103 protein-coding genes (1 of these 103 running past the window's edge) are annotated in these 115343 nt (G+C 38.9%); 43 read left to right on the forward strand and 60 right to left on the reverse strand.

What is annotated here, in order from left to right; translation table 11 throughout:
- The first annotated feature begins 73 nt into the window (after positions 1 to 73).
- From MB14_RS16195 to MB14_RS16220, 6 genes are read left to right on the forward strand one after another with little or no spacing between them, the layout of a single operon-like run.
- Complete coding sequence (locus MB14_RS16195) at positions 74 to 2473, forward strand: ABC transporter permease (protein WP_084376121.1); 2400 nt, start codon at positions 74 to 76, stop codon at positions 2471 to 2473.
- An 11-nt stretch (positions 2474 to 2484) separates the two neighbouring features.
- The gene (locus tag MB14_RS16200; RefSeq protein ID WP_062593469.1) at positions 2485 to 4929 is read left to right on the forward strand and encodes an ABC transporter permease; all 2445 of its coding nucleotides are present in this window, start codon (positions 2485 to 2487) and stop codon (positions 4927 to 4929) included.
- Positions 4930 to 4940: 11 nt separating this feature from the next.
- The gene (locus MB14_RS16205) at positions 4941 to 7403 is read left to right on the forward strand and encodes an ABC transporter permease (RefSeq protein WP_062593472.1); all 2463 of its coding nucleotides are present in this window, start codon (positions 4941 to 4943) and stop codon (positions 7401 to 7403) included.
- An 11-nt stretch (positions 7404 to 7414) separates the two neighbouring features.
- On the forward strand, positions 7415 to 9871 hold the full coding sequence (locus MB14_RS16210) for an ABC transporter permease (protein ID WP_062593473.1): 2457 nt from the start codon (positions 7415 to 7417) through the stop codon (positions 9869 to 9871).
- An 11-nt stretch (positions 9872 to 9882) separates the two neighbouring features.
- Positions 9883 to 12249 carry an ABC transporter permease gene (locus tag MB14_RS16215; protein WP_062593475.1) on the forward strand — a complete coding sequence of 789 codons (2367 nt, stop codon included), beginning with the start codon at positions 9883 to 9885 and terminating at the stop codon, positions 12247 to 12249.
- 18 nt (positions 12250 to 12267) lie between these two features.
- Positions 12268 to 14643, forward strand: a complete 2376-nt coding sequence (locus tag MB14_RS16220; protein WP_062593477.1) for an ABC transporter permease — start codon at positions 12268 to 12270, stop codon at positions 14641 to 14643.
- Between the two features lie 33 nt (positions 14644 to 14676).
- Here MB14_RS16220 and MB14_RS16225 read toward each other — a convergent pair whose 3' ends face one another.
- From MB14_RS16225 to ade, 5 genes are all read right to left on the reverse strand, one after another.
- Positions 14677 to 15069, reverse strand: coding sequence for a response regulator (locus MB14_RS16225; protein WP_062593479.1), 393 nt, complete (start codon positions 15067 to 15069; stop codon positions 14677 to 14679).
- Entirely contained in the window at positions 15066 to 17342 is a 2277-nt protein-coding gene (locus MB14_RS16230) for a PAS domain-containing sensor histidine kinase (RefSeq protein ID WP_062593480.1), read from the reverse strand. The genes MB14_RS16225 and MB14_RS16230 overlap by 4 nt, the downstream gene beginning before the upstream one ends.
- 189 nt (positions 17343 to 17531) lie before the next feature.
- Positions 17532 to 17828 (reverse strand): sll1863 family stress response protein, encoded by a 297-nt coding sequence (locus tag MB14_RS16235; protein ID WP_062593482.1) that lies wholly within the window; start codon positions 17826 to 17828, stop codon positions 17532 to 17534.
- Positions 17828 to 19141 (reverse strand): hypothetical protein, encoded by a 1314-nt coding sequence (locus MB14_RS16240; RefSeq protein ID WP_062593484.1) that lies wholly within the window; start codon positions 19139 to 19141, stop codon positions 17828 to 17830. Before MB14_RS16240 ends, MB14_RS16235 begins: the two co-directional genes overlap by 1 nt.
- A gap of 70 nt (positions 19142 to 19211) precedes the next feature.
- Positions 19212 to 20843 carry an adenine deaminase gene (gene ade / locus MB14_RS16245; protein ID WP_062593486.1) on the reverse strand — a complete coding sequence of 544 codons (1632 nt, stop codon included), beginning with the start codon at positions 20841 to 20843 and terminating at the stop codon, positions 19212 to 19214.
- A 131-nt stretch (positions 20844 to 20974) separates the two neighbouring features.
- Here ade and MB14_RS16250 point away from each other — a divergent pair, with 131 nt between their 5' ends.
- Positions 20975 to 23524: a M14 family zinc carboxypeptidase gene (locus tag MB14_RS16250; RefSeq protein WP_062593488.1), complete on the forward strand. Its 2550-nt coding sequence runs from the start codon at positions 20975 to 20977 to the stop codon at positions 23522 to 23524.
- A 289-nt stretch (positions 23525 to 23813) separates the two neighbouring features.
- Here the strand turns inward: MB14_RS16250 and MB14_RS16255 are convergent, their stop codons facing one another.
- The 5 genes from MB14_RS16255 to rlmF form a co-directional block, all read right to left on the reverse strand.
- Positions 23814 to 24725: a helix-turn-helix domain-containing protein gene (locus MB14_RS16255; RefSeq protein WP_062593491.1), complete on the reverse strand. Its 912-nt coding sequence runs from the start codon at positions 24723 to 24725 to the stop codon at positions 23814 to 23816.
- Between the two features lies 1 nt (position 24726).
- A complete protein-coding gene (locus MB14_RS16260; RefSeq protein ID WP_062593493.1) occupies positions 24727 to 25239 on the reverse strand; it encodes a hypothetical protein in 513 nt (170 codons plus the stop codon).
- 25 nt (positions 25240 to 25264) lie between these two features.
- Positions 25265 to 26218 (reverse strand): SDR family oxidoreductase, encoded by a 954-nt coding sequence (locus MB14_RS16265; protein WP_062593495.1) that lies wholly within the window; start codon positions 26216 to 26218, stop codon positions 25265 to 25267.
- 100 nt (positions 26219 to 26318) lie between these two features.
- The gene (locus tag MB14_RS16270) at positions 26319 to 26984 is read right to left on the reverse strand and encodes an NAD-dependent epimerase/dehydratase family protein (protein ID WP_062593497.1); all 666 of its coding nucleotides are present in this window, start codon (positions 26982 to 26984) and stop codon (positions 26319 to 26321) included.
- A 174-nt stretch (positions 26985 to 27158) separates the two neighbouring features.
- Positions 27159 to 28187, reverse strand: a complete 1029-nt coding sequence (gene rlmF / locus MB14_RS16275; protein WP_062593846.1) for a 23S rRNA (adenine(1618)-N(6))-methyltransferase RlmF — start codon at positions 28185 to 28187, stop codon at positions 27159 to 27161.
- 296 nt (positions 28188 to 28483) lie between these two features.
- Here rlmF and MB14_RS16280 point away from each other — a divergent pair, with 296 nt between their 5' ends.
- The 3 genes from MB14_RS16280 to MB14_RS16290 are packed head-to-tail and all read left to right on the forward strand — an operon-like array spanning position 28484 to position 33173.
- Complete coding sequence (locus MB14_RS16280; RefSeq protein ID WP_062593498.1) at positions 28484 to 29839, forward strand: hypothetical protein; 1356 nt, start codon at positions 28484 to 28486, stop codon at positions 29837 to 29839.
- A 23-nt stretch (positions 29840 to 29862) separates the two neighbouring features.
- Positions 29863 to 32037, forward strand: a complete 2175-nt coding sequence (locus tag MB14_RS16285; RefSeq protein ID WP_062593499.1) for a LodA/GoxA family CTQ-dependent oxidase — start codon at positions 29863 to 29865, stop codon at positions 32035 to 32037.
- A 2-nt stretch (positions 32038 to 32039) separates the two neighbouring features.
- Positions 32040 to 33173: an NAD(P)/FAD-dependent oxidoreductase gene (locus MB14_RS16290; protein WP_157716606.1), complete on the forward strand. Its 1134-nt coding sequence runs from the start codon at positions 32040 to 32042 to the stop codon at positions 33171 to 33173.
- Between the two features lie 119 nt (positions 33174 to 33292).
- Here MB14_RS16290 and MB14_RS16295 read toward each other — a convergent pair whose 3' ends face one another.
- From MB14_RS16295 to MB14_RS16320, 5 genes are all read right to left on the reverse strand, one after another.
- Positions 33293 to 33796 (reverse strand): hypothetical protein, encoded by a 504-nt coding sequence (locus tag MB14_RS16295; protein WP_062593501.1) that lies wholly within the window; start codon positions 33794 to 33796, stop codon positions 33293 to 33295.
- Positions 33797 to 33823: 27 nt separating this feature from the next.
- Positions 33824 to 34384 (reverse strand): hypothetical protein, encoded by a 561-nt coding sequence (locus MB14_RS16300; RefSeq protein WP_062593504.1) that lies wholly within the window; start codon positions 34382 to 34384, stop codon positions 33824 to 33826.
- 29 nt (positions 34385 to 34413) lie between these two features.
- Positions 34414 to 34989, reverse strand: a complete 576-nt coding sequence (locus MB14_RS16305; protein WP_062593506.1) for a DUF6705 family protein — start codon at positions 34987 to 34989, stop codon at positions 34414 to 34416.
- 153 nt (positions 34990 to 35142) lie between these two features.
- Positions 35143 to 35574 (reverse strand): energy transducer TonB, encoded by a 432-nt coding sequence (locus MB14_RS16310; RefSeq protein ID WP_062593507.1) that lies wholly within the window; start codon positions 35572 to 35574, stop codon positions 35143 to 35145.
- 361 nt (positions 35575 to 35935) lie between these two features.
- Positions 35936 to 36259 carry a tetratricopeptide repeat protein gene (locus tag MB14_RS16320; protein ID WP_062593511.1) on the reverse strand — a complete coding sequence of 108 codons (324 nt, stop codon included), beginning with the start codon at positions 36257 to 36259 and terminating at the stop codon, positions 35936 to 35938.
- A 178-nt stretch (positions 36260 to 36437) separates the two neighbouring features.
- Here MB14_RS16320 and MB14_RS16325 point away from each other — a divergent pair, with 178 nt between their 5' ends.
- The 5 genes from MB14_RS16325 to MB14_RS16345 all read left to right on the forward strand — a co-directional run bounded on the left by MB14_RS16325 (position 36438) and on the right by MB14_RS16345 (position 41324).
- Positions 36438 to 37175 carry an electron transfer flavoprotein subunit beta/FixA family protein gene (locus tag MB14_RS16325; protein WP_062593848.1) on the forward strand — a complete coding sequence of 246 codons (738 nt, stop codon included), beginning with the start codon at positions 36438 to 36440 and terminating at the stop codon, positions 37173 to 37175.
- 19 nt (positions 37176 to 37194) lie between these two features.
- The gene (locus tag MB14_RS16330) at positions 37195 to 38148 is read left to right on the forward strand and encodes an electron transfer flavoprotein subunit alpha/FixB family protein (protein WP_062300739.1); all 954 of its coding nucleotides are present in this window, start codon (positions 37195 to 37197) and stop codon (positions 38146 to 38148) included.
- A gap of 12 nt (positions 38149 to 38160) precedes the next feature.
- Positions 38161 to 38748, forward strand: a complete 588-nt coding sequence (locus MB14_RS16335) for a bifunctional nuclease family protein (RefSeq protein ID WP_053222994.1) — start codon at positions 38161 to 38163, stop codon at positions 38746 to 38748.
- Between the two features lie 170 nt (positions 38749 to 38918).
- Positions 38919 to 40232 (forward strand): NupC/NupG family nucleoside CNT transporter, encoded by a 1314-nt coding sequence (locus tag MB14_RS16340; protein ID WP_062593513.1) that lies wholly within the window; start codon positions 38919 to 38921, stop codon positions 40230 to 40232.
- A 15-nt stretch (positions 40233 to 40247) separates the two neighbouring features.
- Positions 40248 to 41324: an anhydro-N-acetylmuramic acid kinase gene (locus MB14_RS16345; RefSeq protein WP_062593514.1), complete on the forward strand. Its 1077-nt coding sequence runs from the start codon at positions 40248 to 40250 to the stop codon at positions 41322 to 41324.
- 16 nt (positions 41325 to 41340) lie between these two features.
- Here MB14_RS16345 and MB14_RS16350 read toward each other — a convergent pair whose 3' ends face one another.
- Positions 41341 to 42477, reverse strand: a complete 1137-nt coding sequence (locus MB14_RS16350; RefSeq protein WP_062593516.1) for a lycopene cyclase family protein — start codon at positions 42475 to 42477, stop codon at positions 41341 to 41343.
- Positions 42478 to 42628: 151 nt separating this feature from the next.
- On the opposite strand from MB14_RS16350, the gene MB14_RS16355 reads away from it, so the two are divergent.
- Positions 42629 to 43453, forward strand: coding sequence for a hypothetical protein (locus MB14_RS16355; RefSeq protein ID WP_132644079.1), 825 nt, complete (start codon positions 42629 to 42631; stop codon positions 43451 to 43453).
- Between the two features lie 23 nt (positions 43454 to 43476).
- Here MB14_RS16355 and MB14_RS16360 read toward each other — a convergent pair whose 3' ends face one another.
- Genes MB14_RS16360 through MB14_RS16380 form a run of 5 tightly spaced genes read right to left on the reverse strand, consistent with a single transcriptional unit; the run spans position 43477 to position 48015 of the window.
- Positions 43477 to 43926, reverse strand: coding sequence for an acetyltransferase (locus MB14_RS16360; RefSeq protein WP_062593520.1), 450 nt, complete (start codon positions 43924 to 43926; stop codon positions 43477 to 43479).
- Between the two features lie 5 nt (positions 43927 to 43931).
- A complete protein-coding gene (gene nadE, locus MB14_RS16365) occupies positions 43932 to 45767 on the reverse strand; it encodes an NAD(+) synthase (RefSeq protein ID WP_062593522.1) in 1836 nt (611 codons plus the stop codon).
- A complete protein-coding gene (rnc, locus tag MB14_RS16370; RefSeq protein ID WP_246032614.1) occupies positions 45768 to 46499 on the reverse strand; it encodes a ribonuclease III in 732 nt (243 codons plus the stop codon).
- Between the two features lie 2 nt (positions 46500 to 46501).
- Positions 46502 to 47752 (reverse strand): beta-ketoacyl-ACP synthase II, encoded by a 1251-nt coding sequence (gene fabF / locus MB14_RS16375; RefSeq protein WP_053223002.1) that lies wholly within the window; start codon positions 47750 to 47752, stop codon positions 46502 to 46504.
- 23 nt (positions 47753 to 47775) lie between these two features.
- Positions 47776 to 48015 (reverse strand): acyl carrier protein, encoded by a 240-nt coding sequence (locus tag MB14_RS16380; RefSeq protein ID WP_053223003.1) that lies wholly within the window; start codon positions 48013 to 48015, stop codon positions 47776 to 47778.
- A gap of 51 nt (positions 48016 to 48066) precedes the next feature.
- Here MB14_RS16380 and MB14_RS16385 point away from each other — a divergent pair, with 51 nt between their 5' ends.
- Positions 48067 to 48564, forward strand: coding sequence for an IPExxxVDY family protein (locus MB14_RS16385; RefSeq protein WP_132644078.1), 498 nt, complete (start codon positions 48067 to 48069; stop codon positions 48562 to 48564).
- A 1-nt stretch (position 48565) separates the two neighbouring features.
- Positions 48566 to 50002 (forward strand): pyruvate kinase, encoded by a 1437-nt coding sequence (gene pyk, locus MB14_RS16390; protein ID WP_062593529.1) that lies wholly within the window; start codon positions 48566 to 48568, stop codon positions 50000 to 50002.
- On the opposite strand, the gene MB14_RS16395 is transcribed toward pyk, so the two are convergent.
- The 4 genes from MB14_RS16395 to MB14_RS16415 form a co-directional block, all read right to left on the reverse strand.
- Positions 49999 to 51564 (reverse strand): NFACT RNA binding domain-containing protein, encoded by a 1566-nt coding sequence (locus MB14_RS16395; protein WP_062593532.1) that lies wholly within the window; start codon positions 51562 to 51564, stop codon positions 49999 to 50001. The two genes, pyk and MB14_RS16395, sit on opposite strands and share 4 nt — an antisense overlap.
- Positions 51564 to 52325, reverse strand: coding sequence for an MBL fold metallo-hydrolase (locus MB14_RS16400; RefSeq protein WP_062593534.1), 762 nt, complete (start codon positions 52323 to 52325; stop codon positions 51564 to 51566). Before MB14_RS16400 ends, MB14_RS16395 begins: the two co-directional genes overlap by 1 nt.
- 268 nt (positions 52326 to 52593) lie before the next feature.
- Positions 52594 to 52983 (reverse strand): response regulator, encoded by a 390-nt coding sequence (locus MB14_RS16410; RefSeq protein WP_062593537.1) that lies wholly within the window; start codon positions 52981 to 52983, stop codon positions 52594 to 52596.
- Positions 52984 to 53781, reverse strand: coding sequence for an Hpt domain-containing response regulator (locus MB14_RS16415; protein ID WP_062593539.1), 798 nt, complete (start codon positions 53779 to 53781; stop codon positions 52984 to 52986). It abuts the gene before it with no gap.
- Positions 53782 to 53786: 5 nt separating this feature from the next.
- Between MB14_RS16415 and miaA the strand changes: the two genes are divergently transcribed.
- Positions 53787 to 54740: a tRNA (adenosine(37)-N6)-dimethylallyltransferase MiaA gene (miaA, locus tag MB14_RS16420; protein WP_062593541.1), complete on the forward strand. Its 954-nt coding sequence runs from the start codon at positions 53787 to 53789 to the stop codon at positions 54738 to 54740.
- On the opposite strand, the gene MB14_RS16425 is transcribed toward miaA, so the two are convergent.
- Entirely contained in the window at positions 54714 to 55160 is a 447-nt protein-coding gene (locus tag MB14_RS16425; protein WP_062593543.1) for a hypothetical protein, read from the reverse strand. The genes miaA and MB14_RS16425 overlap by 27 nt on opposite strands.
- 135 nt (positions 55161 to 55295) lie before the next feature.
- Here MB14_RS16425 and MB14_RS16430 point away from each other — a divergent pair, with 135 nt between their 5' ends.
- The gene (locus tag MB14_RS16430; protein WP_062593545.1) at positions 55296 to 56609 is read left to right on the forward strand and encodes a glycosyltransferase; all 1314 of its coding nucleotides are present in this window, start codon (positions 55296 to 55298) and stop codon (positions 56607 to 56609) included.
- On the opposite strand, the gene MB14_RS16435 is transcribed toward MB14_RS16430, so the two are convergent.
- From MB14_RS16435 to MB14_RS16460, 6 genes are all read right to left on the reverse strand, one after another.
- Positions 56606 to 58081, reverse strand: a complete 1476-nt coding sequence (locus MB14_RS16435; protein ID WP_062593547.1) for an oligosaccharide flippase family protein — start codon at positions 58079 to 58081, stop codon at positions 56606 to 56608. The two genes, MB14_RS16430 and MB14_RS16435, sit on opposite strands and share 4 nt — an antisense overlap.
- A gap of 184 nt (positions 58082 to 58265) precedes the next feature.
- A complete protein-coding gene (locus MB14_RS16440) occupies positions 58266 to 58535 on the reverse strand; it encodes a T9SS type A sorting domain-containing protein (RefSeq protein ID WP_157716608.1) in 270 nt (89 codons plus the stop codon).
- A 164-nt stretch (positions 58536 to 58699) separates the two neighbouring features.
- Positions 58700 to 59437: a polysaccharide deacetylase family protein gene (locus MB14_RS16445; RefSeq protein ID WP_062593551.1), complete on the reverse strand. Its 738-nt coding sequence runs from the start codon at positions 59435 to 59437 to the stop codon at positions 58700 to 58702.
- Entirely contained in the window at positions 59434 to 60147 is a 714-nt protein-coding gene (locus MB14_RS16450) for a TylF/MycF/NovP-related O-methyltransferase (RefSeq protein WP_084376124.1), read from the reverse strand. The genes MB14_RS16445 and MB14_RS16450 overlap by 4 nt, the downstream gene beginning before the upstream one ends.
- 5 nt (positions 60148 to 60152) lie before the next feature.
- Entirely contained in the window at positions 60153 to 61904 is a 1752-nt protein-coding gene (locus MB14_RS16455; RefSeq protein WP_165899481.1) for an HAD-IIIC family phosphatase, read from the reverse strand.
- A 111-nt stretch (positions 61905 to 62015) separates the two neighbouring features.
- A complete protein-coding gene (locus tag MB14_RS16460; protein ID WP_062593556.1) occupies positions 62016 to 62738 on the reverse strand; it encodes an O-methyltransferase in 723 nt (240 codons plus the stop codon).
- Positions 62739 to 62810: 72 nt separating this feature from the next.
- Here MB14_RS16460 and MB14_RS16465 point away from each other — a divergent pair, with 72 nt between their 5' ends.
- The gene (locus MB14_RS16465) at positions 62811 to 64001 is read left to right on the forward strand and encodes a glycosyltransferase family 4 protein (protein ID WP_062593559.1); all 1191 of its coding nucleotides are present in this window, start codon (positions 62811 to 62813) and stop codon (positions 63999 to 64001) included.
- On the opposite strand, the gene MB14_RS16470 is transcribed toward MB14_RS16465, so the two are convergent.
- Positions 63998 to 66436: a YfhO family protein gene (locus MB14_RS16470; RefSeq protein WP_062593561.1), complete on the reverse strand. Its 2439-nt coding sequence runs from the start codon at positions 66434 to 66436 to the stop codon at positions 63998 to 64000. The genes MB14_RS16465 and MB14_RS16470 overlap by 4 nt on opposite strands.
- 145 nt (positions 66437 to 66581) lie before the next feature.
- Here MB14_RS16470 and ffh point away from each other — a divergent pair, with 145 nt between their 5' ends.
- Entirely contained in the window at positions 66582 to 67913 is a 1332-nt protein-coding gene (gene ffh, locus MB14_RS16475; protein WP_062593563.1) for a signal recognition particle protein, read from the forward strand.
- 30 nt (positions 67914 to 67943) lie between these two features.
- On the opposite strand, the gene MB14_RS16480 is transcribed toward ffh, so the two are convergent.
- On the reverse strand, positions 67944 to 68651 hold the full coding sequence (locus MB14_RS16480; RefSeq protein ID WP_132644077.1) for a hypothetical protein: 708 nt from the start codon (positions 68649 to 68651) through the stop codon (positions 67944 to 67946).
- A 614-nt stretch (positions 68652 to 69265) separates the two neighbouring features.
- Here MB14_RS16480 and MB14_RS16485 point away from each other — a divergent pair.
- Positions 69266 to 69499: a hypothetical protein gene (locus MB14_RS16485; RefSeq protein ID WP_062593567.1), complete on the forward strand. Its 234-nt coding sequence runs from the start codon at positions 69266 to 69268 to the stop codon at positions 69497 to 69499.
- The gene (locus MB14_RS16490) at positions 69496 to 69801 is read left to right on the forward strand and encodes a type II toxin-antitoxin system RelE/ParE family toxin (protein WP_062593569.1); all 306 of its coding nucleotides are present in this window, start codon (positions 69496 to 69498) and stop codon (positions 69799 to 69801) included. The genes MB14_RS16485 and MB14_RS16490 overlap by 4 nt, the downstream gene beginning before the upstream one ends.
- A 13-nt stretch (positions 69802 to 69814) precedes the next feature.
- Here MB14_RS16490 and MB14_RS16495 read toward each other — a convergent pair whose 3' ends face one another.
- The 3 genes from MB14_RS16495 to MB14_RS16505 form a co-directional block, all read right to left on the reverse strand.
- A complete protein-coding gene (locus MB14_RS16495; protein WP_062593571.1) occupies positions 69815 to 70369 on the reverse strand; it encodes a nucleoside/nucleotide kinase family protein in 555 nt (184 codons plus the stop codon).
- 12 nt (positions 70370 to 70381) lie between these two features.
- Entirely contained in the window at positions 70382 to 71359 is a 978-nt protein-coding gene (locus MB14_RS16500; RefSeq protein WP_053223024.1) for a pyruvate dehydrogenase complex E1 component subunit beta, read from the reverse strand.
- A gap of 134 nt (positions 71360 to 71493) precedes the next feature.
- Entirely contained in the window at positions 71494 to 73197 is a 1704-nt protein-coding gene (locus MB14_RS16505) for a tetratricopeptide repeat protein (protein ID WP_246032613.1), read from the reverse strand.
- Between the two features lie 215 nt (positions 73198 to 73412).
- Between MB14_RS16505 and MB14_RS16510 the strand changes: the two genes are divergently transcribed.
- Complete coding sequence (locus MB14_RS16510; protein ID WP_053223026.1) at positions 73413 to 73631, forward strand: PspC domain-containing protein; 219 nt, start codon at positions 73413 to 73415, stop codon at positions 73629 to 73631.
- On the opposite strand, the gene MB14_RS16515 is transcribed toward MB14_RS16510, so the two are convergent.
- The 4 genes from MB14_RS16515 to hisS form a co-directional block, all read right to left on the reverse strand.
- Positions 73628 to 74635, reverse strand: a complete 1008-nt coding sequence (locus MB14_RS16515; protein ID WP_062593575.1) for a glycosyltransferase family 2 protein — start codon at positions 74633 to 74635, stop codon at positions 73628 to 73630. The two genes, MB14_RS16510 and MB14_RS16515, sit on opposite strands and share 4 nt — an antisense overlap.
- A complete protein-coding gene (locus MB14_RS16520; RefSeq protein WP_062593577.1) occupies positions 74635 to 74967 on the reverse strand; it encodes a YbaB/EbfC family nucleoid-associated protein in 333 nt (110 codons plus the stop codon). Before MB14_RS16520 ends, MB14_RS16515 begins: the two co-directional genes overlap by 1 nt.
- A gap of 24 nt (positions 74968 to 74991) precedes the next feature.
- Positions 74992 to 76725 (reverse strand): T9SS type B sorting domain-containing protein, encoded by a 1734-nt coding sequence (locus MB14_RS16525; protein ID WP_062593579.1) that lies wholly within the window; start codon positions 76723 to 76725, stop codon positions 74992 to 74994.
- A gap of 86 nt (positions 76726 to 76811) precedes the next feature.
- Positions 76812 to 78182 (reverse strand): histidine--tRNA ligase, encoded by a 1371-nt coding sequence (hisS, locus tag MB14_RS16530; RefSeq protein ID WP_062593581.1) that lies wholly within the window; start codon positions 78180 to 78182, stop codon positions 76812 to 76814.
- 157 nt (positions 78183 to 78339) lie between these two features.
- Between hisS and MB14_RS16535 the strand changes: the two genes are divergently transcribed.
- Both MB14_RS16535 and MB14_RS16540 read left to right on the forward strand, forming a co-directional pair.
- Positions 78340 to 78579: a hypothetical protein gene (locus MB14_RS16535; RefSeq protein WP_062593583.1), complete on the forward strand. Its 240-nt coding sequence runs from the start codon at positions 78340 to 78342 to the stop codon at positions 78577 to 78579.
- A gap of 150 nt (positions 78580 to 78729) precedes the next feature.
- Entirely contained in the window at positions 78730 to 80178 is a 1449-nt protein-coding gene (locus MB14_RS16540) for a hypothetical protein (RefSeq protein WP_062593585.1), read from the forward strand.
- A gap of 289 nt (positions 80179 to 80467) precedes the next feature.
- Here the strand turns inward: MB14_RS16540 and MB14_RS16545 are convergent, their stop codons facing one another.
- Positions 80468 to 81397 carry a hydrogen peroxide-inducible genes activator gene (locus MB14_RS16545; RefSeq protein ID WP_062593587.1) on the reverse strand — a complete coding sequence of 310 codons (930 nt, stop codon included), beginning with the start codon at positions 81395 to 81397 and terminating at the stop codon, positions 80468 to 80470.
- Positions 81398 to 81515: 118 nt separating this feature from the next.
- On the opposite strand from MB14_RS16545, the gene MB14_RS16550 reads away from it, so the two are divergent.
- The gene (locus MB14_RS16550) at positions 81516 to 81905 is read left to right on the forward strand and encodes an acyl-CoA thioesterase (RefSeq protein ID WP_062593589.1); all 390 of its coding nucleotides are present in this window, start codon (positions 81516 to 81518) and stop codon (positions 81903 to 81905) included.
- Positions 81906 to 81955: 50 nt separating this feature from the next.
- On the opposite strand, the gene MB14_RS16555 is transcribed toward MB14_RS16550, so the two are convergent.
- The 4 genes from MB14_RS16555 to MB14_RS16570 form a co-directional block, all read right to left on the reverse strand.
- A complete protein-coding gene (locus MB14_RS16555; protein WP_062593591.1) occupies positions 81956 to 82630 on the reverse strand; it encodes a protein-tyrosine phosphatase family protein in 675 nt (224 codons plus the stop codon).
- An 85-nt stretch (positions 82631 to 82715) separates the two neighbouring features.
- A complete protein-coding gene (gene rsgA, locus MB14_RS16560) occupies positions 82716 to 83645 on the reverse strand; it encodes a ribosome small subunit-dependent GTPase A (protein ID WP_062593593.1) in 930 nt (309 codons plus the stop codon).
- The gene (locus MB14_RS16565; RefSeq protein WP_062593595.1) at positions 83633 to 84877 is read right to left on the reverse strand and encodes a 3-deoxy-D-manno-octulosonic acid transferase; all 1245 of its coding nucleotides are present in this window, start codon (positions 84875 to 84877) and stop codon (positions 83633 to 83635) included. The genes rsgA and MB14_RS16565 overlap by 13 nt, the downstream gene beginning before the upstream one ends.
- 62 nt (positions 84878 to 84939) lie before the next feature.
- The gene (locus MB14_RS16570; protein WP_062593597.1) at positions 84940 to 85569 is read right to left on the reverse strand and encodes a peroxiredoxin; all 630 of its coding nucleotides are present in this window, start codon (positions 85567 to 85569) and stop codon (positions 84940 to 84942) included.
- A 268-nt stretch (positions 85570 to 85837) separates the two neighbouring features.
- On the opposite strand from MB14_RS16570, the gene MB14_RS16575 reads away from it, so the two are divergent.
- The 3 genes from MB14_RS16575 to MB14_RS16585 are packed head-to-tail and all read left to right on the forward strand — an operon-like array spanning position 85838 to position 88114.
- Complete coding sequence (locus tag MB14_RS16575; RefSeq protein WP_062593599.1) at positions 85838 to 86392, forward strand: hypothetical protein; 555 nt, start codon at positions 85838 to 85840, stop codon at positions 86390 to 86392.
- Between the two features lie 58 nt (positions 86393 to 86450).
- Complete coding sequence (locus tag MB14_RS16580; RefSeq protein WP_062593601.1) at positions 86451 to 87038, forward strand: hypothetical protein; 588 nt, start codon at positions 86451 to 86453, stop codon at positions 87036 to 87038.
- Between the two features lie 20 nt (positions 87039 to 87058).
- Positions 87059 to 88114: a DUF6588 family protein gene (locus MB14_RS16585; RefSeq protein WP_062593602.1), complete on the forward strand. Its 1056-nt coding sequence runs from the start codon at positions 87059 to 87061 to the stop codon at positions 88112 to 88114.
- A 54-nt stretch (positions 88115 to 88168) separates the two neighbouring features.
- Here the strand turns inward: MB14_RS16585 and MB14_RS16590 are convergent, their stop codons facing one another.
- Entirely contained in the window at positions 88169 to 88942 is a 774-nt protein-coding gene (locus MB14_RS16590) for an enoyl-CoA hydratase-related protein (protein ID WP_062593605.1), read from the reverse strand.
- A 50-nt stretch (positions 88943 to 88992) separates the two neighbouring features.
- Here MB14_RS16590 and MB14_RS16595 point away from each other — a divergent pair, with 50 nt between their 5' ends.
- Entirely contained in the window at positions 88993 to 89472 is a 480-nt protein-coding gene (locus MB14_RS16595) for a low molecular weight protein-tyrosine-phosphatase (RefSeq protein WP_062593850.1), read from the forward strand.
- 108 nt (positions 89473 to 89580) lie between these two features.
- Here the strand turns inward: MB14_RS16595 and MB14_RS16600 are convergent, their stop codons facing one another.
- The 6 genes from MB14_RS16600 to MB14_RS16630 form a co-directional block, all read right to left on the reverse strand.
- The gene (locus MB14_RS16600; protein ID WP_157716609.1) at positions 89581 to 91035 is read right to left on the reverse strand and encodes a SusD/RagB family nutrient-binding outer membrane lipoprotein; all 1455 of its coding nucleotides are present in this window, start codon (positions 91033 to 91035) and stop codon (positions 89581 to 89583) included.
- 21 nt (positions 91036 to 91056) lie between these two features.
- Complete coding sequence (locus tag MB14_RS16605) at positions 91057 to 94347, reverse strand: SusC/RagA family TonB-linked outer membrane protein (RefSeq protein ID WP_084376126.1); 3291 nt, start codon at positions 94345 to 94347, stop codon at positions 91057 to 91059.
- A gap of 792 nt (positions 94348 to 95139) precedes the next feature.
- The gene (locus MB14_RS16615; RefSeq protein ID WP_165899480.1) at positions 95140 to 96483 is read right to left on the reverse strand and encodes a D-alanyl-D-alanine carboxypeptidase/D-alanyl-D-alanine-endopeptidase; all 1344 of its coding nucleotides are present in this window, start codon (positions 96481 to 96483) and stop codon (positions 95140 to 95142) included.
- Entirely contained in the window at positions 96476 to 97171 is a 696-nt protein-coding gene (locus tag MB14_RS16620; protein ID WP_062593615.1) for a nitroreductase family protein, read from the reverse strand. The genes MB14_RS16615 and MB14_RS16620 overlap by 8 nt, the downstream gene beginning before the upstream one ends.
- 183 nt (positions 97172 to 97354) lie before the next feature.
- Positions 97355 to 98134, reverse strand: coding sequence for an ABC transporter permease (locus MB14_RS16625; protein ID WP_062593617.1), 780 nt, complete (start codon positions 98132 to 98134; stop codon positions 97355 to 97357).
- Positions 98131 to 99048, reverse strand: coding sequence for an ABC transporter ATP-binding protein (locus tag MB14_RS16630; RefSeq protein WP_062593619.1), 918 nt, complete (start codon positions 99046 to 99048; stop codon positions 98131 to 98133). The genes MB14_RS16625 and MB14_RS16630 overlap by 4 nt, the downstream gene beginning before the upstream one ends.
- Before the next feature lie 144 nt (positions 99049 to 99192).
- Here MB14_RS16630 and MB14_RS16635 point away from each other — a divergent pair, with 144 nt between their 5' ends.
- On the forward strand, positions 99193 to 99861 hold the full coding sequence (locus tag MB14_RS16635) for a TetR/AcrR family transcriptional regulator (RefSeq protein WP_062593621.1): 669 nt from the start codon (positions 99193 to 99195) through the stop codon (positions 99859 to 99861).
- A gap of 53 nt (positions 99862 to 99914) precedes the next feature.
- Positions 99915 to 101234 carry an ABC1 kinase family protein gene (locus tag MB14_RS16640; RefSeq protein ID WP_062593623.1) on the forward strand — a complete coding sequence of 440 codons (1320 nt, stop codon included), beginning with the start codon at positions 99915 to 99917 and terminating at the stop codon, positions 101232 to 101234.
- A 2-nt stretch (positions 101235 to 101236) separates the two neighbouring features.
- Here MB14_RS16640 and MB14_RS16645 read toward each other — a convergent pair whose 3' ends face one another.
- The 4 genes from MB14_RS16645 to MB14_RS16660 form a co-directional block, all read right to left on the reverse strand.
- Positions 101237 to 101587, reverse strand: a complete 351-nt coding sequence (locus MB14_RS16645; RefSeq protein ID WP_062593625.1) for a hypothetical protein — start codon at positions 101585 to 101587, stop codon at positions 101237 to 101239.
- 94 nt (positions 101588 to 101681) lie between these two features.
- Positions 101682 to 101957 carry a hypothetical protein gene (locus MB14_RS16650; protein ID WP_062593627.1) on the reverse strand — a complete coding sequence of 92 codons (276 nt, stop codon included), beginning with the start codon at positions 101955 to 101957 and terminating at the stop codon, positions 101682 to 101684.
- Positions 101950 to 102372: a DUF1801 domain-containing protein gene (locus tag MB14_RS16655; RefSeq protein WP_062593629.1), complete on the reverse strand. Its 423-nt coding sequence runs from the start codon at positions 102370 to 102372 to the stop codon at positions 101950 to 101952. Before MB14_RS16655 ends, MB14_RS16650 begins: the two co-directional genes overlap by 8 nt.
- Complete coding sequence (locus MB14_RS16660; RefSeq protein WP_062593631.1) at positions 102369 to 102740, reverse strand: diacylglycerol kinase family protein; 372 nt, start codon at positions 102738 to 102740, stop codon at positions 102369 to 102371. The genes MB14_RS16655 and MB14_RS16660 overlap by 4 nt, the downstream gene beginning before the upstream one ends.
- 74 nt (positions 102741 to 102814) lie before the next feature.
- Here MB14_RS16660 and MB14_RS16665 point away from each other — a divergent pair, with 74 nt between their 5' ends.
- From MB14_RS16665 to MB14_RS16695, 7 genes are all read left to right on the forward strand, one after another.
- Positions 102815 to 103837: a tetratricopeptide repeat protein gene (locus MB14_RS16665; protein WP_165899479.1), complete on the forward strand. Its 1023-nt coding sequence runs from the start codon at positions 102815 to 102817 to the stop codon at positions 103835 to 103837.
- Positions 103838 to 103965: 128 nt separating this feature from the next.
- Positions 103966 to 104478, forward strand: coding sequence for a GFO_1088 family ECF-type sigma factor (locus MB14_RS16670; protein ID WP_062593634.1), 513 nt, complete (start codon positions 103966 to 103968; stop codon positions 104476 to 104478).
- Positions 104468 to 105019 (forward strand): PG0215 family putative anti-sigma factor, encoded by a 552-nt coding sequence (locus tag MB14_RS16675; protein ID WP_062593636.1) that lies wholly within the window; start codon positions 104468 to 104470, stop codon positions 105017 to 105019. Before MB14_RS16670 ends, MB14_RS16675 begins: the two co-directional genes overlap by 11 nt.
- Positions 105020 to 105038: 19 nt before the next feature.
- Entirely contained in the window at positions 105039 to 105554 is a 516-nt protein-coding gene (locus tag MB14_RS16680) for a DUF4252 domain-containing protein (RefSeq protein ID WP_062593638.1), read from the forward strand.
- 53 nt (positions 105555 to 105607) lie between these two features.
- Complete coding sequence (locus tag MB14_RS16685) at positions 105608 to 106138, forward strand: DUF4252 domain-containing protein (RefSeq protein WP_062593640.1); 531 nt, start codon at positions 105608 to 105610, stop codon at positions 106136 to 106138.
- 66 nt (positions 106139 to 106204) lie between these two features.
- On the forward strand, positions 106205 to 107113 hold the full coding sequence (locus tag MB14_RS16690; RefSeq protein WP_062593642.1) for an ABC transporter ATP-binding protein: 909 nt from the start codon (positions 106205 to 106207) through the stop codon (positions 107111 to 107113).
- Positions 107110 to 107922: a hypothetical protein gene (locus MB14_RS16695; RefSeq protein ID WP_132644076.1), complete on the forward strand. Its 813-nt coding sequence runs from the start codon at positions 107110 to 107112 to the stop codon at positions 107920 to 107922. The genes MB14_RS16690 and MB14_RS16695 overlap by 4 nt, the downstream gene beginning before the upstream one ends.
- 215 nt (positions 107923 to 108137) lie before the next feature.
- On the opposite strand, the gene MB14_RS16700 is transcribed toward MB14_RS16695, so the two are convergent.
- Together MB14_RS16700 and MB14_RS16705 are read right to left on the reverse strand one after the other, a co-directional pair.
- Entirely contained in the window at positions 108138 to 108983 is an 846-nt protein-coding gene (locus MB14_RS16700; protein WP_062593646.1) for a 1,4-dihydroxy-2-naphthoyl-CoA synthase, read from the reverse strand.
- Positions 108984 to 109030: 47 nt separating this feature from the next.
- Positions 109031 to 109318 carry a DUF3817 domain-containing protein gene (locus MB14_RS16705; RefSeq protein WP_053223068.1) on the reverse strand — a complete coding sequence of 96 codons (288 nt, stop codon included), beginning with the start codon at positions 109316 to 109318 and terminating at the stop codon, positions 109031 to 109033.
- A gap of 226 nt (positions 109319 to 109544) precedes the next feature.
- On the opposite strand from MB14_RS16705, the gene MB14_RS16710 reads away from it, so the two are divergent.
- Positions 109545 to 111647: a S9 family peptidase gene (locus tag MB14_RS16710; RefSeq protein ID WP_084376133.1), complete on the forward strand. Its 2103-nt coding sequence runs from the start codon at positions 109545 to 109547 to the stop codon at positions 111645 to 111647.
- 65 nt (positions 111648 to 111712) lie between these two features.
- Here the strand turns inward: MB14_RS16710 and MB14_RS16715 are convergent, their stop codons facing one another.
- A complete protein-coding gene (locus tag MB14_RS16715; RefSeq protein ID WP_062593647.1) occupies positions 111713 to 113551 on the reverse strand; it encodes a hypothetical protein in 1839 nt (612 codons plus the stop codon).
- 291 nt (positions 113552 to 113842) lie between these two features.
- Between MB14_RS16715 and MB14_RS16720 the strand changes: the two genes are divergently transcribed.
- Positions 113843 to 115343 carry the 5' portion of a B12-binding domain-containing radical SAM protein gene (locus MB14_RS16720; protein ID WP_062593649.1) on the forward strand. It continues 134 nt past the right edge of the window, so only the first 1501 of its 1635 coding nucleotides appear in the window; its start codon is at positions 113843 to 113845; its stop codon lies beyond the right edge, outside the window.

The following is a 115343-nucleotide window of genomic DNA, read 5'->3' on the forward strand; positions in this document are numbered from 1 at the left end:
CCTGATTACCTGATTACCTGATTACCTGATTACCTGATTACCTGATTACCGAATAACTCAAAACACAGATACAATGGTCAAAAATTATCTTAAAATCCTAGTTAGAAATTTTGTTCGCAACAAAACTTTCACGCTCATTAATATCAGCGGTTTAACGCTCGGTATTACATGCAGCTTAGTTATGTTCTTGATTGTAAAACAAGAGCGCAGTTTTAACCAATATCACGAAAATCTTAACTCGATATACCGTGTCGGACATGTTGATGTAGAAGACGGTAGAGAATACCCTCAGGGAGGAGTGCCATTGGTCATGCCTGCTTCTATCAAGGATGAAATAGTAGGGGTAAAGGAAGTTACATTGATTTCGCACGAGCGTTACGGTCTTATTTCTGTGAATAATGGTGGCCAAATTAAATACTATGAAGAAGATCCCGAGCTGGTTTATATCGAGCCTTCTTTCTTTGATGTTTTTGATTGGGAAGTGTTAGAAGGTAGTGTAGAGTCGGTTTTTAACCAACCCAATATTGTTGCTTTAAATAAAACGCTGGCCGATAAATATTTCCCTAACCAATCGGCTGTAGGGCAAACCATAAAGCTGAATAAGGAAACAGATTTGAAAGTGGTAGCGGTAATGGAAGACGCTCCTAAAAACTCAGATTTTCCCTTTGGGATTTTTATTTCCTTGGAAACAAAAAAGGCCAAGAATCCTCAGGAATTTAATAATTGGGGGAGCATTTCAAGTGACAATGTGGCCTTTGTACTTTTGGAGAATAATGTAGAACCCGCCAAGATAGACGCTCAATTTCCAGATTTTGTAGAAAAACACTGGGATAAAGATACCCGTGAGGCACGTACATTTTTGTTAGCCCCTTTTACCGAATATCATTTTGATGAGCGTTTTGGTACTTTTAGTGGCCGTGTAGCGCCAAAAACCATTCTTTACGCCTATATTATTATTGGTGTACTGCTTATTGTAACCGCCTGTTTTAACTTCATTAATATGTCTACGGCCATGGCGGTTAAGCGATCCAAGGAAGTGGGCATGCGCAAGGTGCTGGGCAGTACAAGAAAGCAATTGATATTAAGGTTTATTGGAGAAACCTTCGCTATAACCCTTATTGCTTTATTGATTTCCATGGCCCTTACCGAAAGGCTTTTACCCATGGTGATCAATGACTTTATAGGAATTGAGGTGCCTTTTAATCCTATTGCAGACTTAGCACTTCTTGGCTATTTGATTGCTATTCTTTTGGCGGTGTCGGTTTTGGCGGGGTTATACCCAGCTATTGTACTCTCAAGTGCAAAACCCATTTATGCACTCAAAGGAAGTATGACCAAAGGAAAAGGCAATTTGTTCTTCAGAAGATCACTGGTGTTTACACAATTTTTAATTTGTCAGGTTCTGATTTTTGGAACTGTAGTGGCCGTTCAGCAAATGAACTATTTCAGCTCTGTAGATATGGGCTATGATCAGGAGTATATTCTGAACATCAATTTGGCCGAAAGCGACAAAGGAACTCGTGATCTATGGGATTCTAAAGTTCAGAATATTCCGGGAGTTGTTTCTTATTCTTTCAATTATAAACCACCTTTTTCAGGCTCTCAGTCAGTTACAAACGCCTATTATTATGGGGTAGATAGCGCAGTAAACGAACTTAATACCCACGTAAAAATGGCCGATGATCAATATCAGAAAACCTATGGTTTGGATTTGGTAGCAGGCGATTGGCTTACAAAAAGCGATACCGTAAATCAATTTGTGGTCAACGAAACCTTTCTGAAAAAACTCGGCATCACCGACCCAAATGAAGTTATTGGCGAACGAATGATGTTGTGGGGTTTTAACGCTCCAATTGTAGGAGTGGTGAAGGACTATCATGTTACTACTTTATCTCAGGCCATAGAGCCTGTGGCCATGTTTAACTTACAGGAGGATTTTAGAACACTAGGCTTGCGCATCAATGGGCAGAGTACTGCCAATGTGATTGCAGAACTAGAAACCATTTGGCACGACATCCATGAAGAATACGAGTTCGACTATACTTTCTTAGATAAGGAGATTGCTGATTTCTATGAAGGAGAAAGAAAAATGTCGCAAATGCTGACCGTGTTTGCTTTCATTGCCATTTTCATAGGTTGTTTAGGCCTCTATGGCTTGGTGTCGTTTATGGCAAATCAAAAGGCGAAAGAAATAGGCATCCGTAAAGTATTAGGTGCTACGGTAGCTAACATCATGAGCCGTTTTTCATTGGAATTTATTGTCTTAGTCGGGCTATCATTTTTGTTGGCCGCTCCTTTGGCCTATTGGGGAATGAACAGTTGGCTTGGGCAGTATGAATACCGAATTGCCATTGGGCCAATTATTTTCTTGATCAGTATTGGCGCATCACTTCTGATAGCCTTAAGTACTACAGGTTACCGTTCTATGCGAGCTGCTACTGCCAACCCTGTCAATTCACTTAGAGACGAGTAAACCTTAAAGCTATGCTCAAACAAACCTTCAAATTTGCGCTTAGGAGTTTCAGGAAATCAGGTTTTCTACACTTGATTAACTTATTGGGCTTAACGCTTGGGCTCAGTGTGTTTTTCATGATTTCACTTTATATCTATCAAGAAAAAAGCTACGAAAGTGATTTTACACACAAGGATAGAATCTACCAATTAAGCCACACCATGCTAGGGAATAGGACGGCACTTGGCGCTCCTAACTTACCATATGTACTAAACGAAATACCAGAAGTAGAAACATTCACAAGCTTTAAACGAAGCGCATCCACCAAACTGGCATGGGATGATCAAGAGCAGATTGTGAAAATGCTCAGGGTTGATTCCTCTTTTCTCGAAGTTTTTGATTTTGAACTGTTGAAAGGCGACCCAGAAACAGTGTTGGATGAGCCAAATTTTGCAGTGATCCATGAGGAATGGGCGAAAGATTTTTTTGGGAGCACTGATGTGATTGGTAAACTGATTCATGTAACAAAGCATGACCTAGTAGAGGATAGCACATATCAAGTCCCGGTTATTATAAATGGTGTAATCAAAACACCCAATTTTAAAACACAGCTGCAATTCGATTTATTGGTTTCAGAGCAAAGGCCTGCAACCATGAGCGATGGAGTGGGGGGCTGGCAGAACTCTACAGTTTATAACTATATAGTAGCAAGCCCTGCTGCTACAGAGCAGTTGCTCGACAGAAGACTTTCGGATATCAGCTATAAATATGTTTACCCTAAAACAGTAATTGGTGGTCAGGGTACAAAAGAGGACTGGAAGGCTGAAAGTCTTTATTCTGATTCTTATGCTGAGTCTCTCTCTACCCTCAGAACAAACTCAGATACACGAGGTAATTTGATGCCCGCGTTAAACACTTCACAAGTGAATACTCTCACTATAATTGCTTTAGCGGCACTGATTATTTCTGTCTTCAATTTTATTAATATTTCTACCGCGCGTGCTTCTATGAGAATGAAAGAAGTGGGGGTGAAGCGTATTATGGGCTCATCGAAGTTAATGCTGATTTTACAGTTTATGCTTGAGTCTTTTTTACTTATTCTCTTGGCATCCATTATGGCTTTGGCCTTGGTAGAGGTTTTGGTGAAATTTAAGCCAGAGTCAATTGGGATAGTGGTAGACTATTCAGTTTTACATTCACAAGAATGGGTTTTCGGGCTCATTGCTTTTATTTTAGTACTCACTTTTCTTGCGGGTATTTATCCTGCAGTTTATCTCTCAAGCGGAAGGTTGGCGGTTATTCTTAAAAGTGGAGCTGCCAAAAATAGCTTCAGCGTTCTGAATGCTGGTGCACTCAGAAAATCTGCTACGGTATTGCAGTTTATGTGTTCTATAGGGTTGATCACGGCTGTTATTACCATGTTTCTGCAAGTGGACTTTTTGAGAACCAGAGATATTGGCTATCAATCAAAAGGGGTATTGGTAATTGATAATACATCATTGTTAAAGGAGTCGAAAGAAACTTTTGCCCATGAGTTATCTCGCTTACCTAGTGTAAGCGGTGCAGCCTACACTACTCGCTTGCCTAGTAGTATTACCTTAGAGGGAGCTCAACCGATTCCTATTAACGATTCCACCAATATGTCCTTCTCAATTTTCGGGGTAGATTCAATGTTTTTTGAGGTAATGGATATGAAGTTCGTTCATGGGCATTCCTTTTTTGAAAGCACAAATTCAGGTGCCACTGAAATATCACCAGAATATGTACCTGTTGTTATAAATGAGATAGCTGCCAAACGGCTAGGGTTCGAAAATCCAATAGGTCAGTTTATTGGAGAAAGGGCTAAAGTGGTAGGTGTGGTTCAGGATTTTGTGTTTAGTGACCTAAGAGAATCCATTGAACCTGTTTTAATGACATCTCGCCCTGGAAAAGGTAGACGTTACGCATTTAGCCATCCATTAGTTGTTAAGTCTAGCATAAGTAAACCGAATATAGATGAAATTCAAGAAGTTTGGTCTCGATTTTCGCAAGAGGAAATGAAGTGGCATTTTTTAGAAACCAACTACTCCAGCCTTTTGAAGATTGAAATGCAAGGATTTAGGGCTGTTTTAATTTTTTCTATAGTAGCGGTAATTATCTCATGCCTAGGTTTATTGGGTTTGGCCATGTTTATCATAGATCAACGCACGCATGAATTCGGTATTAGAAAAGTGCTTGGCGCATCAGTAGCAGATATTATGAAGTTATTCGGAAGTAGCTTTGCCAAACTAATGTCTGTGGCCTTTCTAATGGCCCTTCCTGTTTCAGTATATTTTATGCAAAACTGGCTATCTAATTATGCCGATAGAATTAGCCTAAATGCATGGATTTTTGGACTAACTGCCCTGATAATGATAATCATTGTCGCTGCCACTATTCTCTTCCAATCTCTTAAAGCCGGCCGACTTAACCCAGTAGACACTTTGCGCAACGAATAAACCTTAAAGCTATGATAGTTCAACTCATCAAATACGCATTTAGAAGTTTCAGGAAAACGCCTCTAATTCATCTACTCAATTTAACTGGTCTTACCATAGGCCTGTCGGTCTTCTTTTTAATTTCACTCTATGTTTATCAAGAGAAAAGCTATGAAAGTGACTTCAGTAATAAGGAGGATATTTTTCAAATAAGCTCTGAAATGCAAGGAATGATGGATGGGATAGCAGTAAGTACTCCAAACCTTGTCTTAGTTCAGGATGAAATACCGGAGGTTGAAGCTATTACGGCTTTTACAAAAGGTAAGGCTGATCTGGCCACTGATGATAATAAAAGCTTGATGGCTGATGCTATCAGGACAGATGCTCACTTTCTAAAGGTTTTCGATTTTAAAGTAATAGTGGGAGATGCTTCTTCGGTGTTAAGTAAACCCAGTACTGCCGTAATTACAAATGAATTTGCAATACAGCTTTTCGGGTCGACCGATGTGTTGGGAGAAGTAGTGACGTATGCTGGGGATACTTATTTGATAAATGGAATAATTGAAAAGCCACGCTATAAAACTCAATTAGATGTTGATGCAATTATGCATAACGCTAAAGTTGATGTTTACGAAACGAAAGCTTGGGGAGGTGCTACGAAACACATTTACGCAAGAATCAATCAAGCTACTGACAGAGACAGTTTCGAGCAAAGTATGGATGAAATCGTTCTAAAATATATTTATCCACATACGAAGGGTGATGAAGCTGGAAATCGAAGCATTGAAAATTGGAAGAAAGACCCGGCTTATCGAGGCTTAATGATTGAGTCTTTGGATGAATTAAGGACTGAATCCAAGGCCATGCTCAATCTAATGCCAAAACTTGATCAGAGTAGATTGACTACGATGATTATTGTTGGTATTGCCGCTTTGCTTATCTCGGTCATTAATTTCATTAACCTATCAACAGCGAAGGCTACCGTAAGATTTAAGGAGGTTGGCGTGAAACGTATTTTGGGAGCTAATCGTGGGCTATTGATTACTCAGTTTTTAATTGAGGCCTTTATTATTGTGTTGCTTTCGGCCATACTGGCCTTAGGGGTAGTAGAATTGGTGATCAAATTGAGTGCCGACTTTGGAGGTTCATTTGTGGAGTTTTCTGTCCTTCATTTTAGTGAATGGTTGATGGGCGCTGCTTTCTTTATTGTGGGGCTCACACTTCTTTCAGCCATATATCCAGCGCTTTATTTATCCAGTAATAAGTCCTTCGTTCTTATGAGAAAGGGATCACCTAAAACAGAGCTGAGTATTTTTAATGCCACAGGATTTAGAAAAGTAGCTACGGTAGTTCAGTTTGTAGGCTCAATTAGCTTAATCGTAGCGGTTATCGTTATGTTCCTGCAAATTGATTTTTTAAGGAATAGAGACCTAGGCTATGATGATGAAGGGATTTTAACGACAAATGGTCTTTTCTATTTATCCAATCCAAGAGATGGAAGTAGCACAATTAGCGCTTTCCAAAATGAATTGTCGAAAAGCCCATTAATTGAAGAGTTTGGATTCTCTAGTAGGTTACCAATGGATGATGTAAAGCAAATCCCTATGCCATTGAAAGACGCAAATGGCAACGAACACCATGCTGTTATAATGCGCGCTAACATTGATTATTTAAAATTGATGAAGTTTAGGTTGAGCAAAGGCACAATGTTTTCGGGTGCAGAAATAGGTACTTCTACCGTGTTAAATTCAGACTCAACAGCCAAAAAACAATCCTTAATTAGGCCTGTGCTTATTAATGAGATGGCTGCAAGAGTATTTGGGCTTGAAGAGCCTATTGGAGAATTGATAAGTGGTAAATATAAAGTTGTTGGAGTCATAGAAGATTTCTTTTTTAATGATTTAAGAAGAGCGGTTGACCCAATTATTATCGTAGAGTCACAGCCTAATTTATACAGCTATCTTACAATTAGGTCGAAAGATCAGAATTCAGCAAAAGCGTTTGTTGAAAGTGTCTGGGAAAAATTGACTTGGGTAGGTTACAGTGATGTACGCTTAGAATGGGAGGCGCTTGAATCTAACTATGCTGAATTGATGAGTGAAGAAAATCAAGGTTTTTCCTATATGCTTTTCTTTTCAGTTTTGGCTGTGATCGTGTCATGCCTTGGTTTATTTGGCTTAGCTGTATTCACGGTTGATCTACGTTTCCACGAATTCGGTATCCGTAAGGTATTGGGTGCATCGGTAATCGATATTGTCCAATTATTCTCTAAGGATTTTGCCAAACTTATTGCAATTGCTTTTGTTGTCGCCATTCCAGTTTCCATTTATGCCTTGCAGAATTGGCTCGATGGTTTTGCCAATCGTATTTCACTTTCTGCTGGAGTGTTTTTGTTCACTGGGCTAATAACCCTGTTCATCGTTTTTTCCACCATCCTTTTCCAGTCCCTCAAAGCCGGCCGACTTAACCCAGTAGATACCCTTCGCAACGAATAAACCTTAAAGCTATGATCAAACAGACCTTCAAATTTGCCATTAAGAGTTTCAGGAAGTCAACCTTTCTACACTTTCTCAATATTGCTGGGCTCACTTTGGGTCTGAGTGTTTATTTTCTGGTGACATTATACCTCTATCAGGAGAATAGTTATGAAAGAGGCTTTTCGCAGAAGGATGATATATTTCAAGTAAGCTATACCATGATTGGTAATAAGTTTGCTCAAGGACCACCAAACTTGGCTCAAGTAATATTTGAAATACCAGAGGTTGAGCAATTTACAAGCTTTAAAAAACGAACAATAACTTTACGACTAGATGATTTGGAGTATAGAGGGGCTAGCTACTTGGTTGACTCCTCTTTCTTGAAAGTTTTTGACTATGAATTAGTAATGGGCGACCGTAGTACTGCGCTTTCTGCGCCCAATTCTGCAGTTTTGAGCGAGGAGTATGCGAGGGAGTTGTTTGGTACTGAAGATGTTTATGGGAAAACTATTTTTGTAACCTCTTCCTCAGCTAGAGATAGTCTTTCGCAAGTTCCTATTGTCATTAGCGGGGTAATAAAGACTCCCGTTTTTAAGAGTCAGCTAAACTTTGATTTGTTGGTTTCTGAAGTTCGGATTCCAGATTCAAGCTTACCCTTGGACGGTTGGCAGAACTCTTCCATCTATAATTATTTGGTAGCAGTACCAAATACAACTACAAGTAAACTTGATGAAAGGCTTTTTGAACTAAGCCATAAATATATTCAACCAAAGACTTACGGAGGTCAGGTTATTTCTGCAGAAGAATGGAAGAATGCTGGTCTTTACTGTGGGTTTTATACGGAGACTTTAGATGGTTTGCGTATAGGTTCAGAGACCACAAACAATCTCATGCCATCTTTAGATGCATCTCAGTTAAAAACCATGGCAATTGTTGCATTGGCTGCCTTGATTATTTCCATTCTCAACTTCGTCAGTCTTTCAACTTCTCGAGCTTCTGCCAGAATGAAGGAGGTAGGAGTGAAGCGGATATTGGGTTCGTCAAAAAGACAACTCATTTTCCAGTTTATGCTGGAGTCCTTTATCGTAGTAATGTTTTCCTCCATTTCGGCATTGGCCATTGTAGAGGGGCTTATTACATTGAATACAAACTTGGTAGGCATTAAAGTTGACTATTCTGTTTTGCAGACTACGGAGTGGATTACAGGCTTAGTCTTGTTCGTTTTTTTTCTAACGCTAGTCTCAGGGATTTACCCAGCTTTATATTTATCTAGTGCCAATTTATCGGCAGTATTGAAAAACGGTAGTGCAAAAAAGAGTTTTAGCATTCTAAATGCTGGAGCACTAAGAAAAGGTGCGGCAGTATTACAGTTCACCTGCTCTGCAGGTTTAATTATAGCCGTGATTACTATGTACTTACAGGTAGAACATATTCAGAACCGTAATATTGGTTATGATCCTTTTAGTGTTTTGGTTTTAAATACTTATGAACTCAAAGAATCTAAGAATACTTTTAAAGATGCGCTGGCGAAATATCCAGCCATTGAAAGTGCAGCACATATAAATAGAATGCCTTTCCAAGAATCATACGAGCGGCCAATTGAGGTAAAACTCTCAGATTCAACGACAGTTTCATTAATCTACTTCACGGTAGATGATTCTTTTTTTGAAACTATGGAGATGGATTTTATTCAAGGCTATGGTTTCAAAGAATTTGAAGGCAATACTATTGTAAACTCGACTGAAGAAGGAGCTGTAAACGCACAAGTTAAGCACCCCGTAGTAGTCAATGAGGTGGCTGCAAAAATCATGGACTTGATGGATAATAATTCAAAGCTGCTCAAAGATAGTCGGTTTCAGGCCATTGGGGTGGTGAACGACTTCTACTTTAGTGATCTAAGGCAAAGTATTGCCCCAGTATTGATTACCAGAAAGACCTATAATGGCTTAGGGGCTTATCATTACCCCCTTCTTGTCAAAGTCAATGATTCAAAAGAGGCCAGGGCTAATATTGAAGAGTTGTGGTCTCAGTTTTCGGATAAGGAATTAAATATTCAATTGATGGAGAGTAGCTATACTAGTTTACTTAAGATCGAAGAAGAAGGCCTAAGGGCTGTTTTGGTGTTTTCAGTACTGTCGGTTATAGTTTCTTGTTTGGGTTTGTTTGGCCTCGCGGTATTCACTCTTGATCAGAGAGTTCATGAGTTTGGGATTAGGAAGGTGTTGGGTGCTTCAGTAGCTGATATTATGAAATTGTTTGGGGCTAGTTTTATGAAACTCCTTGTGGTAGCCTTCATTTTAGCCATCCCTACTTCAATCTACTTGCTTAAAGAATGGCTTTCAACCTATGCCGATAGAATTGATTTAAGCTTTTCCATTTTTGCTTTATCGGGTGTTTTAATATTCCTCATTGTTGTGGTGACACTTTTATTTCAATCCCTCAAAGCAGGCCGACTTAACCCAGTAGACACTTTGCGAAACGAATAAACCTTAAAGCTATGTTCAAAAACAACCTTAAACTTATTGTCAGAAAACTACGGAAAGAGAAGCTCTATTCCTTTGTGAATATTGCTGGGCTTACCGTTGGCCTGTCTGCCTTTTTGCTCATTGCGCTTTATGTGCGCGATGAACTCAGTTTCGATAATTTCCACGAGAACAAGGAGAATATCTATCGGGTGATCACCAATCATAAAGATTGGGGCTATAACGCTCATGTGCCTACAGATTATGTTGAAATCGTGAGTGACTTCATTCCACAGATCGAAAACCAGACTCGGCTTTCAATTGTAGGTAGACCAACTTTACTTTCTAGGTCTGAAGGTGACGTTTACGCTGAGAATGTTTTTTATGTCGACCAGAATTTCTTTGAGTTCTTCAATTTCCCGCTCTTAGATGGTAAACCCAATAGTGTCTTTTCAACTGAACTTCAAGCAGTAATTAGCCAAGAGTTTAAGGAGAGTTTTTTCGGAGATACAAATCCATTGGGGAAAGAAATTAAGATCGATAAGGATTTTGTTGTGACGGTCAGTGGGGTGGCGGAAAATCCACCAAAGAACAGCACAATTGAATTCGATCTATTGCTTTACAAGCAGGGGCAATTTAAAAACACATTTGAAGAGACTCATGGACTTAGAAACGTCATGACATATGTCTCTCTTTTTCCAAGAGCTGATCCCGTTTCGGTTGAAAATGGACTTAATGAGTTAAAGGATAAACCAATTTATGCGAGGTTCTTAGAAGATAGTAGTTATGAGCTGCTCCCACTTTTGGGTCAAAGGTTACATGCGCCTTATGAAGGTGATGCGTTTGATAAAAACGATATCTCCTTTGTAATTCTTTTTAGTGGCATAGGTAGTGTCGTCTTGTTGTTAGCCATTATTAATTACATTAACCTAGTTACCGCTCAAGCAAGTAAAAGGACGAAGGAGATTGGGTTGAGAAAAGTAATTGGAGCTTCAAAACATCAATTGATCTTTTATCAACTGGTTGAATCGACCACGATAACCTTAGTAGCATTTATTATGGCTTTCGCCATTTCGGAAAGGCTTCTCAATACATTTAATGAGGTACTTGATAAGGACATAAGTCTTAACTATTTCAGTAGTGATTTTTTCCTTTGGGTACTCGTTTTTGGATTGCTTTTGGGTTTTTTATCTGGAATTTATCCTGCTCTTTTTATTGCTCGATTTCAGCCTCTAGCCCTGCTTCAGAAATCCTCAGTGAGTCTAGGTAGAAAAGGGTATTTACGAAAATTTTTAGTGCTTTTTCAGTTTGTGACTTCTGGCGTCTTACTCGTAGTATTATTCATTATTTCTGGGCAAATGAAGTTCATGAAAGAGAAAGATTTGGGTTACAATACTGATTTCCTAGTCAGTGTTCCACTTTACCGAGATTCAACCCAGTTATATCAGACGCTTAAGAATGAACTTAAGACCATTAGTGGAGTGCAGTCTGTAAGCCTGAATAGTTTTAGGGTTGGTCAATCTTCAAACACAAGTATTAACGACAACCCAGATACCAAGGCAGAAAATCGTCAATCGACTGGGGTAGAGGCTGTGTTTGCCGATAAAGATTTCTTTGAGGCTTCTGGTGTTAATTTTCTATGGAAATCAGATGATTTTGACTCGGAAGATTTTAGTGAAGACGAAATAATGACTAATAGAAGTCTTGCTGAGAAATTCGGACTTATGACGGAGCCAGATGGAAGAAGGCTCTATGGATATAATGATAAAGTAGGGAAGAAGTTGGTGGCCATTGTGGAGGATTTTCATACCTATTCATTGAAGGAAGAAATAAAACCATTGATCATTCAATACTTAAGTGATTGGGGAACTCGCAATGTTTTATTGAAGCTAGAAGGGGATAAAGCCAAAGTGATATTGGAGCAAGTAGACGAAAAATATGAGGCTATATTTCAAAGGCCTTTTGAATACTATTTTTTAGATGATCAGGTAAAAGCCTTCTACAAAAAAGAACAAGGTCAATTTATGCTTTTCCAAATCTTTTCGGGCTTGGCCGTCTTTATTTCACTTTTGGGTTTAATTGCTTTGACGATCTATACCTTAGAGCAACGCAGAAAAGAAGTGAGTATTAGAAAGGTACTTGGTGCATCAATTCAAAACCTGTTGCTTTTGCTGAATAAAGAATATACGCTTCTGGTTATTTTGGCATTTCTCATTGCTTCACCTATTGCTTACTATGCCATGCAGGGTTGGTTGGCCGAGTTTAAGTACCGCATCGAAATCACTCCACTTATATTTATCGGTGCATTCTTAAGCTTTCTGGCTTTGAGCTGGATGGTGACTCTTTTACAATCCTTACAGGTCTCTCAAGCAAACCCAGCCGATACGCTTAGAGAGGAGTAATTACTAGATCGAAGAACTATGTTATCAAACTACCTGACTATCATTTTTAGAAAGCTCCGTAAAGAGCGACTTTATAGTATAATCAATCTTTTGGGCCTCACCGTTGGTCTTACCGCATTTTTATTGATTGCGCTTTATGTGCGTGATGAACTGAGTTATGATAAATTTCATGCCGACCATGAGCAGCTGTACAGGGTTTACGCTACTGATACTACTCGAGATGTAAAACAAGGGGCAATTGCGCCTGATTTAGCTGGAATTATCTTGTCCGATATTCCGGCCGTAGAGTCTGCAGTGCGAATGATTAGTGGTGGAGGGAAGAGCCTCTTAACTGTTGGAGATGAACGCATTTATTCTGATAAGGTAATTTTTTCAGATGCTAACTTTTTCGAAATGCTGGATTTTAAACTGGTGGAAGGGGTAGCTCAATCTGTTTTGGATCAGCCATATCAGGCAGTAATTACCACCGCTCTTGCCGAAAAATTATTTGGTGAGGAAAACCCAATTGGGAAAACAGTTACTCTAAATAAAGAAAGAGAATTGGTGGTAACGGGAATCAGTGAAACCCCACCAAATAATAGCTCACTCAGGTTTGAAATGGTAATAAGGAGCGGTGTGGCAGAAATGGATACTCAACAGCCAGGGAGCATGAGGTCTGCTCTTACTTATCTTAAAATTTCAGAAGAGCAAGATAAGGCACAGGTGGCGAAAATGATCAATGAACTTAAGCCTAAATCGAGCTATGGCATTTTTGTAAGGGATGATGTGTTTGGACTATTGCCAATCACCGACCAAAGGCTTCACGCCAATTTTACTTATGCAAACCTGACAGATCAAAGTGACATTCGCTTTGTGTATCTTTTCTCTGGTATTGGTTTGGTAATTTTGCTTTTGGCAGTGATCAATTATGTCAATATGGTTACAGCCAGTTCTCTGAAAAGGGCCAAGGAAATTGGGCTTAGAAAAGTCATTGGTGCTCAAAAATCTCAATTGGTTTGGTATCAATTGGTAGAATCTGTCGTGGTGACTACCATAGCTCTAGTCATGGCCTTTGCGCTTACGGAAAGGCTATTGCCTCAAATGAATAGCTTATTGGGGAAAACGATGGAGTTGAAATATTTCAGCCTCGAGTTTTTGCTCTTTGTGCCTTTAATGGGGCTTGCCATTGGTGTGTTAACCGGACTTTATCCTTCTTTTTATATCAGTCGATATAAGCCATTAGTGCTATTAAAAAATAACATGCGCGGAACCGCAGGCAAGGGTGGTTTAAGAAGAGTGTTGGTTGGTTTTCAGTTTTTAGTGGCGGGCATTATGATTTTGGTTACCCTCATTATGCATTCTCAAATGAAGTTTTTGAAAGAGCAGAAAATGGGGTTTGATCAGGAACTGCTAGTCTATGTTCCGCTTTTTGAAGACTTGAAAGGGAAGTCTCAAGTCTTTAAGAATGAAGTGCTTGGTATGTCGGGCGTTTCAGAAGCCACAGTGACCAATTGGATGTTCGGCAAGCATACTTGGAGTAGCGTTTTTGCAGGCTATTTCGATAGTGATGTGGAGGAACGTCCACCTTATGTTGAGGTATCCTTTGTTTTAGGAGATGAAGATGTGATCAATACTTTAGGTCTAAAAGTGCTGGAGGCAGAAGAGGGTTTTGATATGGCACAACTCGATTCTACAAAAATTGTAATCAGCAAGCTTGTTGCCGATGGTTTAGGCTGGAAGGATGAAAGTGTGATTGGAAAATATGTGTATCAATATGCAGGCTATAAAATGAGAGTAGTAGCCGTAATTGAAGATTTTCATTCTTCTTCCTTAAAGGATGAAATTCTACCTGCTGTAATATTGGGTAAAGAAAGTTGGTGGAATGAGAACTTATTGATCCGCTTTGAGGCGGAAGGGCATCAGGCTACACTTAAAGAAATCAAAGTCAAGTACGAAAGCCTTTTGAATAGACCTTTTGAGTTTAGTTATGTAGATGATGAAATAGAAAAATACTATAAAGAAGAAGCAGATCAAGTGGCTTTGTTTAATACCTTCTCTGGCTTGGCTATATTCATTTCTCTATTGGGTTTAATGGCCATGGCTACTTATTCTGCTGAGCAGCGAAAAAAGGAAGTCAGTGTAAGAAAGGTGTTAGGCGCTTCTATGAGGCAGCTTATTCTTTTGTTGAATAAAGAGAATGGCGTTTTGGTGATTGTCGCTTTTTTAATTGCTACGCCCATCACAGTTTACGCTATGCAAGATTGGTTGGCTGAATTTAAGTATCGGGTTTCTATTCAACCTATAATTTTTGTGTTGGCTTTGGCTGGGTTTTTCGTTCTGAACCTGTTGGTGACTTTGTTCTTTTCTATGAAGGTATCTAAAGCCAATCCAGCCGATACACTTAGAGAGGAATAGTCACAAAGGGGGAAATGAGAAGATATACTTGAGTTAAAAATCCTCAAGTATACCTTTTAAGGTATCCATTGTAATCGGTTTGACAATGTAATTACTGACCACTTCATAAGTTTCGGCCTTATTAAAATCTTCATTGTCAATTGAAGAGCTTACAATGTAAAGGGTGATTTTTTTGTCGGTTTTTATTTTGGTAAACTCATCTAAAAACTGCCATCCATCCATTACAGGCATGTTTAAATCCAGCAAAATGAGTTCCGGTAAATTATTTCCTGAAGCAATTATAGCGGCTAGTCCTTCCAGCGCTTTTTTGCCATCTTGAAATACCATAAAACCATTACAGAAGTTGGCCAATTCCATCATTCTCTTTGCTCCAAAAACAAAAATTGGGTCATCATCTATAATGCAGGCAATATCAATTTTCTTCATAATTTCAAATACACTTTAAATGTTGTTCCTTTATCGAGCTCGCTTTCAACTTCTATTTTACCGTTCATCGCCTCAATTTGATTTTTTGTAATAAACAGCCCAATTCCTCTAGCATCTTCATTTCCATGAAATGTTTTGTACATTCCAAACAGTTTACGCCCATGGAGTTTCATGTTCATTCCCATACCGTTGTCGGTAAATTTAATGACGACAAATTGTTTTTTCACAATTGCATCAATGGTAATTCGGTTTGGTCTTTCAGACGACCGGTACTTGACTGCATTGGAGATCAAGTTAAGAAAAATACTTTCTAAATAGGCAGGAATTGCTTTTACAAAAATAGAAGAAGACACGTTGATTTCTATTTGTGTTTCGCTCTCTAGAATTGAAGCATGAAGATTGGTTTGTGCTTTTTTAATATATTCTAAAAGATTCAATGAAAGTAAATTATCATTGGTTTTGGTGCTCATGGCTACCACCTCATTCAGGTGTTGTATGGTTTCTTTTAGGTTTTCTGAAGCTTCGGTTAGTAATGGAAAAAAGGGGTTTTGGGTAGCTTCTGGCACTTCCATTTTCATCAGCTCTGTAAGCATTGAAAGGTTACCTGAATGAGATCTGAGGTTGTGGGAAACAATATGCGCGAAATTGAGAAGGCGCTCGTTTTGTTCCTGTGTTACGTCCAACAGAGATTTCACTTCTTCTTCCACCCGCTTTAAATTAGAGATGTCTGTTGCTACACCTAGATAACCCTTTACTTCGTTGTTACTGTTTTTAATGGCAGTTACGGTTAGTTGCACAGGAAATGTAGAGCCATTCTTCCTTATGTAAGTCCACTCTCTGGTTTCATAAAGTCCAACGGATGCCTGATAAACCAAGGTTTGAACGCCTTGAATGTCTGTGTTATAGCTTTTAGATAATTCTTTGCTTCTTTCTTTAATTTCGCTAGCCAAGTGAATGATTTCAGGAGTTTGTTTATCAATCATTTCCGTAGCAGAATAGCCCAAAAGATTTTCGGCTCCTCGATTAAACGACTTTATCACTCCATTTATATCGGTTTCAATAATACTGACTTGAGTACTGGCATCTTGAATGCCCTGTAGCTTACTAATGCTCTCTTGTAATTGAAATTGGGCTTGTTTCCTTTCAGTAATATTATTGATTTGGGCTACATAGTGGCTTGGTAAGCCCATGCTGTTTTTTACCATGGAGACAGAAAGTAAAACCCAGATGATATGTCCTTTTTTATGGAAATACCTTTTCTCCATTTGATAACTATCAATTTTGCCGTTAGTAAGCTGATCAAGTAATTTGTAATCTTTTTCTAGATCGGCAGGATGGGTAATATCGGCAAAAGTTAGTTTCTCTAACTCATTTTTAGAATAGCCAATAATTTGGCTTAAGCTTTTGTTTACCTGTAACCACTGGCCTTGAAGACCTACCAAAGCCATTCCGTTAGCTGCAAACTCAAAAGTTTGGCGAAACTGTTCTTCTTGAAGAGCTAAAAGTTTGTTGGCTTTGGTCTTTTCGTCAATATCTTGAAAAACGCCATATACGCTAACTACTTGATTGTTCTCAATTTCAGGAATTCCAACTGTACGTATCCACTTGTGATTGCCTTTAGCGGTAATTATTTCCAGCTCTAGATCGAAGGTCTTTTTTTCTTCAATACATGCTTGAAAATGCTTATAGATTATTTCTCTGTTTTCTCCTTCCTTATAAAAATTAATTCCATCGTTGATATTTGGTGTAAAGCCTTCAGCTGCCTCATGAATATCTCGGGTTACTTTGCTCCAAGTAACAGTCTTTTTTTTGAGGTCCACTTCCCAGGTACCAATACTCGCAACCTCATTGGTTTTGTCTAATAGCTCTTGATACCTAGAAAGAAGGTGTTCTTTCTTTTTAATAGGGGTAATGTCGGCTGTATACATCAGGATTCCACCTATTTCATTTTTTTCAGTGTACCACGGCCTTATATCCCAACTGATCCATTGTGTAGTGCCATCATTGCCAATAAATGAGTCTTCTTGTTTCTTTTTTATAGCCCCTTTTAAACACTCCTGATGGATGTCTTTCCATTCTTGACTAATATTATCGAAAATGTCGTAGTGACTTTTACCGATGATATCGAGCCCTTCTAGGTTGTAGTCTTTTAACCATTGTTGTGAGGCAGCCAAATAGCGTACCTCGCGATCGAACATAGCAATTGCCGAGGGGGATTGCTCAACGAATAATTCACTTCGGTCTTTAATAGGTTGGTTTTCTGAATGATGCATTGGTGTTATGGGGAGTTTGTATTCTCAAAAGGTGATATATTATGACCAATGGATATCACAGCTAAATGCAATATAGAAAAACATAGGTTTTTTTACGAAAATTATTGACTAGAGAATAAAAGCATATAAATAACAAGAGCCATTTCTATTTCAGGAATGGCTCTTGCATATGATTCTTAAAGAATTTAATTAGTCTTTCATCTCTTCCGCCCCGGGGCCTTTTCTGAACATTTTCTCAAAAGCTTTACCAATCTCGTCCATGGCATTTTTTAGATGGTGTTTGGCTTCTTCAATTTTCGGCTCATTCTTAACTCGAAAATCATCCATTTTCTCTTCTAATTTGTCGCGCTGAATTTTTAACTTTTCAATGGTTTCTTCCATTTCTTCACGCACTTCTCCAGAAGCGTCCTTAGCCTTTTCAATAAGCTCGTCAATTTTATTGCGGAGGTCTTTTATCAATTGTTCCGCTTCATCTCTTATTGCCATTATTCTATTGGTCTAGTTCTAATCGTTGAAGTTACATTAATCCAGCACCCCACTTTAATTGAGGCTCCTTCTTCTAAGTTTAACTCGAAGATCTCGGTTTTTGTAGGGAATTGTGCTCTCGCACTTTCCATTCCTTTGGTATTGCCGGCCTTTTTATATGCATCGTATGCGGCAAAGAAAATAGCCCTATCTGCAACTTGACTTACGTTTTGCTTACACTCCTCAAAGCTATTCATATACATTGAAGCTATAAGGTTGTAGGCTTCTTCTACCACACTTTGGTCAAGTTCGCCTGCTTTTATTGCTTCGTTTCTTGCTTTCACTTTTTCGCCTGAAAGGGCATATGCCTTGGCCAATGAAAGAGTTGTTTCAGCTTTTTTTGCTTTGTCTTGCTCTAAGCTAATGGCTTCCTGAAAGTATTTGATGGCTTCTGGATACTCTTTGCTTGAAAGTTTTCTTCTACCAATAATTCCAGCTAAACCAGAAGTTGGCTCAGCTTTATGTACTACCTCAACGGCTTCCATAAAGAAATCTGAATCAGAGCATTTTGCTGTTAGTGATAACTGAAATATTCTTTTGGCTAACTTAATGTTAGTTGGGTTTTCTTTGAGTTGAGGGTAGAGTTTTTGTTCAATGAAGTCGCAATTCACATCAATAATAGTGGTAAGGGCTTGATCAATTATTGTTTTGTATTGTTCGAATTTGGGTACATCCTTGCCTTTTGCAATTCGGTCTTCTATTACTTCGGTGATTTTAGCGTGGATGTCTAAAGCCTCATTCTCGCTCACATTTTTATTCTTTATGAAACTCCTTTTTAGGATGTCCATATAGGCCACCAAATTGTTATTGATTACTTCATCGGGTTTTTCAAAGGCTCTAGCAAAAGCCTTTAGGGCTTCATCGTATTTGTCAGCATCATCCTTATGGTATTTATAATACCTATAAGCCACATTGTTTATTTCTGTATCGCTAAGTGGAAACCTATCGTCTTTCAACTTGTATACCGTAAACATAGAGTCTAAATAAACCCTCTTTTTGGTCTGGTCGGTTTCTTTTTCCGCTATTGCTTCATAAGCTTTATAACTGTTGATATACAAGCCTTCATAAAGGTCTGGTGCGTTTTTCAAGAGCCAAGCCAGTGAGTTGGCAGCCTCTCTATATCTTTCAAAAGCCATATCGTCTAACGACATGGCAAACTTTCTTTTTGCCTCTTCAGCTAGCTGAGGGTCATCAGGATATTTTATATCTGGATTTTGAGCTAACGTAGGTAAAGCTAAAAAAGCCAGAGTAAGGCAGAATATTAACTTTTTCATAATTATAATTTTAAGGAGCCAAAATTAACGCAATTAAAAATCACGATAACCTACACTCGTTATTAAATTGTTACGAATGCTTAACAAATAGAGGTTTGAACGCGAACTTATCTCCATCGAACAATCCTAAATCACTAAGCTTTAAAGATGGTATCACTAATAGTGCCATAAAGGACAAACTCATAAACGGTGAATTTAGTTTAGTTCCCATCTCTTTAGAAATTCTATCGATATTTGAATAGGCTTCTGCTACCTCATACCCATCCTCTGCACTCATGATGCCCGCTACGGGTAACGCAACTATGGCTTCTTCTTTTTCAGAGACAGCACTAACCCCGCCTTTGGCTTCTACGATAAGGTTTACTGCTTTTACAATCGCTTCATCCGTTGCACCCACGGCAATAATATTGTGAGAATCGTGACCTACACTAGAAGCAATAGCTCCTTTCTTTAAGCCGAAATTTTTAATGAATGCAATGGCCGGCTTTGCTGGCTTATAACGGTTTACTACCACCATTTTCAGTACATCATTCTCTACATTCGATACTAAATTCCCATTTTGGTCGGTGGCGGCTTCTGCTTCAATGCAGTTGGTGACCAATTGTCCATCTAGGGCTTCGATTACATTTACTTTACCACCTTCATCTTTGATTTGAATTTGAGATTCGCTAGTCGGGTCGCAATTGAAATTATTAATGATAAGGTTCTCCACTCTTGGAATTAGTGTTTTTCCATTTTCAGCTACTTTTTCACCATTGATATAGGTGGCCAAAACTTTGAAATTACTAGGGTTATCAATAGTGATAAAGTCGGCAGGGTCTCCAACTCTAAGGCTACCTACCTCTAAATTATAGTGGTCTACCGGTGTAATACAGGCCGCTTGGAGAACATTAAATAACTCATGGCCTTTGGCGAGTGCTCTCTTTACCAATAAGTTAATATGACCTTCGACTAAATTGTCAGGGTGTTTGTCGTCAGAACAAAACATGATCATTTGAGGGTAATCACGCATTAGTTCGATTAACGCCTCGAAGTTTTTAGCTGCACTACCTTCTCTGATGGCAATCTTCATTCCGTGCTTTAGCTTGTCGAGGGCTTCTTCTTTGGTAAAACATTCATGATCGGTCGACATGCCTGCTTTTACATAGGCTTCTGCTTTTTCGCCTCTTAAACCCGGGGCATGGCCGTCTATAGGTTTGCCAAGTGATTTGGCGATGTTTATTTTTTCATAAACCACAGGGTCGTTAAAAAGCACGCCCGGCCAGTTCATCATTTCAGCCAAATATTTTATTTCATCTTTTTCGAGTAGGTACCTAACTTCATCAGGAGTTATTTCGGCTCCTGCGGTTTCGAAAGTGGTAGCAGGCACACAGGAAGGCGCTCCAAAATTGAATTTGAAATTCACCTGTTTTCCATTTTCAATCATGTACTCCACGCCTTTTACCCCCAAAACATTACCAATTTCATGCGGGTCAGATACGGTAGCCACCGTTCCATGCACCACCGCAAGTCGGGCGAATTCTGAAGGAACTAACATCGAACTTTCTACATGGACGTGCGAATCGATAAACCCAGGCATGATGAACTGACCGTCCACAGTATCTGATGGCTCAATTCTTTCTATTCTATTATCTTTGATGTGGAGGATGCCTTTGAACAACCTTCTGTTTCTTACATCTATGATATGGCCTGAGATTTTCATGCTTTGGTTTTTACTTGGTGTTGTATTTTAGTGGAGTAAAGTTCGCAAAAAGGATCATACCTAAATGAGAAAGTTTGAATAGTAATAATTTCAACTTACTCACATTTGAAGAGAAGAAAAAACATTCAACCATGAGATATAGAAGTCTATTCACAACCATTGTTCTTTTATTCGCCCTATTCAGTTTAAAAGCTCAAAACGATTACTTTTTTGCAGAGGGCACGCGTTTCGATCCAAAAATACCCACGCCTGAAAAATATTTGGGTTATCCAATAGGTACGTTACATACCCGCCACGATGCCATTGTGGGCTACATGCGCGAACTCGCAAGAATTTCAGACCGTGCAAAGCTCGATACCATTGGAGAAACCTACGAACACAGGCAACTGGTGGTATTGACCATCACTTCACCTGAAAACCATAGAAATTTAGAGTCCATCAGAAAAGAGCATTTAAAACTTACCGATCCAACCCAAAGGGTGGGCGATTACACCGATATGAAGTCGGTGGTGCTGTTGGGCTACAACGTACATGGCAATGAGCCATCGAGCTCCGAAGCGGCCATGCTTACCGCATATTATTATGTGGCGGGCCAATCTGCCGAGGTAAGGGCGGCATTGAAAGATGCAGTGTTAATGGTAGACCCCACCTTTAATCCTGATGGTCGTGACCGTCACTCTACTTGGGCCAATTCCTATTTAGGTGATCCCATGGTGTCAGACCCCATTGATGTGGAACATAATGAGGCTTGGCCACGCGGAAGAACAAATCACTATTGGTACGACTTGAACCGCGACTGGCTGCCATTGGCGCATGTAGAAAGTCAATCAAGAATCGATTTCTACCATAAGTGGTACCCGAATGTGGTGACTGATTTTCATGAAATGGGAACGAATTCCACTTACTTTTTCGAACCGACAAAACCATTCGGTTCAGAAAACCCAGTAGTGCCGAGAGATAATTATGATGGTTTGAACAACTTGTTCGCAGGTTATTTCCATGAAGCCTTAGACGAAATTGGTTCTTTGTATTTCACAAAAGAACAGTACGACAACAGCTATCCTGGCTATGGCTCAACTTATCCAGATATTCACGGGGCTTTAGGTTTGGTTTTCGAACAAGCCAGTTCTCGAGGGCACGTGCAAGATTCCCCAACGGGAAAAGTGGCTTTTGCCTTCACCATAAAAAACCATGTAACCTCTAGCTTGGCAACAGTGCGTGCTTCGGTAGGAGAACGCGAAGTACTCTTAAAGCACATGGAGAATTATTTCGATTCTGCTTTGGAAGAAGGTGCAAAGAACCCAGTGAAAGGTTGGGTATTTGGCGACCCTGCAGATGATGGAAGGAATCAGGCTTTCATTGATTTGTTATTGAGACATAAAATCAAAACCGTGGCGCTGAACGATGACATCGAATTAGATGGGAAAAACTATAAAGCTGGCAAAGCATTCTATGTGCCTAATGCGCAAAAGCAATACAGAATGGTGCGCACCATGTTTGAAAAAGTTATCGATTTTCATGATAGTATTTTTTACGATGCATCTTCTTGGACAGCGGCTTTAACCTACAATATGCCTTATGCCGAATGGAAAGGAAAACAAGATTTATCGGGTAAAGAATTAACGAGAAATGACCTGAAAGGCACATATGCTAGGGTTCCGAAAACCAATTATGCTTATTTAATTGAGTGGAACGAATACTACGCGCCTAAGGCTTTGAATTACCTTTTGGAAAAGGGCGTTTATGTGAATTATGGCAGTAAGCCTTTCTCTATCGAAACCAATGAAGGTGTAAAGGAGTATGGCTATGGTACCTTGATGATTCCAGTTTCTCGTCAGGAAATGGATGCCGATTTGGTACATGCTTATGTGGAGGAAGCCACCGAGATTGCAGGTATTCGTGCGCAAAGTGTGAAAACTGGTTTTAGTACTTCGGGTGTAGATTTAGGAAGCGGAAGCTTTACTACAGTAAGAAAACCCAAAGCAATCATGCTGATAGGCGGAAACACTAATAGTGCAGAGGCAGGTGAAGTATGGCATTTGTTCGATTCTAAAGTGGGAATGCCAATCACGAAAGTAGATATGGACAATGCTGGTAGAATCAATTGGAGCGATTATAACACCCTGATCCTTGTTTCTGGATCTTATAACTCTTTAGGTGAAAGTACGCTGGACAGAATCAAGCTTTGGGTTAGAGAAGGCGGAACGCTGATTACCATTAAAGGAGCAACCAGTTGGGCCATTGGCGCAAAATGGGTAAACGAAAAATATGCGCCTCGGAGTGAAAGAGAAACGCCAGAGCGAATGGATTACGTGACCTCTCGAGACTTCTACGGAGCACAATCTATTGGTGGCTCTATGTACATGACAGATATCGACATTACCCATCCAATTGGCTTTGGTTATACCAGCCGTGAGTTACCAGTGTATCGAAATCATTCTACCTTAATTCAACCAAGCTCGAGCCCAACCAATACAGTAGTAAAGTACACTGAAAATCCACTTTTAAGTGGTTATGTGAGTAAAGCTAACTTGAAAGATATTGGGGGAACGGCTTCATTGATCGCTACAAGTATGGGTAGGGGTAATGTAGTCATGTTTGTCGACAACCCGAATTTCCGTGGTATGTGGTACGGTACCAACAGACTATTGTTTAATGCGGTATTCTTCGGTAATTATTAATAGGCCTTATATAAACCGTTAAAACGGTTCTGTCAATTCATCCCTTTAACATAGCCCACGGTTTAAACCGTGGGCTATGTTTTTGAATATCTTTGTGTAATGGTTTTAACCATTTTAACAGTAGTCGTCTTTTTTCTATCCCTGATCTCGAATATCGGGAGAAGGGTCTGAAGTAACAATGTTAGGAGCTTAGCCCAAGGACGGAGTCCTTTGTGAATAGTGGTCACAGGTTCTGTCAATTTATCCTATTATCACAGCCCATAAACCGTAGGCTATGTTGTTCATGAAGCTAATTCAACCTGTATTTTTCCCGGTATTCCGTAGGACTAATGCCTTCTTTCTTTTTGAATAAACGAGAGAAGTAAGGCGGGTATTCAAAACCCAATGCATAGGCTACTTCTGTTACGCTTTTATTGGGGTCTAGCAGAATGTTTTTGGCTTCGTCAATCAGGTATAATTGCAGATGCTCGGTGCTGGTTTTTCCTGTTTCCTTTTTCAGCGTATCGCTCAGGTAACGCTGCGATACCGAAAGCCTATCGGCAATTTGCTCAATACTAGGAATGCCTTTTTCTTGGAGTTTTCCTGAGTCGAAGTATTCTTCAAGTTTCTCGTTAAATTGCTCTAATAAACTATTTGATAACTCCTTTCGGTTGATAAACTGACGTTCGTAAAAACGGTTGGCATATTTAAGGAGGGTGCTCAAATGCGAAAGAATGATGTCTTTACTAAACGCATCTTGATTGTTACGGTATTCCATATCAATACTGTCCACAATGGCCTCCATTTGTTTTTCTTCCTTTGGCGAAAGGTGCAGGGCTTCGTTGGCCGAATAGGAGAAGAAACTATACTTCTTAATCTGTTGTGCCAGTTCGGTGCCTTTCAGAAAGTCTTCGTGAAAGTTGATAGAAAAGCCTTTTTGCTCAAACACCGCGGTGTCATCCCATTGTAATACTTGCCTTGGCGCGATGAAAAACAAAGCCCCATTGGTGAAGTCATATTTGGTTCGACCATAGTTTAATTCGCCTTTCACGAATTTTTTAAAACTAATGGTGTAGCAGTCGTTTGTAATGGGCGGAGAACTCGCTTTGGGGCAGGGTAAAAAGCCATCGCCCAGGGCGGTGTATACGCTAATCATAGGGTGCTCTGGGCGCGGAAGCTCTAGGTATTCCAAGTATGCGGATAATGTTTTGAAGTGCTGCATCTCAGTACTTATTTTCTTCTTGTACTTTAATCAATTGCTGGTTGTATTCGGCCATGCGTGCGTGAGCCAGACCGTCAATCAACAATATAACCGATAACATGGCAATGGTGGTAATCATGCTGGCACGCCAAATAGGGGCATTGACAAAGAAAAGCACCAAAGCACAAGCAATAATGATAATTGGGATGGCAGTAAAAACTACATTTTTGTATTCCTTCAATGTGGCCTCGGTACGAACTATTTCTGAAGCTACAAATGCCGGAGCATCTTCTTGATAAGCTTTTTCAAACTGAGTAATTCTTGCTTTGTTGGTAAAAAATAGGCCCAAACCAATAAGCACCAATAGAGTGCCAGCCACTAAAGTGGGAATAATGTAAGCTTTGGCTAAATCGGTTTTTCCTACTTGCCAAAACCCAATACTTATGGCGATGAATACCACACCCGAGATCGCGAAGAATGGGGTGGAAACCAATTCAGCTTTTGCCCAATCGGTGGCTGCTTTTAGTATATTCATAACTTTGTAATTTATGTTTCTCAATTTATAGATTCCACTTTACACCTGTTTCTTTTTCAGAAAGATCCCACAATTTTTTGGCTACGGTTTTGTCTTTAGCGTGTGGTTTTAGTTCGTGCGGACCTACAGGGCCAACCCAATTGCTTCGGCCTGTTGGGCCATAAAAAGCGGTTTGATCTAATTCAGGTTCCGTGGCACACATCAGCTCCGGGTAAGCGCCATTTTCGGCTGGTTGGGTGAGTGGAGATAGCTTCATCAGGCCAAAAATCATTTTCATCATAAAGCTCCCACTTGTGCTGATTAATGCTGTTCTGGAAGAACCCGGGTGACAGGCATAGGCTTTTACTCCCGTTTTTCTTGCAGCAGCCAATCGATCTTGCAATTCATAAATAGACATGATCTGCGCCAATTTACTTTGGCTGTAAGCATCATTTGGTGTGTAGTCTTTGTTCCAATTCAAATCGTCAAACTTGATGGTCTTAATGCCCATATCATAGCCCAAGCTGCCTACAGTTACAATGCGTCCATTCGATTTTTCGATCAAAGGGAAAAGGAGTGCTTGAAGCGTGAAATGCCCAAAATAATTTACGCCCATCTGACTTTCCCAGCCATCCTCTGTGATTTGTTGCTTGGGCACTTGCGCAATGGCACCGTTGCACATTAGGGCGTCAATACGGTCTACTTTCGCTAAAACTTCGGCTGCAGCTGACTTTACAGAAGTTTGCGCGCCCAAATCCATGGTGATGTTGATGACATTGATATTATTTCCTAGCAGTTGTTTTAGCTGAGCAGTGGTGTCTGCTGCCTTTTTAGGGTTTCGGTTCAACATTACCACCTGTGCGTTTTTAGAAAGCAGAATGCGTGCTGCTTCAAAACCAGTACCGCTGGTAGTGCCGGTAATTACAAAGGTTTTACCGCTCAGGTCTTTTATTCTATCGGGTGTCCAGCCTTTTTTGCCAAATGGATTTGTCGTGCTCATCTCTATAATATTTTGTTGATACAAAGATGAGCTCAGTATTTGTCTACCGTGTTATACACATTTTCGTATAGTGTATACTTTTTGGTTTTTCGTAATCAGATTAACTCATTAAGGCCATTTTATTAATATCCGCACCTTCCAACCGTTTCAATTCTTGAGGGTAGAAGTAGGTGTTAATCATGGCTTTACCAAGATGTGTAGTGGTGGTTACCGATTTCATTTTTTTCAACAGCGAATAAAACGGCTTCATGATTACATACATCGTGTTGTATAATGTGGTTTTAGATTTTATACCTCTTTCTGGCAAAATAACTCCTGGTTGAAACATGTAGGCATCTTTAAAGCCCATGTTCAAAATCATGTTTTCTGTTTTGCCTTTTACTCGTGCCCACATGGTGTTGCTTTTTTCGGTACTATCTGTTCCTGCACCAGAAACATAGTTAAACATCATGTTCGGGTTTATGCTGTGTAAAGTGGAGGCCAAGGCTTCCGAAATGGAGTAAGTGAGTTTGTGATATGTTTCTTCGCTAATGCCAGCAGAAGAAACGCCCATGCAATGAAAACAAGCATCATAACCGATTAATTGACTTTCGATTGCTGAAAAATCTGTGAAATCTTTATGTATTAATTCTTTAACCTTTGGGTGGTCTAGGTTTAATGAACTTCGATTGATAAGAAGTATTTCTTCCACTTGTGCGTCATCAATACATTCTAGTAAAACTCCTTTACCCACCATACCAGTACTTCCTGTTATTATTGCTTTCATATCAGTAATTGAGTTGAGCCTTTAGTCTATAATTCTCTTATCATGAATTGCTAAACTAAAGAATATAAACCGTTAAAACGGTTCTGGCGATGCGCCCCAAAAACATAGCCCACGGTTTAAATCGTGGGCTATGGTATCAAAAAATCTTATAACAATGGTTTTAACCATTTACACCTACTCAGGTGTTTTGGTTGAGGCTTTCTTCTCTTTCCATCTTGTGTTTTTCCACTCTTTTTGCTGAGCCGCGTTGAGGAATGTCCACGCTACAATGCGGCTGCTTTTATTGCCTTGCCCCATTGGAATAGTTTTTACTTCAACCGCATCTGCTTTTTCTAATGATTCTAGAATTACGGGCAGGTTCGAAGACTTAGAAACCAAACTGGAAAACCAATAACATGATTCACCAAAATTTTTGCTTTCGCGAATCATGGTTTGAATAAACTTTCGTTCCCCGCCATCGCACCAAAGCTCTTTACTTCTTCCGCCAAAGTTTAATACAGGGTCGGCTACTTTTTTCTTGGCAAGGTTATTCACCTTTCGCGAAGCACTTTCTTGGGCTTCATCTGGAGAACGATGGAATGGAGGGTTGCATATCGTAAAGTCGACACGGTCTTCTTTTCTCAAAATGCCGTAGAAAATATCCTTTGGCTCGGGCTGTCTTCTCAATTCTATTTTTCCCGCCAAGTTGGGGTTCTGGTCAATAATGGCCTGGGCAGATTTAAGGGAAATGGAATCAATATCAGTACCGATAAAAGACCAACCGTATTCTTGTGTGCCAATAATGGGGTAAACGCAATTGGCGCCAACGCCCACATCAATGCCAGTCACTTTCTTGCCAGTGGGTATTTTACCATAATTGCTTGCGCAAAGTACATCGGCCATATGGTGAATGTAATCGGCCCTTCCTGGTATTGGCGGACATAAATAGTCTTCGGGAATGTCCCAAAACTCTAATTTATAATGGTGTTTCAATAAAGCTTTATTCAGTGCCTTTACCGCTGCTGGGTTTGCAAAATCAATGGAGTCGTCTCCATATTTATTTGGTTGAACGAAGGCACCCAATTCTGGAGTTCCTTTTACCAATTGAGGTAAGTCATAGCGGCCTCTATGTTTGTTTCTGGGGTGAAGCTTTGGCTTGGTTGCAGGAGTATTGTCTTTACTCGATTTTTTATTAGGTGTTTTCCTTTCTCTTCTTTCAGACATATCCATATGAGTTTATCAAAGGCAAAGGTACTGTTCAAAACGGAAAAGCACCTATTCTATAACAAATCGAAAAATAACTCAGAGATGGTTCTGATTTTTGGTTAATAATTTTATAACTTTAAAAAGTATATCAACTCATGTTTTAGTTATAATTTTTTAAATCAGTTAATAATTATCTACATAGAATATATATAGGTAATATTTTAGTAACCTTTCTATTTCTAAAATTATTGAAATTGTGAATGGATAATACTTACCGTTGAAAAAATCAATTAATCAACCTAAATTTTTAAACTATGAAAAACATCGCGAATCAATGTTTTTTCCTTTTACTCGTTACCTGCTTGGTGGCTTGTAATTCTTCACCCAAGGAGAAAACAGAAACTTTGGCAGTCGCTGCTTCGAATACAGGCGGCATCAATGGAGTAGATGGCAACTGTGTTGCTCCTCCTGAATGGTTTACTGGGGCTGTTCCTACGCCACAACCGCAAAATTTCCCTCAGGGAGATGACGTCACCAATTGTGATTTTCACTTAATCTCTTGGCAATACTTTCTATGGCTTACAGAAGAAGTAAATGGGAAGCTACGCTTTGAAAACCTCTACACTAGTAATGCTATTCATCCAGAAACTAAAAATGACACCTATCAGGTTTTGGATATTGTAGAGCAAGCGCTTTCTAAAGGCATCTTAATCGATCAGCATGGAAGAGCGGTGTACAGCAACATTATGATCAATGACATCTATCGCGATTGGGTGCTTGATAATAAGCTGTATGATCCTAAGGTGTTTGTTGATTTTGACGCAACTGCCGATTTCCCTGTAGGCTCTATGTCATTAAAGGCCAACTGGAAATTGGTGCAGCCAGGAGAAGATGTGAGTAATTTGTACACCACCAAAGCCGATATTCAATTATTGACGATGGTAGATGGTGAGCCTAGAATTCCAGAAGATAATCCGCAAATTCAGAAAGATGTAGAAGTAGCTTTAATAGGCTTACACATTGCCGTTGTAGTAGAAGGGCATCCGGAATTTATCTGGGCCACCTTCGAATTTGATGGCAATGCGCCAAACTTTAAAGAAGATGCAAGCGGTGTAGTGGTGCAAGGTATGAACGACCCCGTTTCAGATAAGAACTGGTTGCTATATACTGCCAATACTACCGCCAGGCAAACTAATGCGAATAATGCTGAAATTCTGGAGTTTGTAGATGAAAGTAAGCAGACGCTTACACCAGTAACTCAAGTGGCACGTCAGTATGCGCAAGGTGGAGGAAGTTCTACCAACCGTGGTAATATCGATCACCTGAATACAAATGCGAAAGACCAATTAAAAAAGGAAGGCTCTATTTGGGAGAATTACTTTGAGGTAGGTGCTGTTTGGTTCAATACCGAAAAAGGAGTGCTAAAGCCAGATTGGAATCCTAATGTAGATTCAACTATGGTGACAGGTTCGTTAACCCTCTCCAACGCTACTATTGAAACGTTTACGCAAAAAGTGCGCTCTCAAAACAGTTGCTTCAGCTGTCACAACACATTCCCTGTTACAAATGTGCCGCTCTCCACTAAGGTGTTGCCAGGCAAGAATGCCAATACCAGTCATATTCTTCTAAAGAATTACCAAGGCGGTGGCGAAGTAAAACGTTCTAATTAATTCAACCTAACCATAAAAATAAAATGGCAAATTCAAGCTTAAGAATACATCCAGCTATTGGCATGGCCAGAGTTGGAAATAGTACAGAATATTATTTAGGGCCAGAAACTATGGCCGCATCTCCGCAAGAGGGGCAAGCACTTACTGGTGGGCTTCCAATAAAACCGGGCACCGAAAACACTACCATTACCAGTGGTGATTTGCGTGATGCACAAGGTAGGTTGAAAAGGCAGGCCGCTCGTTTCAAAATCTTTCAATATCCAAATGAGGGCAGCAAACTGAGCTATCCCACGCAGGGAGGAGAAGAAGTATTGATCGGATCTACGGTGGATGGTAAAAAAGTGAAGGACATTATTTGGACAGCGCACTTGGCGAATAAAAAGGCAAATTGTTGGGAGATAGATGAAGACGCCAATCTGGGTATTGAACTTTATAAACCACATGAAGTAACGGTAGACGGAAAAACCATGACGGTGAGTACACCGCCATTGAGGAACCCAGATTTTGATAGTTCTTCACCACAAAACCCATATACAGTAAACCCTGCAAATACCGACCGTTTAAAGAAGCTGGTGATCGATGCTGGGCCTCGTGCTATTAAGGCAAGTCAAGGAACTACGCCTATAAAATTTGATAACGCAACTCAGGCCAGTTATTATGATCAGAGTTTGGAGGCAATTACCAACCAAGCCAATTATCCAATTCAGTTTCCTGCAACCAACGGTAGCAGCTCCAACGGTAGCGATCCGATTAGTTATTTGGGGGAAATCATTACTGAGCCAAATGGTAGGCTTTTGGTTTTAGGCGGACATGGTTTGGCCTGTGCTTTCGATAATCAAGGAAACTTTGATGCCAGTCAACCGCTGTGCAAAGATGTAGATAACGACAATTGGTTAGATGATACTTCTGACGGACCTGTTACTGCAGTTTTGGTTTTTGAAGATGGAACGCAACAGGCGATTGAAGGGAGTGCTTGGGCAGTAGTTACCGATCCTGCTTATGCCCCTCAAACTCTGAATGTGGTAAATCTTTGGGATGATGTTTATAATACTTGGTTAGAGAATTTCAACCTTCAGCCAGAGGTGTTTAGCAACGGGAAATATAATCCCGAATACAAGCCTTACTTCCAAGATGATATTTTCCCAACCTTGAATTCGGCTCATATGCAAATGTGGAATACGAATTTACCAGATCAGGCCATTTCGGCTCACGAAAGAGTGAAGTTGTTAACGGAACAAAAGCCGCCTTTCGACATGATGAAGTTTATTCGAAACCCAGATGGTAGCCAGAATAATAATGGAGCACCATTGATGCCTTTGTCATTGGGAGATGCCAATCAGGCTTTTTTAACCGTATCGCGTCAGCAATATTTCTTTATGGAGCAATGGAATAAAGGAATGAGTGTGGGGGCTAGTGCGCTACCAATAGGCGAGGGTGAACAACTCGATAAAACCATTTTGGTGAATTGCCTCGGTGGTCGTTTTAGCCCTGGAATTGATTTGACTTTTATTGTTCGTGACCCGGATTTATATAATAAAGACTGGCAGAACCCAGCCGTTGGGCCTTTTAGAATTAATGCCGAAGTACTGGATTATTCTACAGCAACTAAAGACCAACCATTTTTAGGAGTAGGCTATACGCCATTGAGGCCAGACCCTGTTCAGCCGGGTGACTTGTGTAAGTTTATGGCTATTCCTTGGCATACGGATTATAACTCTTGTGCTACGCATACGCCAGCGCCAAATCCAGGTGGAGATATTACCGAAAAGAACGTGTATAGCGGAACGGTGAATACTACTTTGTTCTGGTCTTGGCCAGCGCAACGCCCAGTAGCGGTATATACTTTCAATGATTTATCGGCCAATAATGGCGATATCAAATCTACGAAACAGCGTTTTTCAGTTCGTGGAGAAGGTACTGCAGCGCAGGAGAATTTATCGACTCCGGGTTGCCCAGCTTCATCAGGTTTCGATACTGCTGCAATGAATGTAGGTCGTTATCAGAACCGTAGAAATATTCTTACGGAATGGGTGAAAATCGGTACGATTATGCAAGGGCCTGCCATTGACGGCTATCCTGATGGTTTTAATAAGGATTATTACTTGGAGGTGGAAAGCCTTTTCGATAAAGATGACAGTAACTTGGTCGTTTTCTGGCCAAATGTTGTTGATGACGAAGTGTACCCTCCTAAAAATTAATTTTGGATATAGTTCCCAACTATAATGTGGCAATAATTGGCGCAGGACCCGCAGGGTGTTCCTGCGCCATTGCTATTTTAAATGCAGGCATAGCAAATGTCACTTTGGTAGATACTTCGAAAACAGGTAAATTCCATATTGGAGAAAGTATTCCCCCTGAGATGAATCCTATTCTTCGCCAATTGGGTATTGCAGATGCTTTTCAGGCTCAGAATCACGAACCCTGTTTTGGTAGTTGCTCTTATTGGGGAAGTGAAAAGAGGGGTTATAACGACAGTATTTTAAGTCCGTTCGGGCATGGTTGGCATTTAGACCGCGCAAAATTCAATCTATTTTTAGTGAACGAGGCTGCTGAGCGTGGCGCTAAAGTTTTGTCAGGGCACAGTTATCAAAGTAGCCTGAAAACGGAGGGTGGCTATCAATTAAACCTGAAAAAGGAAGGTGAAGATTCAACTACAATAGAAGCTGATTTTGTAGTAGACGCTTCTGGTGTGCGCAGCGTTTTTGCTACCGATCAAGGAAGTAAGAAGCAGCACGAAACCCCTTTAGTGTGTTTGGCTTTAAGGTTCAAAAATAAGGGGCTTCGCGAAGTATCTAAACTTACACATTTAAAATCGGTTGAAAACGGATGGTGGTATGCCGCCAGAATTCCCAATGAACAATTATTGGTAACACTTTACACCAATGCTGAAACGGTAAAAAAATTAGGTCTGAACGACCTTAAAAACTGGATTCAACTTTTGCAGCAATCCCCAAATACGCATCAATGGATTGCCCAAATGGAACCGATTGATCAGAAGTTACTCGGTTTTCCTGCTCAGTCTTTTTGCTTAGATCATGTTGTGGGCGAAAACTGGATGGCCATTGGAGATGCTGCATCGGCTTACGACCCAATTACTTCACAAGGCATCATCAAGTCCATAACACAAGGTATGCGTTCGGCAGAAATCATTGCACATTGTAAAAATGGAGCAAAGGAAGCTCTTCCATACTTCGAAAAGGAAGTTTTTCATCAGTATGAACAATACAAAGAAGCCCGTCAACATTTTTATAACCTAGAGCAACGCTGGCCTCAAAGTGAATTTTGGAGGGAGATGCATGGTTTGGATAAATTGGTTTCTTCTAAACCAAAGTAAATGTTTAGAAATTTTTTATTCAAAAGAGGGTGGGATATGTTCATCAACAGAAATTGATATAGAAGTGAAGTCTATTGAACTAGTTCAATAGGCTTCACTTCTAAAGTCAGCACATAAATTTATAAAGCCTGAAAAATAAGGATCTCAGAAATTTTATTGGTACTGGGATTAAAGTTAAAGGAAAGAGAAATATCCATATCTGCTACATGAAATAATAATCTGTTTGAACTCAAACCTTTCTGGTATTCATTTGGGAATATGTTAGAGAGTTTACTGATGGAGTCTCCAACTTTTACATCTACGCCCTTGATTCGAAAAACAAAACTTGATTTAGTAAAACTAGCTTTGCTCAAATAAAAGTCACCCAAAAGATCAGTGTATTTAACAGTTGCTCCGGCATAAGTAAAGTTACAAACCTGTTCAACGAATTGATCTTCGCATTTTTCAGTGCTTGGTTGGCCTAGTTTATTTTTCAATTCACTCCAATTCTCATCTATATTCAAGAGTTCATCTAGGCTTATGCTTTGGTTTATTTTAATCGATGCAAAGTCGCTAATCGTAATTACTCCATAGCCTTGGCCAAAGAGGGTTGTTAGGATAAAGATGGGTAATAGAAATTTCATCTGCTACAATTTTTATAACACCATTGACTAAACTAGTGATTGAAAGACTAGAATTTCGGTTATTTTATTTGTGCGTGAGTCGTAAAAAAACGAGATGCCTAAGTCAGTATACTCTAAAACAAGCAGAATTTGATGCTCAAATGATTGTCCTTCTGGCACCGTCTGTCTTTTGTTATAAGCATCTGTATGAACCAAAGATAGTTTGGATATGTCATCTCCAACCTTGATTTGCTGCCCTTTTATACGAAAAGTGAAATTAGTATTGGTTATAGCTAGACTACCCATCATATAATCACCTAAACGGTTACTATAGTAAATTTTCAACCCAGATTGCTCAACATAACAATTGTTTCCAGCCTCATTTGTGGTGCAAGTCGGGGTGGTCACACCCAAAGATGCGGTGAGTTGTGACCAACTTCCATTAACAGGTTGATACTCAATGTCTCCTAAGGACATGGTTTTTGAGTGTTGGTTATTTATTATTTGAATTGTTTTGTAGTCTTCAACGCTTAAAGTACCTGAAATATCCTGAGCCTTACTCACAGATACCGTGGTTAGGAGGATTAGGAGTGATAATTTATTTTTCATTATTAACCCGTTGGGTGTTTCTAATAAGCCTACTTATTTACCCTTATTAAAGGCTTCGCTTCTAGCTTCAAAAGTCCTCCTGGTATTTTAACCCCTTTTTCTTTTTTAGCAATTGGCTTCCCGTCCACATAAATGTTCACTTTTTCCATTGGGTGGAATTTAAAGTAAGCCTTATTGGGATTGTCTGGATCTAATTCCATTGTCCCGCTATAAACCCAATCGTTAAACTCATCCCTCAGAACAAAGCCTAATGTATATTCCGTTCTTGTTGTTCCGAAATCAATAAATAAATAATCATCGAACACAGGATTAGGCTTATTTTGATCCTCATTAAAAAAGTACTTACCTTGAATAATATCCATAAGCAGGTTTTGCTTATAATCCTTTTGCAAATCAAATTTCTTGATTTTCTCCAGTGAAAGCTGAAACACCTCATTTCCTTCCTCCCATTTCCAAAGGCCTACAAACTTATCTAACCTGGAGTCAGTTATATAGGATCTTTGATAATAGGCTGGAGCATCTGTTAAATCTTTTTTCTCAATTTGCTTTTGAGCCGAAACATCAAAAGCCAACAACATACCGGTAATTAATATATAATATTTCATAATAGGTTGTTTTAAAATTAATTACACCTAATTGTTACGACATTACTACTTGAGTTTAACCCTAGCTGAGTCCAACTATTAAACGAATTATTGGCTTAGAGCAACGCTGGCCTCAAAGTGAATTTTGGAGGGAGATGCATAGGTTAGTAAACGTTACTTAAGTCTAAACATAATCTTTAAATACATGTAGGAATTTACAGGGTTTCCATTTTTTATTCCTGGGCTCCAGTTGTCAGAAATAAGTGCAACTCGGATTGCTTCTTTTGCTAGGTATTCATCAACGTCATCATTTGTGACTTCTGCTTTAGCGACTCTGCCACTACTTAGAATTGTTAATCTTAATTCAACTCCACCTTGAGTTCCGCTTCTAGCTGCTTCTCTGGGGTATGTTAAGTGTTTCATGAGGTGTTGATTCCATCCATTGTCTCCTATTACATAATCTGGTTTAGTGTCCAACTCATCTATTTCAAAAGCTTGAATACTTGAGCCAAGTACGCCATCTCGACTAATCAAAAAACCTTCGGGGCTATAAATGTCTACAAAAGAATGCCCTTCTTTTAAGTAGTTGGTAGTCCACTTACCCACTGGAATGTCTCTTTTATATTTCCCTTATAATTTGATAGAGTCAGGAAGGTCTAGGAAATAATAAAGGCCATCTTTTTTGTTTTTAGTAAGAGTGATGATTTCTAATAGTGTCCCGTTCATTGAGTATCGGTGAATGGAGCTACTTTTCCCTTTGCTGGATGTTACATCATAACGAAATACTGAAGCATCATTTTTAGCAACTTCTATATTTTCTTGGTTAAAATAGGTAGTGTCTATTTTTTGAGAAAATGCACTGAAGCATAGGAGGGATGAGAGTAAACAGAGTGTAGCTCGAATCATTTGAAAGGCATTAAAATTTCTCTCTAAATGTAATAGCCTTATCGAATTATTCAAAGTTTAATTAATCCATTTCGAATAATAAATTTTGGTAGGCAGTACTCAACTCACGCTGTGCTTTTGAATTCTGTTGTTTTTGAGCCAGCTCAATCCCTTGAACGTAAATGCTTAATGCCTTTTCATCTTTCATTAAGTCGATGTACACCTGAGCTGCATGATAATAAGTGGGAAGGTAGTCAGGGAATTCTGAAAGCAGCTTGTCAAAATATTCTTTGGCTTTTTCGGGTGATTCAGTCAAATATTCGTTGGCCAAGGCGTACCAGTTAAAAGGGTCGTTGGGTTCTTCCGCTGCAAACTTTTTTAACATGCTCAATCTCTGTTCGTTCATCGTTTACATTGATTTTTATTTACTTCATTATTGACTATCTTCGGGGCAAATTTAAGGTTTAAGCCTTCTTTTTATATCGTTTTCCTCAAATAAAGGTCTTTTTAACTTAAAGTTGAACACAAGGCCAAATGAGGGGTTTATTATAGAAATTCATTATACAAAAAATCATAAAGCAAGCATGAATATACTCGTTTGTATCACCCACGTACCTGATACTACTTCGCGCATCGCTTTCACAGAAAACAATACCAAATTCGATAAGAATGGTGTGCAATTTATCATCGGCCCATACGATGATTACGCACTGGCCAGAGCGGTAGAGTTGAAGGAAGCCAATGGAGGTAAAGTAACCGTTTTAAATGTTGGAGAAGCTGAAACTGAACCAACTTTGAGAAAAGCATTGGCCATTGGAGCCGATGAAGCAATTAGAGTAAACGCATTCCCTTCTGATTCTTATTTCGTTGCCAAGCAAATTGCGGATGTAGCAAAACAAGGTGAATACGATTTGATTTTGATGGGCCGTGAGTCGATCGACTTTAACGGTGGCATGGTACACGGTATGGTTGGCGAAATGCTTGGCTTGCCTTCATTCTCTCCAGTAATGGTGTTAGAAGTAGAAGGAAATACTGCCAAAATCACTCGTGAAATCGAAGGAGGAAAAGAAAAGTTAGAAGTGAATTTACCTTTTGTTGCAGGATGTCAAGAACCTATTGCAGAATGGAAAATTCCTAACATGAGAGGTATTATGTCGGCCAGAACTAAGCCATTGAATGTGGTAGAGCCTACTGACAATACAAAACTTACTGAGATTGCTCAATACGAATTGCCTGCACCAAAAGGAGCGGTAAAAATGATTGATGCAGACAATGTGGAAGAGTTGGTGAACCTACTCAAAAACGAAGCGAAAGTAATTTAAATCTCCAAAAGCACAGAACATGTCAGTTTTAGTATTTATAGAAACAGAAGACGGAAAAATTAAGAAATCCTCAAGAGAGGCCATTTCATATGGAGCTGCGATTGGGGAAGTAACCGCCATTGCTTTAGGTTCGGTATCGAACGAAGAATTGGCTTCAGCAGGAGTAAATGGTGCCACTAAGGTATTGCATGCTGCTGATGAAAAGCTTAACGCGGGTTTGATTCAGCCTTATACAGAAGTAATTGCCAAAGCATTTGAAAGTACTGGTGCCGAAGTATTGGTAACCGCAAAATCATCTTTAGCAGATGCTGTAGTAGGTAGAGTTTCAGTAAAATTAGGAGCCGCTTTGGCTTCGAATGTATCGGAATTACCAAAAACGGATAGCGGTTTTGTAGTGAAACAAAGCATTTACACAGGTAAGGCTTTTGTAAACACTACTTTAACTACCGATAAAAAAATATTGGCTATTAAGAAAAATGCCATTGAGCTAAAAACAGACGGGGCTGCAGCTTCAGTTGAGGCTTTTGATGTGGCGCTAGATGATGCATTATTCGGTGCAAAAATCACTTCTTCCGAAAAAGCAGAGGGTGATGTATTGTTGCCTGAAGCAGATATCGTAGTATCTGGTGGTCGAGGATTAAAAGGCCCTGAAAACTGGGGAATTATTGAAGACTTGGCGAAAACGCTTGGCGCAGCTACAGGCTGTTCAAAACCAGTTTCGGATATGGATTGGAGACCTCACCATGAGCACGTTGGTCAAACAGGTGTAAAAGTGAGTCCTTCATTGTATATCGCGGTAGGTATTTCTGGCGCTATTCAGCATTTGGCTGGTGTTAACTCTTCAAAATACATTGTTGTAATCAACAAAGATGAAGAAGCACCATTTTTCAAAGCTGCTGATTATGGTATTGTTGGTGATGCTTTTGAAGTATTGCCTAAGTTGAACGAAGCCCTTAAAAAAGCTTTAGCCTAGTTTTCTACTATTTTGAAAAAAATACAAATCGAAATCCTGGGTCTTTCCTCCAGTCAGTCGCAAACTTCTGGCTCTTTTGCACTTGTGCTCGGTGAAGTAGAAGGCGAAAGAAGATTGCCCATTATTATCGGGATGTTCGAGGCCCAAGCCATTGCGCTGGAAATTGAAAAGATTGTTCCTAACCGCCCAATGACACATGATTTATTTAAATCATTCGCTAATGGGTTTGGCTTTAGTGTCGAACATATTATCATATCCGATTTAAAGGAAGGCGTCTTTTTTGCTAAAATCGTTTGTACCGATGGCATCAAAACCATCGATATTGACGCAAGGCCCTCTGATGCCATTGCTATCGGAATCCGATTCGATGTTCCTTTCTATACTTATGAAACTGTGCTTTCAGAAGCCGGAATCATTCTTACTGATGAGGAAGAAGTAGCAGAGGACATGGAAGATGCTCCGGTAGTGGAAAAACCAAAAGGAGATCGATTGCAAGATTTCACCTTAGATAAGCTTCAGCAAATGCTGGATGAAGCCTTGGGTAATGAAGATTACGAAAAGGCGGCTAAGATCAGGGATGAAATGAATAGAAGAAGCTAGATAAAAATATATAAAGCCTTTCTGAATAAAATCGGAAGGGCTTTATTGTGTTTAGTAAGTTCTGTTAACTTTAACAGGCTGATCTCTTGAGTACTTCTTTCGAGATCACAATGGAGTGGTTTTTTAAGTCACTTTTTTAATATCAGAAATTCACATGTGAGCAGTTAATCATGGCCATTGTAAGAGGAATAATTGGATTGATAGTGTTAATAGGAATTGCCTATTTACTATCAAGCAGAAGAAAGAAGGTTGATTGGAGATTAGTAGGAGTTGGGGTCGTAATACAATTGGTGATTGCGCTGCTTATTTCAGAAGTGGGCTTTATTCAACTGGCATTCGATAAAGTCAGTCAAGCTTTTGTTACTTTTTTGGGCTTTTCGCTTAATGGTGCTGAATTTTTGTATGGTGATTTGGCAAAAAATAGCAGTGCTGCGGAAGGCGTAAATCACAGTTTAGGTTTTCTCTTTGTCTTTCAAGCTTTACCCACGGTAATTTTCTTTTCTGCTGTTACAGCAGGTTTATATTACTTGGGTATCCTTCAAAAAATCGTTTATGGTTTTGCATGGATCATGGCCAAAACTATGCGTTTGTCAGGGGCTGAATCAATGTCTGCTGCCGGAAATATATTTCTAGGTCAAACCGAAGCGCCTTTATTGGTTAAACCATTTATTGGTAAAATGACCAACTCCGAATTACTCTGCTTAATGACAGGGGGAATGGCTACTATTGCTGGCTCAGTATTGGGAGCTTATGTGTCCTTTTTGGGAGGAGGAGACCCAGCCCAACAAGCCAAGTTTGCCACCTACCTTTTGAGTGCATCCATTATGAATGCCCCTGCGGCCATTGTAATGTCTAAAATATTCCTGCCAGAATTAGAGCCAGAAAAGATTGATTCTCGATTGAAGGTGAATAAAGATCAGATTGGTGTTAACGTGATTGATGCCCTGGCTGGTGGCGCATCGGACGGAATGAAATTGGCGATGAACATAGCTGCTATGCTGCTCGCTTTTATCGCAGTAATCTATTCGCTTAACTGGGTTTTGGTAGACGGAATTGGTGCATGGACGGGTTTAAACACCTATGTCGTTTCAAGCACAAATGGCGTGTTCAGTGGTTTTAGTCTTGAGTACATATTGGGTCAGGTCTTTAGAGTATTTGCCTTTATTATGGGGGTAGAATGGTCTGAAACTTTACAAGTAGGAAGCTTGATTGGTCAAAAGACAGTAATCAACGAGTTTGTGGCTTATTTGAGTTTGGCCGATATGAAGGCAGCAGGAGATCTTAGCGAAAAATCTATAATTATCGCCACTTACGCGCTTTGTGGTTTTGCGAACTTCTCATCCATTGCAATTCAAATTGGAGGTATTGGTGGTTTAGCGCCAAATCGTCAAGGAGACTTATCGAGACTGGGAATTAAGGCATTAATGGCGGCTACATTGGCCACCATGATGACCGCGACTATCGCGGGCGCACTGTTTGGCTAAAATTCAAAAGCTTAGATGAAAGAAACCTACCATGTTTTAGGTTTAATGTCTGGCACATCATTAGATGGACTGGATATGGCGTATTGCTCTTTTTGGAAGGAGAGTGGTCGGTGGTGTTTTTCATTGAACAAATCCACCTGTATCGAATATACCCCTGATTTTCAAGAGAAACTTAAACGTTCTATTGAGCTTTCTGCTTTAGATTTATTGCTGCTCAATAATGAATTTGGCAAGTGGATGGGTGAGCAGGCTAAAACTTTCATAAACGAGAATCAGTTAGAAGTTGATTTTGTTTCCAGCCACGGGCATACCGTTTTTCACCAAATAGACAAAGAACTCACATACCAAATAGGAGCAGGACAGACATTGGCCAATGCTGCTGGTCAAAAAGTGATTTGCGACTTCCGTACACTCGATGTAACACTCGGAGGTCAAGGTGCGCCTTTGGTACCCATAGGCGATGAACTCCTTTTCTCTGATTATGATTTCTGCTTGAATTTGGGCGGTATTTCTAACGCTTCCTTCCGAATCAATGGAATGAGGCAAGCTTTCGATATTTCGCCTGCTAATATGTTGTTAAGCTATATATTGAAATCAACAGGAAATTCTTTTGATGATGAGGGCAAAATGGCACGTTCGGGTAAATTGGTTGAACCGTTATGGAATGCATTAAATGCATTAGGCTTTTATCAGCAGTCATTCCCAAAGTCGTTGGGTTATGAATGGTTCAGAGATGAAATGAAGCCTTTGATTGATGATTCGCATGCGAGTATTGAAGATCAATTGCACACAGCGGTACATCATATCGCTTTCCAGATTAGTGAAAGCTTAAAGCCTTATGCAACAGCGAATAACAAAATGTTGGTCACGGGCGGGGGAGCAAAGAATCTATTTCTGATAGAAATGATTCAGCATTATTTAGACAACTCAATAATGGTAGTAATTCCCGAAACCTCAGTAATCGACTTTAAAGAAGCCATCGTTTTTGCTTTTATGGGCGTGTTGAGAAGTGAGGGTGAAATCAATTGCCTAAGTTCAGTAACGGGTGCTTCGAAGGATTCAACTTCTGGTGTAATTTTCTATCCTTGGTAATCTTCATTCCTCAAAATTACTTTCCGAAGGTTTTAAAAAAGGCTTTTCCAAAAGCCAAAATAGGGGTAGAGGACATGATTTTTATTTCTTCAGCTAAACTGGTTTCCTCATCTAAAAATTTAAACACGGCTTGCGCACCGTTTTTCTCAAACAAGTCAGAGAATATTTGAGCCCCAGAATGTTCGCCATTCCGCAATACATTTAACAATGTACTGTCGTATTTCTGGAACCTCTTTTTCTGATGAGGTAAATCAGCCAATGGATCTTTTTGCTTGGCTAGATTACTCGCCATCTTCTTTAATATGTGCTGTGATCGCAAAAAGGTATATCCAGTGGAGGGTTTCGCAAAACCACCACTTATGCCAATATTGATAACTTTACCATCCTTCGCTGGAAAAGGAAAGTCAGTCATCGGGATGGCACCAAACTCTTCTTCCAGAACCTTGTAATCCTCAATTTTTAGAAAATTGCTGAGGTAGTCATCCAATCCTTTATCGTAGGCTTCGGGTTGAAGAAGCTGCTCACTGAAAATGGTGTATTCTACCAAGGCTTTGTTTGGAGAAAGTGGAAGTACATAACCAAATCGGCAGTCGCCTTTTTGATCTATTCTGAAATCCATGTAGGTCATTGCCTCGGCATCGAAATAAGGTTGTTCTGTTTGTATGAATCGCCCTTTAAAATGCTGTAAAAACTGTACGTGCTTGGGTGGAATATTGAAGTCTTTCAGCCCTGTAATGCTGTTGAAAATCATATTGCCCGAATAGATTTCGGTGCTTGTTTTCGCAATTCCTTGAGGATCCATTTCAATAATACTTTCTTTAAGCCAAGTAAGATTATTGAATTTACTCAACTCAAATTTCATGAAATCATAGAAATCCTTACCTCTTATCATTTTGTAAGAGTAGGGCGAAAGGGCGAATGTTTGACTGAAGGTGGGGCTATAAAACGAAGCTTTATTCCAATGTTTATAGACGAGGTTTTCGAATAGATTTGCGTCTTTTTCCCAGAAGCACCAAGTACGGTCATTTGTCGATTTATCGTCCTTATCGATAATAAGTATGGTTTTTTCACTATTTTCGTGTGCCAACAGCAAATAAGCGAGGGTCAATCCCGCTGCTCCACCTCCCGCTATTATATAATCGAATTGCTTCATTAACTATGTAAACTTAAAGGATAAAACTATGTTTTGGTCATTGGCAGTACGGAAAATGGTCGAATAGATTCTTTATTGAAGATTAAATTAAATTGTTAGGTTTGAGGCCTAACAGCACATTAGTAAATCTGGGAACCCCTTTTAGGGACTAATGAATTGTAAACCTATCATATTGCTCTGCCTTTGCAGTGTCCTCTTTTCATGTACAGAGAGGTTAATTTGTCCTGCGTATCAAACTTCTCTAATTCTAGACAATGATTACCGTCAGCAGTTTTTTTCTCCGTTTACTGTTTTTGAAGGCGATACCATTCCAAAAATGCCATATGGCTTTGTAAAAGATAGGGCTGATGAATTGGATGAATCTTTTTACGCTGCAGCAGAGGGTAAAGGGTTTAGGGTACAAAAAGGAAGGACGTATTCCGCTGAGAAAGAAGGTTTCGAATATAATAATAGAAAACGTACTTCTTTTATCGCTAAGATTTGGTCGAGCCCCGAAAGGCCAGTTTTAGAGAATCCGTATCTCATTGATCGAATTTTAAAGAAGCGACCATTTTATAAGCTAGATATTGTAGTGCCAGAGCTTATTCATATTGGTATCCTAGATTCTCTGGAAACGGAGGTGCAAGCCCTAAACGATACGATGACCTTAGATTCTGCGGCTAAAAAGAAGGTGGTTACAGAAACTATTTTAACCACTCCTGAAGGCTATAATGGCTACAATGTTGATCAGCTTAATTATAATAAGAAGTTCGGCCATTTGTTCCCTCAGCCCCCACCTCCACCAGATCCAATAGATTCTGTGGCTTATAAAAAGGCTTTACAAGATGCTGCTGCGGATACACTCACGAACGAAAAGAAAGGTGTTTTCGGTATGTTTAAGAAGAGGGACAAAGCAGCCAAACCTCCTAAAGAGAAAAAGAAGGACAAGAAGAACAATGAGGAGGCAATAAAAGAGGAAGAGGGCGGTAACGAGTAAGGCTAATGGCTAGTTTTGAACCTTCATTTGTCAATTTTTAGTGCCATATGCAATAGCGGGTAGGGCTTACCTGTACCATCAAGTTCAGAGCGGCCAATGACCTTGAAGCCCATATTTTGGTAGAATCCAACAGCTTGCTCGTTGTCTTCATTTACATCTACTTTGATGCAACAGAGTACCTTAATTGCATATTCAGTTAATGATTTTCCAATTCCTTTGCCGCGAGCATCTGGGTGGATAAAAAGCATTTCAATGTTTTGTTCAGCTACTCCCAGAAAACCAATGATGTTTTTATCGCTATCACGAACACAGCGCAAATCAACAGCTTTTAAATACTCGTTCAGAATCAAAGGTTTGAAATAGAGAATATCTTCTACTTTCAGAAAATGGTGAGTAGCTCTAACAGAAGCTTCCCAAACATCAACAATCGCAGGGAATTCGTGTTTCTCTACAAAGTCAATTTTAAACTTCATTTCCCTTACAATTCTTTCAACTCTTCGATAAAACCAGCCGATAAAATCGGGAATCGGCACCAAGTGCGCGGGTCAACGTTGAATTCATCTAAGTGAAACGCAGGGGCAAGGCGTTCTCTTTTCCATTGGTTTCTACTCCAAAGTTTGTAGAACTTTATGATGTGATTTTTGAGAAGATTTTCATCTTCAAGTTCTTTCCTTTTCAGATTTTCGAAAACCTCTTTTGGCGATTGATGATCTCGAATAGCCAATTGTTCAATGGCCAACAAAATAGGGTAAGGCATTAAATCATCCTCATCGGTTTGATGCTGGTCTTTTGGTCTTAGCTCAGCTGTTGGCGCTAGGGCATTAATCTTGGCTAAACCAGTATAACCCAATTGTTCTTCTGCATAAACAAGCCACTTTCTGATAAAGACTTTGTCTACACTTGAGATAGGAGCTAGGCTACCGCTGGTGTCTCCATCCATAGTGGCATAACCCACACTGCCCTCGCTTCGGTTCGAAGTGGTCAGTAGTACTCTATTCTTAATATTAGCCAACATCCATATAATAGGGCTTCTGGAGCGAGCTTGAATATTTTGAAGCGTGATGTCATCGGTTTCCCAATCCAGTTTTCTGTCTAGGGCCGTTTCTATGGTTGAAGTATAACTTTCAACTGCCTTGTCGATTGTCCAATGATAGAAAGTGGCTCCTATGGAATTAGCAAGTTCTTGAGCAGCATTTAATGTATCGTCCGATGAGTTAACCGAGCCTTGGTAGGCTGTTGCGAAAATTTCACCAACGATTTCTTTTTGACTCTTTCCTTCTAAATCCAGTCGGTTAATACTTTTCAGAAACGCTGATTTCCCTAAAGTTTCAATGGCTCTTTTTACCATTTCGGCTACCAATACTGCACAAGTAGCCGAGTCGGCACCACCGCTTATAGAGAGGGCATAACCATTGCTACGGCTTTTTCTGAGATAATCGTATAGAGCTAAACCAGCAGCTTTTGGGAATTCAATTTCCTTTGGGTCAATCGGGCTAATACTTTGTACTGGTGTGTTTCCTTCTGAATTTACATCGGCCCAAATAACTTGGTAAGGTTGAAATGAAAGCAATTCATTCCTTAAGATGAGTTCCCCATTTTGGGCAATCATCATTTCCCCGTCATAAATCATTCTACCAGCTTCGTTTCCCAAAAGATTGGCGTACACATAAGTGCATTTAAAGTCTGTTGAAGATTCCTTTACCAAGTCAATTCGCTGTAAGGTTTTCTCCATTGCAAAGTGACTCGCACTTGGGTTGAGAATTAGGTTTACTTCTTTTTCACAAAGTCTGTGTGCAGGGCGTAGCACTCCCCTCCATGCATCTTCACATATTTCGAAACCAATTTTCCAATCTTTATAATCGAAAGTGAGGTCTCCAATAGGATGGTTTTTTCCTTCTAATTCAATTTCTAAAACTTCACCAATTGGCCAAGGAGTAAACCATCGAGGTTCGTAGTGTACCCCATCAAGCGCCATGTATTGTTTGGCATACACGCCTAATATTTCTTGGTTATTAACTACAACAGCACAATTGTATAATTTTCCACCAAAATAAAGAGGGAGATTGAAACTGGTAAAAAGACCTTCAGTTTCCGCCACAAGTTCAGGTAGAAAGGACATGGCTTTTTCGGGTAACCACTGGCTAAGAAATAGGTCTTCGCAGCCATAAGAAGTTACAGATAACTCAGGAAGACATAAAATTTCAATCCCTTCATTTCTGGCATCTCTTAAAGCCTTTTTGAGTTGAAGAATATTGTTCGTCCAGTCGAGAGGGGTTTGGTTTACTGTGGCAGTACCAATGCGATAAATTCCCATTTATTCAATTTCAAGTGAAATGCAAGCCTCACGGGCTGCATCTTGCTCTGCTTTCTTTTTGCTTAAACCCTGTCCCTTGGCTATAGGTTCGTCATCAATTAAAACTTGGGTCACAAACTCTTTAAAGTGGGTTTTTTCTTTGGTTTCAAGCAACTCAAAGCTAGTGGTTTTCCCGTTCTTCTGCGACCATTCTATGAGTTTGCTCTTATAGTTTTTTGTGGTGCTGATAATTTCCTCAATATCGAAATGAGGAATGAGGAGTTTGTTGACGATAAATTTTTGTGACCGATTAAAGCCTTGGTCTACATAGACGGCACCAATGAGTGCCTCTAATGTATTGCCGTATATAGATTTGTGTGAATTGGGCGTTTTTCTTCTTGAATCAAATTGGACGATGTGATTTACTCCAATTTTTCGAGCGAGAAGGTTTAAGGAGTCTCTACTTACAATTCTAGATCTTATTTCTGTAAGAAAACCCTCGTCCTTGTAAGGGTATTTTTTGAAAATGTAATTGGCTACTACCAAGCCTAAAACTGCATCACCAAGGTATTCTAACCTTTCGTTTGATTCTTTCACCCCATCTTTTACCGATTTGGCAACCGAGGTGTGTTGTGTAGCAATTTTGTATGGCTTTAAATTAAAAGGCTTACTGCCCACAATTGTTTTAATTGAGGCAATAAGCTTTTTATCTTCTTTTGAAAGGGTTTTAAATTGGGTTAACCACAACCGCACTTTCAATCCAGTTTTCTAAATACAACTGATGTATTGTGACCGCCAAAGCCGAAAGTATTACTCAAACAGGCATTGATTGTTCTTTCCTGAGCTTTATTGAATGTGAAATTCAACTTAGGATTAAACTGGTCATCATCAGTAAAATGATTGATGGTTGGAGGAACAATTTGATGTTCAATTGATTTTATTGCTGCAATCGCCTCAATAGCTCCAGCAGCTCCCAAAAGGTGACCTGTCATCGATTTTGTAGAACTGATATTCAGGTTATAAGCATGCTCACCAAATACTTTTTCAATAGCAATCACTTCACTCATATCTCCCAGAGGAGTAGAAGTTCCATGAACATTGATGTAATCAATTTCCTCAGGCTTCATTTGAGCATCTTCAAGCGCATTAATCATCACGCTTGTAGCTCCTAAACCTTCAGGATGTGGTGCTGTTATATGATAGGCATCAGCCGACATTCCACCACCTACTATTTCCGCATAGATTTTCGCTCCACGTGCTTTAGCATGCTCATATTCTTCCAGAATTAAAGCCCCAGCGCCTTCTCCTAAAACAAAACCATCTCTGTCTTTGTCAAAAGGCCTTGATGCTGTTTGCGGACTGTCATTTCTCTCAGAAAGTGCTTTCATAGAGTTAAATCCACCCATTCCTGCTTCGGTTACAGATGCTTCTGAGCCACCAGTAATCATCACTTTAGCTTTCCCTAATTTAATATAGGTCATAGCGTCAATCATGGCGTTGGTGGCTGAGGCACAAGCTGAAACTGTTACAAAGTTAGGGCCGCGAAAACCGTATTTGATTGAAATCATACCCGCAGATATGTCTGCAATCATTTTTGGAATAAAGAAAGGATTGAACCTTGGGGTACCATCACCTTGAGCGAATGACATTACTTCATCCTGAAAGGTTTTAAGTCCTCCAATTCCTGATCCCCAAATTACTCCTGCTTTGGATAGGTCAATAGACGCTAAGTCCAAGCCTGAATTTTCAAAAGCTTCAGTAGCCGCAACCATTGCGAACTGAGTAAAGAGATCCATCTTACGAACCTCCTTCCTGTCGAAATAATTTAAAGGATCGTAGTCCTTTACTTCGCAGGCAAACTGAGTTTTGAATTTTTCTGGATTGAAACGGGTGATAGGCCCAGCACCACTTACACCTTTAATTAGGTTATCCCAATATGTATCAAGATTGTTCCCTAAAGGTGTTAGTGCGCCAAGGCCTGTTACTACAACTCGCTTTAATTGCATATAAGAGTAGTAAGTAAAACTTATTAATTGCTAACGTTAGCTTCCAGGTAAGAGATGGCATCACCTACGGTGCCAATGTTCTCTGCTTGATCATCTGGAATTGAAATGTTGAATTCTTTCTCGAACTCCATGATTAACTCAACAGTGTCAAGTGAATCTGCTCCAAGATCATTAGTGAAGCTTGCTTCGGGAGTCACCTCTGATTCTTCTACTCCTAGTTTATCAATGATGATATCCTTTACTTTTGATGCAATGTCCGACATTTTGGAAAATTTTAGTTAAAACGTGTTGCAAAGAAATGCAAATTAACAATAATGTCAAACATATTTTTTAATCTTGTCGTAGGTACTTTGAGTGTTCAGAAACCTGTTTTTTTAGCATCTATGGCAAAAAATAAACTTGAAATTTCTTATGAGATCGATTTTGAGCTGATAGCGATTAATGCCAGTGTTAAGGAGTATAAACTTGCTTGGGTGTTAAACAAAACCCTAGGGTGGAATTTGGTTAAAAATGAGAATATTAAACTGGATTTTACAGGAAATAGGGTTATGTCGATTTCAAACTATTTGTACACAACCGAATATCAGGTTTTCAGACTAATCAGGAATAGGGCGATTGAGGGAGAGGAGCAATACAATGCGTTTATTATTCCTGAGTTAAAGAATTTCGACTTTTTTATTATGATAGAAAATGAATCTGTTGGTTTTGACCTAAATACTTTCATTTCAAAAATCAAAGAAATACCTTTCGTTCAATTCGCGGTGTTAATGGATGCTGCGACATTAAAGTCTAAGGACAATTTAATATTTTAACATGGGTTATAATAAGAATATCAATAAAGCTAAAATTGTGGCCACCGTAGGTCCTGCAAGCGACTCTAAAGAGATGCTCAAGGAACTGATCTATGCTGGAGTAAATGTTTTTCGCTTGAATTTTTCGCATGGAGATCATGCAAATAAGTCTCAAATAATAGAGAGAATAAGAGAGCTTAATAATGAGTTAGGTACCTATTGCTCTATACTTCAAGATTTACAAGGGCCTAAAATTAGGGTAGGTGAAATTGAAGGTGGTGAAGTGTTAATTACTGCTGGCCAAGAAATAGTGATTACCACCGAACAGATGGTGGGGAATAGTAAGAAAGTTTCTACTGTTTACGAAAATCTATCCACTGATGTAAGTATTGGTGATATGATTTTAATAGATGATGGTAACCTAGAGCTTACGGTTAAATCGATTAATGGTGCAGACGTTACTTGCGTTGTTAAATACGGTGGAATGCTGAAATCTAAAAAAGGAATTAACCTTCCATTCACAAAAGTATCTGCCCCTTCCCTTACTCCAAAAGACATTGAAGATTTGGCATTTGGTCTGGAAAATGAGGTAGACTGGATTGCTTTATCTTTCGTTCGTCATGCTGATGATATCCGAGATTTGAGATCAAGAATTCAGGCGGCTGGTAAGGATTGTAGGATTGTAGCGAAAATTGAAAAACCAGAAGCGCTTCAAAATATAGATGAAATCATAGCTGAATCCGATGCATTAATGGTGGCTCGCGGAGATTTAGGAGTTGAAATCGTTATGGAGGAAGTGCCAATCGCTCAAAAAATGATTGTTGAGAAGTGTAATTTGGCGGCTAAACCAGTAATCATTGCTACTCAAATGATGGAGAGCATGATTTATAATCCGCGTCCTACAAGAGCCGAGACAAACGATGTTGCTAATGCTGTGTTGGATGGTGCTGATGCATTAATGCTTTCTGCGGAAACTGCTGCAGGTAAATACCCAGTACAAACTATTAAGAGCATGGCAAAGACGATTGCCTCTGTAGAATCTTCAGCCCAAAGTATTTATAGTAATTTTTATGAGCCTTTAGAGTCAAGCGATACTTACATGAATGATAATATTATGTTGTCAGCTTGTCGTTTGGCAGAAAGAATTGAAGCCACTGCGGTTTTAGGAAATACAGTGTCAGGTTATACAGCTTTTAAATTATCCTCACACAGACCAAAATCCAATATTTTCATTTTCACTCCTAAAAAGAGTTTGTTGACTAAGCTAGCTTTGGTTTGGGGAGTTAGAGGCTATTTTTACGATAGCCAAGAGTCTACGGATCAAACGTTTAAAGATCATGAGAACATTCTTAAGGCAAACGGACATTTAGAGAAGGGAGATGTATTTATTACCACTGCGAGTATGCCTATTCGAGAAAGAGGAAGAACAAATATGCTAAAGCTTAATATTGCTGATTAAGCTTCTGTTTGTGGCCCTTGAGAAGGAACCATTATTACCTTTTCTTGAGCCACAAATACTTGCCCTGGAGCCGTGCCTTTCTTTTTTCGCACATGTTTAACAGGTGTATAAATAACCGGTACCAACGTATCGGTTTTTCTTTTTGAATAGTAGGCGGCAAATCCAGCAGCTCGTTCAATAACAGAAGTTGGAATACTCTTACCCACCTGATGTTTGATCAATACATGAGATCCAGGGACATCCTTGGCATGTAGCCAAAGGTCTTCCTTGAAGGAGTGTTTCAAAGTGAGCTCATCATTAGATTTTGCATTTTTTCCTACCCAAACCTGATAGCCCTGAACCATAAAGGTTTTGTAAGGTAAATGAACTTCTTGGTTGCCCTTATTTCCAGCCAAGTCGCTACTTTTTATGATTAACCTCAAAGCTTTCAGGGTTTCGGTTTTCTCAATTGCTTCTCTCTGGTTTTGAAAGTTGATCAGCTGTTCTTCTTTATTTAAAATGTTTTCTGTGAGTTTTTCAACTTCGATTTTCCTATTCTTCGACTTACGGTAATAATTTTCAGCGTTTTTTTGTGGGGAAAGTAACTTGTTGAGCTTAATGTCAATATTCTCGTTTGTGTAGAAGTTGAATAGGTTAATCATTGTTTCCCCAGAACGAATTGCATGGAGGTTGGCCATAATGATATCCGCAATTTGGTTCGGTGCTGTGGCTGATTCAAGCTTATCTAATTGTTGTTGTGTTTTATGAATGTAGCTCTTGGCTTGACTGATTTTTTTATTGAGCAGTTGTATAGCGCTGCCTTTTTCTTTTTCAAAAAAGTATTCGGTGTGAAAAACCTGATAAAAACGATTTAGCGCATGCACAGGGTCGGTTGAAAGTATCTCTTTTATTTTACCGTATTCAATTAAACTTAGTGATGGTCTTCCGTTGGTTTCAGTAATATAAAATGGGTTGGTTTCTAGTTTATAAACCAACTCTGATAACTTACTCCACTGTTCGGTAGCAGTGAGTTCGTGAAAATTGCCTGCCAACAGGTGTTCCTTGATTAGTTTTCCAAATGTGGGGTAGAGCTTGCTATAGCTGGGTTCAGCTAAGTACAGGGCTTCTGAGCGTTCGATCGGTCTTTCTAAAGAAGAGAGGGTAATCGACTTGTCTGCTATTAACTTCTTTTTGAATAACTGAGGATTTTGGCCTTTGGGAATTAAGATGATATTAGATCTATTTCCATGCATTTTGAAAAGTAGCACAGCACCATTTTTAAAGGCAATGTGAAAGGCCCTTTCGTTTTCATATTGGTGAATCGATTGAACCTTACACCGAACCAAAAAAGGGAAAATGTCGGCACTGTTTCGTTTACTTCGAGCAAAGTTTTCAGGAAAAGATAAGGCTGTAAAGTCACTTTGCAGCGTGGCCTTGATATAAAAGCTACTCTTGTCTTTTAATAAAAAGCTTAGAATCAGTTCGTCTTTTTCTTGACTAAAAGATTCAACCAACTCCGATCCTAGGAGTATTTGCTCCAGAGATTTTGAAAGTCTTTTTAAAACGTAATAATTAAGGTGCACTAGATTTCGATTTTTAGCCCATCGTAAGCTATTTCGATATTTTCTGGCAGAAGTTTCTCTGTTTTTTTATGAGTACCCATTCTATGACTCAAGTGTGTGAAATAAGTGTGGTCAGCATTGATTTCTTTAGCTAAGCTAATGGCCTCATTTAAGGTCATATGGCTAAGGTGTTCATCAATTTGAAGTGCATTGATCACTAGTGTCTTCGAGCCCCTTATTTTTTCTTTTTCTTTATCAGAGATCGTTTTGGCGTCAGTTATGTAGGTGAAATCTTTAATTCTAAACCCAAAAACGGGTAGTTTGAAATGGGTTACTTCGATAGGAGTGATTTTCGTTTTTTCTATAAAGAAAGGAGAGTTGTCGATTTCTTGAATTTCGACCATGGGAATACCTGGGTATTTATTCTCACTGAAGATGTATGCAAACTCCCTTTTCAGCTGTTCTACCACATTTCCACGTGCGTAAACCGGCATATCCTTTTTTTGAAGAAAGTTGAATGACCTAATGTCGTCCATGCCAGCCGTGTGGTCTTTGTGTTCGTGGGTAAAAACAAGAGCATCTAATTGGGTGATGTTCTCCCTAAGGATTTGCTGTCTAAAGTCAGGGCCAGAGTCAAAAATTATACTTAATCCGTCAACTTCTACATGGATTGAAGTCCTAAGTCTTTTGTCTCTAAAGTCCAATGAACGACAAACTTCACAGGTGCATCCAATTACAGGGACTCCTTGAGAGGTTCCGGTGCCTAAAAAAGTAACTTTCACAGGTCTATTTCAGTTTGAGACAACTCCATTAAGAGCTTTCGATTCTTTTCGTTGAGCTTGGATTTGTCTATTTGAACGGACTTCAGGATGTCGATTAGGCAAGAGATCTTACCTTCTGTAGTGTAGTATTTATTAACGATTGCTATTTTGGTGTCATGTAAAAGGCAGTAACCTGACTTGAAACTGCCTTTTTCATAACGTAGTATGTAGTCAGATTCAGCGAATATATCTTCGAGTTTGCTCAAAAATTGTTTCGTGTATCTAATAGTCATTCAGCAGATCCGGTGTATTTTTTTACCAGTTCGATAAGCTTATCGTAATCCAATGGTTTTTGCATATACTCATCGATTCCAGCTTCGAAAAAAGTGCTTTCAGGAAGGTTTTTAGCATTTCCAGAGATGCCAATAATAGGCACTTTCCCTTTTTTGTTTTTAATGGCTCTAATTTTTTTAGTTGCCTCTAACCCACTCATTACGGGAAGGTTGAAGTCCATTATAATTAGATCGTAATCACCTTTTTCATACTTGTCCAAAACGCTTTGTCCATCTTTCGCAGAGGTGATTTTACAGTTTTCGAAAAGCAGGATTTTTTTCAAAAGGTTTTGAATTACGGAGCTGTCTTCCGCAACGAGTACGTTTTTATAATCCACTTCAGTCATTTAGTTTAAGTTTAGAATTCTTCCGTAATTACTTACGAAAGTGGTGAATAAAGCAAGTAATTGCCGTAAATAATTTTCTAAATCTGCTGTTTTATGATTTTTTATTTCGATTTCTGCCTTTTCGGAAAACTTGGCAATTGGAGTAAGACCTAAAGATGCCGAATTTCCCTTGATGGTATGCAAGATACTTAAAATTTTATCAAAATCATTTGACGCAATGTGAGATTTTAACTGCTCTATAGCTTCGGTAGTTTCTGTTTCAAATTCTTTATATATTTCTAATAACTCCTTTTGTGAAGCGTATTTTTTGAGCTCTTTAACTGTTTTTATTTCAATCAATTCCGCATCTGATAGCTTCAGAGTATGATTTGAAGCAAATTTCTCTTCTCTCCATTTCTGAAGTAGTTCTCCGATCTGATCCTTAAAAATGGTGGCTTTTATAGGCTTCAAAAATAGTTCGTCAAAGCCTAATTGTTTAAATGAAGTATTTCCAAAATCATCAGAAAAACCAGTGACTGCAAAAATGAGTGAAGGGTAATCGGTATGCCTTTCTTTAATAAGGTTCAAGCATTCAAAGCCATCCATTTCGGGCATTTGAATATCCATAAGAATAACATCGGGAATGTGATTTTCAAGCAATTTCAGAGCCATTTGGCCGCTAGAAGCTGATAACAATTCTGTATCTTCGTCCGATAAAACGGAGCGTAAGTATTGACGATTTATGTCGTTATCGTCTACGATAAGTATTTTTCTGCTCAAAATGGGATGTCTAGGTCGAAGTCTGGCAAGTTTATTCATTAATTATGACGATTCAAATAGGAGGTGTGATTAAGTTTAACTTTTTGATTTGTGTGGTTGGTCCCACTGCTGTAGGGAAAACAGCGCAATCAATTATCTTAGCTAAAAACCTTGAAAGTGAAATTGTTTCTGCCGATTCTCGTCAGTTTTATAGAGAGTTGGAAATTGGAACGGCCAAGCCGAGTAATGCAGAGCTTTCAGCAGCAAAACACCATCTCATAAACTCCCTTTCCATCCGAGATCATTATGATGTAGGAAAATTTGAAAATGATGCTTTAAAAATCTTGAAAGGTATTTTTTCAAGAAGTAAAACTGCAATTATGGTGGGTGGTTCAGGATTGTTTGTTGATGCGGTTTGTTATGGATTAGATGATTTACCTCAAGTATCTTCTGAATTAAGAAATGAACTTACTCTAGAGCTCAATGCGAAGGGGCTTCAATCGCTTGTTAATGAATTAATGGAGTCAGACCCGGAGTATTGTAAACATGCCGACCTTAAAAACCCACAACGCGTAATTCGAGCTTTAGAGGTTGTTCGCTCAACGGGAAAACCCTTTAGTAGCTTTAGAACAGGTAAGAAAGTAGACCGACCGTTTCATATAATTATGGTAGGGCTAGAAATGGAGCGAGAGAAGCTTTATGAGCGAATTGATTTACGAATGGACCAAATGATCGAAAACGGTCTATTTGAAGAGGCTGAAAAATTTTACACAGAACGTAATCTTAATGCACTTCAAACAGTGGGGTATAAAGAAATTTTCGGCTACCTGGCTGGAGAATACGATAAAGAAGAAGCCATCCGATTGCTCAAAAGGAATTCAAGAAGATATGCCAAACGCCAAATGACTTGGTTTAAGAAAAACGAGCAAGTCAAATGGTTTGAAGCCACTGACAGCGAAGGCGTGTTAAAATATGTAATGTCAGAAATTGAATCAAAAAGTCTTGAATCCGAAAAGTGAAGCCACCATTTTATTTGCTGGTGAAGCGATAAACCTATTATATTCTCCAGAAGTGGTTCTCAGTTTACGTAACAGTTGCTTCTGCTCTTCATTCAATCGCTGAATTTGGGTTGATAATGGTTTGTCCGATATTTGAGGGGCAGCCAAATTAATTTCATCAATCAATGCTTCTTCTTTATTAAAGCTTTGAAACCTATCAGTTGATGTCTTTTTCAACTGCATAGCAACTTCCGCCAATGGTGAAACCTCGTTGCTGTTGTGGTAACCTAATATTAACTGTTTTCTTTCACGGCTTACCTCCTCCATTCTGTCAATGGTTTTGGTAATGTTAGCTTTTCTAGGTTTTATTTGGTTGTATATGTAAATCGAAAATAGAAGGATGAATCCTAATAATGCGACTATAATTGGCATGTAACCCATTGTTGTTTGTTTTGTATTTGACCTAATTTGTTCGAAGTAAATTTTTTTTGAGAACAAAAGCAAAGTTAACCCTTAATAGCGGCTTAATATCCTATTGTTTTATGTCATTATCGGTTTTCTTATCATATTTGACCAATGACTGATTCTGTCAATAAAAAAGTATTGATCATTACCTACTATTGGCCGCCAAGCGCTGGTGGTGGGGTGCAGCGTTGGCTTAAGTTTTCTAAATACTTGCCTGAATACGGTTGGGAACCCGTGATTTTTACGCCTGAAAATCCTGATTTCGATTTGAAAGATGAATCTTTGGCCAAAGATGTCTCTTCACAAATTGAGGTCTTGAAATTCCCCATTTGGGAACCTTATTCAATTTTCAAAAAGCTTTCTGGAAGAAAAGAATTAAAACAAGGTCAGGTACTTGAAGGAGGGAAGAAGGGCTTTATGTCACGTTTAGCCATTTGGCTTCGAGGAAATGTTTTTATTCCAGACCCTAAGGTGTTTTGGGCAAAACCTTCGGCTGATTATATCGCTTCTATTTTAGAGAGTAACAACATACAGACTATTGTTACCACTGGGCCACCGCATTCCATGCATTTGATTGGGCTAAAACTCAAAATGAAGAACCCGGCCATCACTTGGGTAGCCGATTTTCGTGATCCTTGGTCGAAATGGGATATTCTTCAGAAATTCAATATGACGGCATTGGTTTGGCGGAAACACAAGAGCTTAGAGCAGCAGGTGATACGCGCGGCCGACTGTGTGCTGACTGTAAGTGAAAGTTGGAAGAAGGATTTTGAAGACTTAGGTGCCAGAAGAGCAAAAGTGATTACTAATGGTTTTGATGAAGAAGATTTTAAGACTTCCGTTTCAATTCCTAACTCAGATAAATTTAGAATTAGTCATGTAGGCATGCTCAATGTTTTCAGAAATCCAGAATGGTTTTGGAAGGTATTGAATGAAATGGTTGGAGCAGGCAAGTTCGGTAACGATTTAGAAATTGAGTTTGTGGGAATTCTCAGCGATGATGTGCTGGCTACATTTCAAGATCATACTCATCTCGTTCCACTTATTCAGAAACATAACTATTTACCTCATATAGAGGTGTTAGAGAAGTACAGGCAATCTTCTGTGCTGTTGTTACTCCAGAATAATTCCGAGAATGCCAAAGGCCATTTACCAGGGAAATTCTTTGAGTATTTAGGTGCCGATCGAAGAATACTTTGTATTGGAAATAAGGAAAGTGATTTGGCGGAAATTTTGGACAGGACAAAATCGGGAAGCGTGTTTGAGCAGACAGATGCAGATCAGTTAAAAACCTTTTTGAGAGAAGCCTATCAAGATTGGAAGAATGGGAACTTAAATTCTAATGCTGAAGAGATAAGTGATTTTGGAAGACGAAGCCTAACACAAAAGTTAAGTGAACTACTGAATACTTTAGGTACTCGCTAAGTCTTCTTAAAACGATTTATAAAACCAAATACGAGGCTATTCACCTCTTTCGAAACTTTGAGCCCAATAGTGAGGCCTACAAGTAGAACAGTAATTACGCTGGAGCGGATAAGGATATCCAAAAGCGTTTGCTCCAGTGTAGGAATCCATTGATTTACCCAAAGTACCAAACCAATAATCGCTACTAATTTGATGCTTCCCAGTGAAAACGGTTGAATTTTAAATTTCACCCAAACGAATAAAAACTTACTTAGGTTAAAAGTAAGCATGGCTAAAAACGAAGCTATGGCTGCTCCTTCAATTCCATACTTTGGAATCAATAATAAATTAAGTGCAATGGTGAGAATGGCCAGAATACCTACTGCAACTACATTGAATTTGTAGTGCTTTGACATCACTATTATTTCTCCATTGGTGCCGAAAATCATATCGCTTAGCTTTCCTAAGCCAATAAACACCACCACGTTAATGCCTTGAATGTAAATTTCTCCATTGGGAATAAATGAATAGAGGCTTTCAAGGTTTGCCCAAATACCAATAAGCAGCAAGCTTCCGATAATCATTTGATTAATAGAGGTTTGCTTATAGAGTTTCTCTACGGCAGGCATATCATTCTTCTCGAAGGCTTGAGAAATAAGTGGAGCAGAAATTTGAGCGATAGAACGTTTGGGCATTTCAATCACTACCCCAATAAAAAAGGCAATGGTGTAAATCCCTGTGGCATCTAAGCCCAAAGCTCCGCTCACCATAATGCTATCAATTTGTAGCACGATTTGCGTACCGCCTGCGCCAATCATCATATAAATAGCATAGGTCATGATTTGCTTCAGTAGTGCTGTATTGATGAATTTAAAGTTGAAGCTGAGTTGAAAAGCCTTAAGCTGACGTAGATAAAAAATAACGGTAATCACCATCAGCAGGTAGGCGGCAGATAGCCATTGAATGAGTCCATTAAAAGTGATGATGTCTAAGGCATAAAGAGCAACAAGGACTGTAATGGAAAGCCTGAGTTGTATGTCTCGAATCAGTGTAGGGATAACAATTTTTAGTAGGCTACGGCAGTAGGCTTCCAGCAATTGAAATTGAATTAGTATAAAGCTAATCAGTAGAGTAATTCCGAAATACTCAATAAACAGCCCTGACTCTTTAGCGAAGTAAGCAGTTATTTCGGTTTTAAACAGAAAGGTAAATGCGGCAAATAGAACGAACCCAAAAACTCCTCCTAAAATAATAAAGCTGAGAAAGCCTTTTTGATCTTTCAGTTTTGGAAAGAATTTGACCAAAGCAGAGCTCAAGCCAAACTGCCCAAAAGTTGCCATTAAAAACGCACTGCTCTGAATTAAGCGGAAGAGGCCAATTTGATCTGCTTCTAGAAAATATGGAAAAAGCCAAAGCACATTGATATAGCCAATCAACACCCCAAGATAGGCGATGATTGAAGAACGAATGCTTTGTTTAATTACGATGCCCAAGGGAAAGCTTGTTTCGAGGACGAAGGTAAGTGTTTATGTCAAATAAGTCGAATGAAAAACCATCACAACCTTAATTGTTGCTACTGTCCAGTGGCTAGAGAGTAGTGTTTAGGCTGATTTAACTAGTTTTTTTGTTAGCGGTGCATTTTACTTAAAAATCAAGTGAAATGCACCGTCTATTCAATCACCTCACTATCATTTTTTTAGTACCAACTACTTGGTCATTTACTATCATAGCGTAGTAATATATGCCTGATTTCATATTGTCTTTGCTAATCGTAAGTATACCTTTTTTTCCTTTTATATCGAGGGAGTATTCTTTAACAATAATGCCATTTTCGTCATATAAAATAACTTTAGCCTGACCCGTTTTGGAAGGCAATGAGTATTCAATTTTTGTTTCTGTTGAAAACGGGTTAGGGTAGTTGGTGGAGAATAGTATTCCGTCTGGCAAGCGTAGATTTATTGTCTAAAGAGCTCATTCGTGGTCAATTTACACTTGTCTAAAACAAGAGACCTAGGGAAATTATCTTGTTTCTATAGTTGATGTAGGGGATTAAGTAGTTCAAAAGGTGCTGATCACGCGCTAGTGAATGCCCTTGTGTTCTGGATTGAAAACTACTTTAAAATTTCCTTTAATGTGGTTTTTACCGTGGAGGTATCAATGTTTTGATTCGCCACTAACTTAACCACTTTATTAAAGTATGTGGGCGAACACCCGTACTTAGAGAAATCATCTTGAACATCATGGGTGTAAAAAATTAGCCATCCTCCTTTGTCCTTTGCTTCTTGAATTATGCTTTCAATTTGCGCTATTGAATGCGTATTCTCGTAAAGCCTAACCGCCTTTAAGTTATTTAGATCAATTATTCCCCGATTTATACCATGCTCGATGCCCCTCCCAGAAGTAAACCTATCTTTTATGATTCCGCGAGCGGTGTATGTCTGCTCTCCAAATGGATAAGAAAAATTATCGAAATTGATGTCTGGTAGAATCCTTTTAAGAAGAGCTTTGTTTAGGTCTAAGTCTTTTAAAATGTCGTTTCTCTCTGTACGCAAAAAGTGAAGGTGACTAAAGGTATGACAAGCCAATTCATGTCCATCCTCAGTACATTTTTTTAAATCTTCTAAATCAAATTTTAACTGCACTTCTTCACTTTCTAGAAAAGATAAGCATAGATAATAGGTTGCTTTGATATTATGTTTATTAAGCATCTTTCGTGCTTCATCAAGAGCCGATTGATGTACGTCATCAAAAGTAAAGCTCACAAAAAGCTTATCAGAGGGGGGTGTAAACTTCTTTTTATGAGTCATCACCCCAAGTTTTTTTCGTAACTTATCGATGTACTTATTCATTTTATTTGGATCGCAACCTGTCTATAATTATTAATCGCTCCAAGTAACTCATAATCGAATGGCCTTCCGAAACATCTTTTAAAGATTTGTAAGGCTTCGTACTCATCATTAAAGCTTGAGAACTCATCAAAGATTAGGATGTCTCCTGACTTAATTATTGGATGAATATGGAAAAGTACATAAAGAGTTGAGCTAAAGAGGTCTGCGTCTAAGTGGAAAATGGTAGTTTGATTTGATGACTTATGGCTTTTGAAAAAATCATAAACCGTATCCTGAAACCATCCACTAATGAATTTTACACGGGTATCACTTATGTCTGGTGTTTGTCCTTTCTTATTAAAATGTCCTTCTTCCTTGTTTTCCCAGCTTTCGGGGAGTCCTTTAAATGAATCAAAACCATAGAATTCTGAATTAATATTTTTGTTTTGACCTAGCCAAAAGGACATCATTTCACCAGCATCTACTCCGAATTCATAATAGGAAATAGGAGTGTTTTCGAGGTTCAGTTTTTTAATTAGGTGATCATGTAATTGGTACCTTCTACCATATGACGCCTGCGGATTATAATAGTCATTGAATACTTTGATAGCTTTATGTTTATCAACCCATTGTAAGTAATTCAAATACTGATGAAGGTGTTTGAATGGTGTCGTAAGCCTTAAAAGCGGTTTGTATAACTTGGACTTGACTAAAAATGGATGGATAGGCATATGATTTATTTAATTACCTCGACTACGTCATTAGATGGTATGCTCTTGTTTGACTTAAAGATCAAGAAGTGAGTATCTTCTAACTTCTTTTCCGTTTCAAAGGCGAAATCATCAAATACTTGCGCTGAGAATTTGTTTCGTTCTGTTTTTTTGTATTTCACCCTAAAGTCGTCTTTGGGTAAATATTTATTCAAGCAGAAATTGATGAAGGCATGCTCAATTCTTTTACTCTGAATTCTGCAACTGAACATGAGATCGATAAGTTGATTTTTTTCTTTGTCAATAATAGCAAAACCTACTATACCATAATCACCAAACTTATCAGCACACTGCATTACGTAGGTGTCTAAATTTGGATCTGAGGCAATTTTTTCAATACGCCCTTCTTCATAAAGATTACCCGAGAAATTCATTTGGTTGGTACGCTGAGTAAGCTCAAAAACTCTTTGAAAAAACTCTTTTTCTAGCGATAGTAGGGTGAGTTTTATTTCACATGATTTTAGAAAAGTCAGATATTCACCATCGAAATTTTCTGCCTCTTGCTTCCTTTGTGCCTCTCTTAAGTAAAAAGACTTTCGGTTTTTGCTTTCATCGGTAGCGTTTGTTTGAACTTCATCTAAACCCAAAATACTGTCAATATATTCGGCATCAAGTACTTTAATGTTGGGGAATATATTTTTCACTTCCTCCCTTTCAAATTTTGAATCATCTACAAAAAGGAGGGTGTCAATGCTGATATTCAGGTCTTTAATAAGTTCTCTAATGGAGTTGCTTTTCGGTTGCCATGAAATTTTAGGGAACACAAAATACTCGCTTAAACCAAAGTGTTCAAGTACCTGAATGGCATCTTCATGTTTGTTTTTGCTTGCAATTGAATTAAGGATTCCTTTTTCTTCTAAAGAAGCAAGTACATTTGTAACTCCACTTCTCAACCTAAGGTCAGACACACCGGATTCCGTAAGTATTCCATGCCATAAAGTATTGTCTAGGTCCCAAACTATACATTTAATTTTACTTAATTTTTTTTGAGTGGGCTTGTGATCTTTGAACTGGACAAACTCTAAAAGCCCAAAATAGAGAGGATGGGTTTCATCAATGTTTTCAGGCGTTAAGTCAATTCTGAAATCAAGTTTCGTTCTAATTCTCTTTTCTATCTCAGTAAAGGGTATTAGCTCTTTGTTATAACCTGAGTTAATTTCAACCTTATACTGAAAAGGAATTTTACTGAATTTAGGATCTTCGTTTCTGATAGTAAGTGTCAGTGTTATACTTTGGTCAGAAGGATTGTAACACTCGATAAGAAAGTAATCAGGGAGAAGGTTATTAGCATTCAGGTTTTGTTTGACTTTGTTTTTTTTGACGCTGTATCTTTTTTGAATCAACTTTTTTTTAAGGCTTTGAATAGGTGTGTTTGCGATTGCCGTGGCGACTTTCAAGTCCTTTTTTTCATAGGATTCAGCTTCTGAAAAATCAAAAAGTAAACAGTTACCCTGACTCGCTAAAACACCCCATTGTTTAAACTGAATTTTGAGTGTTTTCTGAGGTGTTTTTTTACCCAGACCCATTGGTTGGATGCCATTCACAAAACGTTGGCATTTCCCATCGACTCTTGGTGAATACAACTGGCAAGTTTTGAAACAGCTCGGCATGGCACATTCGGTACAGTGCTCTGTCCAGTGGAGTACACTTCTTTTATCGATTGATGAAAGTGTTTTAACAAAATCATCAAGAACCTCAGATGATAAGTCTTGATTCAAAGATTTACTATATATCTCGCTTTCGTACATCAGCCAGTCAGATCAAAATTTTGAAGGTTTGCCATCATTACACGCAACGCAAAATAGTTAATTTGAGTGCCAAAATTTCACCTATTCAGTTTTTAACCAGAATGTGGTATCCGAGAGTCCTGAAGTAGTGAATATTGATGGCCAATTCTTTAGAGTAGAATGAATATCTTGATACCTATTTCGTTCGGAGTTATCTAATACGAGTATTCCTCCTTTTTTTATTTTCGGGATGGAGTTAAGAGCAGAGGTAACCCTTGCTCTGCCATCTATGAGTACAAAATCAAGAGACTCGTCCTCAAACTTTTTGATGAAGTCGGAGTATAATTTAAAAGTGAGATCAGGAACGGGATAATCTTCTTTACTCATTTTAAACTGCTCATAACTGCTAAGTTTTGGGTCTTCAAATGGCTCGTCTGCAGGGATCAGGTTGAGTTTGATGTTTTTAATATTATGCTCAATTATGATTTGTTCTACATGGTTGTGCCATTCTTTATTATGCTCAATGGTGTTGAGTGAATTGAGCTGTTTAGAAAAGAAGATTGAACTAATTCCGCTTCCGTATTCGATTCCATTCATGTTCTTTTTAAGGAGTTTATGGAATACTTTGATTGCATCTTTGTTAACCCAAGGGAGTTCAGGATTATTCTTACGAAACTTACTATACTCCGCTTTTAAAAAAGGGCGTATGAGCCTGTATTTTAGGTATTGAAGAGTTCCTGTCTCAGCTAAGTAGTTTTTTTTATGAACTTTAGATTTGTTAATTTCTTGTTTGACAGATAAAAACTCTTCTTTTGTAATCAACATTTTAAATCAGTGCTAGATTTTTCTTAACTGTAAAGTAATGCATTTTAGATTTAAGCGAGAAATGTAATATTCATGAAAATAGCCATGTTTTTAGATCAGTCTTTTCCTCCCGATTCTAGGGTTGAAAATGAGGCATTTAGTCTCATAGGGACTGGTCATGAAGTACATTTGTTTTCACTTGAGCGTGATTCCAACAGGCCAAAAAGGGAAATTTGGAATGGTATAGAAGTCCATAGATTTGAAATTTCCGATCTGACTTATCGTTTATCCGCATTGGCCTATACTGTTCCTTTTTATCATCAATCAATACTAAACTCAATTATTGTATTTATTAAGGCAGTGAATCCCGATGTCTTACATATCCATGACATGCTAATTGCGAAGGCCGTTTTTAAAGCCAATGCCAGTTTTAATATCAAAACCGTGCTCGATTTACATGAAAACCGCCCTGAGATCATGCAATTCTATCCGCACTTAAAGAGGTTTCCTGGAAAGCATTTGATCAAACCACTAGTTTGGAAGAAATGGCAGAAGCGTTTGATGAATATGGCTGACGATGTGATTTTGGTTACTCATGAAGCAAGGGAAGTAGCTGTTAATGAGGATGGTATTGAGCCTTCTAAAATCACTGTTGTTCCGAATTCTATTGAAGCAAAGATCTATTATCAGTATAAATTAAAACCTCAGATTCAAGATCGATTTAAAGATCATTTTAACATTGTTTATGTGGGTGATACTGGATTGAGGAGAGGGACCGATACCGCCATTCAGGCACTTGCGCTGTTGGGGGCAAAAATTCCAGATGCACAATTGATTTTAGTAGGGAAAAGTACGGAGGATAGTCAGTTGAAAGAGCTAGCGGATACACTCGGGGTAAAGGAGAGGGTGGTGTTTGAAGGATGGCAGGATGTGTCGCTATTTCCTTCCTATATCGCTGCTGCTAATGTGTGTATTTCACCCTTGCATCGCAACAAGCATCACGACACTACTTTTGCTAATAAAATTTTCCAATATATGGCAGGTGCTAAGCCTTTGCTGGTAAGTGACTGTCCTCCTCAAGCCCGCGTGGTGAATCAAGCCAATTGTGGTTTGATTTTTCAAGCTGAAAATGCAAAAGATATGGCAGAAAAACTGCTACAGCTTTATGACGAAAAAGAAAATGCGACAAGCCTAGGGGGCAATGGCAAATCTGCTTTAGATCGACAATTCGACTGGAGTATCACCAGTAAAGGGCTTATCGAATTGTATTCGAATATCCTTTAATTAGCCTTTCTTCTAAAGCTTAAGAAAATACTCCCCAAAAACATCAACACCACTAAAATAGAGAAAATCCTCATTACGATTTTTCCTGTACTGTATATGGTAGGTTTAAATTCGAAAACGATTTCATGATTTCCAGCAGGAATTTCCAATGCACGAAGCACATAATTCGCACGAAGCATTTCTACTGGTTGTCCATCTATGGTTACTTTAAACCCTTTTGGGTAATAAATCTCAGAGAATACGGCAAAGCCATCTCCTGAATTCTGGCTGTTGTACTTCCAGTAACCGGGGTGGTAGTCTATTAAATTAATCTGCCCTTCGCTGCTTGGGTCATCAATTTTTAAATTGAATTCGCTAGCATTGACAATGGCTTGTGTCTTTGTTTCAATATCTCCAATTTTGTTAAAAGCTTCATCTGGAGAGTTGACTTTAAATAGATTGTCAACAAACCAAGCGGCTCCATTCGCTGAATTATTTGTCAGAACACCTTGATTTGAATTGGGATCTATAATTAAGTAACGGGTATTCAACATATTCAAAACCTCGAAACCACGAAGGTTGCTGTCGCCATTCTTAATTCTTTCGGTCAATTCCTGCATTTCAGGAAAGATATTTTTGTCGATTAACTCTTGATACCTTCTTAATCGAGCACCATGATACCCATTGATGGTATGGTGATGGTAAGCAGACTGAGCACTGTAAAATGATGAAGTGAGGTTCAGTACACGATCTCCTAAACTTTCGTTTTGTTTAATGTATCTGTCTGCATTGGTTTCGGTAAAAAACTGCGCTCTTGGCGATTTAGCAAAGTTCGCTTCACCAATAAATCGGCCGGCCACTAAGCTGACATCCAGAATGCCAAGCAAAATCATTAGGGCGAAAGCTGTAGGTTTTCCTAGTTTTTTGATGGAATACAAAAAGTAAGTACCTGAAAAAAGAGCAATAAAAATAAAGGCACGGAATGCATCACTTCGGAATAAATCTTTACGGTCTTCTTTTAGAGCGTTGGCATACTCAATGGGCAACTGACCATCAAGGAATGAACTAAAGCTTAGTACGCCAGGGATTATGGCTAAAAGCAAAGCCAAGCCTCCTGTTGTACCCAGTGCAATCCATAATTTCTTTTGTTGCGCTTTATTTAGTTTTTGGTCTATTACCTTTTCTAAGCCCAACATTCCTAAGAAAATAATACCGAAAACGGGCATCATAATCGTGAAACTCACCGACCTGAATTTGTTATAGCCTGGGAAGTAATCGAAAAGGAAGTAATTGAGGCTAGGTAGGTTTCTGCCGTAGCTCATTAAAATTCCTAAAATGGAAACGGCCACAAGCCAAATCACATATCTTCTTTCTACAAAGAACATCCCCACTACACATAGAAACACCATAATAGCGCCAGCGTAGTAAGTAGTTGGTGACTCTTTGCCCCAATAGGTCCTGAGTTGCGGAAGCGTTTGCCTTACTTGGGCTTCAGTGGCGCCAGCTTTTCGCAAAACATCTGCGCTGTTTGACTCGGTTCCTAGCTGATCATTTCCTCCTAAAGCATTTGGAATAAATAAGGTGAAGGGGTCCGCAAGACCATTGCTGTATTGAAAAGCGTAGGTTTTAGACAAACCGTCTTCGTTTAAGTCTTGGTCGGTTTGTTGTGTTAATTCAGACTGACCTCGGTTTGAATATTTTCCGTACTCGTAAGTCGCATAAAATTCACCAAAGAAAGTCCCCACGGCTAAAACGGCTGCCAATACCAATAGCCCCAAGCGCTGTACAAAAGGCTTTAATTCGCCTTGTTTTGCGGCATGAATAAGTTGAAGTAAACCGTAAATGGCAACAATAAAAGCCAAATAGTAAGTGATTTGAAGGTGGTTTACCCGCATTTGCATGGCCAAAGCCAAGGCTGTAAGGCTGAAACCTAGCCATTTATTTCTGGTGAAGCATAGGTGAATTCCGCCCATGACCAATGGCATTAGTGATACCGCTGAAATTCGAGCATTGTGTCCAGCCGTTATGCCTATAATATTGTATGAAGAAAGAGCAAAAGTAACCGCCCCAATAATGGCTAAATAGGGCCTCACTTTAAAGCAAAGCAACATGATGTAGAAAGAAATCATCGAAACGAAGATGATTCTAACGGGGTGAGGCAACCCAAAACTGATAACCGCATGCATGGTTTTGATCAACTCATTCCCCCATTTCACACTCACCATATATGCGGGCATTCCGCTAAACATGGAGTTGGTCCAAAGGCCTTCTTCACCAGTTTCGGCACGATAATCTAAAATCTCTTTTGCGCCACCTTCCCATTGCAAAATATCACCTTGGGTTAAACTCTTGCTTTCAAAAAAAACAGGTTTGAAAAGAATCAGTGTAAGCACTAAAAAAATGGCAATCGCTACAATATGAGGCAATACGTCCTTCTTAAAATCGACTTTGATCATGTTTGGGAATGTTATAAAGGCACCAATATCTTCATATCAAATGTATTTAAAAAGGTGAAATGTTTTTTTTGGGTTTTTCAATGCGAATTCATCCTTCGCGCTGACGATTATTTTTATATTTTTGCAGTCAATTACAATTGAGAATATGTTTGATAATTTAAGTGGCAAGCTGGATCAGGCGTTTAAAACGCTGAAAGGACAAGGAACAATAACTGAAATTAACGTTGCCTCTACGGTAAAGGAAATCAGAAGGGCTTTAATCTCTGCTGATGTTAACTTTAAAGTAGCCAAGGATGTAACGGATAGAATCAAGGAAGAAGCGCTTGGGCGTGACGTATTGATTTCTGTTAAACCAGGCCAACTTTTAGTGAAGATTGTAAGCGAAGAGCTTACCAAGATGATGGGGGGCGAAAAAGCCGACTTCAATACAAAGGGCGACCCCGCTGTGATCTTAATTTCTGGACTACAAGGTTCTGGTAAAACCACTTTCTCTGGTAAACTGGCAAACATGCTTAAAAAGCAAGGTCGTCAGGTTTTGCTAACCGCTTGTGATATTTACAGACCTGCTGCGATTGACCAATTGAAAGTATTGGGAGAGCAAGTAGGAGTGGAGGTATATGCCGAGCCAGAGAACAAGAATGCTCTTCAAATTGCCAATAACGCGATCAAACACGCTAAGGCAACGGGTAAGAAAATTGTAATTGTGGATACTGCCGGACGTTTGGCGGTAGACGAACAAATGATGAATGAAATTGAGGAGCTTAAAAAAGCCCTTAATCCTACCGAAACCTTGTTTGTTGTCGATTCGATGACAGGACAGGATGCGGTAAATACAGCTAAAACCTTTAACGAACGCCTCGATTTTGACGGTGTTGTGCTTACCAAGTTAGATGGTGATACCCGTGGTGGAGCTGCCCTTTCTATCAGAACGGTGGTGGATAAACCAATCAAGTTCATGTCTACTGGTGAGAAGATGGATGCCATCGATCTTTTCTATCCTGAAAGGATGGCCAGCAGAATTCTTGGTATGGGTGATGTGGTGTCTTTGGTTGAAAAGGCACAAGAAAACTTTGACGAAGAAGAAACGCGCAAGCTAAACAAGAAGATTCGTCAGAATAAATTCGACTTTGAAGACTTTCTTTCTCAGCTTGAGCAAATCAAGAAAATGGGTAATATCAAAGACCTTTTAGGGATGATTCCAGGTATGGGGAAAGCCATAAAAGGACTAGATATTGATGATGATTCATTCAAACCTATTGAAGCCATTATCAAGTCGATGACAAAGGCTGAAAGGGCCAATCCAGATTTGATTGATGGCAGTAGAAAAAAGAGAATTGCAAGTGGTAGCGGAAGAACTATTCAGGAAGTGAATAACTTAATGAAGCAGTTTGGCGACATGCGCAAAATGATGAAGACCATGAACAAGATGGGTGGAGGAAAAAGAGCCTTAGCCAATCTTGGAGGAATGAGACGATAGTCCTTAGTAACTAACTGATTAGTATTCTAATTATCGAGTGGATTCCCATTCAATCAATGCCATTTGGTATTGGAAATCAGTGGTTTGAAAAGTGAGCTTGTATTTAAAGCCGTTGGGGTTTCCCATCGAAGAGAAGCGCACCATGTTAACACTGGTGGAATCCGTATTTAGTTTTTTATTCACTTCATATTCAATGTCAGCATCTTGTCTGACCCATTTTAATCGAAACTGATCCAGTTTTTCATTAATAGAGTATCCTTTACTCGTTTTCGTAATCGCCCTTTCAGTTTCCAGAAGTGTTTTATTATGATGATCGTTGATCAATAATTTAGCCCTGCCGAATTGATTAATTAAGTCATTGGACTTGTCTACAGTTAAGAAAGCCTGAATTTGCACCAATAAACTGTCGATAAAAATCAGGTCAATATTGCTGATATAATGGGCTTCGGCCAAATAGTCTATTTGATCTAGCTGATAGACCGAAAAGTCTTTAGTGTAGAATTCTCCATAGTGTTTGAAAACCCTTTGATCGAGTTCCGAAATAGGCATACCCAACTCTAATGAAGAAAAGGAAAACTTGTACTTAGGGATTGAGCTGTTTACTGAAGCAATTGGTACCCTAGGGGCTGGCTCTACATCTTCTACTTTTTTCTGAGGAACCTCCTTTTTAGGAGCGCTACAACCTATTGTAAATAAAAGGATTGTAATCAATAGGAATGGCTGAACTATCTTCTTCAATACAGAACTAATTTTTACGTTAATGTAGAGGAAATTAATGAGTAAGCAAAATTTGGGATGTATATGTTACTATTTGTAGGAATCTGTTACTTTCAGAAAAGAAAGCTTATGATGGGGATGCTCGAAGAAAGGAATCTCCCTATGGAAGAGTTGATAGTTCAAAAAGGGTTGGAGGCCTAAATGATGAAAGTAATAAATAGAGTATCTTATGTTGTTATAATTGCAGTAGTAATACAGGGGATCTTTTTCCTATCGATAATTACATATTTGGTATAGTAAGGATCGTTTTATTAGTAGGTTCTATAGCCTTGACATTCTACACTGAAAGACTAATGAGGAAATCTTAATAATCGGAGGAATGATTAAGGAAAGATTCAAAAGGATAGCGCAAAAAACGATGGAGAATTGAGCCATAACATCAAATCACCCGTCAGGCGCTCACTTGCCCACTGTGGTAACTGGCGCTCACCTGTGGTGATTACCTATTTTGTGATGTAATATGAGTGCATCATTAAGAGTAACAGAAAGTCCAGTCCATACTGAAGTTTTGAGAGTAGATTTCTATAATCGCTGAATAACAGCAACAAAAATTGTATAAAACGTTAACTTTGAGTATGGATTTACAGACGAGAAAACTACATTTTATAGAAGAGGTACTCGCCATAAATAGCGAGACGATTATCGATAAGTTGGAATCTGTTCTTAAAAAAGAGCGAAAAAGTATTGAACCTGTCCTAAAGGAGAAGCTTATCTCCAGAGCTTTAAAAGCCAACGAAGATATTAAGGCAGGAAGGGTACATAGCCGACAAGAAGCAGAAGCCAAAATTAAGGGCCGTCTGGGCATATGAGAGTAATCTATACAGATCAGTCCATTGACAGTCTTGAGGAAGCGCTTGAGTTCGTTGTTGAAAAACAAAAACTCTCTCCTGAACAAGCTTCCAGTTTAAAAAGCAGTCTATTAGACAGAGCCGATAGTTTAGTGATAAATCCATTAAAAGGTCAACAAGAAGAATATCTAAAAGACTTGAAAGAAGGACACAGAAGAATTATAGAGGGGCATTTTAAGATCATTTACAAGATTGAAAACGAAGCGGTCTATATCACGGATTTTTTCAACTCCAGACAGTCTCCTGCAAAAATGAAAGGGTAATCAAAAAGAAAAATCAATGCTCTTTTATTACTGCCGTCAAAACCTCAAAGTATTGGTTAGTTGTGATGTCCTTGATTTGAATAACCTGTAAATCATGAGGAGGAAGGCCATATTTTAAATGAGCTTCCCATACATATTCAATAAACCACTCTGGTTCTTTTCCCCAGCGTTTTTCCTTTAGCCTTCTTTTTAAAAAGTCTTTTTTGTCAATATTTAAAAAAATGGATTGGTCGATTAGCGCATTGATATTGGTATTAGCGAACACCAGAATGCCTTCAATGATCACATAATCATATTTTACTTTTGCTTGGGTGATGGCTTTGTTCCAAGCATTCCAGTCTATGGAATCTGGGACTTCCCAATCGGGAATTCCTTTGATTTCCGGCAGTTGATGTTTAGGTAGCGCGTATTCGTCCTGATGGAGCACTGTGACGTTCTTTAGCTGAGTTCCCAGCCAATCTGCCAATGTAGATTTACCTGACCTTGAAACTCCTCCTATAGCGATTACGGTAGACATGGCTAAAAATAAAAAACCCGAACCTATAAGGCTCGGATTCTTAAATATCATTTTAAAAAAAGACTACTTATACATTACAGAATGCACAGCATCTAGTGTTCTTTTCACATTTGGTAGAATAACGTCAATCAAAGTTGGAGCATAAGGCAATGGTAAGTCCATGCTGTTTACTCTTTTAATTGGAGCGTCTAAATAATCGAATGCATCTTTTTGTACGTTGAAAGCAATGTCTGTTGCCAATGAAGACAATGGCCATGCTTCTTCCACAATCACCAAACGGTTTGTTTTCTTCACCGACTTAATAATGGTTGGGTAGTCCAGCGGTCTCACAGAACGAAGGTTAATTACCTCTGCACTAATTCCATCTTTGGCCAACTCATCAGCTGCCTCGTGGGCTATTTTCATCATTTTACCGAAAGAAACTAAAGTAACATCAGATCCTTCGCGCTCAATGTGGGCTTTACCAATTTCTAATACATATTCTTCTTCAGGAACTTCACCTTTGTCGCCATACATTAACTCTGACTCCATAAAGATTACTGGATCGCTATCGCGAATGGCGGCTTTCAATAAGCCTTTAGCATCGTATGGAGTAGAAGGCACTACTACCTTTAAGCCAGGAGTGTTAGCATACCAGTTCTCAAAGTTTTGAGAGTGCTGAGAACTCAACATTCCTGCGTTACCTGTAGGTCCTCTAAACACGATAGGAACAGAGTACTGTCCACCAGACATTGACATCATTTTAGCAGCAGAGTTGATTACTTGATCAATAGCTACCAATGAGAAGTTGAAGGTCATGAATTCGATGATTGGCTTAAGACCATTCATAGCGGCACCAACACCAATTCCTGCGAACCCTAGTTCCGCAATGGGGGTATCGATTACTCTTTCTGGGCCAAACTCGTCTAACATGCCTTGGCTCACTTTGTAAGCACCATTATACTCGGCCACTTCTTCTCCCATAAGAAAGATTTTATCATCTTTTCTCATTTCCTCAGACATGGCTTCTCTCAGGGCTTCACGAAACTGTATTTCTCTCATTCATCTAGGGGTTAATGGCCGTAAAAATAAACATTCAGTACTCAATTCACAAAGAAAGATTAACAAGAGTATAGGGTATAAAAAAAGGCTCTGAATTTACATCCAGAGCCCTTTTATTAGTTTTTTTAATTCGATTACTTCAAGATATCGATAAATGCTTGAGTACCACTGAACTCTCTGAACTCTAAATCAGATAACGCTTTGGCTTTTAATGAAGCGTCAGCATTTACTGCATTTCTTAAGTTCTCGATTACTTTGTTCTCGTTTCCTTGACGAGCAGCAGCAACTGCCGCTAAGTAATGAGCCCAAACAAATGCTCTGTCGTTAGAGATTACAGTTTCAAAAGTAGACTGTGCACTTCTGAAATCTTCTTTCAATAACTGAGCCATACCTTTGTTGTATTGGTCAACAGAACGGTTGGTAGCATTGCCCAATGAGCTTAATGCCGCATCGTAGCTAGCCATTTTGATTTCAATAGCACCTTTAGCACCGTTAACGCCTTGTCTAACATCATTACCAGGGTTCATTGTCAATGCTTTGTTTAGAGCATCAAGAGCCGCTTGGTTGTTGTTTTGCATTGCTTGCGCCATCCCTAAGTTTGCTTGCGCATGAACGTTAGCATTCTTTTGGTTAGAAATTTCGAAATGGTTGATCGCATCTCTCAACATGTTAGTTTTTTCTCTTCCAGAAGCAGCCATAGCCATTTCCATAGATACTGCGCCAAGGTTGTTGTGGATTGCCCAAGTATCGTTCTTTTTAGCAGCAGCCTCGTAGATTGATTTTTTCTCTTCTAAAGAAGGAGAGAATGAAGCAGCATAAGCTAATTCTTCAGCAGAAAGTTGATCAGCAGATCCTCTTCCTTGTGCAATAGACTTTGCTAAAGAGATAATTTCTTCTCTTGATTTTTTAGGCTTAATAGTTAATACTTCAGTTTTAGCTGTTCTCAACTGAGGATAGATGTCTTTGAATACTTGCTTGTAAGTACTCAACTTCTGAAGTTGCTTTTCTTTTTGCTCGAAAGAACCTGAACCATTGATAATGTTAGTCCATTCTGATTTTTGAGCAGAAGAAATACCATTGTAGCTAGAAAGCATGGCCTTCAATTCATTCCAATCGTCAACAACTGGTTTAGTAATGAATCTGATTTGACTTGCCATTCCTTGGTAGTCATACTTATCCATTTGCTCTCTGTACCAAGTTTCGATGGCTACAGCTCTTTCTTTTGCTAAGTCAGCGTTAATTCTGTCTTTACCTTCTGGAGAGTGAGTACCAGTGATGGTAACTGTTTTAGTTGCGTTCTTTTCTGCAATGAAAGCAGCAAATCTTGAACCTCTATCACTATTTTTTTCAACTGGTCTTAAAACTGATCTTCCTTGCTCAAAGAAAAACTCTACGTTAGTAGGGATTAATTCTTCTTTATCATTGTAGCCATGAGGAGCGTATGAAGTAAAGTAAGAAGGTTGAACCAAAGTAGAAGTAGTAATTAAACCTTCAGCAATGATAAGTTTTTCAGATTCTACAAAGTTTCCAGTTTTAGGGTTGGAAGCAACTCCTTGAACTAAAAGGTTTCCGCGAGACATGGCAGGGTCATATGCGAAAGAGTATTCTTTAGATACTTTAGGCTGCTCAGTAGAAGCGTTAGGGTAATCTTTTGCGTTGAAAACAACTGGAGCCAATTGCTTTTCTTGAGTTCCATATTGGTAATATGTATTCAATGTGTAAACCTTTTTAGGTTTTAACATTTTTACCGGCAAATTTGCCGACATTGTGAACTTTACTTCGTTCCCGTGAACTTCTAATGGTGTTGGCTCAACCGTAAGTCCTTGGTCTTTCGACATTCTTGCCATTTTGCTGAGTGCGCAACCAGACATTGATAGGACACCAAGTATCAAGAATGGAAAAAATAATTTAGCTTTTAGGGTTTTCATATTATTTTGATTGATTTAGAACAGTATAGCCTTAATTTTAGGACTGCAAGTTTAATAAAATTTTAATGGATTCCGATTTTAACCTTTAATAAATTCTTTTGTAAATTTGTTGTAATATTTGTCCAATGGAAAGAATTCAACGTTTTTTTGAAAGCCAAGCCTACGGGGTTTGTACCAAATTAGGCGAGAAGCTTAATCTGTCGGCTTCTTCTATTCGCTTGTTCTTCATCTATGCCTCATTTATTACCTTTGGTTCACCTTTGTTGATTTACTTAGGCCTTGCCTATGTGATCAATTTTCGGAAGCATTTACGTAGAAGACAAAATCCTGTTTGGTATAACTAAGGATTTATTTTTTGGTAGGTTTTTTTCTGCCTTATAAAGTAATCCCAAATCACTAAGCCCGTATATCTTGGATTGTTTTGCGATAGTCTTTTTACAGACTTTCGTTTTTTAATTTGGCTAGGAATAGACCTCATAAAATCGAAATGGGCCCTGATAATGGCAAGCCCATGCGGGAGCCCACTCAAAATTGAAAACTGAACAATCGCAAGCCAATCCAAAAATAATCGAATAGGGAATTTCCAGAAGAGGTCGGAAGTAATCTCATTCTTTAACAGAATAGTTAGTCCGTTTCTGAAATTGAGATAGGTCTTTCTTGGACTGGATTTATCTAGTGTCCCACCACCTAAATGGTAAACTACACTTTCTGGACATACTTTTACTTTATAACCTAAATTCCAAAAACGCCAGCAAAGATCAATCTCTTCCATATGAGCGAAGAAGTCTTCGTCTAGACCACCAGCTTCAAAATAAGCCGAACGCCTAACAAAAAGAGAAGCCCCCGAAGCCCAAAACACATCTTGGGTTTCTTGATATTGATTTTGGTCTTCCTCTATGGTATGAAATACTCTGCCTCGGCAAAATGGATAACCGAGAATGTCCAGGTAGCCGCCCGAAGCTCCGGCATACTCAAAGTGAGTTTGCTTTTTTAGGTCTAATATTTTTGGCTGAACTGCCGCCAAACTGCTGTCCGATTCCATCAGTTTTAAAATTGGAGAAATCCAACCTTCTGACACCTGAACATCGGTATTGAGCAGTACTACAAATTCATGATCTAACTCTTTTAGGGCTTTATTGTAGCCTCCACAAAAACCATAATTTTTTGAATAGGTAATTAATCTAACGGATGGGAAGTTGGTTTTAACAAATTCCACAGAGCCATCTGTCGATCCATTATCAATCACAATAACGTCATGTCCTGTGCTAAACTGCACAACAGATGGCAAGAAGTTTTCTAAATGAGTTTTGCCGTTATAGTTAAGAAGGGCAACGGATAGGTTTGACATTAGAACATGTTACCCAGGTCCATTCCAGGGATGTTGGGCATTATTCCCTCGGTACTTTTTCTGATTTCTTCTTTGGCGCTAACGTCTGCTTTATCAAGCGCATTGTTAATGGCTGCAACAGTAAGGTCTTGAACTGTTTCTTTATCTTCTTTGCTCATTAAAGCCTCATCAATTTCAATTGAGATGACCTGTTTTTTGCCGTTTACGGTGGCCTTTACCATTCCGGCACCAGCCTCGCCTGTTTCTTGAATGTATTCTAGCTTGTCCTGGGCTTCCTTCATTTTGGACTGCATCTCCTTCACCTTGCCCATCATTTTCATCATATCGAACATAAGCTTGTTATTTTTTACCCAAAACTATCGAATTAATACTAAAGTTCCGGTCTGTTGGATGGTGGTATTTCCTGCATCTTGAAACGAAATGCGATAAGCATAGCCACCTATACTTGCAGGAGTGCCATTATAAGTTCCATCCCAACCAATGCTTGGGTTGGTGGAATTAAAAATCAAATTGCCCCAACGGTCAAAGATTTGCATATGAAAGTTGATGAAGACGCCATCTCCAACCGTAAAGGTATCATTGATTCCATCACCATTTGGAGTAAATGCGTTTGGCAGTCGAATGGTGCCAACTGAAAGCGGGAAGCAGAACTCTGGACTCATTTCTGAAGTATTCCCGCAGTCATCTTCATAAGCTACAGTGTAGCAAAGTTCTAATTGCCCTGATTTTAAATTGGTATCGGTAAACTCTGGGCTAGACGATGTTCCAATGGCACTAAAGGTGTCGTCTGGGTTCTTTTTGTAAATTCTATAATTTGAAGTACCAACTGGTGCTTGATTAAACTCTAGCTCGAAAGTAGCATTTACTAATTCTCCATCCATAGACTGTATTGCAGGTGGACTGAGAGTGCCACTTAAATCGGGAATAATTGGTGCACTCTTAGAAGTGGCTGCTCCAAAAGTGGCTTCGAAATAATAGTTTTCTACTAGCGTGCAATTACTCAACATGCGCTGGGTTGTGCCGGTGTTTGTAGTGAATTTATCTGCTGTTGAATTGTCGTTTTCAAAAAATACAATTTCATATGCTGAATTATTAACTGTGTTAAAATCGAAATCAATTTGGATATCTGAGTTTACATAGGTCGCACTATATTGTGCTGCTACAGTGTGCACCGTTTCAGAGGGTATTGCGGTGTTATCGCATTGGGTAGTGCTTTCAATTTTTACCGAATACACCGTATTAACAAAATCGAAATTACTGTTGGTGTAAGTGTAGTTTGTTGCGTTTGTGCTTGGGTCTAAAGTAATAAGGTCTGTTTGGCTTCCGTCTTCAGACTCAATCACTAATGTGTGTACAATCCTACTGTCCAAGCTTTCATAATTGATTTCAAGAGTAGTGGCATCCAATACTTTCAGGCTATTGATTACTGGAGTAGGGGAGCTGTCGAGTGTGGTAATTGACTTTGTAAAGTCAGAACAGTTTGTGGCATTCCCCGAAGCTAGTCCTTGTACGGTAATGCTATAATTTCCCGCAGCGGCATAAGTATAGGGCAGTTCATTTGAATCAGTTGCTTTGTCAATTGTTTGTATAGGGCTTCCATCTCCAAAATCAATGGAATAACTATCGTAGCTGTCTTGGGTAAAATCTATATCTAGAAAAACCTCATTGTTAGCGCAGGCAAATACATTGTAGGTAGGTTCTATGGCTTCTATTACGGTGATTTTGATATAATCAGATTGCTCTCCGTTTGGTAAGGATTGACTAATGCCTATTACATAATATACCCCTGGCTGGGTGTATTCAAATTGCTGTTCCGCTTGAAAGTTAGTGAAGCACTGGCCAGGGTCTTGCTGGAACGTACTGCAATTATTAGGGTCTGTGGTGTTAAGGTAATCGAACTGAGTTGAGGCCTTTACATTAGTGATATTAAGTGTAAAGGGGGCGCACCCAATTACGTGATCAACTTCAAAATTAGCAGTGAGTTGGCTTTGGGTTTGCCCGCTTACGTGATTCGAAAACACCAAAAGCAATAAAATCAGAACACCAAAAGGCGTAATAGACTTTGAAAGTGCTTTTGCTTCAATTTTCAATTCAGGTGCTAATTTGATTATGCTTCTTGATTAACGGTACATTATCGCTAAACTTATTCAAAACGATGGCTTTACCTATCGCTTATTTATTGTGTAGCCAAAAAATCAATAAGCTCCAACATTGTTTGCTTGTGTTGCTCACCGTCCTCCATGTTTTTCACCGTGTAAATATTGGTGTCAATTTCTTCTTGCCCTACCATAACTACAAAGGGTATGTTTTTCTTATTGGCATACCCTAATTGTTTTTTCATTTTGGCCGGCTCAGGGTAGACTTCACAATTCACATTGTTATTCCGCAAACGAGAAGAAAGGCCTAAGGCATGCTCCAAACAAGTCTCATCAAAATTGGTGATCATCACCTTGGTGCTGCCCAATTGATTTGAAGGGAAAAGGTTAAGCTCGTCCAGTACGTCATAAATTCTATCCACGCCAAAAGAGATGCCGACTCCCGAAACACCTTCTAGGCCAAATACCCCAGTCAGGTTGTCATAACGGCCGCCAGCGGTAATTGTGCCCATTTTTACGGAGGTAGGTTTTACCTCATATATGATTCCTGTATAGTAAGAAAGACCACGGGCCAAGGTAAGGTCGAAGTGAGTTTTGTCGTGAGCAACCCCCAAACTGGTCATGTGTTTTAATGTAGTTTCAACTTCGTTCAAGCCTTCAATTCCTACTTCCGAGCCAATGAATACTTTTCTGAGGGTTTCAATTTTATCGGTATTGTCTTCTTCAAGTTCCAGAATAGCGGTCAATCGGTCTAGCCCGGACTTTGGAATGCCCAACTGCGACATTTCTTCTAGCATTTTCTCCAAACCGATTTTATCCAGTTTGTCCAAAATAACGCAGAAGGCAGAAAACTTGTCTGTTGCGCCAATAACATCGGCCAAACCTTCAAGTATTTTTCTACTGCTTATAGAAACCTGATAATCTTTGAGTTCAAGTTTGCAGAAAATTTCATTCACCATGGCCATCAACTCCGCTTCGCAAACCAATGAATTGGTACCGATGATGTCTGCATCGCACTGATAGAATTCTCTGTACCTACCTTTTTGTGGTCTGTCGGCACGCCAAACAGGCTGCACCTGATAACGCTTAAAAGGGAAGGTGATGTCATTTTGGTTCATTACCACATACCGTGCAAAGGGAACAGTAAGGTCGTATTTTAGTCCTTTTTCGGTGATCTTCTTACTCAATTCTTTAGCGCCAGCTTCAAAATCACTGGCATCTGTTTTTGATAAAAAATCACCAGAGTTTAGAATTTTAAACAAGAGTTGGTCGCCTTCATCGCCATATTTTCCTGTTAATGTAGAAAGGTTTTCAATCGCGGGAGTTTCTAGTGGCATAAAGCCATATTTCTTAAAAACACCTTTTATAGTGTCTAAAAGATAATTTCTACGAAACATTTGTTCCGGTCCGAAATCGCGTACGCCTTTGGGTAATGAAGGTTTTTGAGCCATTTTTGTTGGTTTTAATCACACAAAACTACTAAACACAGGGCTAATCTGTTGGGTCTAAATCAGAATATTGAAAACTTATGTGAATTTTATTTCGCTAGGGGTTTATAAATTCTATTCAAACTCTTATCTTTGCACCTCATTTCGAACAAGTACTATCATGGGGATAACGAGATTAAAAAGAAAAGCGAGAAGAAATAAGCAGAGATCTGCTGATAGGGTTAATAAAATCAAGCAATTGACAAGCACCCCTGTAATTGCTAAAATTGACGCTGAGGCACTAAAAGCTTCATTTGAAACTTCAACTAAAGCTGAGGCTAAGCCAAAAGCTAAAAAAGAAGAGGCTGAAAAGCCTGCTCCTAAGAAAGCGGCTAAAGCTGAAGAGAAAACAGAAGAGTAATTTACTCTTTTTACATATTTTGAAGGGACTGTTGAAAGACTGTCCCTTTTTTTGTTGGACTTAACTCAATAATCAAAGCCCAGTTCAAATCTTGTTGCTAAGATTTATAGGTAAGAATTGTTTATTTTGGTTGATCAACCTTATTCAACCATGACAAACATTGATAGACCTAAAGGTAAAGATGAAAGTAAACTAAGGCGATGGGTGGCTAATCTTCAGCTTGAAAGCTGGCAGCTGGAGCTCCTTATTACTGGTTTTTCCATTTTTTTGCTTGTTACTGGTATTGGAGAGTATGCCGAAATCAACCGTAATATTCAGGAGAATAAGCTGAATCCGGGAGCGAATGGAATCAACCCCTTGCTTAGCATTTCTATTAATTTCATTTTAGATACCATCCCCATAGGGATGAAATTCTTCCTTATTAACTTATTAATTCATCTCTTACTCAGAGGGTTTTGGATTGGTATTGTAGGCCTTAGTTCTGTATCAAGTTTTATCGACTATGATAAACTTGCGTTTAAAGGGAAATTCAGGAAGTATATGCCTGAAAATGTTCGCTCACTTGATGAACTGATCGTTCACTTAGATAAGATTTCTAGTGTAATATTTGCTTATACATTTCTGCTGGTATTTTCCATTGTTTCCGTAGTAATTGTTGTAGCCATAGGGGTAAGTTTGCTGAGTGTGACTGTAATGCTCAGTACTTCTAATGAGCTGACAATATGGGTAGGGATAATGAATTTGTTGGCAATTTTTGCTGTCATTTTCTATTTTGTATTGGCCATAATCTTCTTTCTCGATACTTTGTTTTTTAGTGCTTTCAAGAAGTCAAAATGGTTCTCCGTATTGTATTATCCTATTTATCGTTTCTTTTCGGTAATTACCTTGTCCGTTTTGTATCGGTCTATTTATTACCACCTTATCACTACTTATAAGAAAAAACAGATCATAGGAGTTTCTTCGGTGCTATTGTTGGTGCTTCTGGTCACTCTCAGGGCAGATGCACTGGATGTAAATGTGTTTTACCCAGAGCGGACTAATATTTCAGAAGGCTATATGGTTGAGGGGTTTTACGATGATTTAAGGGCGGATGACCAGTTTATTCGTGAGCTTAGTCTGCCTTCTAAATATGTTGAGAATGGTTTTCTTGAGCTTTTTTTACGCTACAACCCAAAGGATAATAGTACGCTTGAATTGTTGTGCCCAGACAGTTATAAGCTTAGCCCAGATGAAGGTGTTTTGCAAGGTTTTAAAGCTGGAATGAAAGTTCAAATGGATACAACTCTGAATGTAGATGATTTAGTGCGCGATAAGAATTATGAAGCACGGCTAGAGCAGTCTTTGGCTTGTCAAACTCAGATCTTCGAGGTATACATTGATGGCAAGTTATACCCTAACCTAGATTACGCTTTCAAAACCCATAATTCAAATGGCGAAAAAGGATACTTAGCGGTGATAGATGTAATTGAGTTGGGAAGAGGAAAGCACCTTTTGGAAGTGAAAAAACTAAAGGCAAGTAGTACCGCACGTATGAGGGGCATTCAGCTACAGGATTTAAAAATGGAGCTGATGGCAAAGCTTAATTTCTGGGTAGAATAGGTAGAATAAAGAAAACCCAAGTACAATGGTGATTGGCACATTGCATTGGGCTTTCTTTGGTAGTATATTTTTCCTTTAGGTGAAAAGGAAGTCTGCTTAATAATGATACTTTTTCCAATGGCTTCTTATTTTCAATACAATGAAAGTTATGATTCCAGAGTAGAAAAAGGCAAGGCTTAGAAGTGTGCTATCAATATTCATTTTGTTCTTCGTTAATGATGAATCAAAAGTAGTTGGTTGTCAAAACGAATATCTAAGTGATTCTCTTATTTAAAATTATAGGTAAAAGTTATCTCCATTTCACTTTAATGAACTTCTTCCCTTTTTGAAAATGATCTGGGATGTTTGAAAGGATTTCTTCACGTAATTTTTCAATGAGTGATTCTTTGGTAAAGCTTTTATGCACTACTAGACTAATTTCTCTTATGGGTTCGGGGCTTTCTAAACGCTTTACTCTTGGGTCGTCCAATTCGTCTATCACTGATAACTCAGGAACAAGCGTATAGCCCATGTTTGAGCGCACCATGTTTTTTAGGGTTTCGATAGAACCGCTTTCATATGAAAATCCAGGGTTGTTAGATTGTTTCTTTTTATCACAGATATTCAGTACTTGATTTCGGAAACAATGGCCTTGATTTAAGAGCCAAAGACCGTACAAGGGTAGGCTGTCTGGTTTAATGTTGCTTTTCCCGTACAGCGAGTGGTTTTCTGAACTATAGATTAAAAATGGCTCATTGTATAATGGAATTTCACGGATAGATGATTCTTCTAACGGAGTAGCCAAAATACCAATGTCCACAAAATCATTTTTCAAGGCATGAATAATTTCCTCAGATTCCATTTCCCTGATTTGTAGATGCGTGTTCGGGTGCTTTTCAGAAAAACTTTTTAAAAATCTAGGCATCAAATAAGGCGCAACCGTAGGTATAACCGCAATTCTAAAACTACCAGTAATGGTGTCTTTTTCTAAGTTCACCAATTCTTTTAGCTGATGCGCCTCTCTCAAAATTTGTCGGGCTTTATTAATAATCAGTTCTCCTGTTGGAGTAGGTACAATCGGATGCCTCGAACGATCAAAAATCAGGGTGTTCATTTCATCTTCAAGCTTTTGAACTTGAAGAGTGAGCGTGGGTTGTGTTACAAAACAATGCGAAGCGGCAGTTACAAAATGGCGATGCGTATCAAGTGCAACGATGTATTCAAGTTGTTGTAGGGTCATTGTATAGCTTTAGTCTATACTAATATAGATACCATTAATTTGATTAATAGTTCCGAAAGGCGGAAATTTATACCATTAAATAAATCGGGTAAGGTTAAAAACTCACGGAAAACGAATTATGAACTTTCACACTAGAAAATGGGTACGCCCCACAGATTTAAACCCTAATTCAACTTTGTTTGGAGGTAGGCTTTTGGAATGGATAGATGAAGAGGCCGCACTCTATACTATTGTTCAACTTGAAAACAAACATATAGTAACCAAATTCATCTCTGAAATCAATTTTATAAATGCCCCTCGGCAGGGAGATATTATAGAAATTGGAATTGAGGCGGTGGCCTTTGGCAGAACTTCAATCACATTAAGATGTGAGGTGCGAAATAAACTTACCAGAGAAGATATTTTAAGTATTGACAAAATTATTATGGTAAACCTAGGTGAGGACGGAAAGCCTGCCGAACACGGTAAAACCAAGATTGAATATGTTAAAGATAGGCTTAGCCTATAATCGGTAAACCCGAGTAAAATAGGGGGAGAGTTGCTTCTCTTACTCCTATTTTATTTGGTTTTTAGTTTTTTCACTATCTCTTCTCCCCAAGCAGTTCGCTCTTCTCCAACGCCTTCGTAGGTGTCTGGTCGTAACTCTTTAAGCTTCTGCATGGCATCTTCTGTGCTTAAGCCTGTAAACCGAAGAAATGCATATGTGATCATCCCTGTTCTGTGAATTCCCGCAGAACAGTGAAGGTATATCTTACCTCCTTGCTCTAAAATCCCTTTCATTCCCGAAAGTAAAGCACCAAGTTCTTGGGTTCTTTCTTCTGCTATTGGCTTTGCGCTTTCCATCGGTAGCCATAGCCAGTTTAAATTTGATTTGGCTGTGAGGGTTTTAATTTTTTCGGCTCCTTCGTTTTCTGAAAGTAAGGTCAGAATATGTGTGCCATTCTGAAGTTTTAGATCTTCAGTAAGTTTCGTGCTTGGTCGGTGGCCAATGGCCAAATGTCCATTCCCAATAGCCACCCAATTTACAAGCTCCATTTTGGTAATTCGCTTTTGCATGGCCTTTACTTTTCCTAGCAAAGGACCAATGATTTGCTTGGAACTTCGGTTTTTGTCTACCGCTGATTGCAGGTCAGTAAGAAGTGCATTAGCATTTTGTATGGCTTCTTTAGGGCAAGAAGGAATGGGGTTGGAAAGCCATACGGTTGCGCTTTCTACAAGCTTGTTTGTAGTCATTGGGTGGTTATTAATCTCTACCAATATAATGTAGAAATTGGAGTTTGTAACTATGCTAGGTTTTGATATAAATAAATAAAACTACCTACCTTCTATTGTCAGAGTCTTCCAACATGCTTAGGTAGCTCATATACCGTGAGTCGGCAATTTCTCCATTCACGAAAGCCTCTAATACTGCACAGCCTGGTTCGTTTACGTGGAGGCAATTATTGAATTTACACTGACCTAAAAATGCCCTCATTTCAGGAAAGTAATCGCTAATTTCATCTTGCTCCATTTCCACCAAGCCTAGTTCTTTAATTCCAGGCGTATCTATGATTCGGGCATCATCTTCGGTTTCAAACATTTCGGCAAAAGTGGTGGTGTGAGTTCCTTTATTGGCAAAAGTGGAGACCTCACCAATTCGTAAACCTAGTTCGGGTACCAATGCATTTAATAAGGAAGATTTGCCTACACCAGAATGGCCAGAAATTAAAGAGGTTTTGCCTTTTAATGCTGCTTTAATTTCATCTAACCCTTGTTCTTCTAGCACAGAAATAAGTAGGGTTCTGTAACCAATACTCTCGTAGAGTTCCTTCAATTGTGCTGCAATTTCTAAGCCTTCCTGATCGAGTAAATCGCTTTTGTTAATGACTAAAATACATGGGATTCTAAACGATTCGGCACTGACCAAAAAGCGATCAATAAAGCCTAAAGAAGTGCGTGGAAAGGCAAGTGTTGCCACCAAAAGTGCTTGATCTAAATTAGATGCAATGATGTGCGAGAAATTAGACTTACGGGTGGATTTACGAATAATGTAATTAGAGCGAGGTTCAATAGTTTTGATTACGGCCGAACCTTCTTCGCCTTCTTGTTCAAGAGTTACCCAGTCACCTACTGCAATAGGGTTATTAACCTTCAGCTTGTCTTGCTTGAATTTACCGCGTAATCTAGCTTTGAATACCTCTCCGTTTTCGGTTTTTACTTCATACCAAGAACCCGTAGATCGAATGACTCTTCCTCTCATTTGTTCCATTGGATTAAACTGTCCATAATTTTTGCTGTGGCACCGGTATTTTCTTTAATATATGCTTTACACTGCTCAGATGCTTTGTTCCTGAAATCAATATCGGTTGATAGTTTTTCGAAATGCTCTTCAATTTCTGATTGTTGCGTGAATGAAAATGCACCTCCTTTTTCAATTAGCGCCAACGATTCAGGGAATTTTTCCAGGTTGTTGTTCCCGAAAATTACGGGTAGCCCAAAAGTTACCGCTTCCAATATATTGTGTAGCCCGTCTCCAAAAGCTCCGCCAATGTACGAAAATTGGCCATATTGATAGAGCGAAGAAAGCATGCCTATGGTGTTGATAATTATGATTCGGGATTGGTCTATGTTTTCTGGTGTAGCTTCGGTAATTCGGCAATGGGGTAATTTCAAGCCCTTTTCTAATTGCTTGATGCTGTTTTCGCTCACATCGTGCGGGGCAATTATGAATTTCACGTTTTCGGAACGATTGATAATAGGAAAGAGGAAGGCCATATCGGCAGGCCAGCAACTGCCAATTACCATAGTGAGTACGTTTTCACTGAATTGCGCTACTAACGGAAAATGCTTTGGGTTGCTTACGGTGTCTACCACCCTGTCAAAACGAGTGTCGCCAGCAATAGAGACTTGCTTGATGCTAATTTGCTGCAGTAGCATTTCAGATTTTTCGTTTTGAACAAAAATGTGATCGAACAAGTTGAGCGTTTTTCTGAAAAAGCCTCCATTAGCTTTGAAGAAGCGCTGTTTTTCATTGAACAAGGCTGAAATACAATACAGCGGAATTTTACGTTCGTTGGTTTGTTTGAGGTAGTGATACCAAAATTCGTATTTCACGAAAATCACCAAGGCTGGATTGACGATATCTAAAAAGCGTTTGGCGTTCTTTTTCGTGTCAATAGGTAAATAGTAAACAAAGTCGGCTTCGGCATAATTCTTCCTGAGTTCATAACCCGATGGAGAGAAAAAGGTAATCAGTATTTTATGTTTGGGTTTTGCTTTACGAAATGCTTCAATTACTGGGCGACCTTGTTCAAACTCGCCTAGTGAGGCACAATGAAACCAAATTACAGGGCTTTTGATGTCTGAAAAATCCTTTGCTAGGTGGTCAAATATCCCTTCTCTGCCGCTTGCGAACTTTTTTGCTTTTTCATTGAATGGGGCTACCAAGCCAATAATAAGGCGATAAAAGCGGACGGATAAATTATAGAGGATAATAGCCATTCAGAACAAAAATAAAAAACCCTCCATTAAGGAGGGCTTTTATGCTTAATATTTAATTCAGCTTAGTTTTTAGAAAGGTAATCAGCAACGCCATCTTTAGTGGCTTTCATAGCTTCTTTTCCTTCTTCCCAGTTCGCAGGGCAAACCTCACCGTATTTTTCAACATGGTGAAGGGCGTCAACCAAACGGATCATTTCATCGATATTTCTACCTAATGGCAAATCGTTGATGGTTTCTTGTCTTACAGTTCCTTCTTTGTCGATTAAGAATGTACCTCTGTAAGCAATTGGAGCTCCTTCAAAAGTAAGTTCGCCTTCTTCGTTGTAGTTCCAATCTCCTGCTAAAACCCCATAATTATGAGCGATCGTTTTAGCAGTATCGGCTACTACCGGATAAGTAACGCCTTCAATACCACCTTGATTTTTCGGAGTCATTAACCAAGCCAAATGGCTTTCTTCAGTGTCGCAAGAAGCAGCAACTACCGCAACGCCTCTTTTCTCGAACTCGCCTAACTTCTCTTGAAAAGCCAAAATTTCAGTAGGGCACACAAAAGTGAAGTCTTTTGGGTAGAAGAAAAATACTACATCTTTTTTACCGATGTACTGCTCAAGAGAAAATCCCTCTACTATTTCTTCTCCGTTAATTACCGCTGGTGCGCTAAATATTGGTGCTTTTTTTCCAACTAATGACATTTGTTTTTTATTTGAATTGAATAATTAATTTCTTTTACTAATCTTTACGTTAAGAGACCACTCAAATTAGTCAAATCCCACCTTTTGTTTATTGATGAAATTGTCGTTCACGTGTTTTCGGCTGCAAAGATAACTGTCAATAAAACCGATATCAAATGCTTGAAGTTTTTCTTTTAGGATAAATCAGAATTAGTTTTAAGCCATATAAATGTAAAATACAGGCTTCGAATTTATTGTTAACTTTACGTAACCTGTTAATACAAACCCAATGAAGAAGATCTACCTATTGCTTATATTTCTAATTACGCTTTCCGCTTGCGATGAAGGTGGGATTTTAATTACTGTGCCTTCTGTGGGTAACTATGAATTCACTATCAACAGTGACGAAGCAAATAGTAGTGCCAATAACAGTTATACCGCTGAGCGATTGGTGGATCCATCGGCATTATTTACAGAAGATTCAGAACTGATTAAGAATATTACGCTTAACCAGCTGACTTATGAAATTTCAGGTTACTCTGGCACTGTGGGTAATGATGTTCTTATGAGTTTAAGTCTTTCTACAGAATTAAATGGTACCACCACAGAGGTGTTATCGGTTGCGGGTATTACTTTAGCGAATGGACTTTTTACTGCTTTTGAAAGTGGAAATGCATCGTCACAACTTACGGCAGCCCAAGTGGCCAGTTTAGAAGCTATTATCGACAACCAAGAGCCTTTTAATTTAATCGTTACGGCAGGCTTTGATAAAGACATTGAAAGTGATTTTACTGTTGAGGTAGTTTGGGATATTACCGCTTCTATTTCGCAGAACACTGATTGAGTAAATTTTTAACTGTTCAACCTTATATTTATTTAGCATCCTTTTTAAAACCTTAACAATGAAAAAAAACGTACTGTTAATTTTGCTAATGGCTACTATTATTAGTGCCTGTGGAGAAGCTGGTATTCAATCAGATATCTCCCAAGTTGTGGAAACTGACCCTGTTACAGTTACTCTAGATGTTCCTGCGGTGGCAGTTGGTCAATTGATCAATGAAACCCCACCAGTTACTGTGGAAACAGGAGAGATCAATATTACTTCTGATGAGTTTGATGAGTACATGGATGAACTTCAGCGTTTTACCATCAATAAGATTTGGTATAAAGTTGAAGGCTTTAATGCTGGAAATGAAGCTGATTTGGATGTTACTTTGAATATCATCAGTGGAGGTAGTTCAACCGAACTTTTAGAGACTACAATTGTTGACGCTCATCTTCAAACTGACGATGTGCTTCTTTTCGATAAAGCCGCTCCTGGCGATGTAAATCCTGCTGCTGTATCAGTCATCGAAAGCGCATTGTTGAATGGTACATCTTTCAAAATAGAGTTAGTCCTGGTAGGAAGAAATGTAACGTTTCAAACGACTAGCGACACATTTGATTTCTTATTCAAGTTTGACGTAACAGCCAGAGTTCAGTTAGATTAATTTTTTAAAAGCATTTTGACATGAAAATTTATACAAGAATATTATTGATCGCTGGACTAATGGTGTCTATGGCGAATGTGTCTAAAGCACAATTGGATTTCGACTCTTTTCTAGAAGCAGGTTTGACCGATGCTAATAAGCTATTAGAGGCCTATATGGCTCCTGCTTTCCAAGGTATTGGCTATGGTGTAAATGCAGGTTGGTATAATACTGCCAGACCACATAAAACTTTAGGCTTCGACTTGAATATTTCTGTGAATGCTGCGATTGTACCTTCTAGTGCCGAGTTCTTTACTTTTAGAAATTCAGATTACACGAACGTACAGTTATCTAATGGTACATCAGCCCAACTTCCTACATTGTTTGGACCAAATTTGGGAGCAGATGATCTTCCTGAGTTAAGGTTTTTAGATAATAATGGTGATGAAACGATTCGTATTTCTGCACCAACAGGTTTGGGGTTAGAAGAGGAACTCCCAACAAATGCAGTTCCATCTCCAATGATTCAATTAGGAGTTGGTTTGATAAAGGGGACAGATCTTAAAATTAGATATACACCAGATATTTCGTTAGGAGATGAGGATGAAGGCTCTGTAAAACTATTTGGGATTGGGGTAATGCATGATATTAAACAATATCTACCGGTAGTTAAAAAGTTGCCGTTTGATCTTTCAATGTTTGTAGGTTACACCAATTTAAAAACTTCAATTGCTGTTGATTCAGATCTAAATCAGTTTGCAGAATTTGAAACTAAAGGAACTGTAGTTCAGGCTTTAATTTCTAAAAAGATAGCACTGTTAACAGTTTATGGTGGTTTAGGTTATGCAAAATCTAAGACTACTTTTGGTTTGAAAGGGGTGTATACCACTGAAAATAGCAGCTATACTGATCCAATTGATTTGGCTTATGAGAATGGTGGATTAAAAGCTAATGTAGGATTAAGAGTTAGGTTGTTGTTCTTGAATATCTTTGGTGAGTATTCTTTCCAAGAGTATAAGACAGCTACTGTGGGTATTGGTTTTAGCTTTAGAGAAGGCACAAGCAATACAAATATTCCAATCGTACCAGGTATCTAAAAAGAACTAAACAGTACAAAACAAGAGAGGGGCAATTGCCCCTCTCTTGTTTTGTTATCTGCCTTTGAAGTCAGGCTTTCTTTTCTCAACGAAAGCATTCATCCCTTCTTTTTGGTCTTCGGAAGAGAACAACATGTAGAAGTTCTTTCTTTCAAAATGGAGCCCTTCTTCTAATGGCACTTCAAATGATCTTTTCACGGCTTCTTTGGCCATTTGAACAGCAATAGGAGACATAGAGGCAATTTCACTAGCAAGGCTAACGGCTTCTTTTAAATATACTTCAACAGGTACAACTTTATTTATCAGTCCATAACCAAGGGCTTCTTCGGCTGAGATAAACTTTCCTGTTAATACCAATTCCATAGCTTTTGCCTTACCTAATGCTTTTGTCAGTCTTTGTGTGCCTCCTGCACCTGGCATTACCCCAATTTTAATTTCAGGCTGGCCAAATTGAGCGGTTTCCGAAGCTACTATCATATCGCAGGTCATAGCCAATTCGCAACCACCGCCTAATGCAAAACCAGATACTGCTGCAATAATAGGTTTACGAGTTTTATTGATTTGATCCCATGTACTAAACTGATCTACTTTCCACATATCAATGGTAGACTTGCCAGCCATTTGCTTGATGTCGGCACCTGCTGCGAAGGCTCTTTCATCCCCCGTAATAATGATTACTCGAACTTCATCGTCTTGATCTAATTCTTTTAGGCTATCCCTAATTTCACCCATAAGTTGCAGATTCAATGCATTCAGCTCTTTAGGTCTGTTCAACTGAATTAGGGCAATGTGTTTGGCGTATGTTTTATTTACTTTGATAAATTCCATAGGTTAGGTTTGTTTTTTAGAACACTAAACAAAAATAGAAAGAAATGGGAATGTCTAAGGTGAAGGTGCTATTTGTTTGCTTGGGAAATATATGTCGGTCTCCTTTGGCAGAAGGTGTATTTAAGAAGAAAGTAGAAGAGAAGGGACTGGCCGACCGTTTTGTCATTGATTCTTGTGGTACTTCCAATTACCACATTGGCGAACAACCCGACAGGCGGACGATTAAAAATGCATTAGTTAATGGAGTTCGGCTGAATCATCAAGGTAGACAGTTTGCCGTTCAGGATTTTAATGATTACGATTATATCGTTGCAATGGACGCAAGCAATAGGAGGGATATAGAGTATTTACGGCCTGTAGATTGTATCAAGAAGGTTTGGCTGATGCGGAATTTTGATAATTCTGGGTTGAACAAAGACGTGCCAGACCCTTATTATGGAGGTGAAAATGGCTTTCAAGAAGTGTTTGATATTATTGATGAATCAGCAGATGGTTTACTCACATTTCTTATAGAGGAAAATAGATTTTGATTTATACAAAAAAAGCCGGTTCCAACTGGAACCGGCCTTCTAAGCAAAATATACTAACTACTAACTAACTAAAATGACATAGTATATTTCAACCTAATTCAATGTGAATTAATTGTCCCACCAAACTGGAGAGAAGTCTGTGTCACCGTTGGCTAATCTAGCAACAGCAGCATCGTAATTCTCACTGTTCAAATCAGACTCGTTTGAAGGGTAACCATATCTCAATGGAATGTTACCGTTATCATTCAAGTTGTTCGGAGTTGGAGTTAATACAGGGTATCCAGTTCTTCTCCAATCAGACCACATTTCGAACCCATCAGGGAATAGTGAAATCCACTTTTGATCACCGATTTTCTCAAGCATGTTACCTGCGTATGCATTTTGTGGATCAGCTATATAAGCAGCAAAATCAGCTGCATCATATACACCTCTTTGTCTCCAAGAGTCTTCGATACCTTTAGCGTATAAAGTGGCAGCAACTTCAGAAGTCCATCCTAATTGAGCAGCTTCAGCACGAGTAAGCGCTATGTAAGAAGATGTGATGAAGTAACTATCAGAAGTTTGACCTGTGATTGCATCACCCATCAAAGAATACTGATTGTTTGCAGTCCACGTAATCAACTGATCTCTTGTATACCCATAAGGTAAACCTACATAAGCACCATTCGAGTTTTTGTTTGCATACACCTCTAATCTTGGATCGTTTTTAGCAACAAGCTCATCAATCATTACGTCACTAATGGTATAATCAGCTCTTGTTAAGAATAGAGAGTACCATCTGTTTGCAAAGTTGTTGTTGTCTAAATGCGGGTAAAGAATGTTATCAGCATTTGAAGCAACATATCCATCGGCATCATTTAATGCAGCGTTAAACTGAGTGGCAGCATAATCACCAGCTCCAGGGTAACGCTTTGATAAACGAAGGGAATAGATCATTCTTAATGAATTTGCTAATTTCTTCCATTTAGCTTTGTCTCCATTTAACAAGATGTCACCAGAAGGCATTGCACCATTGTCAAAACCGTTTTCAGCTTCAGTTAACTCTTTTAAGATATCCTTATAGATACTTTCTTGAGTGTCGTAAGAAGGGAAAGTGTTTCCATTCAAAGCTTCAGTGTAAGGTACATCTCCCCACTTATCGGTCACCTTAGAGAATACATGTGCTTTCAAGATTCTAGCAACAGCAATTTGGTTCGCGTTTGAACCGAAATCCGCAGCTCTTGTCTTAGTTTCAGCATCAGTATTATAGTTAATGATCGTATTTAAGTTCTGTAATACACCAGTATACTCACCCCAGCTCACAGGTCCTACTGCATATAATGAGGTTTCAGGATATTGTGTTTCAGATAAATACTGTACATAAAGAGATGGTGTAGTTTGGGTTTCGTACCCAGAAACTGACCACAGAGCACTTGTAAGCAATGCATTTGGTAACGGAGTACCAGTTTGCGCTGGGTTTACGTTAGTATCTCCAAAATCATACTCTTCACATGAGCTCGCTAAGAATAGCACAGACACCAAAAGTGATGCTAATATGCTTTTCGTTTTTATAATTGGTTTCATTTTTCTCATTTTAATAAGTTTTTAAAATCCAAATTTAACGCTCAAACCGTAGCTTCTAGTACTAGGAAGCTGTCCGTTTTCACCGTAAGAGGCAGACTGATCAGAAGGATCCCAGTTGTCTTGACCTTTCGCAGTTGCAATTAACCATGGGTTTCTAGCAATGAAAGACACGTTGATGCTATTGAATGGAGAGTTACCAAATACTTTGGTTACTGGAACTCTGTAGTTCACAGAAAGCTCACGCATTTTAAGGTAAGTAGCGTCATAAATCATTGTTTCAGCCATTCTATTTTTACCATAGAATTGGTGGAAATAGTTGAAAGCAGAAACATATCTGTCTACTGGGTTACCATTAACGTCAACACCTACCATACGGATACCACCGCCATCAGCAACAGCATCTCTTACGTTTTTACCATTTTCGTTGATAGCAGCAGTCTCATCTAAAAGACCTGAGTAGTTACCCCAGTGCTCTGATAGAGAGAAGAACTTACCACCTTTTTGGTAGTCAAATGACATGTTTAATGTCAAGTCTTTCCAAGTTAAAGTAGAAATTACACCACCGTTGAAATCTGGTAATACAGAACCGAAGTATACGTTTTGCTCAGGAGTGAAAAGACCGTTAGCATCTAGAATAGGAAGACCTTCTGCATTTCTTGCAATAGCTGTTCCTCTTAACTGCCCCCACTCTTTACCTTCTTGGTGTACAGTTCTTGCAAATCCGAATGAGCCAGAGCTATAGATTAAACTTTCTAAGTTATCAGCAATGCTTACGATTTCAGACTTGTTCTTAGCCCAGTTAACAGTTAAGTCCCACTGGAAGTCACCAGAACGAACTGGGGTTCCAGAAAGTACTAACTCAATACCAGATCTTTTTGTTGAACCAGCATTTTGAAGAATAGAGCTATAACCTGAACCTGTAGCGATTTGCGCAGAAAGGATATCATCTCTGTGTTTCTCATTGTAGTAAGTAAAGCTAATTCCAGCTCTTCTTTCAAAGAATTTAAGGTCTGTACCAAATTCAACAGAAGAATTAGTTACTGGAGAAAGGTTTGGATCTACAAGACGGCTTGGAACTGACATTAATAGGTTACCGCTGAATTGGTTAGCACCGATTCCGTAGTATGCTTCTGTTGTATAAGCACCAAGATCACTACCAGACTCTGCATAACCAGCTCTGATTTTACCATAACTTAAAGCAGGAAGTAAGTCTTCTGTGAATTCAGAGAATACAAAAGATCCACCTACTGAAGGGTAGATATAACCATTGTTACCTTTTGGTAAGCTAGAGCTTAAGTCATTTCTAAGTGTAGCTTCTAAGAATAAGAATTCTTTGTAACCTAAAGTAGTTCTTGCAAACGCACTTCTAGTTTTTTGCAAAGAATAACCATGTCCTGTTACTCTAGGGTTCACAGTGTTGGCTAATGACCAAAGATCAGGTACCACCATACCTCCAGAAGTAGCACCATTGATACTAGTACTTAAGTTGTTTCTAAGGTTTCCTCCAAGGTTGAAGTCAACAGATAGGTCACCGAAAGTTTCAGAGTAAGTAGCTAAGAATTCGAAGTTATCTTCAGTATAGCGAGATTGGTTAGTAGAGTAAGAGTTGAAGTAACCAGCTTGAGAAGCAGAATTAGCTAATAAAGCAGGAAGTCTAGTTTCTCCACGTCCAAATACTTCATATCTTCTAGCAGTACCAGTGATTGAGAATTTATCGTTTAACTTATAAGTTAAAGAGATATCTCCGAATACTCTGTTAGTATTCGATGTGTTATCCAATAATTCAAAGTAAGTGTATGGGTTATACCAGTAGTTACCTCTGTTGAAGTTTGCAGTAGAGAAGTTTGTGGTAGCCGATACGTTACTGTGGTTCCAAGAAGCAATATTGCCAGTAGGAGTTTTGAACTGAGATAACTCTCTCAAGATGTCCATATCCAAATCTCTGTGGAACCATGAGTTGAAGTTACCAGTTGCATTGTTTGAATAACCATCGTTGAAATCACCTTGAACTACCTGATCTTGGTAGTTTACGTTAGTTTTAATAGAAAAACGCTCAGAAAGATCGAAATCTAATTTAGCTGAGATGTAGTTTTTCTTTAACTCAGAGTTAGGGATCAAACCAGTTTGTTGCTCATTAGTGTAAGAAACTCTAACAGAGTAGCCTTCTCCACCTTTTGAGAAACTGATGTTGTTTCTTAAAGTTTTACCAGTTTCCCAGTAATCTCTAATATTGTTTGGTTGTGGATCAAAAGTAGTAGTCTTGAAAGAATACTTAGAACCAGGATACCAAGCATACCAAGGAATGTACTCAGAACCATCCATTTTGGGGCCCCAGCTAGCATCATCAGTATAGTCATGGTATTTTTTACCATCAAATACTTGCCATTCTGCAGGGTGATTAGGGTTCCAGTTGTAAGTGATCCAGTTAGCAGAACCACCGCCACCATATACGTTTTGGTATTTAGGCTGACGTCCTACTTCTTCGAAAGTGATACCTGTAGTGAAATCAATAGCCATGTCGCCTTTGGCAGCACGCTTTGTTGTAATCATTACAACACCATCAGCAGCTCTTTGTCCATAAAGGGCAGTTGCGTTTGGTCCTTTCAAAATGTTAACACTCTCAACGTCATCCATGTTAATACTACTTGGGTTAATACCTGGCGTACCATCGACAACCCAAAGAGCACCACCATCAGATGTTAAACTGATGTTACCTCTAATTCTAACAGAAGCGTTAGAACCAAGTCTAGCACCAGATTCAGTTCTGATTTGAACCCCAGCTACTTTACCAGCAAGTGCGTTTGTTACGTTTTGCTGCTGAGCCATGTTCAAATCCTTAGCATTCACCTGTTGTGCTGTATAAGGTAGTGTTTTTGCATCTCTAGGAATGTTCAATGCAGTTACGATAACTTCACCGAAATCCACTACCTCAGGCTGCATAACTACATTGATGTTATTTCTACCGTTGATTTGAACTTCTTGGGTAATAAAACCTAAGTATCTAAAAACAAGAGTAGTAGCAGACTGTGGAACAGTAATGCTATAAGATCCATCACTTTCAGTAACAACACCACTGGTTGTACCTTTGATGTAAACAGATAAGCTTATCAATGGAAGCCCATCCTCAGCACTAGTTACTTTACCAGTAATAGTTCTGTCCTGTACATTTACAGACTCAATGGTTTTACCATTAACGTCTTCGTTTAAAACTCCATTTGCAAACATCGAAGACATTACGAATGTCTGTATCACAATGCCAAATAGAGAGTACTTAGCACCTCGATAGAGGGCGTTTATACATTTCTTTTTCATAGATAAAGTTGTGTTTTAGTTAAACATAGTTTGTAAGACCATGGCGCTCTACTGCAATAGCGCGTCATGGGAGTTGTAGTAATAGGTTCTGTCATAGGCATTTTAATTGTTAAGTTAGTTATGTAATTATTTGCTTTAGTTATACATCTAGCAGCTCTAGAATCTTTATGTATTATTTCTTTATTGATTTTATGAGCGCTAAAAAAGGTCTTTGTATTCGTAGTCCTAAAAAAGGTGTTTGACTTGTTTGAGCTAGAATCAGAATTGTGAAATGGCGAGTGATTTTGAATTGTCTCTTTTTGAGTTGTCCAGCTGATAGCTTTTAAATTACTCTTTAAAATAGAGTTAGTTAAACTAGTCTCGGTTTGTTTCTTGTGAAAGAATATAGCCGCAGTACCTATTTCTACTTTAGTGAGATTTACAAGTCGTTTTCCCATTGTTAAATGGTTATTCGCTTTGTGTTTACGCACGAAAAAATAAGTAGAGGATTGGAATTTATTTCCCGCCTGTAGTTCATTAGTCTAGTAGTTAAGTAGTTTCTCAAAAACTGCATCTAGGACGCAGAATCCGTTTAAGGATACCAAAATAATAATAATAATTTAAACTACATCGCTTGTGGCGATAAAAGAGTATTTGCCGCTTTGGTTTTTGATGAGCAGTGATATATGTTGTTATATGGCTGAAAAACACATAATTGCCTCTGTGTTGCGTTTTAGTGCTAGTTAATAGTAAGCATAGTAAAACTTCAATCACTTAATACGCCACCAGTTTAGTGCTTATTAAAAGTCCTTTTTAATAGGAAGTGATTATTTTACGCAATAATACCTCTATACTTTCTTTTACCTTGTTGTTTGAATGTTCGTAATGGTTAACAATAAAGCTAAATATTAATATTCTATCCTTTCTAGTTTTAAGGTAACCGCTTAATGCATAGTTGTTCCGCAACGAGCCAGATTTGGCATAAACATAGGGTTCATTTTCTCCTGCATACCAGTCTTTCAGGGTTCCAGAAATACCTCCTGCTGGAAGTAGCTCAAACAGTCTTTTCTCGCCAAGTTCTTTATGAAGTTTTGAAAGCAAGTCGGTAATGGTTCTTGGGGTGAACATATTATATCGCGACAACCCAGACCCATCTTCCCAAACCAATTCATCTTGTTGGTTTTTAAATAAAGATGTCTTCGTTTTTTCAATGATAGCCTCGGTGCTTAGTGTGTCTTTTTCCAGTCCGCTGGCCATTAATAATATCTGCTCCGCAAATAGGTTGTCGCTTTCCTGAAGCATGTACTTATATAGTGTGTCGGAAATAGAGGTATATAAGGTTTGAGCTAATTCAAAGTTTTCTGGTTTTCCAACTAGAGTGATTTCCTTATTGAGAGTGTCTGAAAGTAGTGCGGTAAATAAATTGGTTGAATAATGAAATGGCCTAGTTAAAGTATCGACTGCTGAATAGTCTACGATATCAAAGTCGTGATTGCTAGGGAAGGCATATTCGTATTGGTTTTCAAACTCTTTTCTTTGGGTGTAACTTCTCAGACGAAAAAGAGGGTCTATCTTAAGTTTAAAATTGGGCTTGAAATAAGATGGTGATACGTCAATGGTTTTCTTCTCCTTATTAAGGTATGCTGTTACACTATTCCCATAAATCGGAAAAACAGATTTTTCGGCTGAGTAATAACCGTTAAAATCATCCCAACCCCAGCCTGGGCCAAACCTGTCATCTTCCATTGGACGTGGCCAATAATAGAGCTTTTCTGTTCTTGATTTTAGAAAGTGAAGCGCTGTTGTGTCATTGTATTCAGGGTGAAGGAAGAGCGGGTTGCCTGTTCCCCAGAAAATCAATGAGTCATCTTTAATGATATACTGTAGGGCTGGAATATTATTTCCAAGAAAATGTATGCCCGCATATAAGGTGAAAAGCTTGGTATTCGAAGCGGGAGTCATGTACTTATCCTCGAACTGACTCGCAATGGTTTTTCCATTTTTTGAATCAACCAATTTAAACCCAACAAAGGCTTGCTCAAAACCGGGTAAATCTTTTAAGTCTTTAAGAATTCTCTTCTTAGAATATCTCTGAGCATGTAAGCCTTGAATGCTAATTATAGAGCATATCAATAATATGAGTAGTCTTTTACTCATAAAAGACGGCCACTTCATCTAGCGACTTTCTTCTGTTATTGGGTACGTATACTTCTTCGGCTTCATAACCGACTGGTAAAAGCAAAAATGCTCTTTCGTTTTCTGGTCGGTTTAAAATTTTTGCCAAAAAGTTCATTGGGCTGGGGGTGTGCGTTAAAGTAACTAAGCCAGCATCGTGAATGGCGGTAATTAAAAAGCCAGCAGCCAAGCCTACCGATTCTGCCACGTAATAATTCTGATGCTTTTTTCCTTCAGGATCAAACTCAAATGGGCGTTTGAAAACAATGATTAAATATGGAGCAGTTTCCAAAAAAGGCTTTTCCCAGTTTGTACCCATTGGTTTTAAATCATCCAGCCACTCTTCGCTCATGCGTTTGGTGTAGCTTTCGTATTCTTCTTTCTCTGCGGCTTCGCGAATCTGCTTTTTTATTTCAGGGTTGCTCACTACACAAAAAGTCCATGGTTGCTTATGCGCACCTGAAGGGGCTGTAGAAGCCGACATGATTACATTCTCGATTACTTCCTTAGGAACAGGTTTGTCAGAAAAATCACGTACAGATCTGCGCGTTTCCATCCAGTCGTAGAATTTCTGGCTTCTTTCAATCATTTCAGAATGTTCATAATGAACATGTGAATACTTGATAAATTCGTGATCTTCTATAACCTTAATGTCTTGTTGTGCACTCATTGTTTTAATTAAATGACCCACAAGATAGGAAAGAACTCAGAAGTGGGAAAATAAAATAAAAAAACCCCGACTGATAAACAGCCAGGGCACGATTTGGATGTAAAATAACCCTACCCGAGGGTTGTCTGTAAGACGATTGAAAGTCGTCAATGTTTCTTTAACCTGATTTTTTGTTTTCTGGCTTTACATGATTCGCTTCTTTATTTGAATAACTCCTGCTGTCACGAATACAACAGTAGCGACTATTAAACTTTTATATACAGAAGCCATATCTGCCCATATTTGATAGCCCTCTTGCCTTACCCCACCAGTGGCGAGAATAGAATAGCCATATGGATGGTATGGAGCGTATTCCCAGCCTCTGACAACAATCATAAAGGAGATGAGCCCAGCAATGCCAATACCCAGCGGTAAAATAAGGTTTTTGGATTGTTGACTAATGAAGAATTGGATAGAAGCCATGCCTAAAGTGGCCAAGAAAATTTTAACCATGAGCGCATATTCAAAACCAAAACTGAAGTTTTCTTCGAAGCCTAAACCCGGCTGTACAATGCGCATCGACAACCCAACAAGAAGTGTAAAGGTGCCAAAAAGCATTAGGCTGATGAAGATCATACTAATGAACACCTTCATTTTTGATAGGTAGAGTGCTAAACGCGAGAGTGGTTGCGCATAAATCATTTTCCAAGTATTCGAACTGTACTCAATATTGTTGACCAATAGGGCAACCATCATCACAAAAAATGGGAAGAGAAAATTAGCAGGGTCAATGCTATACCCAAGTAATGTTGACCAAGCGTCCATCCCTTCACTAATAATTTGTGGGCCTTTTCGCCAGAAAATTATAAAGTTAATAGCGGGCACAAAGGCAGGTGCTAAAATGAGCAGCCAGAGGGTAAAGGTCTTTTTGTACTTAAATATTTCCGCTGAAATCCCTCTTTTGAGTTGTATTGCTATATTCATTGGTCTAATTTTTTGGTAAGGTTTAAGAAGATGGCTTCGAGGGTTTCCTCAGTAGATTTTAGTTGATAGACTTCAATATCGTTTTGCACCAAAGCTCTATTGATTCTTGAAATATCAGTTTTGTCAGTAATCAGCAGCGTTATCGTTTTACTGTCATGCTCAGAAATTGTGTAATTCAGCTCTTTGATTACTTCGGTTGCCTTTTGAACCTTGTCGAGCTTTATTTCTAAAAACTGACTAGAGTCGTTGTTATGAAGCCCATCGAGCTTGCCTTCATACATGATTTTACCTTGGTCAATAATGGCTACATCAGTGGCCATTTTTTCGATTTCAGTAAGAATATGACTCGAAAGGAAAATCGTTTTACCGTGTTCTTTATTTAAGCGCATAATCAATTCGCGCATTTCGATAATACCACTCGGGTCAAGTCCGTTTGTGGGCTCGTCTAAGATGAGCAGATCAGGGTCGCTGAGTAGGGCAGAAGCAAGCCCGAGTCTTTGGCACATGCCCAAAGAATAGTTTTTGGCTTTTTTATTTGCGTTATCCGTCAGCCGAACGATTTTAAGTACTTCATCAATTCTAGATTTTGAAGCACCAATCATTCGTCTTACTACTTCAAGGTTTTGTCGACCGGTAAGGTGTTTGTAGATAGAAGGGTTTTCAATCAGTGCGCCTACCTTGCCTAGGAGTTCAACCTTGTTGGGAAGAAGTTCTTGGTCGAACAATTTTACTTGTCCCGGTTCTGAATGGAAAAGATCGAGTAGAATTCTTATCGTGGTGGTTTTACCTGCTCCATTTGGCCCCAAGAAACCATAAATGCTGCCTTCGGGCACATTTAGGTTCACCTGATCCAATGCTTTAAAGCTGCCGAAATGGAAGGTTAAATTGTTGGTTTGAATAATTGACTTTGGCATTTTGTGTGTCGTTTGGGCTTAAGACGGTAGATTTTTGGTTTTGAGAACAAACCCTTGAAAAATCTGAAATCAAATTGCTGTGTCTTTTAAAAAATAATACCCTTCTACAATAACCTTTTGCTTACAACTGAGGTTAACCGAATCATGGAAAAGAAGACTACAACTAAATCTTCTAAAGCGAAGGTAAACGATTCAGAAAAACTCAAGAAAGCCTATATCGAGCACATTCTTGAACACGGAAACAGACCTGCTTCTATCTTTAAGTTTGTGAAAGAACTGAAGATTAAGGAAGAGGCTTTTTACGAGAACTTCAACTCTTTTGATACCCTAGAAAAGGAGCTTTGGCGCGATTGGCTTAGAGAAACCATTACTGCAATTCAAGCCGAAGAGGTCTATGCTGAATATTCAGCACGAGAAAAGCTTCTGGCCTTCTATTTTACCTTTATTGAGGTTCTGAAAAGCAATCGAAGCTTTATTCTGCTTACCGTTAAGAAAACGATCAAGCCAGAATTTACTCCCGCTCATTTAAAAGAATTCAGAAAGGATTTTAAAGATTTTGTGAATGAAGTTTTGGCCGAAGCCAAAGAAACTGAAGAGGTACAAAACAGGCCGTACATAAGTGATAAGTACGATGAAGGAATTTGGCTTCAGTTTTTATTTGTTTTCAATTTCTGGATGAAAGACGACTCCAAAGCATTCGAGAAAACGGATGAAGCCATTGAAAAAGCTGTCAATTTATCCTTTGATTTAATGGGGAGAGGCCCATTGGATGCCATGATTGACTTCGGGAAATTCCTTTTTCAGAATAGATAAATGAAACTAACCCTCCAAGGGTTTTAAACCTTAGGAAGGTTGTAATATATAAGATGAAAGAACAATCAAAAATACCTACAGGGAAAGTGCAGAGGGCGGCTAAGTTTGTAACAACGGGTGCCAAAGTGGGAGGTAATTACATGAAGCATTACGCCAAAAAAGTAATGAATCCGTCTCTTTCAAAAGATCAACTACACGAAGACAATGCTCGGGATATTTATAATTCTTTGAGCGAGTTAAAGGGCAGTGCACTAAAGGTGGCGCAAATGATGAGCATGGATAAAAACATGCTTCCAACTGCCTACCAAGATAAATTTTCTATGGCGCAGTATAGCGCGCCACCGCTATCTTACCCCTTGGTGGTAAAAACCTTTCAGCAATACTTTAAAAAATCACCCACTCAAATTTTTGAGACCTTCACTAAAAATGCAGTAAACGCAGCCTCTATCGGGCAAGTGCACAAAGCTACTTTAGACGGAAAGGAATACGCGGTTAAAATTCAATACCCTGGCGTAGCGTCCAGTGTGCGCTCCGACCTCAAGTTGGTGCGTCCGTTTGCGGTTCGGTTAATGAATTTAAATGAAAAGGATCTCGACCATTATATGGAAGAGGTAGAAACAAAACTGATTGAAGAAACCGATTATTTGCTGGAAGTACAGCGGTCGGTTGAAATTTCAGAAGCCTGTGCTCACATAGAAAATATTCGATTTCCGAAGTATTACCCCGAGCTTTCAGACGAGCGTGTTATCACCATGGACTGGATGGATGGTAAAGTGCTCAAGGAGTTTATAAAGTCTAATCCATCGCAAGCCGACAGAAACAAAGTAGGGCAGGCGCTTTGGGATTTTTACGATTTCCAAATCCATACTTTAAGGCAAGTACATGCCGACCCACACCCTGGCAATTTCATTATTAGCGATGATGCCGTTTTGGGAGTAATCGATTTTGGCTGTGTTAAGGTAATTCCAAATGAGTTCTATGATCCATATTTCAAGCTAATCAGAAAGGATATTCTTCATGAAGATAAGGAGCTGGAAGAACTTTTTACTCAACTACAGTTTATTTACCCCGATGACAAAGCAGACGATAAAGCCTATTTTTCTGCTGTTATCAAAGATATGATGGGGATTTTAGGTCAGCCATTTCATCAAGATGAATTCGATTTTGGTGATGATAGTTACTTTAGAAAGATCTACGAGATGGGGGAAGTGATTTCTCAATCTGCTAAGTTTAGAGAGAGTGAAAGGGCTAGGGGAGCAAGAGATGGACTGTATATTAACCGGACGTACTTTGGTCTCTATAATATTCTGAATGAATTGAAAGCGAAGGTAAAAACCACCAAGCCAGAATGGGCCATAAAAGTGGCTGTGTAGTATTACAGTTCTGAGGTGGTTGATGTTTCGATTATGAATTTTCCTTCTACTTTAACCGGTTTGATGCTCATATGGCATGGGTCAAACTTCTTGATAAAACCACTTGAAATATCTGAAGAGTTGTTTAATACTTCAATCAACACTCCTTCTATGTTATAAATCTCGAATTTGAAGAGGCCAGATTGGATAATTGAACTCATGTCCTTGAGTAATTCAGACGCTTCTTTATGCATGTTTCTATGAATCATGCTGTCTTCATTCAGAATGTTTTCTGAACGACTTAGATCATCATGGGAGTTGCATCCAGTGAACAGAACTCCCAATAAAAGTAGTGAGGTAAAAGTGTATTTCATTGACTTCAACTACTACCAATTTGATAGTGAATACCCCACTTTGTTTTCTTCAATTTGCTCAAAATAGGTGAATCACCTATAAAGTCATTTTCGCCTAATGCTCCTCGTTGTGTTGCCTCATAACCTCATCCTTAATTTGTTGTCTTAGCAACTTCTGATTTTTAATAAAAAGTTTTAATAATAGAAAAGCCACAACAAGGTGTAGCGCAATATATACCCAACGATTAAAGCTAAACCCAAGGTAGTCATAAACCTCCCTGGGTTTAATCATGGAGCTTATCCCGTTGGCTAAATAGAAGATACCACCCACTAGAAATAACCATCTCCATTTTATTCCAAAGCGCTCGGAACGCGATCTTCTATCATCCATATTTGTTGGTCATGTATTCGTACGAATCCGTAATTAAGAGCTTCAATATTTCAATATCAACGTCTTCAATTTTCTTAATATATAGACATGACTTTCCCGTTTTGTACTTGCCCAGCCTTGCCATATAGTCTTCATATTTTTCAAAACCGGGCATTATGTATAGTGTAAGGTTTTGAACCCTTGGAGAAAATCCGATTTTCAGAAAATCACCTTCTCTTCCGCTGTCATATTTGTAATGATAAGTACCAAAACCAACAATGGAAGGTCCCCACATTTTTGGAGCTTCTCCAGTGATCTCTTCCATTAGGTTTTTAATTAGAACACAATCGTTCTTTTTCTTTTCCTCTGCTATACTGTTTAAAAAATCGGAAACACTTGCATTGGTTTCGGTAGTCTTGTTTTGTGCTTTTGTCATGAGTTAAAAAAATAAGGGTAAAAAATAAGTATGCCTATAATTGCAGCGGCAACAGCTGTAATCAGAACAGCCGCAGCGGCAATGTCCTTTACAATTCCTGCCTTTGGGTTAAATGCTGGCGAAACTAAGTCAACTAGCTTTTCGATAGATGAGTTAAAAAGTTCGGCCACCAAAACCATTGCGATTGCTGAAATCACCCACAACCACTCATTCATAGTCAAGTTTACGTAAGCGCTCAAAGCAATAACCAACAATGCTGCGAACAAATGAACTCTGAAGTTATGTTCGTGCCGAACTACATGCCAAAGCCCTTTGAAAGCAAAATTGAAGCTTTTTAACCTTGCCAAAACTGAGAATTTTTCAGACATCCGTTAAAAGTAAGAAGATTTATAACGCAATGAAAAGTAGGTTCGTAAAAGCACGAGGACTAATTTTGGGTGTTATGCAAAAAACTAAATATTTCTACCTAATTCTTATACTCTTCTGCACCACCTTGAGCTGCGATAATGACAAAGCAAAAGCTGGTAGGTTTTTATTGATGGGGAATAATGAATTGGCCAATTTAAACTATAAAGAAGCCATTAGATTATATACTGAGGCTATTGGCAAAGATCCACAGTTTAAAGAGGCTTATAATAATAGAGGTGTAGCACTTTATAAAAGTGGCCATTACGCAGAAGCCCTCAATGATTACACTTTCGCGATAGTGCAAATAGACCCAACGTATACCGATGCATATAAAAATAGGTTTGAGGTGAATTTGGTTTCAGGCAGCTACCAACGGGCTTTGGAAGATGCGGAATACTTGGCTACTGTTTACCCCGACAGCGCATATACTTACCTTTATCAAGGTTTGGCATTAACCGACCTTAAGCGCTATGATGAGGCCATTTCTAAATTTGATATGGCTTACCAGAAGGATCCTGAGAATGTGGAAGCTGTGGTAAACCAAGCCAATGCATATTACATGTCTAATCGATATGAAAAAGCTCGTGAATTACTTCAGAAAGCAATAAGTATTGATGCAACCGAAGCAAATATTTATAATACTTTGGCCTTAATAGCTACTCAAGAAGGCGATTTCCAGGAAGCTTTGAAGCAAGTAAATCAAGCCATAGAGATAGATAGCAGAAATGGCTACTTCAGTAATAACAGAGGTTTTATATACTTAAATTTAGGCGAGCTAGAAAAAGCCGAAGCAGATATAAATATGGGAATCAAGCTTGACCCTAGTAATCCTTGGGCTTACCGAAATAAGGCTATTTTCTACTATGAGAATAAGAGCTTCGATGCAGCTTTAAGAAATATAGAACTGGCCGCGCAGTATGATGACTCCATTCCATTACTTAATCATTATTGGGGTTTAGTATTGGTTGAATTAGATAGAATGGATGAAGCCTGCGCTAAATTTTCATTATCAGAATCTTCAGAAAAAGAGATGCTTATAAAAAAGTATTGTAAGTAAAGGATAAGACCTTTTCCTCGAAAGTACCTGCCGCCTTTTATATCTGAAAGGCGGTTTTTTTGTTTCTTGAAATAATTTTCAATACCAATGTTAACAAGTCTTAACAACATGCCGTCTACCCTTTGATTATGGATGTAGCACAGTTCAAAACGGACGTTCTGCCTTTAAAGAACAAACTTTACCGCTTTGCCTTCAACATTGTAAAAGATGAAGAATTGGCCAAAGATGTGGTACAAGAATGTATGATTAAGGTGTGGGAAAAAAGGGATGAAGTAAAACACATTAATAACCTGGAAGCTTGGTGTATGCAAGTAACCAGAAACAGGGCTCTAGATAAGCTGAGGTCTAAACATGTTAAGAAAACGGATCTTTTTGAAGTCGAATTTGACACTAGAAAAGAAAAGGACACGCCAGTTGTACTTACCGAACGAAACGAAATTATGAACCGCATTCAATTTTTAATTGATGCACTTCCTAGTCGACAACGAGAGGTAATGCAGTTGAGAGATATTGAAGGCTATAGCTATAAAGAAATAGCAGATATGCTTGAGATTGACATCAATTTGGTGAAAACGAATTTGTTTAGAGCACGCAGAAAATTGAAGGAAAGCCTTATTAAAGAAAATGCTTATGGACTCTAGAATAGAGCAATTGTTAGAAAAATACTGGGCTTCAGAGTCAAGTATTCAAGAGGAAAAAGAATTGAAGGAATTGATGACCAATGCCGACAATTCAGAGGAGATGGAAGAACTGAAGGCCATGTTTGGGTACTTTCAGTCGGAGCAGGAGCTTAGTTTGGGTGATGATTTTGATCAAGAAGTTTTAGCCATGATTGAGGCAGAGCCTGAAACAAAAGTAATCAGCATATCTGGCTATTTTAAAAGATATGCTGGAGTAGCTGCTGCAATGCTGGTATTAATTACAAGCTCGTACTTCTTTATGCAACAGCAAAAAACATATGAGCAAGAAGATACATTTGACTCTCCTGAATTGGCACTTCAAGAGCTTAAAAAACAACTTGTAATGGTTTCAAACTATATGAATTCAGGCTCAAGCAATCTTGATAAACTTGGTAGTATGAGCAAAATGGATGCAGGAATGGAAAGTCTTAAGTACATGGGAGATGCGGCCAGAGGAATGGAGCCAATTAGTGAAATGGATATTTTAGAAGAGAAATTTTAAAAACTTAAAATAGAGAACAATGAAAAAGTTAGTAATGATTATGGTAATGGCCGTGATGGCCTTTGGAGCACAAGCTCAAAATGATGCGATTTCAAAGTATTTCGCGAAGTATGAAAAGGATACTGAAAAATTTAGTGCGGTATCATTCAGTGGTAAAATGTTTGCCATGATCAATTCTATTCAGGTAGAAGATGATGAAGATAGGGCTTTGGTTGAATCCTTAGGTAAAATCAAAGGAGTAAAGGTTCTCTTTGCTCAGAAAAATGTTGATGGAGCCGCTATGTATAAAGAAGTAATGGGCGCTATCAAAGGCAAAGACTTTGAAGAGCTAATGTCGGTAAGAGATGAAGAAAAAGACATCAAATTCTACATCAAAGAGAAAGGCAATAAAATTGACGAACTCTTTATGGTAATGGGTGGAACTAATGAGTTTGGAATGATTAGCATTGTTGGTGACGGTATCGATATCAACCAATTGTATAGACTTTCTAAAAATCTAGGAATGGACGAATTCAAACACTTAGGGGGTAAATAAACCCCTTATCCTTTTTGAAATTCAAAAGCTCAATAGCTTTTTATATTTGAATTATGCGCAAAACAACACTGATATTAACACTGGTCTTATTCTCCACTCTTGCTTTTGGTCAAAGCAAGAGTGTTGAGGAATTTAGGAATGATAACGAGCCAACGCTAAAGCTCTTTTTTTATAAGAGTACACTTAAAATGTTTGCCAACATACAATTGAAAATGGCAGACGAAATGGAAGAGCTACCCGACTTTTCTTCTGTAATCAAGAATATAGAAAAGGTAAAGTTCTTTGTGTTCGACAAAGAGAAGTATGCGATGGACGCCCCTATGTTTTCTAAACTTGAAGAAGACATTCTTTCAGAGGGATATGAATCCATGATGTCAGCGCGAATGTCTGGTGCAAACATGAATTTTTTAATGAAGGGAACAGCTGAAAAACCTAAGGGGTTTGTAGTAGTAATGCGTACAGAAGAGGGGGTTAGCTTGGTTGATATTGAAGGCTACCCAGATTTAAAGCAAATTATGAAGTTCTCAGAATTTATGAGCAAAAATACCAGCGGCCTAAAGTCGATCATAGACGCTTTTAATTAGTAAAATACAGGAGCTGGTTTTGGATGGGCCGGTTGCTGAGTACCAATAAAACTCAAAAAACACGATTTGGAAACTGTATTGTCAATTAAAGGCCTCTCCAAGCAATATGGAAAGGTCAGGGCACTTGATAACCTCAATCTTGAGGTGAAGAAAGGAGACGTCTTCGGAATTCTCGGCCCTAATGGTAGCGGAAAAACGACTACCCTCGGTATTATCTTAAGTGTAATCAACCAAACCAGCGGTCAGTTTGAATGGTTTGGCGAAAAAGCCAACAAGGATACCCGAAAAAGGATTGGAGCCATTTTAGAGCATCCCATTTTTTATCCGTACCTCACTGCGGTTCAAAACCTCAAAATTGTTTGCGATATCAAGGAAGTCCCTTACGATAGGGTAGACCAGGTATTGACGCAAGTGGGACTTGATGAGCGCAAGGATACGAAATTCAAAACCTTCTCGCTAGGTATGAAACAGCGTCTGTCCATAGCGTCAGCATTGCTTTGTAACCCTACGGTAATGATTCTGGATGAGCCTACCAATGGTCTTGACCCTCAGGGAATTGCCGAAATCAGAGAGCTCATCATTGAAATTGCCAATAGTGGAAAAACCATCATTATTGCTAGCCATTTACTAGACGAAGTTCAAAAGGTATGCTCACACTTCTGTGTACTCCAACGTGGGAAGCTGATCTATAACGGGTTGGTGGAAGACGTAGGCAAAGGTTCAGTTTCGGTGGAAGTAAAGGCCGATCATGACGACTTGCAAACAGTTTTGGAAGAGTCTGGTCTTGGAACAAAAGTAAAACGAGAGCTTGATAAATACATTATGACGATGGAGGGAGATCATTCCGCTGCCGAGGTAAATGCCTATTTGTTTAAGAAAGGAATCGTTGCAAAGCATTTGCTAGTACAATCGAAGAGCCTTGAAAAGCAATTCTTAGAAATTTTAGCTGGTAATAAAGAAGGAGGTGCCCAATGATGAGATTACTGAAAATAGAACTGAAAAAAGTAATGCCAAACCGTGCATTTAAGGTATTGGCCATTATGTATATCGTAGCAATGGTGATTATCAGTATGGGTGTTATGCCATTCTTTCAATACTTAAAATCTAAGTTTGCAGATTTTGATATGGATGGAATTGATCCCACCATTATTCCGTTTTATGAGTTTCCAGACATTTGGCAGAACCTCACAAGTGTAATGATTTGGTTCAAAATGTTGTTGGGCTTTAGTTTAATATTCTCCATTACTAATGAATATTCATACAGAACCATCAGGCAAAATGTAATTGACGGTCTTACTAAGAATGAATTTATCTGGTCGAAGATTATTATGGCTGGGTTTTTAAGTGCGATGTCAACATTAGCTTTGTTCGTGTTAGGCTTGATTACAGGCTTTATTTATTCGAGTGAAATATCTTTCTCGCTTGTTTTTAGCGATGTTTATTTCCTATTGGCCTTTTTCTTCCAGCTATTTGCATTCTTATTGTTTACTCTTTTTGTAGGAACGCTGATAAGAAAATCAATTATTGCTATGGGGCTACTGATCTTTTGGGTTTTAGCTGTTGAAAATGGGTTTTACGTTTGGAGCAAGGTGAAGAGTATTGATTGGGTTGAATACCTTCTTCCTGTAAAAAGTATTAATGCGTTAATTCATAACCCATTCCCGAAATATGTTTTTATGGAAGTGCAGGATTACATTGCTTGGCACGAAATGGGGCTTGTGATATTGTGGGGTGCTTTGTTTTATTGGGCTACAACAAGGTTAGTATTGAAAAGAGATTTATAGAAAACTCCCTTTAACTTAAAGCAAAAGCCCTGTTAGTTGTAAAACTGACAGGGCTTCTTTTTGGTCATTGCGAGCCTGTTAATACTATTTGTAGAAGTGCCGATTAGGCGAAGCAATCTCTTCTTTCAAATTACAGAAACTGTTGTTTTAAGTCGGCTTCGTTTCAGTCCATTGCAAAGCATGGACTGCGCATTGCAGTGACGTTTTTAGTTAGTTTAAGGAATCCACTTAATGTCTTTAAAGTTGGGTTTACGCTTTTCTAAGAAAGCATTTCTGCCTTCTTTGGCTTCGTCTGTCATATAGGCAAGCCTTGTGGCTTCTCCAGCAAACACCTGTTGCCCCACCATGCCGTCATCGGTTAAGTTCATGGCGAATTTTAGCATTTTGATAGAAGTTGGTGATTTCTCTAGAATCTCTTGTGCCCATTGGTAAGCAGTATCTTCTAGCTCATTATGAGGAATTACTGCATTCACCATACCCATTTCAAAAGCATCTTGAGCTGAGTAGTTTCTTCCTAAGAAGAAGATTTCTCTGGCCTTTTTCTGGCCTACCATTTTAGCCAAATAAGCTGATCCGTAACCGCCATCAAAACTGGTGACATCGGCATCTGTTTGCTTGAAAATAGCATGTTCTTTACTCGCTAAAGTAAGATCACAAACCGTGTGGAGGCTATGCCCACCACCAACAGCCCAGCCTGGCACCACGGCAATCACTACTTTCGACATAAAACGGATTAAACGTTGAACCTCTAGAATATTCAACCTTGGCATTCCATCGTCATCCACATAGCCTTGGTGACCTCTAGCGTTTTGGTCGCCACCGCTGCAAAATGCCCAGCCACCATCTTTGGCCGATGGGCCTTCGCCCGAAAGTAACACCACACCAATGGAAGTGTCTTCGCGGGCATCCAAAAAAGCATCAAAAAGTTCTGCTACAGTTTTAGGTCGAAAAGCATTGCGCACTTCTGGGCGATTGAAGGCAATTCTAGCTACGCCATCGCCTGATTTTTTATAGGTGATGTCTTGATATTCTTTAACGGTGGTCCAATTGGGTGTATTCATAACGCTTTATTTCTTGCTAATATAAAATTTTTGATTGTGAGGCTGATTCAAACATCATCCTGAAAATATTTTTTTTCGGCTACAAAAGTGCCAAAAGGAAGCAGTGACGCCAGTAATGACAGAAATGTAACTCCAATAGACCATTGTTTTTGTTTGGCTACAATTAGTACCCATAGACAGTAACTAACAAATAAAACTCCATGGGCTAAGCCTACAGGGTGGGTGGGTTCTGGAATATTGAAAATGTATTTTAAGGGTACGCAAATTCCTAACAGAAGTAAATAGCTTATTCCTTCTAAAATGGCGAGTAAACGTAGTGTTTTTAAGTGGCTCATTGGGCTGAATCCTTTTGCTGCGAAGATAAGCAATGTAGTATTTGGCCTTATGCTTTATCTCTCTTTTTTGGCTATGAAGTCGAGTAAGTTGTAATAATTCTAAATGTACTGGCGCTGTAATGTATTCACCGTATAATAACTTTATGCTATTTTTTTACAGCCGAAAGTAGTAGTATTAGCCACGTATTCCCTTTTTGGAATGAAAAACGATATTAAAATGAACTCAATGAAAAAGAAACTTGCATCAGTGATAGCCGCTGTGGTCATTTTGGCTGGCAGTACGAGCATTTTGAAAGCGCAGGATAAGCTGAAAAGCATGCCTGGTTATGATCAATACCAGAAGATAGCACCGCAAATTAGATCATCCGTTGTTCCGGGTAGCCTCTTCGTTCAGTGGAGTGACGATGGATCATCTTTTGAATATACAAAGGATGGTAAAAGGTACCGTTACGATGTTAAAAAGAAAAAGGCTACGGAAATCGAAATGCCTGAACCAGCCTCAAGAGGCAGAGGTTTTAGCCGTGGCCCAGCCAGAGGTAGACAATTTCCTTCGGCAGATTCTCCTGATGGTAAACTAAAGGCCTTTACCAAGGACAGAAACATGTACTTGAGTAACCCTGACGGCAGCAATGTAATTGCCATAACTACAGATGGTAATGCTGAAAACCAAATCAAATACGGTATTGCTACTTGGGTTTATGGTGAAGAACTTGGTCAGCGTACTGCTATGTGGTGGTCGCCAGACAGTAAGAAAATTGCTTTCTACAGATTTGACGAGAAGAATGCTCAGAAATATTACGTGCTTTTAGATCAATTAAAGCTATACGATTCTCTTGAGGTAATGTCATACCCTAAAGTAGGTGCCGACAACTTACCTGTGGATTTAATGGTGTATGATGTAGACACCAAGCAAATGAAAAAATTAGATGTTCGTGATGGCAAACCATTTAATGATGGTGCTGTAGGAACTTACCTTTATGGAATGGATTGGACGCCTGATGGAAAGGAATTGCTTTTCCACAGTACCAACCGTAAGCAAGACATCATGGAATACCGTGCGGCTGATCCTGTTACAGGAAAATCTAGAGTTGTAGTTCGCGAAGAGTGGTTGCCAAGTTTTACTAAAAATACGCCTGAAATTAGAGTGCTGGAAGACGGAAAACGTTTTGTTTGGGCCTCTGAGCGTACAGGTTTCAACAACTATTACCTGTACAATTTCGATGGCACTTTAATCAATGCGATTACTGATCATCCTTTTGAAGTCGCTAACATTGTTAAGATAGACGAGAAAGCTGGCGAAATGTATTACATGGCCAGAAGTGGTGAAAACCACATGAAAATGCAATTGCACAGAGTGAGATTAGACGGCACAAAAGACACTCGTTTAACTGACCCTAAATTTAACCATAGCGTAAACATTTCTCCTGACGGAAAGTATTTTGTGGATGTAGCCCAAACGCATAACATTGCACCCTTCACCAATTTGGTTGATTCAAAAGGTAAAATAGTGGCTGAATTGGCTCAAAGCGATTTGACTAAATTCAATGAATTAGGGTTGAAAAAAGCAGAGGTATTTACCTTCACTTCAGCTGATGGAGTTACTGAGTTACACGGAATGATTCATTTCCCTTCTAACTTCGATCCTAACAAGAAATACCCTACACTTTTGGCTAACTACGGTGGTCCGGCTACAAACGAATTCTCTGAGAATTTCTCCCTTCCAAGCGCATTGACTGAGTACGGATTTTTGATCGTTAGTATTGATGGTAGAAACGTGAGGGGTAGAGGTAAAAGATTACTTGATCAACTTTATGGTCACCTAGGAATTGTAGAGCAAGATGATTTTGCAGAAGGTATTAAGTCACTTTATAACCGCCCTTACTTCGATAAGAACAGAGTAGGTGTATACGGTACTTCTTATGGAGGAACTACGGCTGCAATGAGTTTATTGAGGTTCCCAGATGTATACCAAGCGGCTGTTGCAAATTCAGCTGTTGCGGACTGGGTTTTTTATGATAACATCTATACGGAGCGTTACATGAACCTATTGGAGGATAATAAGGCTGGTTATGATAACTTCAGATTAGCTAAGTATGCGCCAAACTTGAAAGGTGAATTGATGATTTATTACGGAACTGCCGATAACAACGTGCACCCTTCAAACTCAATGCAATTGATCAAGGCTTTGCAAGATGCAGGTAAGAGCTTCGAAGTGCAAGTAGGGCCAGATAGAGGCCATACTGCTGTGAATACAGAGCGAATGATGGAATTCTTTATTCGTCATTTAGTAATCGATAGCGAAAACAAGTTGAAGATAGAGCGTAAGTAAAATTACTTTCTAAAAGAAGAATTGAGAGCAGTACTCTAGGTGCTGCTCTTTTTTTATGCCGTAGCTTAATTGAGTAATTGAGATATGAGAGATACACTAAAAATTGTCAGCATAAACCAACCGATAAAGCCTTCGATAATAGCTAAATAGCGGGGGAGACCTTTGATAGGGATTTCGCCAAAGCCTAAAGTAGTAAAAGCGTTTATACTTAGCATAAGTGCATTAAGTACACGTATAGAAAGATCAAAGCCAACGCCAATAACTAGGTAGGTGCCAATTTGTATATTTTTCCAACGTTTTTGTAAAGGATTGAGCGTATGCCATTTGCCACTGAGAATGTCTGTGGTTTTAAGAAAACTACTTGTCAGTTTTGTGCTTATCATTGCCATATTATACACTGGCTTGGACCAAGCAATGAAGAAGCGAGGAAGTTCTAACTTTCCATCTTCAATTCTTTTTTTGAAAGCCTCATATTCACTGAGCTCTTTCTTTTTTTCTACCAGATAGATATCGTTCATACCTTCTTTACTTCGGAGGTACTTTTGGAAGAAGTCGAAACGGTGTAATATTCTATGTTTACCTTGCTCGTCCCAGCTGTTGGGAAAGAACAAGTAAACTAAGGCAAATAGAATAACCACTTTTACCGAAAAAACTATTGCTTTTGAGGGTTCTGTTCCGTAATCGGAAAACACTTTAAGAAACTGATTCACCTTCCACTTAAAGAAGGTGTTAAAAGAAGGGTCTTGAGAGTAGAGGTAAGCAAGACGCTCAGTTTCCATGTTTTTAATACCAATGTAAACTGTATTTACATCTTCCAAATCGTGTTGGGCCTTATATAAATCAAGGAGCTTACCTCTCAATTTTACTTCTTGCTTATATGACTTTCCAAATTGAACGATATCATTTTTATAATTGGTCAGAATGCTGTTATTGGCTTCATAACTAATGAAGCTACTCATTTTAACAGAATCTGAAAGCGTGTTGAAATAGTCGTTATAGCCTTGTGAAGAGATCAGTTGATTGCCCCATTGTGACCATTCAAAAGTGCTGCTGGTGGTTAAGTCATCAAAATCCAACAATACATGATTGTTGAATGTGTTTTCTTCCAAAATGGAAGTGTTGAGTTCCATCGAGCCTAGAACCTTTATTTCAGCAATCCAATCTCCAAAGTTGTTTCCTGAAATATCTACTTGGTCGGTTAAATTTCCTGTAATTGTTACTCTTCCTTGATCGTAAAAAGTACAATTTTTAACAGTAACAGATACTACCGAAACCCCATTGAACCTAGAGCCCCTACCTTCTTTAGATCCCCAAATTTCAGAGTTTTCAATCCTAATTCTAGAACGCATTTTCTCATCTGTGGTACCCAAATCCATGTTTACACTTTTTTTCAACTTACTATTGGTTACCGTTACTGCTAAGTTTATCGCACGACTATTTCTATCCAGCAACTCTATGGTTTTGGCCATTGATTCTGTCGACATAATGGTTAGTCTTCCTTCAAAAGTACAGTTCATAAAGTGCACAGATGAAGTGTTGCGGAGCATTACGTTCTTGTTGAATTGTATATGGTGCAAAGCACTGGGCTGTCGTCTGTCTGGGGCATCAAAATGCACATTGGTAAGCTGTAGCTCCTTGTTTACAAAAATTGAATCAGAGTTGGCGAATGTATTTATTGAACTTCCTGGGAAACTTGTATAACTAAAGCGGCTATCGGTGCTTTGGTCATACTTAATAATTGCATTTTCGAGCCTAAAAGTAGAGTCGTTTGAGTTTTCTATCATTTCGAAAAACTCGGAATAAGTGTAGTTCTTAAACTCATTGGTTTGAGAAAATAAATACTGGGAGGCACACAAAAATAAAATCAACAAGAAAATTGATCTAAAACGAGAAGGGGTTTGCATACTGTGGTTTAAGGTTGTACTGCTATGTGAAAAGTTATGGAATATACTGAAAACAGCGGCCGAATCAATATTGGGTTGTTTTTTAGACGAGCATAGGGTGTTGTAGTTTAATAACGAACTTCATTTTAGTTGATGTGTCCAAATTAAATTTTGATTACAGGTAAAAAGTAAATTGATAATTTGGTGTAAGTTTTTGTGAGTTCTTTTCTACCTTTAAAAGAAGGCGATGGGATGTTGGAGTTGGGATTGTAGCCTTTATTATCAATCAACCTTAATGATTTTTTTACTACTATGAATGTTCTTTTAAGTTATCCCATTTTCCCCACAAGCTTTTGGTCATTTGAAAAGGCTGTGCAAGGCATTGGTAAAAAGGCCTTTATGCCGCCTTTATGTTTGGTAACGGTTGCCGCCTTGCTTCCTCAAGATTGGAACTTCCGGTTGAGAGACCGAAATATTGAACCAGTAACTGAAGAAGATTGGGATTGGGCAGATGTGGTTATGTTTTCTGGCATGATTGCCCAGAAAGAAGACTATTTAGCTCAAATTAGAGAAGCAAAACGAAGGGACAAACCTGTTGTGGTGGGTGGACCTTATGCTACCTCTTTACCTAATGACTTTATCAATGCTGGTGCAGATTACTTGGTTTTAGATGAAGGGGAATACACAATTGGCCTCTTTGTAGATGCTTTTAACCGAGGAGAGAAATCTGGCATTTTCAGGTCTAAAGACAAACCAGATGTTACTTTGAGTCCTGTTCCTCGTTTTGATTTGCTAGATATGGACGCATATTTTCTGATGGCAATTCAGTATTCTAGGGGCTGCCCGTTTCAATGTGAGTTTTGCGATATCATTATTCTGTATGGCCGAAAACCGAGAACAAAAACCTTCAGTCAGGTAGAAAAGGAACTTGATGCTCTTTTAGAACTAGGTTGGAAAGGAGGAATCTTCTTTGTAGACGATAACTTTATTGGCAATAAACGAACTGTCAAGCCATTTTTAGAAAAGCTCATTGATTGGCAAACCAATAATGGATATCCCTTTAGTTTTACAACTGAGGCCTCAATTGATATGGCACAAGACGATCAGTTGCTTGAGCTGATGGCGCACAGTAAGTTTTCTACTGTATTTATTGGTATTGAAACACCCGATACAGACAGCTTGAAACTCACCCTTAAACATCAGAATAACAGAACCCCAATGAATGAGTCGCTCGAGAAGATCGCTAAATCGGGGCTTAGAATTATGGCTGGTTTTATCATTGGCTTTGATGATGAAAAGAAAGGAGCAGGGCAACGGGTGTTTAATTTTGCTACAGAGAATGCAATTCCAGGGGTAACATTCAGTATGCTTCAGGCTTTGCCGGGTACGGCCTTGTGGGACAGACTTAAGGCAAGTGATAGGTTGTTAGATGACGCTAATTTGAACCAAACCACATTGCTTAATTTTATTCCAACCAGACCTATTGAAGATATTGCGGAAGAGTATGTAGAGGCTTTCTGGAAATTATATGATCCTAAAAACTATATGAAAAGGGTGTTCGACCATTTTATGATGGTGGGGCAAGCCGAAGTACATCGTAACCCAGAGTTGAGAAAGAAAATGGCCAATAAGCATAAAACCGACTTCGATTTTAAAGGGATTATGTTCGGTTTAAAAATGCTTGCCAAACTTGGGTTTGTAAGAAGCACACGTTTTGTTTTTTGGAAATACCTCTATAGAATGTACAGAGAAAATCCAGGGGGTATAGGTAACTTTTTGTCATTTGCTGCTTTTATGGAGCATTTCTTACCCT

The organism is Roseivirga ehrenbergii (genome assembly GCF_001593005.1).
Lineage (GTDB): Bacteria > Bacteroidota > Bacteroidia > Cytophagales > Cyclobacteriaceae > Roseivirga > Roseivirga ehrenbergii.

Excerpts from the sequence above, each read along its gene's own strand:
- MB14_RS16195 (WP_084376121.1), top strand. The coding sequence starts at position 74 with ATGGTCAAAAATTATCTTAAAATCCTAGTTAGAAATTTTGTTCGCAAC.
- MB14_RS16200 (WP_062593469.1), top strand. The coding sequence starts at position 2,485 with ATGCTCAAACAAACCTTCAAATTTGCGCTTAGGAGTTTCAGGAAATCA.
- MB14_RS16205 (WP_062593472.1), top strand. The coding sequence starts at position 4,941 with ATGATAGTTCAACTCATCAAATACGCATTTAGAAGTTTCAGGAAAACG.
- MB14_RS16210 (WP_062593473.1), top strand. The coding sequence starts at position 7,415 with ATGATCAAACAGACCTTCAAATTTGCCATTAAGAGTTTCAGGAAGTCA.
- MB14_RS16215 (WP_062593475.1), top strand. The coding sequence starts at position 9,883 with ATGTTCAAAAACAACCTTAAACTTATTGTCAGAAAACTACGGAAAGAG.
- MB14_RS16220 (WP_062593477.1), top strand. The coding sequence starts at position 12,268 with ATGTTATCAAACTACCTGACTATCATTTTTAGAAAGCTCCGTAAAGAG.
- MB14_RS16225 (WP_062593479.1), bottom strand. The coding sequence starts at position 15,069 with ATGAAGAAAATTGATATTGCCTGCATTATAGATGATGACCCAATTTTT.
- MB14_RS16230 (WP_062593480.1), bottom strand. The coding sequence starts at position 17,342 with ATGCATCATTCAGAAAACCAACCTATTAAAGACCGAAGTGAATTATTC.
- MB14_RS16235 (WP_062593482.1), bottom strand. The coding sequence starts at position 17,828 with ATGGCAATAAGAGATGAAGCGGAACAATTGATAAAAGACCTCCGCAAT.
- MB14_RS16240 (WP_062593484.1), bottom strand. The coding sequence starts at position 19,141 with ATGAAAAAGTTAATATTCTGCCTTACTCTGGCTTTTTTAGCTTTACCT.
- ade (WP_062593486.1), bottom strand. The coding sequence starts at position 20,843 with ATGAAAATCTCAGGCCATATCATAGATGTAAGAAACAGAAGGTTGTTC.
- MB14_RS16250 (WP_062593488.1), top strand. The coding sequence starts at position 20,975 with ATGAGATATAGAAGTCTATTCACAACCATTGTTCTTTTATTCGCCCTA.
- MB14_RS16255 (WP_062593491.1), bottom strand. The coding sequence starts at position 24,725 with ATGCAGCACTTCAAAACATTATCCGCATACTTGGAATACCTAGAGCTT.
- MB14_RS16260 (WP_062593493.1), bottom strand. The coding sequence starts at position 25,239 with ATGAATATACTAAAAGCAGCCACCGATTGGGCAAAAGCTGAATTGGTT.
- MB14_RS16265 (WP_062593495.1), bottom strand. The coding sequence starts at position 26,218 with ATGAGCACGACAAATCCATTTGGCAAAAAAGGCTGGACACCCGATAGA.
- MB14_RS16270 (WP_062593497.1), bottom strand. The coding sequence starts at position 26,984 with ATGAAAGCAATAATAACAGGAAGTACTGGTATGGTGGGTAAAGGAGTT.
- rlmF (WP_062593846.1), bottom strand. The coding sequence starts at position 28,187 with ATGTCTGAAAGAAGAGAAAGGAAAACACCTAATAAAAAATCGAGTAAA.
- MB14_RS16280 (WP_062593498.1), top strand. The coding sequence starts at position 28,484 with ATGAAAAACATCGCGAATCAATGTTTTTTCCTTTTACTCGTTACCTGC.
- MB14_RS16285 (WP_062593499.1), top strand. The coding sequence starts at position 29,863 with ATGGCAAATTCAAGCTTAAGAATACATCCAGCTATTGGCATGGCCAGA.
- MB14_RS16295 (WP_062593501.1), bottom strand. The coding sequence starts at position 33,796 with ATGAAATTTCTATTACCCATCTTTATCCTAACAACCCTCTTTGGCCAA.
- MB14_RS16300 (WP_062593504.1), bottom strand. The coding sequence starts at position 34,384 with ATGAAAAATAAATTATCACTCCTAATCCTCCTAACCACGGTATCTGTG.
- MB14_RS16305 (WP_062593506.1), bottom strand. The coding sequence starts at position 34,989 with ATGAAATATTATATATTAATTACCGGTATGTTGTTGGCTTTTGATGTT.
- MB14_RS16320 (WP_062593511.1), bottom strand. The coding sequence starts at position 36,259 with ATGAACGAACAGAGATTGAGCATGTTAAAAAAGTTTGCAGCGGAAGAA.
- MB14_RS16325 (WP_062593848.1), top strand. The coding sequence starts at position 36,438 with ATGAATATACTCGTTTGTATCACCCACGTACCTGATACTACTTCGCGC.
- MB14_RS16330 (WP_062300739.1), top strand. The coding sequence starts at position 37,195 with ATGTCAGTTTTAGTATTTATAGAAACAGAAGACGGAAAAATTAAGAAA.
- MB14_RS16340 (WP_062593513.1), top strand. The coding sequence starts at position 38,919 with ATGGCCATTGTAAGAGGAATAATTGGATTGATAGTGTTAATAGGAATT.
- MB14_RS16345 (WP_062593514.1), top strand. The coding sequence starts at position 40,248 with ATGAAAGAAACCTACCATGTTTTAGGTTTAATGTCTGGCACATCATTA.
- MB14_RS16350 (WP_062593516.1), bottom strand. The coding sequence starts at position 42,477 with ATGAAGCAATTCGATTATATAATAGCGGGAGGTGGAGCAGCGGGATTG.
- MB14_RS16355 (WP_132644079.1), top strand. The coding sequence starts at position 42,629 with ATGAATTGTAAACCTATCATATTGCTCTGCCTTTGCAGTGTCCTCTTT.
- MB14_RS16360 (WP_062593520.1), bottom strand. The coding sequence starts at position 43,926 with ATGAAGTTTAAAATTGACTTTGTAGAGAAACACGAATTCCCTGCGATT.
- nadE (WP_062593522.1), bottom strand. The coding sequence starts at position 45,767 with ATGGGAATTTATCGCATTGGTACTGCCACAGTAAACCAAACCCCTCTC.
- fabF (WP_053223002.1), bottom strand. The coding sequence starts at position 47,752 with ATGCAATTAAAGCGAGTTGTAGTAACAGGCCTTGGCGCACTAACACCT.
- MB14_RS16380 (WP_053223003.1), bottom strand. The coding sequence starts at position 48,015 with ATGTCGGACATTGCATCAAAAGTAAAGGATATCATCATTGATAAACTA.
- MB14_RS16385 (WP_132644078.1), top strand. The coding sequence starts at position 48,067 with ATGTCAAACATATTTTTTAATCTTGTCGTAGGTACTTTGAGTGTTCAG.
- pyk (WP_062593529.1), top strand. The coding sequence starts at position 48,566 with ATGGGTTATAATAAGAATATCAATAAAGCTAAAATTGTGGCCACCGTA.
- MB14_RS16410 (WP_062593537.1), bottom strand. The coding sequence starts at position 52,983 with ATGACTGAAGTGGATTATAAAAACGTACTCGTTGCGGAAGACAGCTCC.
- MB14_RS16415 (WP_062593539.1), bottom strand. The coding sequence starts at position 53,781 with ATGAATAAACTTGCCAGACTTCGACCTAGACATCCCATTTTGAGCAGA.
- miaA (WP_062593541.1), top strand. The coding sequence starts at position 53,787 with ATGACGATTCAAATAGGAGGTGTGATTAAGTTTAACTTTTTGATTTGT.
- MB14_RS16425 (WP_062593543.1), bottom strand. The coding sequence starts at position 55,160 with ATGGGTTACATGCCAATTATAGTCGCATTATTAGGATTCATCCTTCTA.
- MB14_RS16430 (WP_062593545.1), top strand. The coding sequence starts at position 55,296 with ATGACTGATTCTGTCAATAAAAAAGTATTGATCATTACCTACTATTGG.
- MB14_RS16445 (WP_062593551.1), bottom strand. The coding sequence starts at position 59,437 with ATGAATAAGTACATCGATAAGTTACGAAAAAAACTTGGGGTGATGACT.
- MB14_RS16450 (WP_084376124.1), bottom strand. The coding sequence starts at position 60,147 with ATGCCTATCCATCCATTTTTAGTCAAGTCCAAGTTATACAAACCGCTT.
- MB14_RS16460 (WP_062593556.1), bottom strand. The coding sequence starts at position 62,738 with ATGTTGATTACAAAAGAAGAGTTTTTATCTGTCAAACAAGAAATTAAC.
- MB14_RS16465 (WP_062593559.1), top strand. The coding sequence starts at position 62,811 with ATGAAAATAGCCATGTTTTTAGATCAGTCTTTTCCTCCCGATTCTAGG.
- MB14_RS16470 (WP_062593561.1), bottom strand. The coding sequence starts at position 66,436 with ATGATCAAAGTCGATTTTAAGAAGGACGTATTGCCTCATATTGTAGCG.
- ffh (WP_062593563.1), top strand. The coding sequence starts at position 66,582 with ATGTTTGATAATTTAAGTGGCAAGCTGGATCAGGCGTTTAAAACGCTG.
- MB14_RS16485 (WP_062593567.1), top strand. The coding sequence starts at position 69,266 with ATGGATTTACAGACGAGAAAACTACATTTTATAGAAGAGGTACTCGCC.
- MB14_RS16490 (WP_062593569.1), top strand. The coding sequence starts at position 69,496 with ATGAGAGTAATCTATACAGATCAGTCCATTGACAGTCTTGAGGAAGCG.
- MB14_RS16495 (WP_062593571.1), bottom strand. The coding sequence starts at position 70,369 with ATGATATTTAAGAATCCGAGCCTTATAGGTTCGGGTTTTTTATTTTTA.
- MB14_RS16500 (WP_053223024.1), bottom strand. The coding sequence starts at position 71,359 with ATGAGAGAAATACAGTTTCGTGAAGCCCTGAGAGAAGCCATGTCTGAG.
- MB14_RS16505 (WP_246032613.1), bottom strand. The coding sequence starts at position 73,197 with ATGTCGAAAGACCAAGGACTTACGGTTGAGCCAACACCATTAGAAGTT.
- MB14_RS16510 (WP_053223026.1), top strand. The coding sequence starts at position 73,413 with ATGGAAAGAATTCAACGTTTTTTTGAAAGCCAAGCCTACGGGGTTTGT.
- MB14_RS16515 (WP_062593575.1), bottom strand. The coding sequence starts at position 74,635 with ATGTCAAACCTATCCGTTGCCCTTCTTAACTATAACGGCAAAACTCAT.
- MB14_RS16520 (WP_062593577.1), bottom strand. The coding sequence starts at position 74,967 with ATGTTCGATATGATGAAAATGATGGGCAAGGTGAAGGAGATGCAGTCC.
- hisS (WP_062593581.1), bottom strand. The coding sequence starts at position 78,182 with ATGGCTCAAAAACCTTCATTACCCAAAGGCGTACGCGATTTCGGACCG.
- MB14_RS16535 (WP_062593583.1), top strand. The coding sequence starts at position 78,340 with ATGGGGATAACGAGATTAAAAAGAAAAGCGAGAAGAAATAAGCAGAGA.
- MB14_RS16540 (WP_062593585.1), top strand. The coding sequence starts at position 78,730 with ATGACAAACATTGATAGACCTAAAGGTAAAGATGAAAGTAAACTAAGG.
- MB14_RS16545 (WP_062593587.1), bottom strand. The coding sequence starts at position 81,397 with ATGACCCTACAACAACTTGAATACATCGTTGCACTTGATACGCATCGC.
- MB14_RS16550 (WP_062593589.1), top strand. The coding sequence starts at position 81,516 with ATGAACTTTCACACTAGAAAATGGGTACGCCCCACAGATTTAAACCCT.
- MB14_RS16555 (WP_062593591.1), bottom strand. The coding sequence starts at position 82,630 with ATGACTACAAACAAGCTTGTAGAAAGCGCAACCGTATGGCTTTCCAAC.
- rsgA (WP_062593593.1), bottom strand. The coding sequence starts at position 83,645 with ATGGAACAAATGAGAGGAAGAGTCATTCGATCTACGGGTTCTTGGTAT.
- MB14_RS16565 (WP_062593595.1), bottom strand. The coding sequence starts at position 84,877 with ATGGCTATTATCCTCTATAATTTATCCGTCCGCTTTTATCGCCTTATT.
- MB14_RS16570 (WP_062593597.1), bottom strand. The coding sequence starts at position 85,569 with ATGTCATTAGTTGGAAAAAAAGCACCAATATTTAGCGCACCAGCGGTA.
- MB14_RS16575 (WP_062593599.1), top strand. The coding sequence starts at position 85,838 with ATGAAGAAGATCTACCTATTGCTTATATTTCTAATTACGCTTTCCGCT.
- MB14_RS16580 (WP_062593601.1), top strand. The coding sequence starts at position 86,451 with ATGAAAAAAAACGTACTGTTAATTTTGCTAATGGCTACTATTATTAGT.
- MB14_RS16585 (WP_062593602.1), top strand. The coding sequence starts at position 87,059 with ATGAAAATTTATACAAGAATATTATTGATCGCTGGACTAATGGTGTCT.
- MB14_RS16590 (WP_062593605.1), bottom strand. The coding sequence starts at position 88,942 with ATGGAATTTATCAAAGTAAATAAAACATACGCCAAACACATTGCCCTA.
- MB14_RS16595 (WP_062593850.1), top strand. The coding sequence starts at position 88,993 with ATGTCTAAGGTGAAGGTGCTATTTGTTTGCTTGGGAAATATATGTCGG.
- MB14_RS16600 (WP_157716609.1), bottom strand. The coding sequence starts at position 91,035 with ATGAAACCAATTATAAAAACGAAAAGCATATTAGCATCACTTTTGGTG.
- MB14_RS16605 (WP_084376126.1), bottom strand. The coding sequence starts at position 94,347 with ATGAAAAAGAAATGTATAAACGCCCTCTATCGAGGTGCTAAGTACTCT.
- MB14_RS16615 (WP_165899480.1), bottom strand. The coding sequence starts at position 96,483 with ATGAGTAAAAGACTACTCATATTATTGATATGCTCTATAATTAGCATT.
- MB14_RS16620 (WP_062593615.1), bottom strand. The coding sequence starts at position 97,171 with ATGAGTGCACAACAAGACATTAAGGTTATAGAAGATCACGAATTTATC.
- MB14_RS16625 (WP_062593617.1), bottom strand. The coding sequence starts at position 98,134 with ATGAATATAGCAATACAACTCAAAAGAGGGATTTCAGCGGAAATATTT.
- MB14_RS16630 (WP_062593619.1), bottom strand. The coding sequence starts at position 99,048 with ATGCCAAAGTCAATTATTCAAACCAACAATTTAACCTTCCATTTCGGC.
- MB14_RS16635 (WP_062593621.1), top strand. The coding sequence starts at position 99,193 with ATGGAAAAGAAGACTACAACTAAATCTTCTAAAGCGAAGGTAAACGAT.
- MB14_RS16640 (WP_062593623.1), top strand. The coding sequence starts at position 99,915 with ATGAAAGAACAATCAAAAATACCTACAGGGAAAGTGCAGAGGGCGGCT.
- MB14_RS16645 (WP_062593625.1), bottom strand. The coding sequence starts at position 101,587 with ATGAAATACACTTTTACCTCACTACTTTTATTGGGAGTTCTGTTCACT.
- MB14_RS16650 (WP_062593627.1), bottom strand. The coding sequence starts at position 101,957 with ATGGATGATAGAAGATCGCGTTCCGAGCGCTTTGGAATAAAATGGAGA.
- MB14_RS16655 (WP_062593629.1), bottom strand. The coding sequence starts at position 102,372 with ATGACAAAAGCACAAAACAAGACTACCGAAACCAATGCAAGTGTTTCC.
- MB14_RS16660 (WP_062593631.1), bottom strand. The coding sequence starts at position 102,740 with ATGTCTGAAAAATTCTCAGTTTTGGCAAGGTTAAAAAGCTTCAATTTT.
- MB14_RS16665 (WP_165899479.1), top strand. The coding sequence starts at position 102,815 with ATGCAAAAAACTAAATATTTCTACCTAATTCTTATACTCTTCTGCACC.
- MB14_RS16670 (WP_062593634.1), top strand. The coding sequence starts at position 103,966 with ATGGATGTAGCACAGTTCAAAACGGACGTTCTGCCTTTAAAGAACAAA.
- MB14_RS16675 (WP_062593636.1), top strand. The coding sequence starts at position 104,468 with ATGGACTCTAGAATAGAGCAATTGTTAGAAAAATACTGGGCTTCAGAG.
- MB14_RS16680 (WP_062593638.1), top strand. The coding sequence starts at position 105,039 with ATGAAAAAGTTAGTAATGATTATGGTAATGGCCGTGATGGCCTTTGGA.
- MB14_RS16685 (WP_062593640.1), top strand. The coding sequence starts at position 105,608 with ATGCGCAAAACAACACTGATATTAACACTGGTCTTATTCTCCACTCTT.
- MB14_RS16695 (WP_132644076.1), top strand. The coding sequence starts at position 107,110 with ATGATGAGATTACTGAAAATAGAACTGAAAAAAGTAATGCCAAACCGT.
- MB14_RS16700 (WP_062593646.1), bottom strand. The coding sequence starts at position 108,983 with ATGAATACACCCAATTGGACCACCGTTAAAGAATATCAAGACATCACC.
- MB14_RS16705 (WP_053223068.1), bottom strand. The coding sequence starts at position 109,318 with ATGAGCCACTTAAAAACACTACGTTTACTCGCCATTTTAGAAGGAATA.
- MB14_RS16710 (WP_084376133.1), top strand. The coding sequence starts at position 109,545 with ATGAAAAAGAAACTTGCATCAGTGATAGCCGCTGTGGTCATTTTGGCT.
- MB14_RS16715 (WP_062593647.1), bottom strand. The coding sequence starts at position 113,551 with ATGCAAACCCCTTCTCGTTTTAGATCAATTTTCTTGTTGATTTTATTT.